The organism is Grimontia marina, assembly GCF_900060185.1.
GTDB lineage: Bacteria > Pseudomonadota > Gammaproteobacteria > Enterobacterales > Vibrionaceae > Enterovibrio > Enterovibrio marinus.
The window spans coordinates 1-90,907 of sequence record NZ_FIZY01000019.1 but is presented as its reverse complement, the minus strand read 5'-3'; the positions used below and the strand labels follow the sequence as shown (position 1 = coordinate 90,907).

Sequence of the window (90,907 nt, the reverse complement as noted above, 5' to 3'; positions counted from 1 at the left end):
TGCAGTTCTGTCCCGGTGTGACCACTTTTTTCTGCTGGCCTTTTACCGTCCAGTCAGCCCCAATTTTGGGGTTAAGGTCGATATCAACTTCGTCTTCATAAAACACCGGATGGTCAACACTGCATTTGTCCAGCGCCTCACTTATCTGAGCGAGCTTTTCTTCCTTGTCAGGGTCTCGAATATTGAGGGTAGGTGCCGCCCTACGCCAGACGATCCCGATTTTCGGTAACCAACGCCTGACCGTAGAAGCCGCCACTGTACTTTGGAATACATCATTGAGCTGCATCGTTAAAAGCTCTGTACTCCAGCGGCTTCGCTGATAACCGAAATCCTGCGGGGAAAACTGAACCAGAATAGTCAGCATCGCACACATTTCGCTAACGGGAAGCGTTGGCGGTCTGCCAACAGGCAAAGCGTGCAGGGCATCCATACCACCTTGAGTAAACCAGTCAATCCACCTACCCACTGAGGAGCGGGCTGCACTGATAATACGGCAGACATCGACAATCGTTTTGCCTTCGTGGAGTTGCATGAGAGCAATAAGTCTGCGGGCATAATCCTTGTCCTTGGTAGTCTGTATCGCTTTTTTCATCCTACGACGTTCGCCACGAGGTATCGGTGCTATGATGGCCATCACTCAGTCCTTTTGTCGGTATGTTTCGGTTTGGCGATTGATCAGATCGCACAAAGCGGACTGAGTTTCTCTTATCTTTGAGATCTACTATTAGGAACAGCTATTTAGTGGGTCAGCAGGGGCTTGGATTGGGTTCGCCAGTGCTCTTCTGGGTGCGGTTATAGCGGGCATATTCTCTGTATTAGTAGCCGTCATGAATTAAGCTAACAATGGGCTCCAAGGGACGTCAAAAAGCTATACTCGTTCCTCGCTCCGCTTTTTGTCGCCCCTGAGCTTAGGCGTTATGCACATGAATATATGAAAATCGAAAATGGCGAAAATTTTATAGAACTTGAAGTTCAATTAGAGACCGATACCGCATTGCCGAGTTATGGCGATGCTCTCATTGGTATTGTAGTTTCCAGTAATGGCTACATCGGCAAGAATCAGGTTTGGGTTGCTAAAGAGGAACTTGAACTGTTTTCTGCATCTCTCCGTGAGCTTGAGAAACACCGGAAAGGTGAAGCTGTCTTAAATTCAATGTCACCAGATGAGCTAAATCTCAGGATTTACGCTTACGATGGCGTTGGGCATTTGGCAATTGAAGGTACAACAGGTCACCAAGTTGCTGGCTCAGTAAGTTTCAATCATTCGATTCAGTTTGGTTTTATTGTAGAAGCTGAGCAAATTGTAAGGATGGCTAGTTCTGCGTGGAGCCATCGCTTTTAATCTACGAATTTGCATAAAACCATTTTGTTTTTCGTAACAGTCTATAAAGAAAATCGTCCCTGACTACTAGAAATAATAGTGCTTATTATTGTAACTCTTTTAAAAAAAATTCATTTTATTCATGGTGTATCAAGGAGAAGATAATGTCTGATACAAATGTTCAAGTTCAAAACCTTTTGGTAATAAATCAGTACTTCACGAGCTTGGCGCAGGGAGATATGGGCGCGTTTGCCAGCTTGTTTTCAGAGAGCGTGGTATGGCATCAACCGGGAGGTAATAAGTTTTCCGGATCAAAAAACGGTTTTGCAGCAGTGGGCGAAATGGTCGGTGGAATGATGGCAGACAGTCAGGGTTCTCTTGTTGTTAAGCCTGATGGTGCCCCAATGGCCAATGATGATCTGGTTTCAGCTCCGATTCTCTTCAGTGCGACTAAGAACTTTGATGGTACTGAGAAAAAAGTCGAAATGACAGGCTCAGATTTATTCAAAATCAAAAATGGAAAAATTGTTGAAGTTTGGCTGTTCTCATCTGATCAAGACGCAGAAGATGCGTTCTGGGGCTTGTAACCGTGTATTGGTAGCAGAGTCAAGAGAATACTGTTTCCATTAACAGATAAAGAAATTTGTAAGAAGTTTCTTTATCTGGAAACGGCAAGGACGTCCACATCAACAAATCGACTTGACTAATCCAGCTGTAAGCAACTGAATTTTATTACATCAATGACTATGCTCTGGTCAGCAATAGCCTTCTTTTGGCTGCGTCAGCAGCCAATCCTCTCTAACAAAACCATCTGCTTCATAGTGTCCTCTTGCCACTAAGCCGCAACCTAACCTTCACACCCATCGTGACTTTGGAAAATTATCAGTTTTGATTCGAAACAAAGGTCGTAAGGTGTGTATTATGTGTTTTTTATGTTGTTACCAAGGAAGGCCATCATGATTTTGTATTTGCTTAAGCGAGACTTTAACGACGGTGGAAAAAAGTACTTCTGTCCCTACTGCATGCGGGTTGAAGGATTGATGGCGATGTTTCCAGAGATCCGCCATAACGTAGAAGTCAGGTATGTCGATTTTCAGAAACCACGCGGTGATCTTCCCGAGCATCTGGGAGAGGCTAATCAAGTTTGCCCAAATCTGGTCTTAATTGAGGGCGATCAGTTTGGTTCGGAAAAGTTCTCTGTGTCAGCTTCAACTGGTATGCGTCATATTAATAAGACCGATGACATCATCCAGTACTTTATCGAACGTTTTGACCTGCCTGAAAAGCACTAATGGTTCAACAACAAGAGCCGCCTTATTATCCGGCGGCTCTTCGGTTTCCTACTGCGTCCAACCAAGCTCTTTCAGCGCCCATCCATCGTTCCATACCTTGGTCATATGTGTGACTTTGCCTTCTCCCGATAATTGCATCACATACACATAGTGACTTGCGCACTTTTTTCCAGTGGCCGGCACTGGTCCACCTTCCCCGCTGTGGATACCGAAAAAGGTGCCAAAGAAAATCGCGGTGTTTTTGTCATGGTCAAAAGCAGAGGTGGTGAGTTCATAATGGCTGCCTGCCATAGAACCGTTGGTGATACCGTGCATCCAATGGGTGTAGGCTTCCAGTGTTTGAATGTCAGTGAGTGCGAAAGCTTGGGAATCAAACCCGGCGTTGGGTTCAGCGAAGCCTTTGCAGGCCTCCCAACCTTTGCCTGATTCACAAGCATGAAAGAACTCGGTTGCGTTTTCAAAAGCAGACATGATTTCTCCTTCAGTTAAATACCACCTGAATATCGGTGTATTCGGCTAATCCTTCTTCTCCAAATTCGACACCCAGACCTGAGCTTTTGACTCCGCCAAACGGTGCGTTGGGCTGGATCATTCCGTGGCGGTTTATCCAGACTGAGCCACATTCGAGGCGCTTAGCCACACTTGCTGCTGCTTGCGTGTCTGACGACCAAACAGAACCGCCTAAGCCTGAACTGCTGTCATTCGCGGCTTGAATCGCATCTTCAATATCGGTGTAACGGATGATGGGGAGAGCGGGACCAAACTGCTCTTCATCGACCAGTGAGTCGCCATTTTTTAACCCAGAGATAATGGTGGGTGGGAAAAACTGACCATTTGCGGCTGTACCACCGAGGTGCACAGTGCCTTTGATTGCCGCTTCCGAGACGAGGCGACTGACTTTTTCAAACTGAAAAGGGGTGCAAAGGGGGCCAAGTATGGAACCTTCATCCATGCCATCGCCATACGGAACCTGCTTAGCGAATTCCACCAATGCGTCGCAAACCTCGTCATGGATGCTGTCATGCACGTAAAGGCGCTTAAGCGCGGCGCAGGTTTGCCCATTGTTGATGAAGGCTCCCCAGAAAAGCCCTTCAGCGATGGTGTTTGGATCGGCATCAGGTAGGACGATGCCTGCGTCGTTTCCGCCCAATTCGAGGGTGAGCCTTTTCATGGAATCCGCGGCGCTGCGCATGATGGACTTGCCTGTTGCTGTCGAACCGGTGAACACCACCTTACGGACATCAGGGTGTGATGATAGCAATTGTCCAACGCTGTTTTCGTTAGTGTCTTCACCCGCAACGGCATTCACGACGCCGGGTGGCAATACCTGATTCATCAACTCAACGAGCTTTAAAGTGGAAAGTGGGGTGTAGGGGGAGGGTTTGATAACCACGGTATTACCCGTCACAAGCGCTGGCATGATGTGCCAAATCGCGATGAGTACCGGGAAATTCCAAGGTGTGATGGAGGCGACAACACCCAAAGGCTTACGGTGCAACTCAAGCCGGCCTTCTTCGTTATCTTGAAGGACCTTCACGCCCAGATTCAGGCTAGTGGTGTATTCGGCCCACGCGCAAGCGCCACCGATTTCCCAACGGGAGCCCAAGCCATTCAGCGGCTTGCCTTGTTCTTGGGTGATCAGTGTGGCTAAGGCCTCACTGTTGTTTTTGATTAGGGTGACGATTTGCTGGCAAAGTGCGACTCGCTCTTCGTGTGGAGTTGATGACCACGTTGGGAAGGCGTTTTTTGCGGCGGCGACTGCAGCGTCGACATCTTTTTGATTTGATTGTGGTGCCAGTCCAACGATAGCCTGCGTGGAAGGGTTTAACACCTTAAAGTAGGTATCAGCACTTCTGCCTTGCCCATTAACTGTCATTAAATATGGCTTTGTTGGGTTCTCTGTTTCCGTACTCATGTTTCCAATCCTCGTTGATGAGTATGATTACCCCACCTTAGGATGTGTTAACTTGAGTGACTTGGAACAAACCGCCAAACTCATTGGCTATTGGCGACAGTTCACCATCGCGCCTGGTGCCATATCAAAACGCTTGTGGAACTCCTTGTAGAAGTAGGAGAGATCGCTGAAGCCGCAGTGGTAGGCCACGTTGGTCACTGAGCTGTGATCGTCGCTTTGAGACATGCCCATTAACAGCGCTTTTGCGTTATCAAGTCGGGTATTGATGAGTTTTCGGGTAGGTGACTCCCCAAGGGATTGAAACTGGCGTTGAAGGGTCCGACTGGATATCCCTAGCTTATCGGCGAGTTGGCAGGCGTCGAATGCCGGGTCGTTAAAGTTTCGGTCGATCAGAGAGAGTGCCCGTCCAAGTACTCCCTGCTTTTCACGCTCGCTTTGGCTTTTCTGTTTTTCCTTCCCGTCGATGTAAATTCCTAAAAGGTCAAAAGTGGAATCCATCAATCGGGCGCAGGAGTCTGGCATGCCTTCTTCCATTGATTTTGCTACCACAGCAATAAGTGCGGTTCGCAAAGGATCGTCATGCTCAACCATCACGCCACCAGTAATGGCTTTTCCGTATCGGTGGAGCATCTCTTCCCGTGGAAGGTGAATAGAGATTTGTCTGGAGGCATTACCATTCAATATAAAGCGGCTTGGTTGGGTAGAATCGACGACATATATGTCGCCGGGCAACAAGGTGTGTTGCTTGTGATTTTGCTCGACGACGCAGCGACCTTCATCCTGTACCAGCATATAAAGATGATCACCAGGATCTTGTTTAATCATGCGTTCTGACCGTGTTACCTGACCCACATTCATGCAAACACTAATGGCTTCGTAGCGGGACAGCATGAAGGGCTCGAGCGCGCCTTGGAGAGAGGGGGTGTCGGTTTGTTTTGGCTCAAGTGCGTACTGCCCGCATGATGCGGTGATCATGGTTTGTAGCTCGTCGAGGTGCACGAGGCTTGGCTTGGTTTGGCTCAATCTAAGATGGGATAACACGACAGCCCTCCTTGGTTGCGCGGTTACTCAGATTTTTCTGGTTCGAAATTTGGGTCTATTGAAAAAATTCGAGTCATTAAGGCTAAAGTGCAAAAAGCCGCCATGCTATTTGCCTTCGTTATTTATCACAAAAAGTTTACATCCTGTCGGCTGTCTAGCTGTTTCAGTACTGTGCTTCTCAATCACTCTTCTGCCTTTTATTCGTCTACCACTAACATCTTTTGTCTCTAACTTGATGTTTTTAAATGCGTTGTATGCGGGGCTGTTTCAATAACGAGAATCAACGCATTTATCGTAATGTTAGTTTGTTGTTATGACATGTTACGTTATATGTTAAATATTGTCATTATGTGTATCGTAACGGATTGTGAGGTTGTAATGAAACGAGTGTTTTGGCGAGTAGCAGTAGGTTTGCTTTTCCTGCCTATGAGTGTGATGGCAGAGGTCGAACTTAAGATTGCCACATGGCTTTCCCCAGCAGCGGCGATGAATAAAACCGTATTGCCAACATGGGGGAAATGGATTGAAGAAGCGACTGAAGGGCGCGTTAAGATTACTTTGGTCTATGACCTTGGAAGTCCCAACAGTCTGATTGACTTGGTGGAAGATGGCGCAGTAGATGGTGCCTGGACTTACCACGGTTATTTCCCTGGTCAGTTTAAACTGACGAGCCTCGCGGAATTACCAAACCACAATGCCGGATCAGAAGCGGTATCTGTCGCCCATTGGCGGATTCATGAGGATTACCTTGCTGAGGCAGGGGAACATGATGGCGTTGAATTAGTGGGCGTTTTTACTCATGGCCCCGGCCAGATCCATATGCGTGAACCTTTGGAGAGCCTTGAGGATATTAAAGGCAAAAAAATCCGTGTGGGTGGCGGCATTCAGTCTGCAATCGGTGAGCGCCTCGGTGTCACTGGTGTCGCAGCGCCTGCTAACAAAATCTATGAAATGCTGACGCAAGGTGTTGTAGATGGTGTGTTTAACCCGATGTCGACTAAAACGACACTGAAACTCCATGAAGTTGCACCTTATACACTGAAGCTGCCTCATGGCATGTATTTGGGCAGTTTCGGTATTTTTCTGAGCGAAGATACGCTTGATGGGCTGTCTGAAAAAGACAGAGACGCCATTATGGCGGTATCCGGCGAGAAACTGTCCGCAATGGCGGCGAAAGCATGGGCTGATGCTGACGACTATGCAGAAGGTGTCGCCCGCGAAAAAGGGAACCAGATTGTTGATGCATCTGACCAGGATTTGGCGTATTTCGCTGCGGCCACCGGCGACTTAGATCAGGCTTGGGTTGAGTCAGTCAAAGATCGTGATGTGGATGCCAAAGCTGCTTTGAGAGCATTCCGCGAAGAGGCTCAAGCATATGAGGTCGCAAATGGTCAGTAATAAAACAGGCATTGGCCAGCACTACTGGTCATTGTTCCAACAAGGATGTTGTTACCTGTTTCCCTTGATGCGTTGGACAAGTGCTGTGGCACTGATAGGCATGATGTTGTTAACCGTCCTTGATGTGTTGGGCAGATACCTTCTCGGCACTCCTATCTTGGGTGGCAGCGAATTGACCGGCTTCATGCTGTTGGTATTGGTCATGCTGATGTTGCCATTACTTGTTTTTAAAGATGATCAAATCCGGGTGGATTTACTGACGGATGCCATCAGTCCGGCGTTTGCCAAGTGGGTTGAGAGGATTTATTCCCTTGGACTCAGTGTTGGCTGCATCTATCTGGCGATGAGCGTCCATAAATTGGCAGCACGTGCTGACAGAAAGCAATTGGTAACAGAGTACCTAGAAATTCCGGCCTCTTGGGCGATGTATGCGATTGCTTTCTGCTTGCTGCTGAGTGCTTTTGCCTTTTTGTTCAGAGGGATCTGCTCAACGGCGACCTTAGATAGCCATGTTGAGTCCTTGGAGGGTGAGCGTCATGATTAGTGCCCTGATTGGACTCACGATTGTTTTGCTGCTGTGTGTCCTGCGAATGCCTTTGGCTTACGCCATGACACTGGTAGGCGTCGTAGGATATGCCTCTTTACTGGATTTCAATTTCACTGCTGCCTTGACGATCAGTGCCCGCCGAATTGTCGATACCCTACAAGACCCAGCGTTGAGCGTGATCCCCTTGTTTATTTTGATGGGTAACTTAATCAGCCGATCAGGGATGTCTGTTGAATTGTTTCGGGCTTCCAATGCGCTGGTGGGACACCACCGCGGTGGTATGGCCATGGCGACCATCACGGCGTGCGGCGGTTTTTCCGCGATTTGTGGATCTAGTCTGGCGACGGCAGCAACGATGGGTCAGGTGGCTATCCCTTCTATGCGTCGGTTCGGTTATGCCGACAGCCTGGCGTCTGCCTGTATTGCCGCTGGGGGGACGCTTGGCATCCTTATTCCTCCCAGCGTGGCGTTGATCATTTACGGCATTTTGACGGAACAAAGTATCCGTGAGTTGTTTGCGGCAGGTTTTGTGCCGGGGGTGATGGGGATTCTGTTGTATCTGGCTGCGGTGAAGTACGTAGTGTGGCGCTCGCCAGAAGCTGGACCCCGTGGGCATGAAATGACGTCTCAGCAGAAGCGGGAGGCCTACAAAGGTATTGCCGGTATTGCCTCTTTGTTCACCATCATTATGGGTGGGATATATCTGGGGATTTTTACGCCCACCGAAGCCGCAGGTATCGGGAGTTTTGGTGCCTTGGTGATCGTTTATCTGCGTGACCTGCTTACCAAAAAGCTGCTGAAGGAAGTCCTTTTTGAAACGGCGGTGATGAGCGCAAAGATATTCTTTGTCGTGCTGGGCGCGTTGATATTCTCAAACTTTATCAACCGTGCGGGTCTTCCTGAAGGATTGGTGCATTTCCTGACCAATCAGGATCTTCAGCCCATGCTAGTGTTTTTGATGATCGTCGTGATTTACCTGATGCTTGGCACTGTGCTCGAAAGTATGTCGATGATGCTGTTGACCGTTCCTGTGTTTTACCCTGTGGTTCAAAGCATGGGATTTGACCTGATTTGGTTCGGCATTGTGGTCGTGGTGGTCACGGAGATCAGCTTAATTACGCCGCCGGTTGGCATGAACGTTTTTGTGCTGAGCGGCATGTTCAAGGACCTTGATAATCGCACGGTATTTCGCGGTGTGATGCCATTTTGGGTTGCAGATATGGTGAGGCTTTTCGCCATTATTTTCATCCCCGCTTTGGCGCTGGGTTTACCTAATTTTCTTTATGGATAAATTTGTGTAACAGGGGGACGTTGTGAACCTGTCTATGCGAGAAACTCATGCAGTATTCCAGATTGCAGAGTGTTTGAATGCGGGCATGGAATGCTCGGAAATGCGCCAGCAAGTGGGTAAATGCTTGCTGGATCTTCTTGATGCTGATTACTTTGCTTCCTATGTATGGGACGGGCCGCGGTGCGGCTTTTCTCATCGCGTGGCGATAAATATGTCTGACGACAATCTTTCCCACTATGAAAGCTATTTTCAGTATCACGATCCTATTACGCCCAAGCTGCAGCAACGTAAACAAGCAACAGCAGTGAGTCAAATCATGCCGCACAGTGCGTTGAAACAGACGGAGTTTTTCAACGACTTCCTGTCTATTGATGGGCTGACGTATGGTCTAAACTTCCATGCCCATGATGGTCGCCAGAACATCGGCGATATCAGGATCTGGAGAAGTCGCAGACGCAATGACTTCACCAAAAGAGATGTGGAAATTGTTAGTGCAATGGGCGCAGCTTTTACCAATGCCATGAAGCAAGCAAGACCTGGTGCTTTTTCTAAAGAAGATGTCAGACCCGATGTGATCCCGGACATCAATGCGTCCTCGGGGATGGATGAAGACTTTCTGGTGGAAGAGTATCACCTGACCGCGCGTGAAGTGGACGTGTGTTTGGCAGTGATACAAGGGCTGTCTGATAAGGAAATAGCCCGACGATATAATGTCTCATTCACGACGGTACGGACTCACATGAAGCATCTTTTTGAAAAGCTCAATGTGAGGGGGAGAACGCAGCTGATTCATAAAGTTCTGACCCACTGATGAGAGAGGGATATACCCAAACAACCTGATCTTTCTCCTCAGGTTGTTTGGGTATAAGGCGTATCTGAAATAAGCCGGCAGAGTGAGTTATTGGTTTGCAGCCACGATGGCTTGTTCCAGAATTTCTTGTTCGCCGATATGGTTGGCGAGAAGCAACACCAACTTGGCGTTTACCGTCATGACCTCTTCTGGAGGAAGAGAGTTATAAATGTTGGCGAGTGCTGCATAGAATGCATCTCCATCGGTGAAATTCGGCTCGATATTCAATTTCATTGTGCTTCATCCAGTTGGTGACCAAGTGCGCGCTGCATGGCTTCTGTTATGTCGTTAATTGCCGGCTGTCGCCAGCGTGCGGTGATCACTTGATCAGGGCGAAAGAGATAAGCCGTACCTTCAGATAAGTCATATCTCTGGTGGAGCAATCCCTGTGTGTCTGTCAGTTGAGTGATTCCTCGGAGGTTTGCAGATTGCTGATCGTGGCTGATTAGCAGTACTTCCAAGTCGCTTATCTTTGCCAGTTCAGCCAGAAGCTTATCCTGTTCTGTACTACTTTCTGCAATCATGATTACGAAATGATTGCCCACCCAATTGAGCAGCCAGGAAGCCATTTCATGTTGGTTTACAGGCGCATCCAGAATAGGACTACCCGGAATCAACACATTATTGAACGTGTCCCTGTCAGGCGTATTTAACGTTGAATTGCGGTATGTGCAGGGTGTCGATAATCTGCCGCTGTTAATCAGTGGACGCGCAAAAGGGTAGTTTTTTGCCAGTTCCAGTGTCGCATTCCTCAGCACCTTGCTCATGGTACTTTTGGGGGTGATGAAGTCGGTCGCGCGGGTCGAATTCAGGATGTTTTCTTCTGCCGCGAACTGTCGCTCATCATTATAGGTACGAAGCAACAATGGAGAGGCCGTTTGGTTCAGTACCCGGCATAGCTTCCAAGCTAAATTTTCAACAGATTGGACTGCACCGTTTGCGCCGCGTGCACCAAAAGGGCTGACTTGATGTGCTGCATCACCGACAAAAATCACCCGTTTATGGATGAAGTCATCCATCTTCCGACACTGGAAGGTATACACACTAGCCCACTCCAGGTCGAAGTGTTTGTCTGGCCCCAACATGGCTTCGATACGGGGACGAATGTTCTCTTCCCTTTTTTCCCATTCGGGGTCTGCATCCCACCCGAGCTGCAGGTCGATGCGCCAAACGTTGTCGGCCTGACGATGTAATAATGCGGACTGCTCAGGGTGGAAGGGTGGTTCAAACCAAAACCAGCGCTCAGTAGGAAAATCGGCTTTCATGACCACATCAGCGATCAGGAATCTGTCCTGAAAAACCTGTCCTTTACTTTCCAAACCCAGCTTGGTGCGAATAGGGCTGTTTGCGCCGTCCGCAACAATAAGATAATCACAGGAAATCTGATAAGTGCCGTCGGGTGTGTCGACGGTTAGCAGGTTGATGTCTGTTTGCGCATCAACAACCTGAACGTTGTTTTTCCAGCGAAGATCGACCTCCGATAGCGTCTCAATCACATCGACCAGATATTCCTCAAAGTAATATTGTTGAAGGTTGATAAAGGCTGGGAGCTTATGGTGTTTTTCAGGTAGTAGGTCGAACTCATAGACCTTTTCGTCACCAAAAAAAACCTTGCCTCGTTTCCATGTGATGCCTTTTGAAACCATCCGCTCTGCGCAACCATACCGATTCATGATTTCGAGCGTTCGTTTGGCGAAGCAAATGGCCCGCGACCCTACGCTGACAGTGTTGTTGTCATCGAGTATGACGGACTCGACGCCTTGCTTTGCAAGATCAATAGCCATGGATAAGCCCGCTGGCCCGCCACCGATAATCACGACCTTGTGATGGGTCACTGTGCCTGAGTGTTGGTCTTTACTCCTCGAATAGGAATAAACCGGATTGGTATAAGTTGATAACATAAAAATCCATCTACAAATGCTCTCATGCAAGAGTAAATTTAGAGGCGATTAAACGATAGAATCAAGAAAATGTTGTTTCAATTTTGGGAGGATCTAGCTCTTTATTAATAAGCCTGCTTTGTTTTAAACTATTAATGCATTGTAAATTAAAGATTAAATATTGTGTTTTTATCTCTCACATTGATATGTGAGAACCTTAGTGTCTTATGTTTGATATGATGATGGATATTTATAAATCTCGCATGAGAGTATTTGCTATCTTGGTTTTAGGAAGTCAATCATGCTAAAGGAACCAACATGGCAACGAAACCATTCGCATCATCCGCCGATTTAGGTGAAAAACAGGAAACACTTGAGGTATTAGCCGAAGGCGTTTACGCGTTAACGGCAGAGGGTGATCCCAATGTAGGCGCGATAGAAGCAGAAGATTTCATTATCGCCTTTGAAGCAAGAGCCACACCCAAAGCTGCTCAGGACTGGCTGACGATGCTGAGAGAGCATACGGACAAGCCCGTGAAATACTTGGTCTTGTCTCATTACCATGCGGTGAGGGTATTAGGTGCATCAGCTTTTAACGCGGAAACCATCATTGCGCACGAAAGCACGAAAATGCTTATTGAAGAACGTGGCCAGCAGGATTGGGAAAGTGAATTCGGGCGTATGCCGCGCTTGTTCAGAGAACCTGAGGGCATTCCGGGTTTAACGCACCCGGACGTTGTATTTGACAGCCGCATTGAAATCCCGCTCGGTGGTGATCGCGGAAGCTTGATACTTGAACATTGTGGCCGAGGGCATACTGCAGGAGACATTGTTGCTTGGTTGCCTAAGCAAAAAATACTGTTTGCAGGGGACTTGGTTGAGGCCCAGGCAGCACTTTACACTGGGGATGCCTTCCACTTTGACTGGTCATCTCAAACTCTGGATAAAGTGAAGTCATATCAAGCTGATATATTAGTCGGAGGGCGTGGCGCGGTGGCACGGGGTAACGATGCTGTCAATGCTGCGATTGAGCAAACCCGCGGCTTCTTAACGGGTATGTTGGACACCGTCGGAGCAGTGCATAAGCGCGGTGGAACCCTGAAAGAAGCATTCGAGGAAACCCACACATTGCTCGCTCCTAAGTTTGGCGCATGGCCGATATTTGAGCATTGCTTACCGTTTGATGTAAAACGATTATGGGACGAATTTGAAGGTAAGGACTGGCCCGAGATCTGGACCGCAGAGAAAGATAGGGAAGTCTGGGACGCTTTACAGGATTAGGAATGACACAGAAAAAACATCGCACATTAATGCTCAACCAATTTCTTCCTTATCGGATGGTGAATTTGGCTGATGGTATCAGTAACGCCTGCTCGAAAATCTATCGGGAAGAGTTTGATGTTTCTATTCCCGAATGGCGGATTCTTGCTCGGTTGGCTGAGCACGAAAAACTGAACGCCAAAGACATCGGTGATCTCACTTTTATGGATAAATCCCGGGTCTCCCGCGCGGTCAAACTGCTTGAAGAAAAAGGCCTTTTGCTGAAGGTAAAAGACAGCACAGACAACCGTGCGTCATTCCTTTCGCTCAGTGAGTCAGGCCGTGATCTCTATGCGAAAATCGCTCCCAAAGCGCTGGATTGGGAAGCTGAGCTTATTGATGTACTTGATACCGTTGAGTACCGCGACTTCCTTCGTGTGATGGAAAAGTTGGATGCCCGATTGGAGCAAATGAAAGGCTAGGGTCAGCAGACTCTAGTCCTGCTTATCCTGACTTGTTAACTCTCCACCTTCTGCCGCTTCCTACATAATCCGTTGGTTTGGATATAAGCTTTTAAAGCGAATCGAATGGCCATGGAGTAACGGCTGATGAAGGGTAAAAGCGTTTCAACGACCGAAGATATATTGCAGTTTGTCGCACTGCTTTATCAGGCATCCAGCCATATGCAGCCTGGTGATTTCAAGCAATGGACCATTACGCAGCTTCGTCAGCTTATTCATTTTGACAGCGCATGGTGGGGACGCGCTCTTTTTCCCGATCTCTCTGATACGCCTGAAGTACACGGCAATTCACTGTTTCAATTACCAGAAGATTACTTTGAGCAATGGCAGAAAATTGCTGACTGCGACACCATTGCAGAAAGTCTCTACAACGATGCCACCAAGCCTTTTATGTCAGAGGTTCAGCTCGAAACAATGAGCGGGGCATTGTGTGATTTTCTTTGGCAGCACGACATTCACCAAGTGCTCTCGTTCATGAAAGTCGATCCTGAACTCTTGCTGGATGCGAAAGGGAACATGGGAGAGAGTTTGCTGGTGGATTTTCTCTCGCTGTATCGAAATAGGGAAGTTGCAGCGTTTGAACCACAAGACGGAAATTGCCTTCGCCTTGTCATGCCCCACATTGTACTTAGCCTCAATCACTGCCTTGAATTCTCGGTGTTGACCAACCAAAGTGCGCAGGCAAACAGCGTGTTGGAAGCAGCGATGTTTGACAGTGGGTTTATGCTGAATACACCGTCGATTGGCTTTATTGAACTGCTCAAACGAGACTACCCAGACTGGGATGGATGCGTTTTACCGGAAGAGATTCAAGAAAGTGTGCTTGGGAATATCTCGTCATGGAAAGGAAGACATTTCACCCTGACATTTGAATCGATAGACAGTTACTGGTTTTTGCGGGCTTACCCTTCATCTTTGCTATCTGAATTGACCGAAAGGGAAGCACAGGTTGCCGAGCTGTTTGCAAAAGGGAAAACCTATATGGAAATTGCCCAGGAGATTAACCGGGCACCCACGACGGTGCGCAATCACCTGCAGTCCATATACCTGAAACTTGGCATCCGAAACAAAGTTGAGTTGGTGGAAAAATACCGTTCCCTTATTTGATACACCATCAAGGAAATCCTCTGAAAAAATGTAAAACAATGCATTTGCATCATTCAAGGTTCTGCTTCTAGCTCCTAGCTTGTTGGTTAATCACCTGATTCAAATGACTGATCAGGTTATCCAAGGAGGAGCAAGATGAGAAAGACTGGATTGGTGACACACGAACTCTACTTCTGGCATAACACCGGAGAAGCCGCTGCTTTTCTGCCACCTGGACTCACTATTCAACCCGATAAGCATGCGGAGAATGCGGAAACGAAGCGACGCTTGCTTAATCTTCTGAATGTGGCAGGCCTTGCTGATTCTCTAACCACTATTCCCCCGCGACTAGCTAGTAATAACGACTTGCTAAGTTTTCACACTCAAGCCTACATCGATAGCATTCGCGAAATGAGTGATGCCAATGGCGGTGATGCTGGCGAGCTTACTCCCTTTGGTCCAGGTAGTTATGAAATAGCCCTGATGAGCTTGGGAGGTTGTTTAGAGGCGGTGGACAGGATGATGGAAGGTCAGGTCGACAATGCGTATTGCTTAGTGCGTCCGCCCGGTCATCATGCTGAATCTGAAATGGGACGCGGGTTTTGTATTTTTGGCAATGGCGTTATCACGGCGAATTACGCCTTGGATGTCCATGGTATGGAGCGTATAGCAATCGTTGACTGGGATGTTCACCATGGAAATAGCCAGCAAGGTGCTTTCTATCAAAACTCTGGTGTACTCACGATCTCCATACATCAGGATAACTTTTACCCACCCATGTCCGGTGCATTGGAAGAACGCGGTGAGGGTGAGGGTGAAGGCTACAACATCAACGTTCCTTTACCTCCGGGCTCTGGTGATGGGGCTTATCGCAAGGCCTTTGAAGATGTTGTACTTCCTGCACTGGAAGCTTATCAACCTGACTTGATCATTGTGTCATCCGGTTTTGATGGCAGTGCGATTGACCCGCTTGGCCGCAATATGGCGACGAGCGAAACCTACAGATACATGACCGAGTCTTTGGTGGATGCCGCGGAGAAACTTTGTCACGGTCACTTGATATGTATCCATGAAGGCGGTTACTCCACAGCCTATGTGCCTTACTGTGGTCTGGCAGTCATGGAGGCGTTAAGTGGCTTGAAAACAGAGCTTGAAGACCCCTTCTTACCGATTGTTGGAGGAATGGGTGGTCAGGAATGCCAACCCCATCAAGCAGCATTAATTGCTTTGGTCGCCGAGTCCGCTCCATTACTGAAAAAGTAACTTCCCGACAGCGGATTGTCTGCAATCCGCTGTCCTCCTGTCGTTGACCTCCAATGGGTCTGACGCCAATTACCAAGAATAGAAACCCTTCAGCCTATAAGGTAAAGGCAAGCTGAAAGTGAAAAAATGAAAGGAAGGAGATAAGAGATGGCGCTAAAAAGGATTGTTTTTCTACCTCTTGCTTTAGTGGCGTTGCTATCGACGCCATTGAGTGCCCACCCGCTGGATGGTCTGACGGCCAAAGAATATAAATCAATACAAAGCATTTTACGTGGTTCCAATCTGGCCGACGAGAGTACGCTGTTTCCTCTCATTGATTTAAAAGAGCCGCCAAAAGAGAAAGTTCTGGCGTGGAAAAAAGGCCAACCGTTGGATAGACGTGCCACAGTGGTGATGACGGGACCTGAGGGTTTTTATGAAGCGGTGGTGAACATCACTCAGAAGAAAGTAGAGTCTAATCAACTTATCAAGGGCAGCGGTCAACCCATGATCCTGTTTGAAGAGTTTATTGGTGCATTGACCGGCGCGACTTCCCATCCAGACATGGAAAAAGGGTTAGCCAAACGTGGCTTGAAACCTGACGATGTCTTTTGTCTTCCTCTAACCGCAGGTAATTTCTTCACAGAAGCCTTTGAAAATTCGCGCCTGATGAAGGTGCCATGTTATGTCCTCCCTACAGGGTCAAATTATTACGCGAAGCCTATTGAGGGCTTATTTGCCACCTATGACATTGGCAAAAAAGAAGTCGTAGAAATCATTGATACTGGCGCAGTGCCGCTTCCCGCTGACGACTGGGGTTACACCGAGGAAGAAGTGGCGAAAAGGGTTCCACTGAGACCCAAAACGAATCCGGCGGTTGTGACTCAGACGGGTAAACCGAACTACACTCTCGATGGCAGTCATCTTGAATGGGACATCTGGCGTTTGAATTTCCGTACCGAGAAACGCGCGGGTCTCGTGGTGTCGAATATCGACGTGAACGACCAAGGCATGTGGCGGCCCATTATCTATCAAGCGCATTTGTCAGAAGTGTTTGTACCCTATATGGACCCGACAGAAGGCTGGTACTGGCGTACCTATATGGACAGCGGTGAGTACGGGTTTGGGCTGTTTATGACACCACTTGAGGCTGGCATTGATTGCCCGGTTTATGCGACTTTCTTACCCGCAATGATTGCGGATGACCAAGGTAATCCACTCGAAATTCCTAACGCGATTTGTATTTTTGAGCGCAATATTGGCGATCCTGCATGGCGTCATTACGAAGTCTTTGAGCAAGGTCCAGATAAGTTTGTCCCTGCCGAAGGGCGTCCTGAAACGGAATTGGTGATTCGCACTGCATCTGAAGTGGGTAACTACGACTACCTGATTGATTACCGTCTGAAGCAAGATGGCCAACTGTATGTCAAAGTCGGTGCATCCGGTCTTGATGCGGTGAAAGGGGTAGCTTCGGTGAACACTAACAGCGAAACCTACAAGGAAGATACCCGCTACGGTACCCTGATTGCCCCAAATTTAGTCGCGGCGAATCATGATCATTACTTCAATTTCCGGATTGACTTCGATATCGATCAACCAGTGAACCATGCGGCAACTATGGATATTGTTCCTGCCTCTGTTGATCCTGCTGTTCCGCGACGCTCAATGTGGGAAGTGAAACACACCATGCTCGACTCTGAGCTGGATGCGAGATACAAAACCTCAACAGCTAAGCCAAGATACTTGCATATCAGTAATGCAAAACGCGACGGGTATCTGGGGCATAAACCAGGCTACATGCTACACCATGGTTCGGTGGCTTATGGGCCATTCGATTTTGAAAATGATCCGCCGATGAGGCGAAATGCCTACATCCAATATGCCGTTTGGAACACGGTTTATGATCCGGACCAGCGCTACGCCGGAGGCAAATATGCTGTGCAAAGTGATGGCTCGGACACGTTGGCAGAGTGGGTGAAAGAAGACCGCTCCCTGATGAATGCAGATATCGTTACTTGGTTTACGGCTGGCTTTCATCACATCCCAAGAATGGAGGATTGGCCTGTGATGTCCACGGAGTGGAAAACGGTACACATCATGCCACACAACTTCTTTGCCCATAATCCAGCGCTGACAATCCGCAATGCAGAAACCCCTTCTGAGAAGTAATTGAGTTCACGTCTTTGCCGCCATCCTCATTGTTGAGGATGGCGGTTTTTTCGTGCTCGTCTCATGCTGAGAGGGAAAGGAAGCATAATTCTCAGGAGCAAGAGATGACGGATAAGAGAGATGTACCGTTTACGTTAGAAAAGCTGCAGGCAGCATTTAAATCGGGTGAGTTAACCTGCGAATCCTACATCGACGCGGTTATCGAGCGCGCGGAAAGTCTGAAACACCTTAACGCTTTTATTACGGTTGACTGGGAGATGCTTCGAAAGGCAGCGAGAGAAGTTGACCAGAGTGGAAAAGCAGGTGAAGGGCTCAATGGCATCCCTCTTTGCTTCAAGGATAACATTCAGACTGGTGTTCTTGCTGCGTCTGCTGCGACTAAAGCATTAGCGGGAAATATCAGCAGTGCTTCCGTCGTGGCTGAGCGGCTGTTGAACAGTGGTGCCTTAGTGGGTGGCATGGGAAACATGCACGAGCTGGCCTTTGGTATTACGACTAACAATGGATATAGCGGCGCGTCAAAAAACCCGTGGAATACCGAGCGGATCCCTGGCGGCTCCAGCGGTGGTGTCGCTGTGGCGATTGCAGCTGGCATTATGCCAGCAGGCATTGGAACGGACACAGGAGGCTCCGTAAGGTTACCTTCTGCACTCTGTGGGATCGTTGGCTTTAGACCTTCAATGATGCGCTATCCATCAAAAGGGCTGGTACCTGTCAGCCATACCCGGGATACGGCGGGTCCAATGGCGAATACTGTCAAGGATTGCCGAATGTTGGATGCCATCATGGCGGGTAAAAACGATTCCGCCATTGATGAAGTAGCGAGTTTTTCTTCTATCAAGCTGGGTGTTCCCCGAGCCTATTTCTTTGACAATCTAGACCCTGAAGTCGGCAGATTATCTGAAGATGCCTTAAAGAAACTTTCTGATGCGGGCGTGACTTTGGTTGAGGCGGATATTCCCAATGTTGGTGAACTTGATGAAGCCTGCAGTTTCCCTATTGCGCTTTATGAATTTATGCAGGACTTACCTGCCTATCTTGCCGCTCACGCATCACATATCAGTATTAAAGACGTCGCTGATCATGCTTTAAGCCCTGACGTGAGTGGATTGATGGCTTCGCTGATGTCTGATGGCGCAATGCCAGAATCCGTGTATCGAGAAGCTGTTGATGTGGTTCGTCCTAAACTCCAACAAACCTACGCAGACTATTTCTCGAAGCAAGGCGTGGATGCTGTCATCTTCCCAACCACTGTGCTGCCTGCTGCGCCTATTGGTGATGATGAAACCGTTGAGCTTAATGGCGAACGCCTACCTACCTTTCCAACCTTCATTCACAACACCGATCCGGGCAGCAATGCAGGCATTCCAGGCATAAGCCTGCCCATTGGCCTAACCTATGACGGTTTGCCTGTTGGTATCGAAATTGATGGGCCTTTCAACAGCGATGAGCGGTTGCTATCGATCGCGGAAGCGCTGGAGTCAGTCTTCAACTTTACGCAACGCCCCTGATCCACTCTTCATAGATGTAAGGAACACAACAATGAAAAGACGCGAATTTTTAACTTCGTCGATGAGTGCTGCGCTGCTGGCAGCGATTGCACCGACTTTTGTCTCAACCCGGGCTCTCGCTGCGGAGACAGTTAAACTCGGTGTGATGATTCCCCAATCAGGCCCCGCGGGTCTGTTTGGCCCCTCCTGTAAAAACTGCACAGAAATGGCGGTCGAAGAAATCAATAAGTCGGGTGGCATTTTAGGCAAGCAGGTTGAAGTGTTCTATGCCGATGCTGGCGGTTCTCCTTCCGATGCGCTGAAAAATGCGGTGCGCCTGTACAAAGGCGAAAAAGTGGATGCGTTTATTGGCATGCATGACAGTGCTGTGCGAGGTGCACTCACCAACTTGTTCAAAGGCGAGGTGCCTTACATCTATACGCCAATCTATGAAGGTGGTGAATGTGCAGAGGGAACTTATGTACTCGGTGAGACCCCGGCGCAGCAATTGGCGCCGGTCATTCCTTGGTTAGCAAAAAACAACAAGGTCAGTAAATGGTATTTGATTGGTAATGATTACAACTGGCCACGTGACTCGAATGTTGCGGCGAAAGATTACATTAAAGCAGCAGGTGGTGAGGTAGTCGGTGAGGAATACCTGCCATTTTCAGCCGATAACTTCGACTCCAGCTTGGCAAAAATCAAAGCCAGTGGCGCTGATGCAGTACTGATCACTTTGGTTGGTGGTGCATCAGTGAGCTTTAACCGCGCATTTGCAAACTTCGGTTTGGACAAGCAAGCCCTGCGATTGGGCACCTTGATAGAAGAAAATACCCTAGCAGGTATTGGGGCAGAAAATGCTGCAAGACTTTACTCTTCATCAGGTTATTTTCAGAACATTAACTCGCCAAAAGCCGCCGCATTTGCTGAGCGCTACTACGAAAAGTTTGGCAGTGATGCACCAGCACTTAATGCATTAGGTGAGTCCTGCTATGACGGTGTCTATCTCTTCAAAGCCTTGGCAAACGAAGCAAAAGGCGTAGCGGCTGAAAAAATTGCCAGCGCTTCTGAGGGTGCGTCATTTTCTTCACCTCGCGGGAACATGACGTTGACGAAGGGACATGTTGATAAAGATATCTATCTTGCGGAAGCCGTAGACGGCAGATTCCGCGTTGTTGAAACCTTTGAAAACGTGCCTAGCGGCAGTACCTGCAGTTAAAGGAGAGAGTGACGCACATGGATGTGTTGACCTTGTATATTTTGAACGTCATCTACAGCCTCTCAGTGTTGGCGTTAGTTGCAACAGGCCTTGCCGCTGTGTTCGGACTACTAGGTGTGATGAACATGGCGCATGGTGAGTTTGTCATGCTTGGCGCTTATAGCGCGCTGCTCGCAAGTCAATGGTCACTGCCTTGGCCTGCGGGCCTTTTTTTGGCTGTCATTGTGAGTGCTTTAGTCGGTGCACTCATGGAAAAGGGCCTCATCAGGCACCTTTATCAGCGGCCGTTTGACACCTTGTTGGCAACCTGGGGTGTAGCCATGCTCATCCGAAAAGGGATTGAGGCTCTTTTTGGTAGGGAGTACCAAAACGTTTCTCAATACTTGCCAGGCACCGTCGATGTTGTTGGTGTTGATTACCCCGTTTATCGATTGCTCTTGGTGGTGTTGATTGCCGCCTTGATGACAGGCATCTACCTGTGGTTCAGAAAAAGCCCTGCCAGCCTCAAAATTCGTGCGATGGTAGACAACCCTGCACTGGCGCAGGCGGTGGGAATAAACACTGAACGCGTTGCCTTTTACACGTTTGTTTTCGGTGTCAGTACGGCAGGACTCGCCGGTGCATTGATTGCACCTCTGGTGAGGGTCGACCCCTACATGGGGCTGGATTACTTGCTCTCCTCATTCTTCGCCCTTGTGATTGGCGGCCTCGGCAGCGTTGAAGGCTTGATTCTGGGAAGCAGCATGATTGGCGGCTTAGATCAGTCCCTCTCTAACCTGTTCGACAAGGTCGTCGGCTATACAGGTGTGCTTCTGCTGTCGATTTTCTTTTTATGGTGGAAACCCAATGGCATCATTTCACAACGTTAACTTTTACGCGCTCGCGTTTATCTTCGCACTGCCTCTGTTTATCGATAGCTTTACTGCATATGAGGTTGGTCTCTATTTAATCTTCGGACTCGCAGCACTGAGCGTTGCGTCTTGTTGGGGGCAGGCAGGTTTTTTACCGCTTGGCCAAGCCGCTTTCTTTGGATTGGGCGCGTATCTTTATGGTTATGTGAATGTTGAGCAAGCATCGGTGTTCAGTGTCGTAGAAGGACTGTTTTTGGCACTTCTGGTACCGGCGCTGTTATCTTTCGCGTTGGGAAAGCTGGTGTTCTCACGTACTTCGAGTTCCGGCCCGTATTTTTCGTTGATCACACTGGCGGTTGCCATGTTGGCAACGCAATTAGCATTGGTTTTTGATGGTGTCACAGGCGGGTTTAACGGCCTTAATGGCATTAATGACATTCCAGGAACAGATCGTTACGAAAACCTGTATTGGGTGATTGCAGGCGCAGTGGCAGTTGTGCTTTTGTCCCTTCAGTATTTAGAAAACACGCCATTCGGTCTTTTGCTTAATGCCATCCGTGATAATGAACAGCGTGTTGACTTGCTGGGTTACAAAAGTGACCAACTGAAAAGTATTGTCTTTGCCATAAGCGCAGCGGTTTCTGGGTTGGCGGGCGCATTGTACAGTGTCCATCAGGGCATCGTTACGCCACAGGCTCTGGGCTTTTTCCTTTCGGCAGAGTTTGTTATCTGGGCGGCAGTGGGAGGACGTTTTACGTTAGTTGGTCCTATTGCTGGTGCTTTGGTGATGGGAATGGTGTCCAGTGAGTTAAAAGCATCGTTCCCTTACTGGGAAGTGATAGTCGCGTCTATTTTCATCGTTGTGGTGCTCTTTTTACCAAAGGGTTTGCTAGGTTGGTTACCTTCAACCAAAACGCGTATCGAGGATGACAAGATAGAAGAAGACACGGGTTCTTGCCCGCTAGAAAGACGGGTGTCGCTAACGGTTAACGATGTGTCAGTGTCTATCGGGGCGGTGAATATCCTCACTTCATTGGAGATGCGCTTAGGCGGCCAAGGTATTCAGTGTTTAATAGGCCCCAATGGCGCTGGGAAAACATCAGCATTCAACACCATGACAGGTGCGCTACCTCTTTCGTCTGGAAATCTCCTATGGAATGGGGAGCGTTTTCATCCCCGAAAACCCTACGATGCTGCGCGTCAGGGGATTGGTCGGAAATTGCAAATTCCTTGTGTGTTCTCATCGTTAAGTGTTGAAGAGAATATTCATTTGGCGATGTGGGCAAGCCGTTCGAATAAGAAATCATTATTCCGAGTCGCCAAATACGGAAAACGTTCGGCATCTTTAAACGCGCTTTACGAAGCGATGCCATTTCTTGAACAGGGTGAAGTCTTGGCCGGATCGCTATCGGTAGGGCAACGTCAAATGCTGGACTTTACGATGACCTGTCTTGCTGAACCTGACTTGTTATTGCTGGATGAACCCTGTGCGGGACTCTCACCTGTCGAGACAAAAACGCTCATCGACATCATCAAAAATTACATCGCCAGAGAGAGAAAACCCTGTGTGATTATTGAGCATGACATGCAAGTGGTGGAGAAATTGGCTGACGAAGTGCTTGTGATGAATCAAGGTTCTATGTTGTGTTTTGGCAGCTTTGATTTTGTTCGTGAGAACGAGGAAGTACGAGCCATTTACGCAGGAGGAACCAAGTAATGTCAGACAAAATTCTGGATGTGAAAGGTCTTTCTGGTGGGTATGGCGATATTACGATCGTTAGGGATGTGAACTTTTCAATCGGGAAAGGAGAGGTTGTGTGCCTTGCTGGTCGCAATGGTGTGGGGAAAACGACCCTGATGAAGCTGTTATCTGGTTCTTTGCCCCCTGTTACTGGCCAAATATCTCTGAACGAGAACGATGTGTCGGGCTTGAATGCTTTTGAGCGACAGCAAAAGCAAATTAGCCATGGATTACAAGAACAGTCAGTTTTTGGGGGATTGACCGTTCGGGATAACCTTTCTTTGACAGGAAAATGGGGTAAAAGCCCACTCGTAGACCGCCTTCTTGAGGCTTTTCCGATCATCGAAAAACGTTATGACGTGCAGGCTGGGAAATTGTCAGGTGGGGAACGGAAGTTAGTTTCCTTCTGCAGAGCCTTAGCAGAAAACGGACTGATAACCTTGCTTGACGAGCCAACAGAAGGTGTTCAACCTGAAAACATCGAGCGAATGGGGGAGGTGATCCTCGAACAAGCTAAACAAGGACGAAGCTTCATCGTAGCCGAGCAAAACCTCTCATTAATAGAGCAAATCGCTCACGCCTGTTGGGTGATGGATCATGGTGAGCTTAAGTCTCTTTATCCAAGTTCTCCTGACTTAAGAGGTTATGTGGTAAAAGACCTATTGATTTAAATAGTGAGAATGAATTTAAGAGCTTGGCATTGCTTTGCGTGCCAGGCTTTTTTGCTATGTATCCCCTAAAGATGACGCTTGCATTATTTTCTTGATTGTGTCGACTGAGTCATTGCTGATTCATACCTTCATTTGGTGACGTATCACTGTTGAACCGTGTCTATACTCCTGAATTAGTTAATTAAGCATATTAAGTGTGATATGCACCAGGGAGTATTGATGAGATCTTTTTCTTTGACATTAGGCCTTGTAACGGGCTGCGGCATGATGCTTTTTCCCTTACTTGCTGCTCCGGCCGAAGGGTTGTCTGCCCATAAAGATAACTATTTACTCCCTTTTTATAAGGAACGTCACGTTAATCAAGAGCGGTTTGAACCATTAAACCCAAATGACACAGAAGCGAAAGACACCTTTGTACAGTTTCAGTTCAGTGTTAAATATCGGTTGCTTGAAGTACGAAAAGATGGGCTCTACCTTGCGTATACACAGCGCTCAAACTGGGAGGCATACGACACTTCTGCGTACTTTAGAGATAGTACCTATAACCCTGAACTCTTCTATCGGCTTAATTTGGAAAGTTGGCAAGTTAATATTGGTGCAGAGCATGAGTCTAACGGTGCAGGCGGTGACAATGAGGTGAGCTGGAACCGCGCCTATATCGATGCTCGACGTTATTGGGATTGGGGCTATGTCAGCTTTAAGCCCTGGCTCAGGGTCGGAGATGTGACTTACAATCCCGATATTTCTGATTTTCTAGGTTACGGGCGACTGGAGGTTATGTGGCAACCAGCAGATTCACAAGACATCAAGTTGACCATCAGTAACCTGTTTGCCGATGACTTAGATTATCTGTACTACGGAATTAGCTGGAACTTTCCAATCTACCAAGGTTTGAGAGGCTATATGAAGACTGAAACCGGGCATGGACTGACTATCTCTAACTACAATTTTGATGATACTGCTTATGGTTTAGGTGTTGCTTTTAACTTCTGAGCCGCTTTTAACCCCTGAACTACATACCCAATACTCTGGTATGACATGTTAGGCGTCATTTAATTTTACGCCGTAAAATATGTACACTCAGAATACTGGTTCTTTTATCACACTTAAGCATTAGTAGAGATCCGCTGTCGTTAGCATAATTAGACATCAAGTTGAGGGCAAAAAATGACCAGCTTGGCAAATACTTACCCATGATTCAGGCAATAAGTTGCCCTAACTGGTAAGGGGGAGTGTCTAACTTATTGAATACTTTGAATGGTAATTTTGGTCTGCAATTTGCCTTTATCATATGAGATTTAATTTTGTCGCTGACGGAGTGGTGTAATCGGTTACATTGTGGGGAGGGGTAACATCTGAACAGTTCACGACGACCCCTTCCTTGTCCTCTAACATATGCCTCAATTAATGAGACTGTGGAAGGTATCCCGTTAGCGTGTCACGGGAATGCGCTAACGGCCTATGGCAAACCCAGATTTCCAACCAGCCGATGAATTATCTGAGGAGATTAGACCAATATGTAAACAAACGGCAAAACCCTTGTCACAACTGGATATGATGTTGATTTTAACGATGCTGTTATTGGTGTTAGATGGGGGAATGTCGGCTAGCTTCTCGACCAGTCGAGTAGCTTTGCCTAATAGCAATTTAAATTATAAACATCCTACGCTATAAATGAATTTGTAATTAAACCCGTGTCCATTTTCCAGGATTTAATGAAGTGGGTGTTTTGCACTAGCCTCACATCTAATACCTTTCTAATGCCCCCTATTGAGTTGATTGTCTTATAAATGAGAAATCGCGACCAATGTCTAGTTTTATTATTTCATGGCTGTAAATTAGTAATTTATACCTTGTTTATGCTCGTACTAATGAATAATCATAAGTATAAAATTTTGTCGCTTATATAGTCTCCTCATTGAGAAGCAATTATATGGGTGCTTTAGTGAAAAATTGATACGGTTCTGTGATTGGGAGGTGAGATAACCTCTCGATGGAACTCTAAAAATACTAATAAAAACATAGCGTTGGTTGGCAAGGTTCTAAGGTGGTACAAGCTTAACAAGTGAATCATAGTTGGGTGCTATGCATTCTGCTTCATACATTTATGGCAGATCTATTTTTGCATCTCATCAAGCTTTACTTGTTCTCTTCTTTTTCCCTCCAAAGTTCTTTTTGCTGTAAATCTAGACTAATTAGTAATGTCTAACTTAGCCGTTTCTTGATGATGGAAATTCGGCGTTGATGTGTTTTTTCTTGATTTCTTCTGTTTTGTATTTTTAGAAGAATTTGTCCACTTGTTAGTGTTTTTCTTGAAATGGAATAGCACTTTTGTGCGGCATAAAATCGATGCTTCACCATGTTTAATCCGTAAAGTCTCTATAGCGAAAGGAGAGCGTAAAATGGCGAAAGAGGGAAGTGTTGCTCCAAAAGAACGTATTAATATTAAATACGTTCCAGCAACCGGCGATGCTCAAGCGGAGATTGAACTCCCGCTGAAAATGGTCGTTTTGGGCGACTTCAAAGGTCACCCAGAAGACACCTCAATCGAAGAACGCGAAGCCGTTTCTGTCGATAAAAACAACTTCACCTCAGTCATGCGAGAGAGCAATCTTTCCGTGACTACTTCAGTGCCAAATGTAATGACAGAGGAGGAAGGTCAAGATCTTCCTGTTGAATTGTCATTCAAGTCTTTGGCGGATTTCTCTCCAGATTCAGTAGCAAACCAGGTCCCAGAGCTGAAGAAGCTTGTTGAGCTTCGTGAAGCACTGGTTGCCCTCAAAGGCCCGTTAGGGAATATCCCTGCTTTCCGAGCCCGTCTTCAAGAGCTGCTGGCATCTGAAGATTCCCGCGAGAAATTACTCGCTGAACTGGAGTTGGTAGGTGCTGAAGAGCAACCGGCCGACGAACAGTAATCAACGCAGAAGAGAAAAGGATTTTGTTAATGTCCGTACAAGAGAAAACGCTTGAGAGTTCTGCCTATGAATCTGGCAGTCTGCTCGACGACATCATGGCTCAAACCCGTATGGCACCTAGCGAAGAAGGCTATGATGTCGCCAAAAAAGGTGTAGCTGCATTCATTGAAAACCTTATTGGCTCTGATCAGCAGGAAGAACCAGTTAACAAAGCGCTGGTAGACCAGATGTTGGTTGAACTGGATAAGAAAATCAGCGCTCAAATGGATGAGATCCTCCACTGCGAGCCTGTTCAGCAAATGGAATCTTCATGGCGTGGCCTGAAGTTGCTGGTTGACCGCACTGATTTTCGTGAAAACATCAAAATTGAAGTGCTACATGCAACGAAGCAAGAGCTGCTGGACGACTTCGAATTTGCGCCTGAGACAACGCAATCTGGTCTCTACAAGCATGTCTACTCAGCAGGTTACGGCCAGTTTGGTGGTGAACCAGTAGGCGCACTTGTCGGCAACTATGCATTCACACCAAGCACGCCAGACATGAAATTGCTTCAGTATGTTGGCTCAGTAGGTGCAATGGCGCATGCGCCATTCATCTCTTCAGTGGCACCTGAATTCTTCGGTATCGACTCTTTCGAAGAACTGCCAAACCTAAAAGATCTCTCCGCAACGTTCGAAAGCCCCCGTTATACCAAGTGGCGTTCACTACGTGAATCAGAAGATGCTCGCTACCTGGGCTTAACTGCACCACGCTTCCTGTTGCGTGTTCCTTACGATCCGGTTGAAAATCCAGTTACGTCTTTCAACTACCGCGAAAACGTATCGGATTCACACGAAAGTTACCTATGGGGTAATACTGCGTTCGCACTGGCTTCACGTCTGACTGACAGCTTCGCGAAATACCGTTGGTGTCCAAATATCATTGGTCCGCAAAGTGGCGGTGCAGTGGAAGATCTGCCCGTTCACCTGTTTGAATCTCTGGGGGCGCTTCAGGCAAAAATTCCTACCGAAGTGCTTATCACTGACCGCAAAGAATTTGAGTTAGCCGAGGAAGGCTTCATCTCACTGACGATGCGCAAAGGCAGTGATAACGCCGCGTTCTTCTCTGCAAACTCTATCCAGAAGCCTAAAGTGTTCCCGAACACCAAAGAAGGCAAAGAAGCAGAGACCAACTACAAGCTGGGTACTCAGCTGCCATACATGATGATCATCAACCGTTTAGCGCACTACATCAAGGTGCTGCAACGCGAACAGATCGGCTCTTGGAAAGAGCGTCAGGATCTAGAACGCGAGCTAAACACCTGGGTTCGTCAGTATGTGGCAGATCAGGAAAACCCACCGGCAGAAGTTCGCAGCCGTCGTCCACTTCGTGCAGCGAAAGTGGAAGTGATGGATGTGGAAGGCGATCCGGGTTGGTACCAGGTTTCTCTGGCTGTTCGCCCTCACTTCAAGTACATGGGTGCGAACTTCGAACTGTCACTGGTAGGTCGCCTGGATCAGTAATCCATGGCTTTACCAGACGCAGAGGACTCCGCGTATGGCGTCAGCTTCTTTCAACGGTTAGAAGCTGACTCACCAAAGCGGTCGGTGACTCAGGGTCCAGATTCCGATGAGGTTCTGCAGTCGTTAAAGAGAAATGTCACCAATCTTCTGAACGCACGTATGGGCGAGTCCCTGAGCGCGCCAGAACTTGGTCTGATTGATTTCAACGACGCGTCCCTGAGTTCCCATGACCTGGCTTTGCAGATACGCCGAGCCATTCGACGATGCATTGAAACCTATGAGCCACGGATAAAGAAGATGGATATCCACGTACTACCGGATAACGGATCACCGCTGAACCTAAGGTTTCAAATCACTGCATCAATCAATGCAGGAGCCTTGCATAAGAATGTGCAGATGGACCTTCTGTTGGATAGCAACCGTAAGTACAGAGTAGTCTAAGTGTCACGGAATCGATTTTTCAGGGATGAGCTGGCGTTTTTGCGCGAGCAGGGCGTGGAGTTTACAGAAGTTTACCCTCAGCTTGCCCGCTTTCTGAACAGCAGAAACACCGACCCAGATGTCGAGCGTTTGCTTGAGGGGTTCGCGTTTCTCACGGGAAGATTACGTGAAAAAGTTGAAGATGAATTTCCTGAGCTGACACACTCGATTATCAATATGCTGTGGCCGAACTATCTTCGTCCGGTCCCTAGCATCAGCATTGTGCAGTTCTCCCCAGACGAAAAAGCGTTGACTTACGCCCAACAAATTGAGAAAGGCACACAACTTGATGCTAATCCCGTGTTTGGCACTGTCTGTCATTTCAGAACCTGCCGCAAAGTCGACATATACCCATTACGTCGTGACAAGGTCTCTACCATCAACACCAGAGATGCGTCACTGGTAGATGTTGAGTTGACGATACTCGGCGATCAAATGGCGGGACAGTTGGGTTTGGACTCACTGCGTTTTTTCCTCGGAGGGGAAACCTACAGTGCGGAAATGCTTTATCTTTGGCTCAGCCATTATCTCGATAAAGTAGAAGTGGTTTCTGGCGATAAAGTTGTCACCTTACCTAAAAACAGCTTCAGAGCTGTCGGCTTTGACAGTGATGATGCCATTTTGCCGTACCCGAAAAATGTCTATGAAGGCTACCGTATTTTGCAGGAATATCTCTCATTTCCTGAAGCCTATCTATTTTTCGATGTGCCGGATATTGGCAAGTTTGTTCCTGAGGAAGCACAGGGGAAAATCTCACTACGATTCAGCTTTTCTAAAACGCTTCCACCAGATGTCCGTGTGAAAGAGGAGAGCTTTGAGCTTTACTGCACGCCAATCATCAACCTCTTTTCTCATGACGCTGATCCGATTGATCTCAATGGGAAAAGTACTGAATACAAAATTACCCCTTCCAGCCGCTATGCCTCGCACTACGAAATATTCAGTGTGGATTTAGTACAGGGCTGGCAGGAAAACAATGTTGGACGCATTCGCGGTCAGGTTCGTACCTATACGCCATTTGAAAGTTTTCAGCATGAAATCGAACGTGCGCGAGATAGAAAAGCGCTCTACTACCGTGTTCGGGTCAAAGACAGTGTTCATACCGATGGCTTTGACCACCATATATCTTTTGTCCGAAGCGATGAAACAGAATGCGTGGACTTCAGTGAAGCGATTTCGCTGGCTCTGACGTGTACAAACCGTCAACTGCCACTGGAGCTAGGAAAAGGTGATATTAGTATCCCGACGGATTCGTCTCCTGCATATGCAAAGTTCAGCAACCTGACTGAACCGACTGCGCCAATGCGTCCGATGCTTGATGGAACCCTGCTCTGGACACTGATTTCAAATCTGTCGCTCAACTACCTCTCGTTACTTTCCAAGGACGCCCTCACTTCAGTCTTGCGAGCGTATGACTTCCGCGCCTTGGTTGACCGTCAGGCAGAGCGTGTGTCGCGCCAGCGTCTGGACGGTATTGTTGATATTCAGTCAAAGCCGATTGAAAAACTTATTCGCGGTTTGCCGGTGCGTGGGTTGCGTTCAGAAATAACCTTAACTCAGAGTGCGTTTGGCTCTGAGGGCGAGCTATATATTTTCGGCACTGTGTTAAGCCGATTTTTTTCACTTTACGCCAGCATCAACTCCTTCCACGAGTTGGTGGTCATTAATGCTGATAATAAGGAAAGGTATACATGGGGCATTCAGAACGGACAGCAACCTCTGATATAGAGGAAACTGTTGCCCCTGACTTTCATGAAAAGGGTGGGGGCGATAACAAGGGATCGGGCCTGCCTAAAAATGTCAGAGCCTACAACTTCTATCAATTGGTGGAGCTTATGCACCACCTCAATGACTTGGATCCGGAAAGTGAAAAATCGACCTCCAGCAAGTTGCTATTTGGCAACCATCCAGGTCTTGGTTTTGCCGCGAGTGATGTTACCGCTCTGGAAGAAGTAGACGGTAATCGATATCGCCTTGAAACCACATTCCTTGGGATGAGCGGCGCGCAGTCACCACTGCCGGGTTTTTTCCTCGAAGAAATCCTGACGGAAAACGAAGAAACGGGCCTCAGGAAACCGTTTCTGGACTTCTTTAATCACAGAATTATCACGCTGGTTTACCAAATCTGGCGCAAATATCGCTACTACATCCGCTTCCGCGAAGATGCGTCAGATGCCTTTTCTGCCCAGCTTTTCGCTCTGGTAGGGCTGGCAGACAGCGACCTTCGCGGCGATACCCCAATTAACTGGTGCAAGATGTTGTCTTACGCTGGCACATTGGCCGGGCGCAGCCGTTCCCCCCAGGTGGTCTCAGGCATAATCTCGCATTGTTTTGACTTGGAAGACGTCACCATCCGTCAGTGGGAATTACGCCACGTCAAAATTCCTGAGGAACAGAAAATGAGTCTGGGAATGGCCAACGCGGCTTTGGGTATGGACACGGTAATCGGTGACAAAGTCGGCGATCGAAGCGGCAAGTTTGTCATCTGTATTAACGGACTTACACAAGCGCGTTTTCTCGATTTTCTCCCTTCCGGCAAGGAGTATATGCCTTTGCTTACGTTAGTGGAGTTCGTGCTGCGTGAGCAAATGGCTTTCGATTTGGAACTTGGCTTGAAGCCTGACCAGGCACCACCGATGCGCCTTTCAGCGCAGAATCCAGTATCGCTCGGGTGGTCATCTTTCACCGGTGAGCTAGATAGGCCGCGTATGGTGCGCATTCAGGCTAGGCAGTAGAGGGAAATATGTCTCAACACTATCCGAAGATAGAACAGGAATCTCAGTTGCAGCAGGCAACACTTACTGTGACCAACACCCAGCATTTAGAGGCTGGCTTGTCCGCCACTCATGTGTTTACCAATGAGGGAGGCTCGATTGGTTCGAGTGGTGCAGATGAGTGGAACCTGATTGATCGCGAAGGACGGGTGTTCCCACATCACGCAGAAATTGTCGAGATAGATGGCGAACTTTGTCTGCTTGATGTTCGCGGCGCGAGCTACATGAATGGTGCAACGATTCCTGTTGGAGCAGGAAAGTCAGCGCGCCTCAAAGACAACGACATGGTGCTGATTGGCCCTTACCAAATTCGCATTCACTTGAGCGCTTTAGGATCTGACAGTTCAGGCAATCAACATGGCTTGGAAAATGTCTTCCTGACAGAAAAAGACGCAACGCAGATTGGTGCTGAGAGTGATGAGACTGACGTGGACAACCCTGATGATGCTGTCGTTGATGATCCCTTAGCTGCGTTAGAAGCAGCCACTCCCCAAACATCGTCTGGTGACGATCCATTGACCGAGCACCAGGAAATGTCTGCCGAGCAGTTGAAGGAAAGCTATCTGCTCGCCAAAGACACCGAATGGCACGGCGCGGAGAAAACCGTACATGCAGACAGCGAATACGAAATGAGTTCAGCGATCACGCTGAAACGGACTTTACCCTATGAGGATGCCCTGATGGATGACAAAACCCTTGAACGCCTGGAACAAGAAGTTGGGCGCGACTACGCAAATGCTGACAAGTCAGAAAACGCTTATGGCGAAAACGGATTCAGTGGTTATGCATCGGGCGAATATGGGAGTGAGGCACCTGCGGAAGATGGCAATCACTTGGTAACAGGCCCTATTTTCCGTGGCCTTGGTGTTCAAGCGGGTAATAGCAGCAACATGGCTGAAATGCAGGCACTGTCAGAAGAGATGGGCGCTTCACTGCAATCTGCCATCCGTGGCCTTTTGGCGCTGCATCAGCAGGTTGAAGAAAGCCGTTTTGGCATGATGAACAAGAACCTTCAACCGATTGAAGATAACCCGCTTCGTCTTGGTCTGCCCTATGAAGAAACAGTTGAAACCATGTTCGATCGTGACCGCAGTATGGTCCACTTGTCTGCCCCTTCTGCGATTAGCGAAAGCCTGACTAACATCCAACACCACAATGAAGCGGTGCAAAGCGCCACCGTGGAAGCACTAGGCCAAATTCTCCGCGCATTCTCGCCAGAAGTGCTGATGCGTCGATTCAGCGCCTATCGCCGTCCTGGTGAAGTGTCACCAGAGTCCGCAGATGCCTGGGCATGGAACATGTACAAAAGCTACTACAAGGAATTGACCTCAGACCGTCAGCGTGGCTTCGAAAAGTTGTTCTGGGAAATCTTTGATCAGGCTTACGACAGGAAGATTCGTGAGAAACAACTGGAGGTATAAGGCGATGAAACGTCTCCTAGGTTGCTTTTTGTTGCTCACGCTTTTTGGTTGTTCGAGCAGTGATGAAGCGCTGCCAAAAGATCAAGCAACAACGGTGACGTTCAGTTTGGTGGCTACGCAAAAGGTTAACCCTAACATCAGTGGCGACGCGACACCGATTGAAGTGCAGGTCTTTGAACTGGAAGACGACTCCATGTTTCTGGCGTCCGGCTTTGACCAACTGGCAGGCGATGCTGAAGCAGCGCTTAAAAGCAATTATATCGACCACCGGGATTTCTCACTGATCCCCGGACAATTCAAATTTATTGACCATTTCGAAATTGATGAAAGCACGCGCTACATCTCCGTGATGGCGCGCTTCTCTGACCCAGATGTCAGTGATTGGAAAAAAGTCGTCAAGGTTCTTCCGGTCGGTCGGGTTTACCACCTGCTTATGTACTTCGATGGTACGGAAGTGGTTCTGGATAAAGTGGAGTAAAGATGTCAGCGAGAAACCGGGTTGTCTGGAACGAAGGGCTTTTTGTTAAGCCACAGCATTTTCAACAGCAACAGCGCAATTTGGAATATCAGCTAGATGAGCGTGTAGGCTCTGTCAGCCGCTATCTCTATGGCCTAACTGAAATGACGCTGAATGCGGAGTATCTGAGCTTTGGCCGTATTGCACTCGATAGTGCATCAGGCGTGATGCCTGATGGAACTGTCTTTCGCATTCCTCAGGAAGACATGCAACCAGAAGCGCTGGAAGTGGCTGACAGTTCACTGGCGAATCAGATTGTCTATCTTGCCATTCCGCTTCGCAGTGATTCGATCACCGAAGTGACTTGGCCGGAAGGAGCAGGCTCAGGCCGATACACTTCTGTCAGTCAGGAAGTACGTGATATTCACACTTACCAAGGCGACATGGCACCGATTGATGTGAGTCCGGTTTGCCTGCGCTTGATGTTGGAAAAAGAAGACCGCAGTGCTTACGCCTCCATTGCGATTGCTCGTATTTTTGAAAAGCGCCCTGACGGCAGTGTGCTGTTAGATGACAGCTTTGTACCATGTCACCTGAACGTTGGCGCAGTGTCAGTCCTGCATCGCTTTATTGGTGAAATGGCAGGTTTGATGCGTGAGCGTGCTAAAAATATCTCCCAACGCATAGGGGCTCCAAGCCAAGGCGGTGTGGCGGATGTTTCCGACTTTATGCTGCTCCAATCACTGAATCGAATGCAACCGCAGCTTCAACATCTTTCGCGACTGCGTAGTTTACATCCAGAAAGGCTCTATGAAGCTTTGTCTTCCATGTGTGGTGAACTGGCAACATTCACCGATGAAAGCCGTATGGCACCAGAGTTTGGCAGTTACCAACACGACATGCCGGTTTCATCATTCCAGCCAGTTATGACTAGACTTCGCCAGTCTCTCAGCATTGTGCTGGAGCCGCGCGCAGTCTCAATTCAACTTCATCAACGCAAATACGGTCTCATGGTGGCACCGCTTCAGGATCCTTCGCTGGTTCGCGATGCCGACTTCATTCTGGCAGTACGCGCTCGCATGCCAATGGAAGAGCTTCGCAAGCTGTTCGTACAGCAAACCAAAGTGGCTTCCGTGGAGAAAATTCGCGAACTTATTTCACTGCAATTGCCTGGCATCCCGGTTTCTCCGTTGCCGGTTGCGCCGCGTCAGTTGCCGTACCACGCGGGATACACCTATTACCAACTGGATAAAACCAGTGCTGCTTGGGCGATGTTGGCCAATGCCAGCGGTTTCGCCTTCCACGTCGCTGGTAACTTCCCGGATCTCGACCTGCAATTCTGGGCAATAAGGAGCTAAGCCATGGCAGAAATGTATATCGATGCGCCGGATAAAGAGCGCCATTACGACCACCTTTTGTTTGACGAAGCGACCAATATCGACGCGGATCAGGATTACTGGTTTAAGCTGCGCGGTGACAATATCAACCCACTGATTGATGCGGCGACCCCCCTGCTGGGAATGGCGCTTCGAGTGAGAAAGCTCACCGAGTGCCACAATGTGGAAACCATCTACAAGCAGGCAGTAGAAGAAGTCAAAGCTATCGAGGTGGAACTTACCGAAAAGGGTTATGACCACGCAGTGATTCTGGCTTATCGCTACGTGCTTTGTTCTTTCGTGGATGAAGCCATTATGAGTACGCCTTGGGGCGCAGACAGTGTGTGGGCAGAGCATTCTTTGTTGACGCGCTTTCACAACGAAACCTGGGGCGGTGAGAAAGTCTTCACCATCCTGTCCCGTCTGGAGAGCGAGCCAGAGCGCTACAAGTCGCTGCTGGAATTCATCTTTCTTTGCCTGACGCTTGGGTTTGAAGGGCGTTACAAGGTGATGGAAAAAGGACGCGAAGAATATGAAAAGGTGATCACAAAGCTTCACCAACTGTTGCGTCAACTGGATGACAACGAACAAGTCTCGCTGACAAGTGCCGCGAATAACGTGGTTTCTACCAAATACCGCCTGAGTAAGCAGGTACCGGTGTGGACGATCTTCGCAGGCTTTATCACTTTGCTTGCGGTGGTGTTTACGGGGTACTCCATCGCACTCAGCAATAAAACATCCAGCGTGCTTGAACAGCTTAATCAACTTCTTCAGTAACAGGTGAACCCGTGATCCGAATAGAACTACATACGTTAATTGGCAAACTTAACCAGCAGACCAAACTGGCGCTGGAGCAAGCGGGCGCGCTGAGTATAGAGCGACAAAATCCGGAAGTGACGGTAGAGCATCTGCTTTTCACTTTGTTGGATAATCCGTTGTGCGATGTACGCGTGTTGCTGAAAAGCGCGGAAGTAGACCATACGCACATTCGTCAACTGACTGGCGATGCGCTCAGCCGTGAAATTGTGCCTGAAAACACACCTTCTTTTTCTCCGTTGCTGGTTGAGCTTCTTCAGGATGCGTGGCTTCTGGGCTCGACTGATCTGGGTCATTCAGAAATCCGCTCGGGTGTTATTTTCCTCGCGGCACTTATCCGCCCGGATCGTTACTTGCCGCTGAATCTTATCCGTCAGCTTGAAAGCGTCAATCGCGAAACGATGAAGAAGCATTTCGCGCGACTGACAGAAGACTCCGCTGAAACAGCGGTTAAGGCTGATTCGGCCAAAGGAAAACAAGCGGTACCAGCTGAAGCTGAAACCGCACTGGCGAGATTCTGTACCAACTTCTCAGCAATGGCCAAGCAAGGTGAACTTGACCCTGTGCTTTGCCGTGATGACGAAATTAATCTGATGATCGACATTCTATGTCGTCGCCGCAAAAACAACCCGATTGTCGTTGGTGATGCCGGTGTCGGTAAAAGTGCCGTTGTAGAGGGCCTCGCGCAGCGCATCGTTGATGGCAATGTGCCGGACTCACTGAAAGGCATTGATCTGATGTCTCTGGACTTGGGTTTGCTGCAGGCGGGTGCTTCTGTAAAAGGTGAATTCGAAAAACGCCTGAAAGCCATCATTGATGAGGTAAAAACCTCTCCGGTTCCTATCATTCTTTTCATCGACGAAGCCCACACCATGATTGGTGCAGGTGCACAGGAAGGTGGTGGTGATGCGGCGAACCTGTTGAAGCCAGCTCTGGCCCGTGGTGAGCTACGCACCGTCGCGGCAACCACATGGAAAGAATACAAAAAGTACTTTGAAAAAGACCCAGCATTGAGCCGTCGCTTCCAACTGGTGAAGCTGGACGAGCCAAATGTCGAACAAGCAGTGGATATCATGCGCGGTCTGCATGGCGTTTACGAAAAATCTCACCAAGTGCTGATCAGTGATGACGCGCTGGTGGCAGCGGCGGAGCTTTCCGAGCGTTACGTCTCTGGCCGTCAATTGCCGGACAAAGCTATCGACGTACTCGACACTGCCTGTGCGCGAATTGCGATTAACCTGAGTTCACCACCGCGTCGTCTGGCAGAGCTCGAAACCCGCACCATTCAGCGTCAACGTCAAATTGATATGTTGAACCGTCAGGCCGAGCTTGGCTATGACGTTGACGAAGCGTTGCTTGCATCACTCGAAGCTGACGAAGCAAAAGACCTTGAAGAGCAAGCGTCTTTGCGTGAGGCATGGCGTGTACAGAAAGATCTGGTTGCTGATGTGATTGAGAAGCGCCAGCAAATTCTTGCTGTGCCGTCGGAAGATGAAGAGCCACTGAGCGATGAGGATCGCGAAACCATTCGCAATGAATTGCGCGGATTTTATGCCGAGCTTGACGCCATTCCACACACTGAGCGTTTGGTTCACCCACATGTGGATGCGCAGCAAATCGCCGAAGTGATTGGTGATTGGACGGGTGTTCCCGTTGATAAGATGAACACCGATGAGCTGAGCCGCATTACCCACCTTCCAGAACTGCTGGGTAATGAAATCAAAGGACAGGATGTCGCGCTGGAAGTGATTCACCGTCACTTGCTGACAGCGCGTGCTGACTTGCGTCGACCGGGCCGTCCGAAAGGGGCTTTTTTGCTGGCTGGGCCAAGTGGTGTCGGTAAAACCGAAACCGTGGTGCAACTTGCCGAACTTCTCTATGGCGGCAAGCAATTTCTGACCACCATTAATATGTCTGAATATCAGGAGAAACATACCGTTTCACGTTTGATTGGTTCGCCTCCAGGTTATGTTGGCTATGGCGAAGGCGGCATCCTGACCGAAGCTATCCGCAAAATGCCATACTCTATCGTGCTGCTTGATGAAGTCGAAAAGGCGCACCCGGAAGTGTTGAACCTCTTCTATCAAGCGTTTGATAAAGGTGAGCTGGCAGACGGCGAAGGCCGTGTGATTGATTGCCAGAATGTGGTGTTTTTCCTCACTTCGAATCTGGGTTATCAGACCATCGTCGATTACGCAGAACAACCGCAACTGCTGGAAGAAATGCTGTATCCAGAGTTAGCCGCTTTTTTCAAACCAGCACTGTTGGCGCGGATGGAAATTGTGCCTTATCTGCCACTTAGCGGCGATACGCTCAATGCCATTATCAAAGGCAAGCTAAGCCGCTTAGTGAAAGTGTTTGCCCAGCGTTATGACGCGGAAACCGAAATTGATGATGCGCTGGTGGGCGAAATTCAACGCCGTGCTACGCGCTCGGAAAATGGCGCCCGCATGCTTGAAGCGATCATCGAAGGTCAATTGCTGCCGCCAGTATCGCTGGCTTTGCTCAATAAGCTTGCAGCAAGAGAGTCTGTTAAGCGCGTTTACCTCACCGCAGAAGACGGCGAGTTTGTCAGCGAGGTGGAATAAGCGATGGCAGATTGGCTTTCACTGGCAGCAACACTTTCCGGTATCCGTGATCAGCAAACGCTCACGGACACCTTTGTTGATGCGTTGAAATCAAACCTGCAGATCAGCAACGTGTGGGTTATGCTTCCTTGCCAGCAAGGCAGAAAGCTATGTGCAAAAGACAATGACCAGCATTTTGAGTGGGAAGTAGATGACTTCGGCCATCCGTTTGCGCATGTTTTCCAATCCTCGTCAGCCATGCTGCTGGATCCAACCAAGTTAAATTACTGGCAGGAAAATACGGTTTTCGTTGAGCTCATGAATCATCGCAAGCGCGGTGAAAGTGTCTTGGTGATGCCGCTTCCGCCGGGCGCGAGAAAAACCAAAGCGATTCTGACCATCACAGGTTCTTCTCATCAGCTGAGCAGTTTGTTGGCTGATCCTCAGTGGCAAAGCATTTGCGAGATCTTCATTAACCAAAGTCAGATTATTCAGGATTTAGGTGAGGAGCATCGCCAGATTTCAGCGCTCAGTTCGTCCATCAAGCGTATTCGCAACGATGAGCAGAAGCGAGAACAAGCTTATGAGCTGAAAAACGTCCTAATTGGCGGAAGCCGATTGATGCAAGAAATGCGCGAAAAGGTTGTCACTGTGGCGCAATCTTCGCTGAATGTACTGATTTGTGGTGACACGGGAACGGGTAAAGAACTGGTTGCCCGCGCAGTACATGAACTTTCAGACCGCAGTGAAAGACCGTTTATCGCCATCAACTGTGCGGCGATTCCTGAAAATCTGCTGGAAAGTGAGTTGTTTGGTCATGCAAAAGGCGCATTCTCCGGTGCTGACCGAGCGAAACAGGGGCTAATTGCTGATGCGCAAGGCGGAACATTGTTCCTTGATGAAATTGGTGACATGCCGTTGGCACTGCAAGCCAAACTACTGCGTGTGCTGGAAACCCGCACCTACCGTCCAGTAGGTGCTTCCAGCGAAGTGAATGCAGATTTCAGATTAGTTGCGGCGACACATGTGGCGATGGAACAAAAAGCTGAAGAGGGTAGTTTCCGCCGAGACCTTTACTACCGTCTGAATCAGTTCCCGGTTTTTATGCCGGAGCTAAAAATCCGCAAAGAAGACATCCCAGAGCTTTGTAAACACTTCATTGCTGAATACAACAACCAAGAAGGCGTGCACATCGCCGGTATTCGCTATGCCGCTTTGGATTTACTGAATCGGCATAACTTCCCGGGGAATGTGCGTGAATTGAGAAATCTTATTGAATACGCCTGTGCGCTGACAGCGAATGGAGAAGAAATTACACCTTCTAGCTTCAGCGGTCGTGTACTGCAGCAAACCAGCCCAGTCGCTGCGAATTCTGACGATGTGAATTCTGAGAGTTATATCGGTGTGGATATTGACGACATTAATAACCTCAAGGCGGCAGTGCAGAATTTCGAAAGCAGTGTGATTCGCTATCGCTTATCCAGTTATGGCGGTGACCGCTCAAAAGCGGCTGAAAGCCTTGGTTTACCGAAACGTACTCTGGCCCATAAGTGCCTGAAAATGGAGATTGACTGATATGACGTACCGACCAATCTCTTTATGCCTAATGATGGCTGGGCTGACGCTTTCCAGCTTCAACGCCCCGGCAAGTGACACGGACAATACGACACTGTTTGAAAGTGCTTGGGCATGTACATTGATTTCCGCAAGATTAGATCGATTGGCTTGTTTTGATGAGGTGTTCAAAACACCAGTTTCGGGTCATTCCAACGCAGCAACCATCGTGCAAAAACCAGAGGCTTGGGAACGCGCAAAACAGAGCGAATCTGAGAAAAGTGAAGAGGAAACAGGCTTTACTCTTAGCTATGCTAATCTGGCTGAACCCAAATCAGGCATTTGGATGACAGCGACGGCGCTACCTGACAGAAACCAGAAAAAAAATGAAATGCCAATCCTGATGTTCAGTTGCATTGACAACATCAGCCGGGTTGAGCTGATTTTGCCGAATGCAACGTCAGAAGGCAAAGCAGAAGTCATTGCTTCTGGAAGTTACAATGTCACTCAGCGTTGGTTGAGCGATGATACAGGCAACATCATGCGCGCTGGTCGTGGTATTCCGGCTATCGATGTGATGAAGGTCTTGATGTCTGGTCAGCGTGCGGTACTTCGCTCTGATTTGGGAGCGATCGGTAACCTGACGTTTGATACTGCCGACTTGCGTGAGAGCATCAAACCCATGCGCCAGACATGTCGTTGGTAGGGGAGCAAATCATGGATATGCAAACCTACCGAGAAAGAGTCGCTAAACCGATTGCCGGAGAAAATCCGGTCGGCGAACGTTTGCTCGACGATGCATTGTTGGATTTTGTCGAAACCCAAATGATGAAAGTCGGCTCCCTTTCTCACGCAGAAGTGCAGTGGGGGGAAGCTGAACAAAGCGCGATGAAGCTGATTGAGACTCAAACCAAAGATCTCAAGTTGCTGACTCATCTTCTCCAGTGCTTGCAGTATCAGTCTTCACCAGAGCGTTTCACACTTTCATTATTCATTCTGGCCGATTTCATCGCTGCATATTGGGAAACCTGTTATCCCGCTCCGGGCCCTCGTGGTGTATTACCACGCCGTAAATTTTTCTCCCAGATTATTCAGCGAACCGAGAAAGCGGCCGAGAAGCTCGATTTCTCCATGTTCGATGTGGATCAGAAAGAAGAAGCGGAAAAAGCACTGACGGAACTCGAAGCTGCGGCGGAAGAGAAAGATCTGCCTACAGAAGGTGTGTCAGATATCGCTTCCTTGCTTAAACGAAAACTGGCAAACCCTGAGCCACAAGTTCAGCAGGCACCTTCATCGGTACCTTCTGAAACCGTATCGTCTTCAACCATTGCACCTCCTCCAAAACTTGAAATTGATGGCTGCTCTGACCGCGCTATTAAGCAAACACTGCTTAAAGTGGCTGAGTTTGTCTCCGAGTTGGATGGCGGCATTGCATTGGCGTTGCGCCTCCGTCGCTTTGCGGTCTGGTTCTCTATCACCTCTGCACCGGATGCAGAAGCCAATGGTGAAACACAACTCATGCCAGTTTCTGCAGACCGTATCTCAGAATATGAGGACCAACTTAGCCGAGGTGCGGATCATGCGCTTTGGCGGAAGGTAGAGCAAAGTCTGACGGTAGCTCCTTACTGGATTGACGGTCATTTCCTAAGCTATCGCATCGCGCTAAAGCTCGGAAATACAGAGTGGGCAGATACCATTGCTTCGGAAGTTCGTAGTTTTGTGAAACGCGTACCTGCGGTTGCGGAACTTAGCTTCAAAGGAGGTATGCCTTACGTTGGAGCAGAAACACGCCGCTGGCTAGATGAAGGCGACACCACAAGCACGGGTTCAGCTGCTACTTCTGATTGGGATGGAAAGCGAAAGGAGGCTTTCACTCTTGCAGATGAGGGTGGAATTTCAGTGGCGTTGGCCATGCTCAACGATGGTTTATCGACGTCCAAAGAACCAAGAGACCAGTTTTACTGGCGCATGCTCTCAGCAGATGTCATGAAGCGCCATAAGCTATCAGCCATGGCAGATCAGCAGTACCACCAACTTTTAGAGCAGGCTAATCAAACCTCGCTCACCGATTGGGAACCCGCGTTGATTCAACGTTTAGAAAACATTGCGAAGTCATAATTTAAGCAGGGATCGAAAGAAATGTTCAGCAAGTTAAAATCGCTTCTTCTGAAAATGTTACCCGCCATTAAATCGGCGTTGCCTATATTGCTGGTGACCATTTTTGTCTTGATCAATGTCGCGATATGGTGGGCAGGTCCATGGCTTAAAATTGACGAAAGCCACCCGCTCGAACCTATCACAGCGCGCCTCATTACCAGCGTGATTTTCTCCCTATTCTGGTTGGCAGCTTGGGGCTTTCTGCAGTGGCGAAAACTCAAAAGTTACCATGCAGATCAAGCTCGTGAACGTCAGCTTCAGGAAGACCCTATCCAACGTTATGAAGAGCGTCAGGAAGCAGAACTCAATCAGGTCATGACGGCACTACATAAAAGCCTGAACAAGCGAAACTACCTCTATGCGTTGCCATGGTATTTAGTTCTGGGGCCGGAAAACGCGGGTAAAACCAGCCTAATCAACCGTTCAGGTCAAAACTTTGTTTTCTCATCTGTCATGCGGGCATCGGGCAAGAAAAGTGAAAATCCGTTTTCTTTCGACTGGTGGATTGGTGATGACTCGGTCCTCATTGACCCGGATGGTGAGTTGCTAACCCAACGTGCAACCAGCAGTGATGGTGAAGGGGAGATGGAGCGCCGTCTCTGGATCCACTTTATAAAGTGGCTTGAGAAAACCCGAAGCCGACGCCCCTTGAATGGTGTGGTGATTGCGCTGGATGTGGCGAAGCTTGCAACTGCAACGACAACAGAGCGTCTCGCACATGCAAACCTGATCCGTGCACGTTTGCGTGAGTTGATGGAAACCCTCTCTACCCGTTTGCCAGTGTATGTATCACTGACCAAGCTCGACTTGCTTCATGGCTTCGAACCTTTCTTTCGCAACTACTCGAAAGCTGAGCGTGAAGAAGTCATGGGATTCACTTTTACACTGGATTCCGTGGATGATCTTGATAGCTGGTTAAATGAGTTTGATAAAGACTTCGGGCAGTTTGTCGAGCGCGTTAACAAGATGCTGCCAACAGCCTTGATGCAGTGTTTTGATGGTGAAGACCGTACCGCAATCTACAGCTTCAGTCGCCAGATGGCAGGGCTGCATGATGTGTTAAAACAGTTCCTGCAAGATGCGTTCGGAAGTGATCAATTTTCTACATCTGCATTGGTGCGTGGGGTGTATTTCACCTCTGTGTATCAACAGGGCGTGCCAACCAATGCCTTTATAGATTCTGCTTCCCGTCGCTATGGTATTTCCCATGCGGTGAACACCGCGCAGAACGCTGCAAACTCGACAACCTACTTTACTCAGAACCTGTTCAATAAGGTGATATATCCCGAAGCGGGTTTAGCGTCGGATAACTTCCGTGTGGCTAAAACCAAGCGTCGGGTGATCATGTTGTCAGCGGTCGCCTGCGGTATCGCGTCAATACTGTTGATTGGTTCCTGGCACAAGTACTACCTGAAAAACGTTAAACAGGCGGATGCAGTATTAGCCAAGGTTAACGAATACGAAAACAACTATGCGTCTGAGGCGATTATCGACAATGGCGTCGATATCCTCGCGCCGTTGGATACGATTCGTCAGGCCACACTGGAGTTTGGTTTCTTCCGTGAAAAACCGAAGTTCATTTCAGATTTAGGTTTGTACCAAGGCCATGTCATTGGGCCTCAAGTCGAAAGCACGTATCTCAGTCTGCTTGAAAACCGTTACCTACCAGCATTGATGAAAGTGGCGGCAGCAGATGTAGTCGGTGCTAATGATGACGAGAACAAACTGGGTTCGCTGCGCGTTTTCCGCATGATGACGGACGACGATGGCCGTTATCAAAGCATGGTGCAGAATTACTTTGCCAGTAAATGGCAAGAGCAGTACGAGGGTGACCGTGAAACGCAAGAACGCCTCATGCAGCATCTAGACTACGCGATGGAACACACTGATCTGGTGGGTGATCGCGTTGAAGGTCAGGAGGATGCTGAGAGGGTTCTAGCGCCTTATGATGGTCTTATTTACACCGCCCAGCGCGAGTTAAGTCGCATGCCAATCGAGCAGCGTGTCTATCGTAACCTTAAGCAGGCATCAACGGCGATTTTGGGTTCGCCAATCAACTTGGCGACCTCTATCGGACCCGTGTTTGATGTGGTCTTTACCGAGCGCGTTTCCGATGCAAACAATCTTGATATTCCTCGTATCCTGACCAAGAAAGGTTTCGAAACTTACTTCATTCCTGAATCGGATTCTGTCTCTGAACTGGCACTCGTTGACAGCTGGGTGTTGGGCCAGGTCGAATCGATAGACTTCTCTGACGAAGACAAACGCGTGCTGAGAGATAAGATACGCGGCTTGTATGTGGCGGATTATTCTGATACCTGGCGTCGTGCGACCAACGATATCGACGTGAAATCTTTCCCGGATATCTATAACGCAGTACTCGTGTTGGAAAGTATTACGGGTAACAATCAGCCGCTGCACCGTTTGCTCGAAGAGGTGACGGATAACACAGACTTGTTCCCAGCCTTGCCTGAAGGTGATGCAGCAAAAGAAGAATTGCTTAAGTCTCCACGCTATCGCGTTGCTGCAATGGTAGACAACCAATTCTCCTCACTGAATGGTTTATCTGAAACAGAGCCGGGTAAGCCTATTTACCTTGATGAAGTGATGGATGCAGTTACCCAACTGACTGCCTACATGAAGTCGATCAACGATGCGCCTGATGTGGGTAAAGCCGCGTTGGACGCGACCAAAGCGCGTCTTTCATTGAACAACGCAGATCCAATTTACGTGTTGCAGCGCATCGCGTCTGGCATGCCACAGCCTTACGACATCATGCTGAAGAAACTGGCTGATGAGAGCTGGTATGTGATTCGTCAGGAAGCGATTCGTTATTTAGAAGTACGCTGGGCGGCAGATGTATTTAATCCGTTCCAAAGTAAACTCGCCTCCCGTTATCCGTTCAATGTCCGTTCGTCGAAAGATGTGGCGCTGGAAGACTTCGAGGCTTTCTTCGCACCAAACGGTATTTTGAATAACTTCTATGAAAGCAACTTACGCATGTTCCTTGAGGATACGGGAGAGTTCACATCAGAAGAAGAGGGTAAAACCCTCATCCGCCAGGATGTGCTGAACCAAATTGACCGCGCCCGCGCCATTCAAAGTGCCTTTTTCAATCGCAAGGGTATCTTGGATGTTGAGTTTACGCTTGAGCCAATTGAGCTTAGCGCGAACAAACGGCGCTCCGTCATCAACATTGATGGCCAGTACGTTGAATACAGTCACGGGCCGCGTAAAAACGTGGGGTTGGTATGGCCCAACACATTGCGTGACGCGGCGGTAAGCAAAATAACACTGATCCCAGTGGCGGCAAATGCTTCGCCAAGAGGGATCAGTATTCGGGGACCTTGGGCATTCTTCCGTTTGTTGGAACAGGCCGAGGTTGTAGGGTCAAGCTCAACCAGTGTCGATTACCGCTTTAATATTGATGGTGGAAACGTGATGTACCGTCTGCATTCTGAGGCAGACAGCAATCCGTTTACGGCGTCGATATTCAGAGGATTCAACCTGTCGCGAACCCTTTACTAAAGACAACAAAATCAAGCCACCAAAGGTCAACAGACCCTATTGTCAATAGATCTTCGGCGGCTTGAATATAAAAACAAGGACAAACACAGTGTCGCAGTGGATGTTGACGGACATCGATGGCGTAAAACTGGCAGAAAACAGCGCAAAACTGCGGGACTCTTCTGACTACCAGAAAATACGCAGCGAGATAAACCGACGCTTTAACCCGCTTGCTGGCTCGACGGACTGGACAAAGGTTCGTGAGCTTTGCGAAAAAGTGGCGACGGAAGAAGGGGCGGATCTTCTTGTTGCTATCTACTTCACCGTCGCTTCGATGAAAACGCAGGGCCTATCCGGTTTTGCCAACGGTCTAGAGCTTCAGGTCGCTGTATTGCGCGCACCTGAGGATGAGAACATGCCTCATGCAAAACGCGCTGAGCTCTATCGTTGGATGCTGGGTCGCATTGGCGAAGAAGTTCGCGCGATTCACCCCAGCATTGGCCAACTTCGCGATTTATACCGTTGCGAGCGCGCACTAGAAGCTATCGATAGAAACCTTTCTAAGAACGGTGGGCATAAAGTTGATGATTTAGACGTGCTTGGATTTAGTATTTTTGAGCATATCGATCGTTTAGAGAGTCAAAGCAAAGGGATTGCAATCGCGCCTCCTCCCGTTGAGGCAGAAGTGAAAAAACAAAATATCAGCGCACTGATTTTTATCGGTGGTCTGTTTGTTGGTGCTGCTTCACTATATGGACTATTAGAAGTGCAGGGCAGCGCTGAAACGCCGCTCACAGACCTTACCACAGCCGGAGTTGAGCCCAAGGTGATTTCCTTGGAAGAAGCTCAGTCCGTCCGCGAGAAATACGGTTCTCAGGCATTAAAGGAATATCAGGCACAGTTGCTTCCAAGCTACGCAGATAAAGTCTCGATACTGACAGCATCGAAGATTGGCGATAACTATGCTTCGGGTATGGAGTATGCAGATAGTCTTCAATACCTTTTCCCTGATACACCGGAAGCGGCACAAGTTGCCAAGTCTCTTCAACAATGGCAGTCTGGATTGGTTGCAGAATTTGATACGATGAATGAGAAGTTCGAAACCGCTCGGACCCGTGCTGCAAATATCAGCTTGTATGCCAAGAGTGGTCGCGCCGATCAGGTTCAAGCATTGGCCAGAGGCCTGGAAAACTACGCGATTAGTTTGTCTCCGCTGGTAGCCCGTATTTCTTTTGCTGAAAAACTGATCAGTGATGGTGACGTTGAAAAGGCAAAACAGGAGCTAGATGTCTTAGATAAGCAACTGAAAGCATTAGTGATGAAAAAGATGTTAGTGGGAGAGACGTTGTCTGAGAGTGAGCAATTAGAAGTTAAGCAAGAATAGGGAGCCATTTGGCTCCCTATTTTGTGTAGGTGTGAGTTGGATTTAAAAACTCAGCGACGCACCAAATACGAAAGCATCGTTGCTGTTGTCGGCTTGTATGAGGAGGATTTAGTAGTTGCTCCAACTGACTTTTACACCGTCGTCGCTTGGCCTGCGACGCGCATCATTGGATTTGCGATTATTCGGCTTAGCCTTGTTTGAATTTGGTTGGTTTGGATTGCCACTGCCAGCGCGGCGCGGTTTACCTTCACCGTTGTTCGTGCGATTGCCAGTATTGTTACCCGCTGGCTTTTTTCCCTGCTGTGCGCCGTTACGCGGCTTGCCCTTGAACGGTTTTTTCTTCTGAGACGCTTTATCAGTTCTTGGCTGACCATCGTTAGCTTTTGCTGTGCCGGATTTTGGTGCTGCTTTCGCTTCACCATTTTGTGCTTTTGGCTTCTTAGGCTTTTTCGGTTTCTTTGGTTTGATAGGACGTGTTTCCAGTGCTTTCTCCGGTACTACATTGGTTGGCTTGAAGCCTTCCAGTTCTTCGCGGCGCAGCAGCTGTTGAATTAAACGCTCGATGCCAAACAGATCGTCCGCTTCATCTGCACATACTAGAGAAACCGCTTTGCCAGATTCACCTGCACGACCCGTACGGCCAATGCGGTGAACATAGTCTTCAGCCACATGTGGAATTTCAAAGTTCACCACTTGTGGGAGCTGAGGGATATCAATACCACGGGCAGCAATGTCGGTCGCAACCAACACACGAACATCTCCAGATTTAAAATCAGCCAATGCTTTGGTGCGTGCACCTTGGCTTTTATTACCGTGAATGGGAGCAGCGGTGATGCCTTCATCGTTCAGGAAGTGGGAAAGCTTGTTGGCGCCGTGTTTGGTGCGGGTAAACACCAATACTTGTTTCCAGTCGCCGTCTTTGATCAGCTTTGCCAGCATCGCCGGTTTCTTTTTCTTGTCCGCAGGGTAAATCCACTGCTCTACAGTGCGCGCTGTTGAGTTTGCTGGCGTCACTGAAATCTCGACAGGGTTGTTCACCAGACCTTTTGCCAAGCCGCGGATTTCCTCTGAGAAAGTGGCAGAGAACAGCAGGTTCTGGCGGTTCTTCGGCAATAGGTCGAGGATCTTCTTGATGTCGCGGAAGAAGCCCATATCCAGCATGCGGTCGGCTTCGTCCAACACCAGAACTTCAAGCTGTGAGAATTTCACTGCGTTTTGCTGGTAAAGATCCAACAGACGACCCGGCGTTGCCACCAGAATATCTGTGCCTTTGCGTAGGTTCATCATTTGCGGGTTAATCTTCACGCCGCCGAAAACCACGCTGGAACGAAGACGCAGGTGACGGCTGTAAACCACCGCGTTTTCGTGGATCTGTGCTGCCAGCTCGCGGGTTGGCGTCAGGATCAGCGCACGAATATGGTTCGGACGCGCACGTGAACCTTCGCTCAAACGCTCAAGGATCGGTAGAACGAAGCCCGCAGTTTTACCTGTACCTGTCTGCGCAGCGGCCATGACATCCTTTCCCTCCAGGACAGCAGGGATTGCCTGAGCCTGAATCGGAGAGGGAGTATCATAACCTTTTTCCTGAATAGCACGGAGGATTGGCGCAGAAAGACCTAGATCGGTAAAACCCATAAATTAACTTCTCGGTAAGTGAATGCCCAAAAGCAGGCTTGGTCGGCAAGTGTGCCGAAGACTGGGACAAAGGGGCGTTATTCTGCGCTTTTCGGCTAGCTAGAGCAATGAATATCTAATAATGAATGAATAAATGCCATGTGTGTGACTACCGGCGGCGTCTGAAGATACTAAATATAAAACTGGTTCAAGGATAAGACGTTAATGATCAGGGGAATAGGTATACTGATTTGTATATGCAACTAGAGTCTTTGGTATGCAGAAAACACCTCATTTGCTTATAGCTTGTCATGAGTGCGGATTGGTTTCTGCGATTCCGCCTTTTAATGGGAGTGGTAAAGCGAGTTGTCCAAGGTGTGGGCATACATTAATCAGAAAGGTAATCAATAGTGCGGCAAAAGTGCACGCCTATGGCATTACTTGCCTCATCATGTTGCTGCTTAGTTGTGTTTTTCCTTTTATGTCGTTCAGCGCGAAAGGTGTCAGCAACAGCATTTCATTGATGGATGCAGTTAGGGTTTTCCATCATTTTGACAACAACGCACTCGCTGCCGTTTTGCTCACGACCATCATTGTACTTCCAGCGATTTATATCATATTGGTGATGTATCTATTCCACGTTGCAAATAAATTGGCCAAAGGGCAGGCAGTGATCAGTCCTCCCTCTTTGTTAAAGCAACTGAGCCGGATGGTGTTCCGGGTGGAAATCTGGTTGTTAGTTGATATTTTTTTGGTTGGTGTCATTGTCAGTTTAGTGAAGATTGCAGCGCTGGCTGATGTTGAACTGGGCTCTGCTTTCTGGTCTTACTGTGCCTACAGCGTGCTTGTTGTGGTGTTTTCCCGTTCCATTGATAAAGAGTGGCTTTGGGAAAATCTATTCCCGTCTTATTCAACAGGTGAGGTAAAAGCCGGGGATACACACCTATCTGGGAATCATGTTGCCTGTAGGGTATGCCATCAAATCAATGAACCCCACCACAAACACTGCCAGCGATGTGATAGTCGTCTTCGTCCCTACAACCCAGCTAAGAACACTGCTTGGGCATGGTCTTTTCTCATCAGTGCAGTGATTTTCTATATCCCCGCTAACCTTTATCCCATGATGTATACCGTTAGCCTCGGGAGTACAGAGCGATCAACTATCATGGATGGCGTTATATTGCTTTGGAATCTTGGCTCATACCCGATTGCTGCCATCATCTTTATCGCCAGTGTGTTTGTGCCGATGACCAAGATGTTGATTATTGGTTGGCTTCTTCAGGCGACAAAAGAAGGCATTACAGACGACAGAGATGCTTTAAAGAAGCTTAAATATTACCGCTTTACTGAGTTGGTAGGGCGCTGGTCGATGATTGATGTTTTTGTGGTTGCCATATTATCCGCTTTGGTCAATCTCAAAGGACTCATGAGCATCAGCCCCGGCCCTGCAGCGCTTTATTTCGCACTGGTCGTATTTCTCACCATTTCCTCTGCGTTGATTTTTGACCCCAGAGTGTTCTGGGGCCCCCTCAGTTTGCGTGAAACTTCGTTCAATTCTGAAGTTTCGGGTGAACTAACATAATGAGAAATATAAGAGACGAAGATCCTATGAGTAATGAAGAACAAGTCACTGCAACGGTAAAAAGTGGACGCTCATTCTCTGCTGTTTGGATCCTGCCTTTGATCTCGCTGGCTGTCGGTATTTGGATGTTTTATCAGTACGAAAGCAATCAAGGCACCTTGATCACTTTGCATGTTCAAACAGCAGATGGCCTTGAAGCAGGGAAAACAGAAATCAGGGCACGTGATGTGAAAGTCGGCGTGGTCACAGATGTGCAGCTCAACAAAGATTACTCCGCTATCGTTGTTAAAGCGCGGATGGATAAAAGTGCCGATCGAATGCTTAAGGAAGATGCGACATTCTGGGTGGTGAAACCCCGTATTGGTCGAGAGGGCGTTACTGGACTTGGTACGTTACTTTCAGGTGCTTACATTGCGTTGCGGCCCGGTGAATCAGATAAATCCCAGAACACCTTCAATGTATTGGATGTCCCACCTATAGCGCCACCCGATGCAAAAGGGCTTAGGGTTGTTCTCACCTCTAAAAAAGCGGGCGCATTATCAGTTGGTGATCCGGTTTTGTTTGAAGGTTATACCGTAGGGCGAGTAGAGAAGGTGGGCTTTGATTTACAGAAAGAAAAGGCAAGTTATCAATTATTTATTTTTAGGCCTTATGATGCCTTGGTCACTACTGAGTCTCGGTTCTTGCTAACTTCGGGGGTACACATCCAGATGAATGCGCAAGGGATCAATGTGGATATCGCTTCACTCGAATCTTTAGTCAGCGGTGGTGTGAGCTTTATGGTTCCAGAGGGTCAGCCAAAAGGTTATCCAGTTACTGAACAAATGACGGCGTTCGAGTTGTATGACGACCTGAAGCAGGTTCGGGAGCAGATTTACCATAAAGTGATTGAATACGCCTTATTGTTTGGTGAGTCTGTTCGTGGGTTGAACCCCGGAGCGCCGGTTGAATACCGTGGTATCCGTATCGGCACAGTGGAAAAAGTGCCACTTCACCTCACTGACAAAAAACAAGGTTTCGCGTCCAAGCAAATCCCCGTGCTGATCCATATTGAAGTTGAACGAATTATGGATCCCGACGTGTCTATCACTGCCGAAGAGCTGAAAACTGCACTGAGTAATGAATTTGAACATGGGCTCCGTGCCACTCTCAAAACAGGAAACCTTCTCACTGGCGCTTTGTTCATTGATACTGATTTCTATCCAGATGAGGTGGGCAAGGAGTTTCTTTCGACTTATCGTGGCTATGATCACTTCCCCACTGTGTCTGGCGAGTTCGTCCAATTTCAGCGCCAGATTGGAGGTATCCTAAACAAGCTTAATAGGCTGCCAGTTGAAGGTGTGCTGACCTCTCTTGAAGAAACGTTGGATGCTTCACAGGAAACCATGGCGACCTTGAATTCAGCGGGTAAAGAGTTAGATGGTCTGATTCAGCGTCTCGATGGCTTGCTTGCACAGGATGGTGCACAAAACCTTCCTCAGGAATTGAGGGATACTTTGGAAGAGCTTCAGCGAACTTTGCGGGGTTTCAACCCAGACTCAGAGTTATACCAAAAACTGCAAGAAGCACTGTCGGGTTTCAACGATGCAATGGATGGATTCAGTCCACTTATGAAGAAACTAAACCAGAAGCCAAATTCTCTTATTTTCGGTGAAAGCCAGTTATCAGATCCAATTCCAGTGAAGGGAGAACCTTAATGAAGCGGTCAATGTTCGGGGTGCTTTTCATTGCAGCATTGGTGGGCTGCAGCAGCACGCCTGATTCTGTCACTAAAACCTATCTTCTCCCACAGGCAGAGACGAGAGATACTTCGGAATTCAAGGAGCAACCCATTCTACTGGTTCAGCCTGTGAAGGTGGCAGGTTATTTAGCGGGAGAGGGCATCGCGTACCAAACTTCGGAAACCGAGGTTGTTATTGCCCAAAGCAACCTATGGGGAGAAAACCTTTCCCAGCAAGTGGCGGAACGTTTGGTAACTCAATTGCGAAGAGGCAAAACCAGATACTGGGCGATGTTCCCCAACAGTTCTCTGAATGGCCTGAAAATGCCAAGGCTACAGGTGAACATCAGCCGTTTTGAAGGAGACTACCGGGGTGCAGCAACAGTGGCCGGTGAGTGGGTGTTGGTAGATGGCAATGGTGATGTTATTGGGTCCAACACTTTCTATGCACAAGAGTCCCTTGAAAAGGAGGGCTATCAGGCCTTGGTGCTTGCGCTTTCAATCGCTCTGGACACCGCTATAGATGATATGACGCTTGATCTTAACCGAGTAGGAGTAGCCCGTTAGCTGGGCTGTCATCTAATTGTCATAATTCATCTCCAAGATCCTGCATCGTAATAGAATTAGGGAGATTCGGATGACACATCCAACTTGGGAATTGCCAGTGGAATCTGGCGCTTTGATTTTGACCCCTTGCCCGGGGACTAAAGAGTTGTCGCTGTTGGAAAGCCTTCAGCAGCTTAAAGCGCAAGGTGCGGTTGCTATTGTGACCGCTATCAACGAAGAAGAAATGGCGTCAAAAGGCGTCGAGCAACTGGGTGAACTGGTTCAGGAACTTGGCATGAAATGGTTCCACATCGTTATCGAAGACGACGAAGCACCAGACTCAACCTTCATGGCGAAATGGCAAGCCAGCCAATCAGAATTACATGAAGCCATCGCAAATGGCGACAAGGTCGTCATGCACTGCATGGGTGGTTCAGGCCGCACCGGTTTATTGTCAGCACACCTTCTGCTTGAGCGTGGGTGGGAGCTGCAAGACATTATTCACGATATTCAGGCGCTACGCCCGGGTGCCTTTACCAAGCAGCCACAAATCGACTATATCCACTCCTTTATCGCACAATAATCCAACCGGATTACTTCAAGCTTGTTTTTTATCTAATGCCCATGCGAGCCATTTTCAGTTCATTTGGCGGCTTGGGCATTATTCCTCTAAGACTTTTTTCAGTCTGGTTTATTTTCTTACGTGTATTAAATTCCGTACTCATCAAGGTTTGGATATATACTTTTTGGTAAAAATGAGGTTCAGAAGTAAGAACGATTACATTTGGATTAACTGCCTGAAAAACCGTATTTAGACCAATCGTGCTTTTTCTTCACCAAGCCCTCTAAGTCTCACATTATCTTGCCTATGCGACACATGGAAATGCAAGATTTAGCCATCATCCTTTGTGTATTGCAGCACTGATACTGGTCTGTGGTGGCATATTCTGCGCATGGCGATTTAGTCAAAATGCGATAGGGTATTGTCAGACCGCTGTGCCGCTCCCAACGCCAATTTATACGAGTTCTGCCATGGTTGAGGAGGTCACTCATGCCCGTTGCACTGACATATCCCGGCGTTTACATCCAGGAAATTCCCAGCGGCAGCCGCTCCATCAGTGGTGCTGCCACATCTATCGCTGCGTTTGTTGGTGGCTTTTCACGAGGTCCGATAAACACGCCTGTACGCATGTTCCATGTCGGAGATTTTGACACCCATATGGGCGGTGTTCATACCAGCAGTGAAACCAGCTATGCAGTGTCGCAATTTTTTACAAATGGGGGCGGTGAATCCTATGCTGTCCGTGTTGGAGGAGGAACCAATGGCAGCGTGTCGGTCGATAGTTGGAACGGCCTCACAACGACCACACTGGTTTTTAACGCCGGGCGTCAGTTTCAAGGTGAGCCGGTTGAAGATCCCGGCGCATGGAACAATCATATCCGCATTGATGTCGACTACCTGACCACAGATCCCACATCACTGTTCAATCTTTCAGTAACCGAAATCAGGCATGTAGATGGTCTCGAAGTGCCCGTGCGAAACGAGACTTACCGCAATGTTTCTATGGGCGCGGCCCATCCTAGATTTGTTCAAAGCGTTGTCAATGACAACTCGATGATGGTTCAAATTGCGGACTTTGTTGGCACAGATATGCCCGCACCAACAGGTTATTATTCCGGTTCACAGACAGTCGCAAATTACGCCGCAATGGCTGACAACAACACCATGGATATCGATCTAGGCGATGGCACTGCGCGCTCTGTCGTTGTTGACGCGACGACGAAACCAACAACCAGCGCTGGTGCTGCGCTCATGCTGCAAAACGCGATTAGAGATACCCATCCAGCAGATCCGCTGTGGGCGCAATGTCAGGTCGTTGCTCGGGGTGACCGAATTGCCGTTTACACCGGGCGCAACAGCACCGCTTATCGAGCTGGTCACATGGTGTCAATTACCGATACGGCAGGGGACTTTGCAGTGACGACCGCTTTGGAAGGCAGTACAGAGGCCAACGTACAGCAATACGCGATGAACACGGCTGCAGCAGCAGGATTTCAGACCGCACAAACTGCGGGCGCTGATGGTGGTGCACCAACTGCGGCGCAATTGCGGGGTAACCGAAATGCCCGAACAGGTATATACGCGCTGGAAGATGTTGATATTTTCAACCTTCTGCTGATACCGGAAGCGTCAGATCTGAACAACGGTAACGTCGCTGACATGTCGAGCGTGATTAGCCCTGCGATTGCTTACTGTGAAGAACAGCGGGCATTCATGCTGATTGATCCGCCAGAGAACTTGAACAGTGCGGAAGAAGCGATTGAATGGTTGGATGAAGTGGCAGGAGCAGGCCTTCGCCACCGTAACACAGCCGCCTACTATCCCCGCGTTCGGGTGCCGGATCCCAATAACGACAACCGTTTACGGACGATCGCGCCAAGCGGAACTGTCGCCGGCGTCTATGCCCGTCGCGATTCGGAAGCGGGAATTTGGACAGCAGCAGCTGGTATTACTGCCAGCCTTCGTAATGTGATTAGCTTTAATCACAATCTCACTAACAACGAGATTGGTCTGCTCAACCCCATTGGTTTGAACTGCCTTAGAAACGGTGGCGTCAGTGGCAACATCGTCTGGGGAGCAAGAACGTTGCGTGGCGCAAATGAACTTGCCTCTGAATGGACATACGTCCCCGTTCGACGCACGGCGCTTTTCATCGAAGAGTCCCTGTTCCGCGGTTTGCAATGGACCCTGTTTATGCCGAATGACGAACCGCTTTGGTCTGAAATCCGCATCGCGGTGACCAGCTTCATGCAAGGACTTTTCCGACAAGGTGCATTTCAGGGAAGCTCACCGGATCAAGCCTTTTTCGTGAAATGCGATGCGGAGACGACCACTCAGGCGGATATCGACGCCGGCGTCGTCAACATACTGGTGGGCATGGCGCCCCTTAAACCTGCGGAATTTGTTGTTGTCAGTTTCCAACTGATGAACAACAGCGGCAGTTAATCTCTCAGCCGATGGCGTTGGCAGTCAGCACTTCAATGTATGACTCGATAGGTAGCGAGGGGGCTTTATGTCTCAGCTCAATGTGAATGGTCAGCGGGTGGTCCCGTATCCTGGGTACAAATTCATCATCAAAGAAGCCGGCGGTGATGTGTTGGCGGCGGTGCAGAAGGTTTCAGGTCTCAGCCGCACGGTGGAAGTGAATGAATACCGCGCAGGTGGCGACCCATCCCACACCCGTAAGTCTCCAGGGCAGGTGAAATTCGAAGCCATCACCCTTGAACGCGGTGTAACGGAAAATCTGCAGTTCGAACAGTGGGCGAATAAGGTTTGGCGAATTGGGACTGAGCCTGGCGGTGAAGTATCTCTGGCAGATCTCCACAAAGACCTGATTCTGGAAGTCCTGAATGAGGCGGGGCAGAAAGTGTTGAGTTACAGCATTTACCGCTGTTGGGTATCGGAATACAAAGCGCTGCCGGGATTAGACGCATCAAGTTCTGCGTTCATGATTCAGTCCATCAAACTCGAAAACGAAGGCTGGGAGCGCATGGCGGTGACCACACCGAAAGAACCCAGTTTTGTTCATCCTGAGCAGTGAGTAGACGCTGATGGCTATGGTGTTGCAAGCATTGAACGATAACCGCCAGGTGGAAGTTTGGGAAGCTGCTTCTGCACGTCACGCGCAAGAGCGGGCGGCAATACTGGCGGGCGCGTTTGTTCCGGATTCGTTGAAACCAACACTGCCAGACTGGACAGTGGCAGGTCGTGATCATTTGTTGATGCTTGCTTACCAGCGCCAGTTTGGAGATGCCATTGAAGTTGAAGCCAAATGCGGTGAATGCGGAGAGAAAACGCAGCTTTCGTTTACCGTTTCGCAAGTGTTAGGTACCGCGTCCCCTGAACTCTCCAAAGCCTGGGACGCGGTGCACGCTTCACTGGATACGGATGCGTATCTCCCCGTTTATCACGATGTGATTCTCGATGGGATCCCATGTCGATTTCGTTTACCCCGCATTTCGGATCTCAATATTCTGGATAACGGCGAAGACATGCTCTTTCAGTTTACACAGCGGGTTATTGAACCCGAGGACTTCCCTCAAATCTGTTCTGCGCTGGCTGAAAAAGGGAATACGCAAGATGCGTGGGAAATGCTGTTCGAACAGCTCGAACAACGGATGCTGGCTTCTGAACCTCTTTCCATCGTGTCTCTGAATTCAGTCTGTCCGGATTGCGGTGCCGAAACGCTGCACCAGTTTGATATTGCCAACCAGTTTTGGGCGCAACTCTCTGCCAGTGTTGAGAAGCAGCTTTGGGATGTGCATTTACTGGCAATGGCCTATGGCTGGTCGAGTCAGGATATTCTCACCATGAGTCCTGCCCGCCGTCGTCGTCATATTGCGATGATTATTGAGTGAGGAGGGGAAGAAGATGAGTCGAGGTCTCAGCCAATTTCTTCGCCGAAATATCTCGGGTGAACAATCGCTCAAACCTGTGGTGCGTTCTTATTATTCCCACGTGAGTGAGGCCACTTCGCCTGCAGTATCTCACCCATTGAGTGACGCTGTTACTGAATGGTTGGAGCCAGAAAAGACGAAAACTAATCCCGAACCTACTCAAAGTGAGCGGAGCGAAGCATCATCAGCAGTGCGAGAGGAAAACATATCCCACTCTGACCGGAATCTTGAATATGGTTTTAACAGGGAACTTGCTCCCTCATCCTCCTCAGTTTCTCAAAAGAACGTTGGGAATCGCTCACCCCAAAAGGACTATTCGTCAGATATAGAGGCTGTATTTCCTGACCATAATGCAGAGTCTGGGAGCCAAGAACGGCAGAGAGAAACGGAAAACAAATCGATGGTTTCCGCTAGACCAGATGTACCATCAAACGATGTAAGCCAGCATTCTGCAAGTGCTATGGCTCTCGCCGAGCTGAGAGATTTAGAGCAGGAACCTCCCTCTGTTGTGCCTGAAAATCTTCAGAAACCTACGAAACGCCGTGACTTCACCAAGCAGGTTGCTGCATCGATATTAGGTGATGAACTAGGTTCTACCCAAGCCGACAACAAGGTATCGGCTTCCCACATTGAATCAGCGTTTTCTCCAGAAAATGAAGGGAGCCTACAAGACCATCTCGAAGTGTCTGTGACCATCGGCCATGTTTCTATCGTGCCGGCTCCCAAAGCACCAGAGAAAAAAACACCAAGCTGGAAACCACCGGTAAGCCTGACTGATTACCTTCGTGGCCGTCAGGAGAGCAAACGATGAGCAGCGCGCTGGCGATTGCAGGTATCACTCAACTTCTCCGTGATTTGTTGAATGATGGCTTGGTCGATCACGATGTGGCAACCGTGGTGAATACCAATGTGCCTGTTCACGCGCTTCCACCCGACCAAATGCTGGCGCAGGAAGAAGATAATGCACCTGCGCTGAATGTGTTTCTCTACCACACCGAAGTCAACGCTGCCTGGGCAAACCAATGTTTGCCAACCCGAAACAACGACGGCGATAGAATCAATAACACACCGCTGCCGCTGGATTTGTATTACATCGTGAGTGTCTATAGCACCGCGGATTTGCACAACGATGTATTGCTTGGCTATGCCATGCAAATTCTTCACGAACATCCGGGGTTTACCCGCGCAGAAATTCAAACTGCGCTAAACCCTTCACCCGCGATTGCTGCTGGCCTTCCTCCGCTTCTCCAAGCGCTGGCAGACACAGGTTTGGCTGATCAGGCTGAGGCGATTCGTATCGCGCCCCATCCAATGCCTGTGTCGGAAAAATCCGCGTTATGGAGCGCATTGCAAAGTCAGTACCGCCCCTCCGCGACTTACCGCGTATCAACCGTGTTGATGCAAGTTGAACAGGGCACGCGGGAAGCGCTTCCGGTATTGACCATTGGCCCCGGAAATACAGGGCCCGATGTCCAGCCAAGTCTGGTCCCGTCAGTTCCCCAACTGGCGCGCATTATCCCTCCCGCCTTACAGCCTAGTGCAAGGTTGGGAGATACCCTGGACACCGAAGGTCTTGCGCTGGATGGCGCGAATCCTCGATTTACGCTCTCTCATATCTCGCAGGAGGTGGAACATACAATCAATGCAGAGGCGGGCGGAACAGCACGCGCGCAGTCAGTGACACTGCCGAATGCTGCAGCCAATTGGGCAGCAGGTATCTATTCACTTTTCTTTACTGCTGACGTTGGTGGTCAACCATTACAATCTAATCAACTTTCCGCCCAAATCGCCCCAGCCATGACCTTACCACCCACCAGTGTGGTGCGAAATGGTCAAACTGTGGTTGTCACATTAAGCGTTACCCCGCATGTTCATCCCGGGCAACAAGTCATGATGTGGCTCGGTTCAGAGGGGGCGACGGCGGAATCTGTCGCAGTGGCGACAAACACCCTCGTTTTTATCTTCGGGCCGCTGGTTGCAGGCAGTTACCCAGCCAGATTGCGTGTTGATGGTGTCGATAGCTGGTTTATCCTTCGAGACCGACCACCTGTTGCTCCGGACTTCACCCAAAGAGCACCGATTTTCGACCCGACTCAGGTAGTGGGGGTGCCATGATGTCTGAGTCCATCCAATTTTCTACTTCTGAGCAGCAACAAGCCAAAGAGCTGCAATGTCTTGAGCGTTGGCAGGCGTTGAACAACGCTCATTTAGCCGCCTTGGTAGATTGGGCGCTCAAATTGCTGTCAGACGAAGACAGCACCACATCGTCGGAATCGGTTTCATCCGTAAATGCTCGATTTCGTTCTGAAACTAAAGTGGGCAACCCGAGTTCAATCAATGTCTTGAATGACCAGTTTGGACTGAATGAAAGCGACCAGAGCGTATTGGCTTTGGTGGTTGCCGCAGCGCTTGAACCATTGGTGGGAGAGCGATGCTCCGCTCTTTCTAACAAGCACTCAAATACATTTCCGACTGCGATGCTTTGTGTGTCACGCATTCCGCAATGCGATTGGAGCAGCTTTTCACCGCATTCCCCACTTCGTTATTGGTTGCTGGTGGAATGGCAGCCATTAGGTTCTGGTGACGGAATATTGAGTGCTGATGAGCGGGTGGTGAATTTTGCCCGTGGTCTGAGTTACATCGATGAACGTCTTTCCGTATTGCTTGAACCTGCCAATGTGGAATCAGCCGTTTCTCTCATGCCATCCCAGCGCCAAAAGTCGGATGCCGCATTAAATTACCTTTCTCAAAGCCAGCCCTTCGAAATGAACAACACGCCGACCGTGTTTGAGCTTTTTGGAGATGATGCCTTCGCTAAGCGCACAATGGCGGTCTCTATTTCGACCGAATTAAATATCGGTTTACAACGCATCAATGCATCTAATCTACCTTCCCGCGCGAACGATTTAGATGCCCTTGCAAGGCTCTGGCTGCGTGAGGCGAGCCTTTTACCCATGCTGTTATTGGTCGAAGAGGCGGACGATGCGCCAAAACAAAAATTGGCTGAGCAGTTTCTTGCTAGAATGCGCGGACTGGTATTGATTGACACAGGGAACTCTCCTGCAGCCCTTTCGACCAGAAGTTTCCCGCTTGAAGTGAAACGACCAACGGTGCAAGAGCAGGAGTCGATTTGGTCAAAATTGCTTCCGGTTGAAGACAAACAGCTTCCTGCAAGGTTGGCCGAACAATTTTCGATGAGTGAGCCAGACATTTGCCGTTCTGCTTCAGTGGCCGCTGCACAAAGTGGCGTAAATAATGACTCAGATTTTGAAAAAGCACTCTGGCAAATCTGCCAACGTGGGGCGTCAACAGAGCTTTCAAAACTCGCCCAACGTATCGAGTGCAAAGCCTGCTGGGAGAATCTGGTGTTGCCGGAATCTCAAACCAAGATGTTGGAGCAGCTTGCTTCTCAGGTTGCTCTTCGCAGCCGTGTTTATCAGTCCTGGGGATTCCGTGAACGCATGAGTCGGGGCATGGGCATTAGCGCCATGTTCAGCGGTGAAAGCGGGACAGGGAAAACCATGGCAGCAGAGGTGATTGCCAATACCCTGAACCTCGATCTTTACCGTATCGACCTTGCCAGTGTGATCAGCAAATACATTGGCGAAAGCGAGAAGCAAATGCGCGCCTTATTTCAGGCGGCTGAGCGCTGTGGAGCCATACTCTTCTTCGATGAAGCTGACGCATTGTTTGGCAAGCGAAGCGAAGTGAAAAACAGCAACGATAGATTCGCCAATATCGGTATCGATGACTTGCTGCAACGGATCGAAATGTTCAACGGATTGGCGATTCTCGCCACCAATCTAAAATCCCAGATCGACAAAGCTTTCATGCGCCGCCTGCGCTTCGTGGTCGATTTCCCTTTCCCTGCGTCAGCGGAAAGAGAGCGGATCTGGCGCTCTGTATTCCCGACCCAAACACCATTGGCTTCCGACGTTAACCCAGCTCGGCTTGCGAAGCTGAATCTTACTGGCGGCAGCATTCACAACGTTGCACTGAATGGTGCGTTTCTCGCTGCGCAGCATAATGAAGCCGTGTCGATGCGCTGGTTGATGGAAGCAGCGGCGGCGGAGCTTCAAAAACTCGAACGTCCCATCAAAGCGGGGGATTTGAATTATGGCTGAATTCACTCCGCTGACACCGCAAAAATCCAATGCCGAGAAAGCGGTCAATACTCCGCAAAACGGCTTTGTGATTCAGAAAAAATGTGGCTGTGGGAATGCAGCACCGAGAGGAGGCACTTGTTCTGCTTGCGCCGCTAAGGCGGCTGCGAATAGCCCAGTTTTGAAAAATCCTGCATCCAGCTCGAGCGCAACCCAGCCAGATGGTGCGATTCCGCAATCGTTAAGAGAGCGTGCGGAACAAACCTTCGGTACAACGCTGCCAGATGTGAATTTCTATACCGGCGGCATGGCACAAAACTACGCCCGACAACTTCAGGCCAAAGCCTTTACTGCGGGTAACGATGTGTTTTTCGGAAGCGGATTCTATCGTCCAGACACGCCAGAAGGCTTGCGTTTGATCGGGCATGAGTTGACGCATGTAGTGCAGCAGCGCCGCGGGCTCGCGTTTTCGAAGCTTCAGGGCGCGGGTGACACTTACGAGCAAGAGGCTGATCGGGGCGGGGATGCATTTGCTGCGGGTAAGCGCTTCAGTGTGTCGTCACCGCAAGGCTTGATCGGACGTTTCCCACAAAGGATGGGTGCGGCAGAATCTGCGGAAGTCGTGGGCTCGGAATCACCTTCCCACGACCTTGAATTTCTCGGCGAGATGATGGAACAGTCTGAGGTTGAAAGCCTGTTTACTGATTTGCAGTCGCTGGAGACTCCTGAGAGCAAGCTCTATTTGATCCCAGAATCTGCGGTGGAATCCTTTGGCGATAACCGACCGCAGCCTTCAGCACCTATTCCTCAAGCTAAGTTGCTGGATGGCGTATCTCGACATGGAAGACTTCCAGTAATCCAGCGGGCAATCGTAGCGGGTTGTGACGTGCCGACCATGACAATGGGTCAGATTGGTGTCGCTGCACACCGCCAGATTGGCGGTTTCTGTGGCGCACTTCACCAAGCGATTTCTCCTACGACACCTTGTTTGGGAAATGGTCACCCCGGTTTTCAGATTCCCGGTTCAACGCGACCTGATATGGTCAAGCAATGGCCTCAAGGGCCTTATATTGATGAAGTTGGGGAAATCAAGCCTGCTTCTTGGTTAAACAGTCGTCGGGCTGATGCCGAAGCTCAGTTGAACCGGGATATAGCCAATTACCAGCGGATCATTGGCCCTGCCACGACCATGTGGTCTTACGCCTTTCCGACCATGCCCTTCGTAGCGAACCCTTTGCAGAATATTGATGTTTGGCCTGCCATAGGCGGTTCTGCTTCCAATGGTGTGTATTACTATCGCTGCCGGAACACGCGCAGAAGAAGGGCACCGCGCAGCGTGCGAATCCGTGTTCGTTTGCCTGTTCCGGTATTGCTACCTCACACTGTGCCCAGGGTTGTCCCGCAGCCGAATCCACAGCCTGTGGAGCCGCCTTCAGAGCCTTGGCGTATGCCAGAGCTTCCTGAAATTCCGGATTTGCGTCCAGCCGTTAAACCTGTCGTTGCAGGGGCTGCTGCCGTTGGCATTGGTTATCTCATTTATCGCGGTGTTCGGATGATCCCATCATTAGCGCCACCGCTTTGGTGGACCATTCCGGGCAACCTCGCGGTGCCGTAGGAGGATGAATGAAAATCACGATTAGGTTCGATCAAATCGATATCGCTGAAAACGCCTCCTATCGCGAAATTTATCGCGTGATGTCCGATGCCGTCCGGGAAAACTGGCCGGGTATGACCTCCGTTTCATCAGAGCATCAAAGGCTGGCACAGCAGCAAGCGGCGGCTTCAGCGACAAGGCAACTAGCCCGGACTGTTGCAGCCAGGAGGGCGCGCTAAATGCTGTCTTCCAAACCTAACTACCTCAAAGCCGGAATTGTGCTATTGGATCCACAAAGCGCGGAGCCAATGAGCGCCATTCCTTTGCTGATTAATCCAGACTCACTCAATACCCAGTTTGAGGTGAAATCACCATCGACCTCTGAAACCCGCAGTGAACAACTGCGCCTCAATGGTCCGCCAAAAGAAACCATTACGTTTGATGCGATTCTCGATGCGACAGATGCCATGTCACGGGGTGACGAGGACGCAGTGAAATACGGAATAGGGCATTACATCGCTGCGCTTCGTAGCCTGATTTCGCCAACCAAACGCCAGCTTTTAGACAATGACACGCTGGCGCGACAAGGCAAGCTCACCATTATTCCGATGACCCAACCTTTGCCTGTTTTCAGCTGGGGATTGCGTCGAAGAATGCCTGTGAAAGTCGGTAGTCTTTCTGTGGCAGAAGAGTTTTTCAGCGCGCAGTTAAATCCTATCCGTGCCAAAGCCAGCCTGTCACTGCAAGTGTTGTCGGTCGATGATTTAGGCTTTGACCATCCTGCTTCGTCGCTCTTCCTGCATTACCTAGATGGCATCGAGAAGCAGGCAGCGAAAGTCATTAAACCCGCGGTTGATGGATGATTGGGGGCGAATAGCATGACTGATCTTACCCAGTACCTTCTCAGCAATACCGACGAGACCGCAGACTTTGCGCCAAGTAGTCGTTATGCGGGTGCGCCTTTAAAAGTGATGATGGACAGCAATGGCACCGAGAGAGTCTTTGTCAGTCGCCGATTTGTTCCAGAGCCCGCGGCGGAAGGTACCGCACCCATGCTTTTGGTCAGAGAAGGAGACAGGTTGGATCTGCTGGGGGCGGCTTATTACGCGGAGCCATCGCGGTGGTGGCACATTGCGGATGCCAACCTCGAATACTACCCCGGTGATTTGGTGGCAATACCAGGCCGGAAAATTGCTCTTTCTTCGGGTGATGGGGAGGGCTGATGTCTGATGTCGTCATGAGCCTCTACATTGGCCCTGTTGCGCCGGTTCCGGTTTCAAAAGCGGTTATTAACGCCTTTGTTTCCTGTGAGGTGCAATCCAAAACCGAGGGGCCTTCTGGTTTTCAGTTGGTGTTTGAAATTGACGACAATTCGCCGCTGCACACGATCTTTATGCTTGCCAGCAATAATCCCATCCCTCTGGTGCGCACCGTGATTACGGTAGAAATGCACGGCAAGCAGAGTGTGTTGATGGACGGTGTGATCACCCAACACAATGTCAGCCCTGCCAGCGCTCCGGGTGTATCTCGGATCACGGTGACCGGAAGTGATTTGACTCATGTGCTCAGCTATCTCGATTTCAGCTTTATGCGCTTTCCCGCCATGCAGGACTTTGCCCGAATCAACTTGGTGTTGGCGAAGTATGCGTTCCTCGGGCTTGTCCCAAAAGTTATCCCGTCTGTGTTGATTGATGTGCCAGTACCGACAGACCGCATACCCACTCAGCAGGGAACCGATCTCGCCTATATCCAATCGCTGGCCGATCGCGTGGGGTATGTGTTCTATACAGAAACCACGGACACCGTTGGTGTGTCTGTCGCGTATTGGGGGCCGGATGTTCGTATTGGGAAAGTGCAGAAACCGCTCAATGATGACTTGGATGCCAACCGTAATGTGACCTCGCTGTCTGGCTCATATGACGCACAGGAAGCCTACATTCCGCTGATCACCATTCAGAATCCTCAGACCAAAATGCCACTGACGATTCCAGTGCCAGATTTCAATCCACTCAATCCGCCACTGGGCTTGATTCGCCCCATCACTTTAAAGACCAAAAACATCTATGAAACCGCTAAATACTCGCCGGTTCAGGCAGCCCTGATCGGCATGGCGAAAGCGGCACAATCTGCGGTTCGCGTGTTGAAGATGACAGGCTCGTTGGACGTGCTGGCTTACGGTTCTTTGCTGATGGCAAGGCGCTTGGTGTATGTGCGAGGGTCGAGCCCAGCGTTCAATGGCATTCACTATGTGGAATCTGTTACCACCACCTTTAAGGAAGGCGAATTGAAGCAGGATTTTCAACTGAGTAGGGACGGTTTGCTGTCGACCGTTAACAGGGTGTCCGCATGACAACACCTCTTTACGGTAAATTCCGCGGCACCGTGGTCAACAATGTCGACCCAATGCAGCAAGGGCGGATCCTCGCCACGGTTCCCAGCGTGTCGGGCATGGTTCCCGGAAGCTGGTGTATGCCTTGTCTGCCTGTTTTGGGTTTGAACTCAGGGATTTTCTCGGTACCACCGATTGGTGCAGGCGTGTGGATCGAGTTTGAACAAGGGGACGTGGATTACCCCATCTGGACGGGATGTTTTGCAGGTTCGCCTTCGGATATACCAACGCTGGCGAGAACCGCAGTGCCACCCATTTCAGCCATCACGCTGCAAACCATGGCGAAGAACGGCATTGTGATTTGCGATATTGGCGGACCAATGGGCATGGGCGGCATCACGCTGCAAACGGCAACAGGGGCAACGCTGTCAGTGACTGACGCGGGCATTTTCATCAACAACGGCAAAGGGGCGCAGATATCTATGGTGGGACCAACCGTGGATATCAATAACGGCGCGCTAACCATCACCTAAGAGGAATGTAGCAATGCCAGGAGCGATTCTTCATGTTGGTGCCACAATCACCTGCGCCCATGGTGGGCAGGCGACACCTACTGTGCCAAATCCAAGGGTCATGGTGTCGGGCCAACCTACAGTACTGCAAACCTCGCCTTATGCCGTCGCCGGTTGTGCTATGCCGCCGCCGAACGCTGGTAATGGTCCTTGTGTGACGGGGCAGTGGCTATCAGGCTCAGTACGCGTGTTGTCATTGGGGCAGCCTTTCGCGTTGCAAACGGGACAATCTGTTTGCGCCCCCACTGGCACGCCTTTGCTCCCATCCGTGGTTCAGCCGCGTGTACTGGCGACCTAAGTGAGTGAATCCTTATGGCATATCCCGATTTTCCTTATCGCATTGATACCCAAGGCCGGACAGCGACCACGACGCGGCTGGATGTCATTCGCGATCGTATCGAGCAGGTGCTTTTCACCGAGCCGGGCGAGCGGGTGATGATGCCAACATTCGGGTGCGGGCTGAACCGTCTTCTTTTCGCGGGAGTCAGCGAAGCAGTGATTGAGAACACACGGAGTCTGGTGGCGACCTCGCTGCAAACCTGGATGCAGGACGATATCGATCTTTCTGAGGTAGACGTCTATTTTGACAATGGCGCGCTTTTCATCAATGTCGCCTACATTGTTCTGCCTACCGGAGAATCGCAACAGGCGACGTTTGAGCGGGAGGTGTCAGCATGATCTATTTTTGCTGCGACCAACGCAGACGTGAAGCAGTGCGCCAGTCCGATTTGAACGGCATCGATTTCGCTGAAGTCATCGATCGTGAAGCGGCGGTGGAAACTGATCGTCAACGGTTTCTTCACTTACATCTAGTCAATGATCCCGGTGCGTTTGTTTACACCATCGATAACATTCGCATAGAAGGGCCGAACGCCATTGAAATAGTCAATGTTACGATGGGACTGGACGGACAAACCAATGTATTGGTGATTGAAGTCGCCGAGCCCGGTGATTTCTCGCCTTACACCATCAACATTGTCACCAGTTCATTAAATCCGTTGCCACCACCAGAGATAGATCCGGCGCTGGCATCTGTTGGCTTCTCTTTCAAAGTAGAATGCCCTTCGCCATTCGACTGTCAAAGCAGTTGCGATTGCCCTAAACCAGAAACTGTTGATACAGAGATAGATTACACGGCGAGAGATTTCTATTCCTTCCGCCGCATGATGCTCGACAGGCTTTCCGTGACGGCGCCAGCCGCGGCGACCGGACACCCCGCAGACCTTTCTACTGCGCTGGTGGAAGTGCTCGCCTATACCGCTGACCAACTGGCTTACCAACAGGATGCCGCCACCACGGAAGCCTATATTAATAAAGCTCGCTCGCGGATTTCGCTCAAACGCATGACAAGGCTGGTGGATTACAGCGTGGATGAAGGCTGCAATGCCCGCTGTTTTTGCCACTTTGCCGTGTCCGCAGATGTACATCCTATTGCCCCCGCCACCTTGGTCATTCCCCAAGGCAGTGCGGTGTGTACCCAGTTGAGTGAGCAACCCAGAACTTTCGCGAGAGACGACGCCTTACTGGCGCAAAGTGGTGCAGTGTATGAAACCTGCCATGATGTATCAGCGCTTTTTAACCTCCACAACGAAATCACTTTTTATACCTGGAGTGATGCACGTTGCTACCTGCCAAAAGGTGCTGTAAGTGCCACTTTAGATGGCCATTTTCCTGACTTGGAAGCGGGCATGTATCTGGCGTTTGAGCAAGTGTTGGGGGCACGAAGTGGCAGTCAGGCTGACCGACAACTGTCGCAACGTCAGGTGGTTCTCCTCACACAAGTGCAGGCATTTGATGCAGATGGTGAACCGCTCCTCGATCCGGTAACGGAATTGCCAATCACAGAGATCTTATGGCATGGCGCAGATGCCTTGCGTTTCCCAATGTGTATCTCGTCAGAAACATCCATTGAGGAAGGACGCCGATACCTTGAACCTGTCTCCGTTGCCCGGGGCAATATGGTGCTGGTGGATCATGGTCAAACGATCTCTGGCGAGCGTTTGCCAGAAGTGCCACTGCCAACGCTGAGTTGGGCACCGGGGCATGGCATGCAAGTTGATAGTGCGAAAGGAGCAAGCTGCGCAGAAGCGAATTGCGAGCAGGAACAGGCTGAAAGCATCACCCTAAGATACCAGCCGACTCTCGCCAATCGTCCACTGACGTTTTCCCCTGACTATACGCTAGGTGCGCCTGCAACGGAGCTTTTGAAAACACCTTCACCGAGCGAAACATTTGCCAGTGCCTCTCTAGATGCTGATGATGGCGTTGAAGTGCGTCCTTATCACGTCGTCAGGGATATGCTCGTGGCAGACGACTCGTCCTTGGTATTTACCACGGAAATCGAGCGGGATGGTGCGGTTTCACTGCGCTTCGGTGACAACGTCTACGGTCGTCGCCCGTTGCCCGAAACCCAGTTTACAGCCACCTATCGGGTAGGAGTGGGGTCAGCAGGTCACATCGGTGCGGACAAGCTCTATCATCTCGCATTACCTATTCCTGAGATAACGGAAGTGCGGAATATTACGCCCGGTGAAGGAGGGCGAAACCCAGAAACCAATGCGGAAATCAGAAAACGTGCACCATTCCTGTTCAAAACACAAGAGCGGGCAGTCACGCGGGAAGATTATCAAACGCTGGGTCGACGGGTGGCAGGTATTCAGGACGTCAGTTGTGCCTACATCCATACGGGCAGTTGGATGACGACCTTTGCCTTGCTCGACCCGGACGACAGGGTAGAAGTGTCAGACACATTGCGAACCACGCTTCGTGACCATTACGAAAAATTCCGCCTCGCTGCCCATGATGTCGAGGTGTCTTCTCCGGTTTATGTTCCCCTTGAAGTGACGCTTCATGTTTGTGTTGCGCCGAATGCGTCGAAATCCCATGTTCGCCAGCGCCTGTTGAAACTGTTCTCGCCAAACCGTTTGCCTGATGGCGCTTTGGGTTTGCTACACCCCAATCGGTTCCGTGCTGGAGAAACGCTCCATCTCTCACCGTGGTTGGCTGCTGCTCAAAATGTGGAAGGAGTGATAGCAGCCAAAGTGACACGATTCCGTCGTTTTGGGGACCCAAGAACCAGTGGATTGATAGACAGAAAGCTCGAATTCGGCCGCACTGAAATCGCGCGGATCGACAACGACATCAGTCATCCGGGCAATGGCGTATTCCTTCTCGATATGGATGGAGGGCGTTGATATGGCAAACCATGAATCACATTGTGGCGCTTGTACTGGCATCGAGGTGCTGACACCGAAAGCGCCACAAAATACCCAAGGCTTATCCCGAATCGGTTATCGAAGCGGCGAATACCACGATTTTTACGCCAGCATGACCGCGAGACTCTCTTCTGCCAAATATGGCGCTTTGGGTGTTCTGACTTCCCGCGATTCTGATGATTTTTCGTTGGCGCTTATTGATGCCTGGGCCGCCAGTTGTGATGTGCTGACTTTCTACAACGAAATGTGGCTCAACGAAGCCTATGTTAACACCGCGATGGAAACCGGCTCACTGCATGAAATGGCGATGCTGATTGATTATGCGCCTCATCCGGGCGCAGCAGCGACAGCAGATCTGGCTTTCACCATCGCTGCGGGTGAAGGAATACCGGAAGAAATCACAGTGCCTGCAGGTACCAAAGTTCAGAGTACGCCTGGGCAGGACGAGAAGCCTGTTATCTACGAAACGCTGGAAGACCTGACAGCGCGCGCAGCTTGGAATGCGATGCGCCCGAAACTCACTGCGCCATATCCATTGACGGCAAGTACGACCCTTATTCCATTGCCGGGCACCAATCTCAACTTGAAATCGGGCGACGCCGTATTTTTTGTTTCTGACGATGAGCAACAGGTTTTTGCCACCATCAACGCGGTGACGCCTGTGTTGGCCGACATTGCAACAGACCCGGAATCGAAAGATCTTACTTGGCTGGACATATCGCCAGTCGGTGAGGGGCCATTAGTCGCCACCCATTCCGGTGCGACGGGGTCAATTACCACAGTATTTGCTGCCGAAGCGGGAGGGTATGTCGATAAAGCCATCAAGGGGAAAGAACTTCGCACCGTACTGATGGAAGAAAAAACCAGTGAAAAAGCCTTCTTTTCTGCGTTGGCTGCGCAATCTAAAACCGTCAGACAGGTTCAGGTATTCCGGACCAAAGCGGCGATTTTCGGCCACGCTGCGCCACCGCTCGATACGCTCCACTATTCATTGACGGGGACATCGCCTGTCTTTGTCCTGAATGGGGATGAAGCAGTTGTTGACGATGTCGTTCTTGGTCCTTACGCCGGGTTGGAAGATGCTCAGTGGGCAGATGGCAAACTGGAGGTGATGGATGAAAACGCCAATCGCGTTTATCTGGAACGTGCGGTGTCTGAAATCAGCAAAGGCAGCACAGTGGTGCTGAAAGACGGCAGGAAATGGTCGCGTTATAACGTGACAGATACCGCGGAAACCTCTGCTTCATTCTTTTCTGTCACAGGTAAAAGCTCGCGTTTAACCCTAAACGATGATGATCACTTTGATGATCTGTCCATCCGTGGCACCACGTGTTTTGGTGCCAGCGAATGGATTGATATTGCTGATCCGCCTATCACTGAGCCATTGGATGAAAACAGTATCTCGTTGGAGCTGAACAGTCTGTTTACCGCAGAAGAAGGGCGCAAAGTGATTCTGAAGGGCCAAGCGGATGGGTTTGGGGAAGAGCCTGTGGTGACAACACAGATAATCCAATCTATCACGCATGAAAACAGCACATCTACACTAACGTTCTCCGCGCCGATTGGCGTTGCCTATTTGCCACAAAGCTTGCGCATCCACGCTAACGTCGCCGATGCAACACAAGGAGAGTCAGTGGCAGAAGTGCTGGGCGATGGCAGTGCGACGCCGCATCTTGCCTTCACTGCCAAACAAACGCCCCAAACCTTTGTGCCAGCAGCAACGGCGACAGGCGTGAAGCCAACGATGGAAATCCGCGTTAACAAGATCCTGTGGAAGCAGGTGCCGCACTTCGTCGATGCTTCACCAACCGATCGGGTTTACACGTTACGCATCGATGAAAACGGCTACAGCCATGTGGCGTTTGGTGATGGCGTGATGGGGGCAATGCCGGGCAAAGGGCAACAAAATATCCGAGCCAGCTACCGTAAAACCTTGGGGTTTGAAGGACGGGTGAAAGCAGGGCAACTTAATTTACTCATGTCCCAGCCTTTGGGTTTGCAGGGCGTAAACAATTTACTTGATGCGGAAGGTGGGGCAGACCCAGAAAGCTTCGACGAAATCCGCGTCAGTGCGCCGCTTTCCTGTCGAACCTTAGGACGGGTGGTTTCCCTGACAGACTACACCGATTTTTCCCGTGCTTATGGCGGCATTGCCAAGGCGACATCGCAATGGCTGCACCTGAGTAGTGGGCCTCAAGTTGTGGTCACTGTGGCAGCAGAAGCAGGCGCTCAAGTACCAGAAGGTGGCGATTTAAACGATGCCTTGACGGAAGCCTTGGTGGCGGCGGGTGATCCATTTGCCCGTTTCGTTTTGCGCAGTTTCAGGCAAACGTTTTTCCGTCTAGGCATCAAAATCAAAGTCAACGAAGACTATCTTGCTGATGATGTGATTTCCCGGGCGGAAAGCCAGCTTCGGGACTCGCTTTCCTTTGAAGCCCGCGATTTCGGCCAACCGGTTTTTGCCAGTGAAGTGATTGCTTTGCTCCACAAAGTAGATGGCATAGATGCGGTGGTGGTTGACAGGCTCTACACCGGAAACACGCCGACACGTCATGACGCTGTTGCCGCTCCCGTTGCCGAAATCGTCTCGGGGGAAGTCGTAGGTGCCACGATATTAAGTTTGCACCCTGAAGCGCTTGATTTTATGGAGGCCAGCTTATGAGTAGCTTGTCACCGGAATCCTTATATAACCTCTTGCCCGAGGTTTACCGTCGGCGTGATGAAGAGCAGGGCTTCCCGCTCAGAGCGCTGATGGAAATATTGGCTGAGCAGGCAGCGATCGTGAAGCATGATATCGATCGGCTTTACGACAACCAGTTTATTGAAACCTGTGACGAATGGGCGGCACCGTATTTGGGCGAGTTGGTGGGTTATCGGTATGGTCCCGAAATCCCGGGCGTGAGCCAACGCGCGTCTGCTGCCAATCAGATTCGTATCACCCGCCGTCGCGGTGTTGCCTTAGCCTTAGAGCAACTGGCGACAGACACCACACGCTATCCCGCCAGAGTGGTGGAATTTTTCCGCTTGCTTTCGAGACCTGAGCATTTGGCAGCACTTCGTCCAAATAATCACTACACCTTGGATGTGAGAAACAGCGCTAAGTGTGAATCTATTGGCACAGCCTTTGATTCTGCCAGCTATAGCACCGCAGTAGGGCGAATCAGTCAGGGTGAAGGGCAACATCATTTCCGGAATGTCGGTGTATTCATGTGGCGTCTCGCTCATCATCGTCAATCCATTGTGCCTGCTTATCAGGTGGATGCGCGGCGCTACCTGTTTAATCCGCTGGGGTGCAATACTCAGTTGTTCAATCAGCCAATCCCAGAGCCAAATATCAATCATCTCGCCGAAGAAGGGAACCTGCCTGTGGCGCTAAAACGAACAAGCATTGCAGGTTCGCGTTTGGCAACTTTTTATCCTCATGCTTTTGCGGTGGTGATTGACGGAATTTTGCAGACGGCTGATCAACTCCAAATCTGCAATTTGAGTGATGACGGCGCAGGCTGGGCGCACTCACCTGTCGCCCGTATTTCCGTTGATCCTGAGTTAGGCAGGCTATCACTTCCGACCTCAATACCCGTGCCGGATACCGTCGAAGTGACCTATCACTATGGCGCAGCCGCCGATATTGGTGGAGGGGCTTACCCTCGCGGTGAAGGCTTTATTGTCTTCAATACGCCATCCCAAGAGATTGGTGAAGGCGAAGCCATTCAGCCTGCGCTGGATCTGATTCAAAACGGTGGTGTTGCCGAGATTGGTGTTTCTCATGTGTTCACCGAAGCGCTTAATGTATCGGTCAATGCTGACCAAACATTGTCGTTGCGTGCTGCTGATGGGCATCGCGCTTTTGTTGATCTTGATGGCGATGACATGACGCTGATTGGCGGTGAAGAAGCAGAGATCGTCCTTGATGGATTGATAGTGACAGGTGGTCGTTTGCTGATCCCCAATACTGGCGACAACTCACTTCGCCGTTTGGTGTTGCGCAATGTCACGCTTGTGCCGGGGCTTTCGCTGGACATTAATGGAGAGCCGACATCGCCAGAGCAGCCTTCGCTAGCGGTTGAAATTCCCAATGTGACTGTTGAAATTGAACGTTCCATTCTCGGCGGAATTCGAACTGTCGAAGGCACGTCAGTCACGATAAAAGACAGCATTCTGGATGCCACATCCAATACACGAACAGCTTTCGCTTCTCTTGATGGTACGAGCCATGGCGGTGTGCTGACACTTTGTGAAACCACAGTGATTGGCAAAATAGGTGCCCGCTCATTCCCCCTGATTTCCAACAGTATTCTGGATGCTTCGTTAGCAGAAGGTGACGATTGGACTGCGCCAGTCTGGGCGCTTCAACGACAGACGGGCTGTGCGAGATTTTCCTTTATTCCGCCAGATTCGAGAGTGCCACGTCAGCATCGTTGCCAGCCACAGTTTGCGGCATCAAAAGCAGTGGAAGCAGCAGAAGCCAGAAATCCTGCGCTTTCCGACTCCGCGCGCTCCCATATTATTCGCGGTGTTCGCGCACGCGTTGTGCCTGCGTTTTCGTCAACCCGATACAACGACCCTGCCTATGGTCAACTGTTGCTTTCCGCCCCTGAGGAAATTCGGCGCGGTGCGGACAGTGGCAGTGAAATGGGCGTTTATCACCACCTCTATCACCCGCAGCGGCACGATGCTTTGCTGTTTCGTCTCAATGAATTTCTACCCATCGGCCTTGATGCGGGCTTGATCTATGTGACCTGAGGAGGAACTCATGGCTATAGATATTTCAGGAAAAACGTTTGACCCACGCCATAACTACTCCGAACTGGTGTCAATGCAGGGAAGGGTGGTGTCGGATACGCCACTCAATGAAGGCGCGGCGATTGTGGATCGACGCTTTCGTGCAGAAATAATCGATTTAGCCGGATTCAGCGGATATCCGGCTCATCTGCCGGACAGTTTCCGGGTTGAAATCTCTGGTGGAGAATTGCTGATCCACCCCGGCCGCTATTATGTCGATGGCTTAATGGCGGAAAATTTCGGTCACGGGGAACACGACTTCTATCTGCCATTGGAAGAGTTGAGGAGCTCAGAACCTGTCCCTTTTGATGCGCAGCCGTATCTTCCAATCATGGAACCGCTTGAACTGGAAGATGGTCGCTATTTGGCTTTTCTGGATGTTTGGAAACGTCCGGTCACGTTTCTTGAAGACCCAGAACTCATCGACCCTGCCATTGGCGTAGATACCAGCGCCCGGGTACAAACCGTTTGGCAGGTAAAACTCTTCGCTGTGGATGACGGTGTCACCTGCAATACCGATGATGAGGATATTGAAGGATGGGAAGCGTTTACTGAACCTTCTTCTGCCCGCCTTTCTACTCGTGCCAACCCAGCATCAGCGGTCGATGACCCTTGCTTACTACCACCAGAAGGCGGTTATCGAGGTCTGGAAAACCGCACCTACATGGTGGCGGTGCATGACACTAATGAAGATGAAGTACCACTGCTGAAATGGTCCCGTGTTAATGGTGCGTTTGCCGGACGGATCCTCGCACAACCTGCGAACAATACCCTGACGTTAGAGCAGGTAGCGAAAGATGATTACCTTAGATTCAACGCGGGAGATTGGGCCGAAGTAACGGATGATGTGCGAGTGCTGGAAGGTAACTCTGGCACCATGGTGCAAATCCTTTCTGTTAATGATGCGACCAATACCGTTGTACTGGCAAACCCCCTAGGCGTTGGCGAAATTATGCTGATGCCCGCATCGAATGCCGCTAATCAGTCTATTCATCCAATACTGCGCCGCTGGGATCAATCTGGCGTGGTTTTGGACACTGACGGTAATGAAATCGTTAATCTCGATGCGCCGGGAAGTGATGGTTTAATCCCAGCACCAGAAGGCACATTCATTGCACTTGAAGATGGCGTGGAAGTGGCTATCTCGCTGGAAGGTGACGCCGGAGAATACCACGTCAGCGACAACTGGAGCTTCATTACTCGCTATGCAGACAGCTCGGTAGAAACGCTGACAGAAGCGCCTCCACAGGCCTTCCATCACCACTACTGCCGACTGGCGGTTCTGGATGTACTGGGAGGAGAGTTTGTTGAGCCGATTTTTCAGGACTGCCGTGACCCGATTGGCACAGCCGGCTGCTGCACCGTCGTGGTTCGTCCGGGCGAAGATATTCAAGCCGCGTTAGATAGCCTCTCCCCAGAGTTTGGTGGTTGCGTGTGCCTGAAAGTGGGTGTTCATACCATTCGTCGAGCACTCCGAATCCGCTATCCGAACGTGACGTTGCATGGGGAAAGCCATGGCGCACAAATCAGAAACCTTTCCGGTGAATCTGCTATTGCTGTCCGTTCGGACGATGGAAGTGTGCTCACTGGTATTCATCTCTCTACCGTCTCTTTCTTGAATCGCGGCGCGACGGAGAAGCCAGAAGGCATCATCTCACTAAGAACGGTTCAGGACAGCTTGGTAGAAGATTGCCGGGTGCTGACGCTCGACGGTAGCGTCCAGTCGATCAATAACCCCGCCGTCGGCTTGTTTGATTGCCAGCGGGTGAGGGTCAGCCATTGTCAGTTCGAAGGCTCTCCCATTGGCGTTTGGATTGGTGATGGCGGAGAAGATCTGACCATCAACAACAATCTTGTCCGTTTCAATGCGGAGCAATTGCCCGGTTTGATTGGTGTTGCCGTCACCCGAATCTCGGGCAGGGCGAGGATTATTGAAAACGACATTGACGGCTTCGCTCAAGGGGTGGTGATCAACAATCAACCCGCTGGCGCTTCGTTCTCAACGGCTTCACACAGTGAAGTCAAAGGAAATCGAATCACACTGAGTCGAATGGCTGGTGAGCTTGATGCGATTGCTGTGGAATCTAACTGTGCTTACGGCACGGTGTCTGAAAATCAGATCCTTCTGTTAGCGGAAGAGAGCACTGGCATCATGGTTCGTGGTGTTGGCACCTTGATTGAGCGCAACCGCATCCAAACCGAAGAACAGGTTGAAACCCAAGTCGCAATAATGATCGGCAGTGACGACGGTGAACTCTTTACTGGCGGTATCACCGCTGCGCAAAACTGGATTAGCGGATGTAGTGGTGGTGTGATTGCAGAGCAGGTCGTTGGGCTTCGTATAGACAACAATGACATTTCAGGCGACAGAGGCACTGAACTCGCGGTATCGGCAACGCAATGTACCTTGGTCAGTATCGAAAACAACACCATGGTGACCGTTACATTGGCAGTGTTTGCCAGTGAGTGTGAAGACGTTCAAATCAACAGCAATCAAATCCGTGATGATGGTGCCGCGATTTTCTGTGAGCGCTGTGTTCGCATCGATATCACTAACAATCAAATTGCCAACTGTACCCACGGCGGGATAGTCGTTCTTCTGTGTATTGCGCGAGCTAGCATTATTGGAAATCGCCTCAACTACGTGGGTGTATCAGGCGCAAATATTTTTGCTTCTTCCATCATGAACGTATTCCACCTCGGCGAGTGTCACATTGAATCCAATGAAGTGTTGAACACGGGTGTGGGTCAAGACGACGTGGTGAATCAGCAAAGAACCGTCGGCATCGGCGCGCTGTATGTGCTTGAAGCCCGCGTGGAAAGCAATCTGGTTTCCTATTCTGATTTGCTGACACGGGAACGTGTTTTGGAAGACCGCGCCTTGTTAATGCAAGGATTAATGGAAATTTCATTCCCTTTTGGCGACAGACGCGTGGTGTTTCTCGGTTATGCCTGCCAGGTAGCCAATAATAAATTTCTCGGTCGTGGTGCTGACACCTTGGTGGAAATCCTTTCAACCAGGCTGAATGACATGATTCGTGTTCGTTTTGAACGTGTCCTATTCAACAACAACTTCATTGAGCACGTCGGAAACAACGACGACAACATCGCGAATGGTGCGACGGTCATTCTCAATGGCAGCCAAGCATCAGTGATGGGTAATCACGTCAAATCCGGCACTTTTTTTCTTCCCTCGTTCGACTTCAACGGCATGGAAGGGCCTTTTATCGGCAACGTCGTCCGCGGCTCAATCATCAATCACCCTGAATTCCCTGCGCCTGAGTCTGGCTTCAATACTCAGGCATAACCAAGGAGCGAAATCATGGCAAAGGCAAGCACAGTATTGAAAAAACACCTTTCGCTCATCAGCGAAATAGAAAAAGCGAGTCAACCGAACAACGTGAAGAATCCGGTAGTGAAAACCCGAACTGCCGCTGCGGCCAAAAAGGCAAAGGTGGAAAGTCGTATCAAAGATCTGGAAGAGCAACGTGCAGCGTTCAATAAGAAAATGGACGAAGCGATAGCACAAGAGAAAAAACAGCTCATTGAGATAGAGCGGTTCGAAAAGATGGTCGCGGAGCCAGAACAACCCAAAACCGAAGAAAAGCCGAAACCAAAACCTCGCACACCAAGAACACCCAAGGTAAATACCGAGGCGGTGCTAAAGGCAACAACGAAGAGAAAGGTTTCACCGACTACGCCAAAAAGAAGGCCGATGAAGAAGTAGGAATAATAGAAACAGATGTGAGTAAACATTATTTTAAAAAAACTTATTCTTTTAATTGATACATATTAATGACAGTGTTCTTATAAAATTTAATGTAGGTATTTTAAGTAGGGGCTGTGTTGTGAGTGTAAATAGTATATGTGAAGTCATAAATCTAGATCTTCTTACATTTGAAGACGAGTCGGAGTTTTCTTAGCGTGAAGGTGATGTGTTAAAGGTGTTCAAGTTTTTTTTAAATAACATTGAAGTACCCAATGGAGATAGTGCGATTGACTTTTTTAAGATGTATGAGGTTGAGCCTGAAAAACATCATTCGAAAGTAGCATATGCAGAAAATAACTATGGCATATGTTTTTGACAAAAAATATGATGAATGAAGTTGTAATATGCTTCCATCGATGGGACTGATTTTTAGGGTGTGGAATCAGTATGTGGAAATAACATATGGAGTTTGAAATGACTAGTATGAAGGAAAAGCTATTAAACTCTTCTGTGGAAATTGAAGGTGTGAAATTTGACTTGAAGAATGGGGCTGGTTCTTCTGACGATTATTCTGTTTTAATGGAGGAGGATAGTATTTATATAGGAGAGATTAATCAGGGGGATGTAGAGGGTTCAATATCTCTAGTAGCCTTTAATAGTGGCGGTTCTGGTACATTTTACTACCTAGTGGTTCATAGATTTGAAAGTGGAGAGTTTAGGCAGCTACTTTCCACTTCCGTAGAAACAAATTATGAAGAGAGAGAGTTTCGCGTACTAGATGATAAAAGTATATTAGTTGAGATCAGATATCGAGAAGGCTACCAGACAAGATTTATTATTAAAATATCCAATTTTTAATGAGTGTTGGAGTATGTCATGAAAAATGAAAACATAGTTATTGGTGTTTCTAAGGAACTTTCAATAGATAAAGCTATTGAAAATGCGATGGAAAGTATTCCATTCAGTGCCCCGGCGGATGGATACGTAGTTTCGAAGATATTGGAAATTAAGATAGTTACTGGAACAAATTTGGCGGGAGTAAATAAAAAGGAGTTAATGGTTACTATTTCCTGGGGATATAACATTGATATTTGACTTGTAACTTACTGTTATAAAAAAGAGGTTAATATGACTAATTTAGTATCATCTGATCGTGGTTGGAATGCATGGTATGACAATATGCCTGGGCTTGGAAATAAGGCTATTTATGTAACTGGAGGTATTGATATTCCGGACTTTAGCGTTTCTGCTGTTATTGAAAAAGAGCCATCTATGGATGAGGCTGGGGATTATTTGAGGTTGGTTGTTGTTATTACAACGATAATTGACTCTTCGGTAAGAGATAAGTCGTTTGTTGAATTGCAATATAAAGAAGAAATTGAAAATGAAAAATATGTTAAAGTTTTTGTACGATTGCCTGATGGTTCTGTGGTTACAATCGAAGAAGTTACTAGTGTTGACTAATTTTCAATGAAAAGTAAAACTCTCAATCCAAATATTTAGCTGGTGTATTATGAAAGATGATGTGGATTTAAATGAATTTCTAAATCTTGATGCTATTGAATCTATTTCTGATTCCAATATTTCAGAGCACTCAGGTGTTGATGTCGAAGAACTTTGTGCTCGAATTGATTACATCGGTAATTGTGGGTTTAATAATACTGGGAGAAAGGCTTATTGTGTCAATAAACTAAATAACCGCACTGTGAGGGCGACAGTTTTAGTTAAATCCACGTATAAAGGTTCGACAAATGAGAGGTTCGCAGTTTCCGTGGTTCCACCAGGCGCGAGAGTATTTCTAGGTTGCACAAATGGTGGCTCTGTATTCGGACTTTCTGTGTCTTATAGTGTAGTTGGTTGCGAGTGATATGATGAAGAAGATGATTTTTAATTCGAAAGTGCTTTGTTTTCATTATTTTAAAAGAATTATTAGTATTAGTTTTATGTTAGTAATATTTAACTCAATACTGGCATGTGCGGATACGAGCATAATTAGTCCGAAAGAAGTTAAGTCTAAGATTGTAGATAAAGAATCATTTTGTGAAGACTCATCTTTAATGCTTAGTCCAGCTTCTGTTTTGGTTGTTGGCGTTATAACTGAAGAGGTTTCAAAATATTTAGTTAAAGAGTTAACTAAGGTAGTAAAAGATGAGCTTGACTCGAAGGTTTCTGTCTTCAAAGGTAAGAATCACTTGGGTTGCGATATTGCTGACAACAGAGTGGAGAGTGATAATATTAAGTTTGAGTTGGAGTTCTTTAAAAGAGAGAAAGTGGAACAGATTCCAAATGACACAATAAAAGAAAAACTTGTTGTTCCATTTGAGCTTACAACAAGTACATATTTTTATGATTTAACTTTCGCACCAAGTCAAGAATTTGTAGATGGGTGGTTTGTTGGTAGGGAACTATTTAATATTGGTGAGAGTTTTAATGGTCGAGTTTTTATTTACATAAAATGGGTTACTTACTCGAGAGATAATGAGAAGACAATTTCAAACTCTGTTTTTAATGGAGCCGTTGCGGAATTCAAAGTAAAGGATGGCAAAATAGACTTAGATTGGCTTAAAAACAATGATGAATTTAAACGTGAAATAACTAAAGAGGAAGATTATAAAAGTAAAGTAACCACAGGGATTAGACCGCCACGGAGTCAATCTTCAAATAAAGCTCATCCGCAACTTCATCTTATAGATTGGTCGTTAGTCTTTGTAGATGAATCTATATCCTCTAAGGCTCTGCGTAAAGTTCATGAAGTCCTGACATCAAAGAAAGATAAAATTACAGAGAGTGTGGTGGAAGAAATCGATGATGCGCTGGGTTTAGGGGAGAATTGAAAACCGTTCCTTTTCCGAAGTAGTTGTTGCCCATAAAATGTCATATTTAGTAGATTTGAAGTGTGATTTTTCTATTTATAGGTTATCTTTTAACTTTAATATTCTCTTGGTGATGTGATGAACAATCATTGATGTGTTTGTTTTTCCTCATCCCCTCCGAAATAGAATAAATCGCCCTCGACAACACATCATCGGGCTCTCTATAAAACAGCCGGACTTCAAATGGGATATTCCATTTCTCATCGCCTGCCAGTGCAAGCTCTCCGCGCATCAGCTCATCCTTCACGAATGAATGGGGGAGCCAGGCCAAGCCATAGCCGCCCAACACCATAGATTTAAGCGTGTGGGCGAAAGGATTTTCATAACGCCTGCTGAGATAACAACCTTCTTTTTCTAATAACTGGTCAATGGCTTTTCCAAATAAGGATTGATGAGTGTAAGCGACCAATGGAATGGGATCGCTTGCTTCACCGGGAAGGCTGAATATGGCTTTTTTGTCTGTAGCCAAAGCGACGGGTACCAAGGTTTCTTTTCCGATGACTGTGCTTTGAAAACGATTGTCATCTATGGCGTTGCCCAGCCCGTTATGTGTGTAGCAGAGGAGGTAATCCACCGAGCCATTTCTGAACATTTCGACGCAATCTGCCAAACGATCGGAAGAAAGTTTGACGTAAACGGGGCCAACTTCTTTTTCGATTTCATGCATCCATGACATGAAGACGGTTTGGACAATAGAATTCTGTGCAGCCACTGAAATCTCATTACCTTTGGTTTTCTTCAGCGCACGGGCTGACTCTCTGGCGAGGTGAAGGTGATTAAGGATTTCCTCGGCTTCAATGACAAATGCCTTACCTTGTTCTGTCAGTTCAAGTTGTGGCGAGTCCCGGTTAACCAGGTCTGTACCTATCCACTGTTCTAGCGCTTTGATTCGACGGCTGAATGCAGGTTGGGTAACAAAACGTTCCCTCGCGGCAGAAGTAAAACTGCTGGAATTTGCCAGACAGACAAAATCTTCTAATAACTTAAAGTCCAATACTCCCTCCGAGCCAAATACTTCGTGGCTTGGTGCCAGTTCCGTTTGTGATATTCATTGCTTTTATTTAATAAAACTAACAGAACGCACCCTTTTCGTAGGCTTAAAGATAAGAAAACAGCCTATTCACCATTCAATTTGTGGATAAGTGGGAAAAGTTTTTATTTTCTTTCCCAGGTGATGTTTTAGCATTTAATTTATTGAAAATAAATAGGTTATAAGGTGGCATAACTTTTTGGTATGTAGGGCAACCGAATTGGCATGATGCAAAAATGACGCTTATGACCATGCTTAATTGAGTGTTTTCAGCCGCACGCTATCTCAGCAGCCGAAAACTAACTTGGATGAATCGCAGCGGATGCTCAGCGCTGCAAATACGGAAAACCAGACTAGGGAGAAGTCTCATGAAGTACCGCAACAACGTTAGTTCTTTTCTGAAAAGTGCGTTAAGCGTCGCCATTGTCGGTGCATTACCTTTCACTGCACAAGCTGCCGAAACCATTCGCCTGTCTACTTATGTCAACGAGTCCGACATTCGTTATCAAGGCTTTCAGAAATTTGCAGAACTTGCGGCTGAGAAAAGTAATGGTGACCTGAAAGTCCAGGTTTTCCCATCCGGCACTCTGCATGGTTGGAGTGAAGGTGTGGATGCGGTTCAAGGCGGTGTGTCTGATATCAGCTGGATCCCTGCCGACAAACGCTTGCCATGTTATCGCGTCACCTCGCTGTATCCAGTCGCCATTAGTCTTGAAAAACAAATTGAGCTTGATGCCGATTACGCAGCATTAATTGAGGCGGAAGCGGCAAAAGCTGATCTGATCCCGCTGATCAATTCCAACTATTCGTATGACCAGGAATGGTGGTTTGAAGAACCAGTGTCAGACATCGGTAAGTTGAACGGCAAACTGGTTCGTTCGATTGGCCCTCTGGTGAGCCTGATGATCGAAACATGGGGCGGTAAGCCGGTATTCGTTGCACCGAAAGAGGTTTTCCAGTCTGCAGAGCGTGGCGTGGTTGATGGAATCAACATGGGCGTCGCGACATACAGTTCATGGAAGCTTTGGTCGGTCATGCCGTACATGGTTAACGCCAACATGTTCTACGGCAACATCATTTACATGATGAACAAAGATAAGTTTGATGGACTGAGCGCAGACAACCAGAAAGCGTTAAAAGAAGCGGCAAAAGAAGCAGAAGCATGGCTGAAACCACGTTACGAAACTTGGGTAGACGAACGTGTCGGTAATGCAGTGATGGCAAACGGCGGTTCTGCGGTTTCCATGTCTGAAGAACGTACTGGAGAGCTTCTCGCAGGTATTCAGGAAAAATGGACACCAGAAGTAAACGGCGCCTGTGGTGTGCCACTGGCTGATAAAGTCCGGAGCCTGTTTGCAGCGCACAGCGAATAATTGAAGAGGTGCGCAGTATGAAATCAAACCTGTTAAAGGCTTTGAACTGGCTATCTTTAGCGTTGCTCTACTGCGGTGCCGTCATCGTGCTGATCCAGGCAATCTGGATCAGCTACGGTGTTGGGGTACGTTATATTCTCGATTCACCTGATGGCATGGTGACAGAGGCCACTGCTCTGCTACTGGTGCCTGTCGCGTTTCTCGGTATCTCATACGCACTGCTAAATGATGCCTACCCTAAAGTGGGAATAGTCCGTGACAAGCTACCAGAAACCCTGCAGTTTTGGGTCGATAAGCTGAATATGTTGGTGATGTTGCTGATTGGAGCGTTTTTCTTCACGGCATCAGCCAAAGCCATGTTCAAGTCGCTTGATTCTGGTGCGGCGTCTGAAATCCTTCTTTGGCCGCGATTTTATTTCTGGATCCCTGTGGTGCTTTCCCTTTTAGTCTTCTGTCTCACCGCAGTCTATCTGCTGTTGGCGGGCAGACCACCACGTAAGCCGCAAGGAAGTGCGGCGACGGATAACGCTGGACTCAGCCAAAACCAACAATAACAAGGATGTGTTATGGAATGGTACGTTGTCGGGCTAGGTATGCTGGGCTTGTTGATGGGATTCATCATCATTGGCTTGCCTATCCCATTTGCGCTTGCCGCAGCATCTATCCCGTTTTTGCTCGATATTCTGAGTGTGAAATCTTCGCTGGTGACGGTGGAACTGAAACTGTGGGGGGTGTGGTTTGACTACATTCTCCTCGCCGTTCCGTTGTTCGTTTTTCTTGGCGAATTGATTGGGCGCTCTTCCATTGGCCCCAACCTTTACTGGTTTATGCATAGCAAGTTGCCACTACGTGGTGCTGCGGCTTACGGCAGTATCGGCGCTTGTGCAGGGTTTGGTGCCGTGTGTGGTTCCAGCATGGTGGGTTCACTGACTATCGGCGGTGTGGCCTTGCCTCAGATGCTGAAACTGGGTTACGGAAAACGTCTGTCGAGTGGTGTATTGGCTGCTGGCGGTACGTTGAGTGTTCTGCTACCGCCAAGCTTGATCTTGCTGTTTTATGGCATCGTGACAGACCAATCCATCGGTGCACTATTTATCGCTGGTGTCATACCTGGACTGGTACTGGTAACCATGTTCTTCATCATCGTCGCGGTGTGGGGAAAGGTTGCACCTCAAGATATTCCGGGGCAGGAGAGTATCCAACCGATCCCTTGGCTGGTGGCGCTGTCCGCACTCACGCCGGTGATGATCATTGGCTTGGTGATTACCATCTCTATCTATGCGGGAATCGCGACACCAACTGAAGCGGCGGCGGTGTCGTCGGTTATCACGCTTATCATGGCATTTTGCTTTGGTGGGCTGCGTTGGGATGGCTTGCTCGAGTCACTTAAGTCGACAATGCAGACCATGGGTTACTTGGGCTTATTGCTGTCGTCAGGGGTACTATTCGGCTTTGTGATGACCTATCACCAAATTCCGCAACAGTTTACCCAACTGTTCGTTGAAATGGACTTATCGCCCTACGCTGTGCTGGCAATGATTGTGGTGTTCTACATCATCCTCGGCATGTTCTTAGAGCCTGTCTCTATGACTTTTATCACCTTACCAACCCTGTTCCCTCTGGTGCATGCGGCGGGCTTTGACCTGATTTGGTTTGGGGTGGTTTACACCATCACTATGGAAATAGCCGTACTGACACCGCCTGTCGGGCTCAACCTCTTTGTTATTCAGAGTCTCGCGAGAGATGACGTGACTATTGGGGATGTGATCGTTGGCTGTGTTCCCTTTATTTTCGCGCTTGTGATTTTGCTGCTGTTGTTGGTCGGACTGCCTGACACAGCGCTTTGGCTCCCTGAGTTAATGGAATAATAACGATGAATTGTATACGTGTAGGAACCGGACCCACGTTGGTACTGGTTCATGGGTTTCTCAGCAGTTTGACCTATTGGGAAAAACAGATTGAGTTGTTTTCAACGCGCTTCGACGTTGTCGCGTTCGATTTGCCAGGTTATGGAGGAAAGGCAAAGGAAACAGGCTTGGATAGCATTGAAGGGTTTGCCGATTTCGTGTTGGGAAAACTGGATGAACTCGGTATCGACTGTTTTCACCTGATGGGGCATTCGATGGGGGGGATGATTGCTCAGGAAATTGCAATCAAAGCAAAAGACAGAGTGATGGGGTTGGTGCTCTACGCAACCGGACCAAATGGCCGTTTGCCGGGGCGTTTTGAATCGCTTGAAGACAGCATGGCACGTGCTGAAAAAGAGGGCACAGAGCAAGTCGCACGGGATACTGTCCGAACCTGGTTTTCAGAAGGGGAAGAGGATCCTGATTTTGTTGGGGGAATGGCGCTTGCTGAACGTGTGTCCACGCAAACCTATATTAACGGACTTCGTGCTATGGGAGGGTGGCGCTCTATTGAACGCCTGGGCGATATTGAGGCAAAAACACTGGTTCTCTGGCCAGACAGTGATCGATCCTATATGTGGGATCAGGTCGAAATACTCTGGAGAAGAATAAAAGACACGAACTTGGCCGTGATGCCTCTGGCCGCTCACAATGCTCACCTCGAGAAAGCGCGCATCTTCAATCTACTGGTGATTGAGTTCCTGCAAAGCGATAAGGTGAAACAACGTCAGTTGGCGACGACGACTTAGGGGCTGTTGACCTTTGGTGATGACTTTTGCAGCAGTTTGTGGGGATTTTATGCAAGGCAGAAGTTTCGATGTGTATCGCCTACATGAGAAGCAGATAACGCAGCAGAAATTCCCCACAAACGCTGCCCGGAGGGTTCGACTGCGCGTCCCGTACCCTAAGCGTTTTATGTTTTGTTGAGGTGTATTTGCTTAGAATGGCTAGGCCGCACATACCCCGCCGCGCCTAAAACGCTTATAGCGAGAACAAAATTTAACCACCAAAGATCAACAGCCCCTAGTTATTTTTCTTCGTTACTCTTACGGAGTGCATCAAGATAGTCGATGTGCTCTGGAAAAATTGCACAGCATCCTCCTACGATATTCGACCCCGCATCCAGCCAGGCACGCACAAACGCTGCGTATTCATCAGCGGGTAAATCACGAACCGTCGTCAGTGAATCATTGGCTTCATGGTCTTGATGGATGACCGTAAACCCATTGGCATAAGCGCCTAGGGAAATCTGCTTGCCGCTATCATCAATGATGGCTTTTGCTAAAGCAATGGCGTCCAACATTACCTCGGGTTGTGAACAGTTAAACAGCACGCCATCGACGCTTTTTTCACAGACAACGCGAATTGCATCCGCCACAGATTCACCAGAGCGTAATCGAGGTTGATCGATTTCAGTGTCCATTAAGCTGAAGGCAAAGTAGGCAGGTTGATTTGTGCTTTTGAGTACGTCGAAAATCGTTTCGAATTCTTCAATCAAGCTAATCGTTTCAGCTATCCAAATATCTGAGTAGCCTGCTTGTGCATCAACCAGTGTTTGAATGATTGAGCGGGCTTTTTCTGCTGAGAAAAGATCAGGGCGGTAGGAACCCAAAACTGGAGGAATACAGCCCGCAACTTTGACTTTCCTCTCGCTGTCATCAGCAGCACGACGGGCAATTTGCGCTGCGGACTCAGCCAGTTCAAAGCCTTGTTCCTGATATCGCTGCTCGCCCAAGTGGAAAGGGACGCAGGCATAGCTGTTGACCGTGATGACATCGCATCCCGCATCAATAAAATTCTGGTGCGCCTGATAAACACAATCTGGCGCTTCAATCAGCGCTTGAGCGCTCCATAAAGGCTGGGAAAATGGGGCGCCGATACGTTGAAGCTCTCGCCCCATGCCGCCATCTAATAAAACAAACATCCGTGATCGCTCTTTCTTGTTGTAACCCAAATTATATTTGGGTATTTCAAAACTTTTGCGAAAGGTCTCACAAAATATTTGTGATGTCTAGAAGGGTTAAACGGCTGCTTTGCGGGTGTCTTTTTTACCTTGCAGCATAAGAAGACCAAATACGCCCAGCGCATATAGCATCGACCAACCAAGACAGACGAAAACAATCACACAAAGTGCCAGTGCGATGCCCGCCAACCATCTGGCTGCGCCTTGAAGCAGTTTCAATGCTGCGAGCATCGCCATCAGATAAACCAACACGAACACACTGTTGGCGAGCTTAAGGAAAAACTCCAAATCCAAGCCTGACCAATATCCTATGATGCAGGAAGCCGCCAGGACGCCACCGACACTCAAGGTCGCATTCTGGGGGACGCCACGGCTCGAAACCTGAGCCATTTTTCCTTCTGGCTTGTTCTCGCGCGCTTGCGCCCAAACCATACGTGAAAGGCTTTGGGTGTAAAGATTGACACTCGCGAAGCAGGCGGAGAAGCCAATCACACTGATCAGCATTTTAAAGTTCGGGCCAAACAAGTTCTCACTCAACCAGGGGATTGAGGCGCTATCAAACTGTGGGGTGCCGTAAGCGCCGAATTTCAGGATGACGACTGACATGGCCCAGTAGGTCGCACCAGCTATAAAACAGCCCGCGATAATGGCGATAGGGAAATCTCTTTCCGGATTTTTAAACTCTTCCCCCATATGGGCGAAGGCTTCAATGCCAACAAAGCACCAGAACATCACACCAAGCGCAGCGCCAATGGGCCATAAGGAATCCTCACTAATGGTCGGCATGGTCAGATCGGTGACACCTACGCCGCCTTTCCACAGAAAAGCGCCAACCAAAAGAAAAATGCTAATCGCGATAAGGGTTTGCAGCTGACCCGAAGATTTAGCACCCATCAAATTGACACCCACCAAGAGCGCGACGGTAAGAAGTTGAGCCGTCAGAGAGCCATTAATCGGCTCAGGCAAAAGTTGTTGCAGAAAGCCAGCGGCAAGAGCAACGGCCGCTGGAACACCAACGGGAATCACGCTGACAAAGAGCCAGGCGACGCTCCGCTCTAACCTTTTATCGAAAGCTTTGCGGACGAAATAAGCGGTACCGCCTGCATTCGGGTAGCGCTTACCTAATTGGGCGAATGTCAGGGCTATCGGGCAAATAGCGACAAACAGGAAGAGCCATGCCCAGAGGGAAAACTCACCGGCGATGCCCGCTGCAATAGCAGGGATCATGAATAGTCCGGTACCCAAAAGGGTGGTAGAAAGTTGGCCGATACCGGACAGCAATGTGATTTCTTTTTTGAGTTGATTCATGGGGCGTCCCAGCCAGTATCTGTGTGTTGATGACTGTTGCCAGATTAAAGCTGATTGATTGAAAAAGCATCGCGCAAAGTGTCTTTGTTCATCGTCAGATTGACGGTTTTTATTGCTGAGGCTGACAAAGTGACAGTTTTCGCGCAATATTCTGCGAGAGAAGTGATTTACGAAAAGAGAATTGAAAGAAGAACATGGATAAGTTCGACCAACAAATATTGGATATTCTGCGTGTGGATGCACGCCGTTCCGTCAGCGAAATCGCGCGGGATGTCAATTTGTCGCGTTCCGCAGTGACAGCACGAATCAAAAAGCTTGAGCAAGACAAAGTTATTCTTGGCTACCACGCCGATGTAGTGGAGAACAAAAGTGTCGAAATGGTCTGCGCTTACCTTGCATTAAAATATGACACTTCATCCAGCCAATACCACTGTGAGGCTTATGCAGAAACCATTCGCCGGATTGAAGGGGTGAAGTGGTGTCATGCGATCAGCGGCGAAACGGACATGATGCTTTATGTGGAAGTGCCTAGTATGAACCGTATCAATCAAATCCGTGAAGTGATTCAGGCTATTCCTGACATCAAGCAGGTGGTGACCCATATCGTGCTGACAGAGTTCTTCAATACGACTAAGTAAGTTAAGCTTGTTTGCTTATGCGCGTCTTTATACTGCTATCAGATAAAGCCTTAATCATTTTTGAGTATCTCTTCTTAATGTAACTTTGGTCACAAAACGTGCTGCTGCTGTTTTCGAAAAACGTTCAATATTACTAGACGGTAGAGAGTCGTGAAGTCAATTTAATTACAAATAATCAATGCATTAGATAATTCATGCTCTCGTTATGCCGAAAAGTAACCGCAGCCCCTTCAATATAGGTATTGGCGTAAGTCAAAAAAGTTTCTCAGTCTGAAATAGCAATTACTTTTTTCTACTTCTTAACTGTTAGGGACAACGACATGCACCTTTCTCGCTTTCCACGTTTGCGCTTTGCTCATTTACCTACACCGCTTGAGCCAATGCAGCGTCTTTCTGAAGCCTTGGGCGGGCCTACAATCTGGATTAAACGCGACGATTGTACTGGTCTGGCTGGTGGTGGTAACAAAACTCGCAAACTTGAGTTCCTGATGGCAGACGCACTTGAACAAGGCGCTGACACCATTATCACCCAAGGTGCGACCCAAACTAACCATGGTCGTCAGACAGCGGCAATTGCGGCGAAATGTGGATTGGAGTGCCACATTTTGTTGGAAGACCGAACCGCTTCAGAAGATCCAGATTATGTGCTCAATGGCAACGTCATGCTTGAGCAACTGTTTGGGGCTTCACTCAGTAAATATCCGGGCGGCACAGATATGAATGCCGCGATGGAAGATGTTGCAGCAACACTGCGCGCCGAGGGTAAGAAGCCCTACATCATTCCAGGTGGTGGTTCCAATGCGATTGGTGCGTTGGGTTATGCTAACTGTGCCTTGGAGCTGGTCAACCAAGCCAATGAAATGGGGTTGAAAATTGACCACCTTGTTCATGCGACAGGGTCAGCTGGTACGCAGGCGGGCTTGGTTACTGGCCTTGTTGCCACCAACAGTCTAATTCCTCTGCTTGGCGTAGGTGTTCGTGTTCCCCAGCCGCAGCAGGAAGGTAATGTCTACACACTTGCTGAAAAGACTTGCGATCTATTGGGCATTCCAGGAGCAGTGAAACGCGAAGATGTGCGTGCTAACTGTGATTACGTTGGAGACGGCTACGGGATTCCTGCTGAAAGCACCTTAGAAGCGATAGATATGTTTGCCCGCTATGAAGGCATTTTACTGGACCCTGTCTATTCCGGTAAGGGTGCGGCTGGCCTTATCGACCTTATCCGCAAAGGCGAATTTAAAGACTGCGACAACATCGTATTTCTGCACACTGGTGGTGCTCAGGCATTGCCGGGCTATCGCGAAGCCTTTGGTTTCGAAAGTTATAGCTAAGTAACTACTGGTGCGAAGTGCCCTATTATTGCTAGGTGGAAATAATCTGTTCCTGATTTGGTGGATTATCAAAGCTCAGATTGAAATCTATACTCACTTCATCACTGAAAGAGGAGGTGAGTTATGGATGAGCAACGTGCCATCAATCTTTATTATTTCCTCAGATCCCAGAATGCACCGCAGTCTCAGATCAATGAGGTCGTGGAACGAATCAACCAATCTTACGGTATCAACCTGAGAAGTTTAGACACCCAGTACCGTAAGCAAAGAGGTTATTCACCCAATCGATATGATATCAACACCTATGGAACGGCGGGTTCGAGAACCATGAACCAAACCCGCCAAATGCAAAAGCCAGCACATTAGTGCTGGCTTGATACGCGCAAACTAATGGCTATTTACCTTTGAATTGTCGAATTACTGAGTGAATGGTAGGTGACAAAAAAGCCCGCTTGTTAGCGGGCAAAAAAGGCAGTTACATTTTTATCTTCACCACATAAATCGAGTACCGACAGTGACATAGTCAGTCTCGGTGGCTATTCCAAACACCGGATTTAAATCAAATTCTGAGCGACCAACTTCGGTATAAAGGGCAATGTGGTCGTTATAGTTGTGATAAACACCAAAAACAGTCCCCTTGGCTTTGTGACCAGCAGTCGCGTTGGTGGGATCAATCTTTGTTTCGCCGTAACTCAAACGTAGTAAGGTATCTGTAGTTACATTGACGGTAGTTTGCAGCCAATAGCCACTGCTTTCGCGCTCGCGCCCTGAATCATCGAGTGAGTCAAAGTCGAGTTGTAAAGCCGAGCCCAATCCTTCCCCTTTAAATCCGGATGCAAATAGGCTGAAGCTACCATAGTTCAGGCTTACGCCGGCTGAATAACCGGATGCTTCCACTTTACTTCCAGAAGCGCATGTCACGCCACTGACCGTACAGTTTTCTGCAGATTGGTAAATCATATCTGCATAAAGGAGAAAGTTGCCACCTTCAAAATCCTGACCATATGACAGGTCAGCTTCAAATCGTGGAGACGTCGTTTTTGATGCGACAGGCGTGCTTTTAACACTAGGAAGTATGGATTGAATGGTACTTGGGTCATACAGGCCAACAGAGAATTTTACTGAAGAATCTGTCGGCGAGTTATAACGAATGCCGCTGTTAAAATTCGCGTACAGGTAGCCTGAATGTAATGAACCGGCACCCAGAGCGCCACCATCGTTTGCAATATCGTAGACAAAAAAGCCCCCCGCTAGCACTGAAGCATCCGCAAGAACAGGACGGCCATTAAAAATACTGTATTGCTTACCTATGACGATTTGACCGAAATCGCCATCAAAAGTGGCATAAATTTCCCTAGGGTCGAGCGACTTTGACGCTGTAGAACCGACATTACCTAGATTTTTATAGTTGCCTTCACCAGAGTGAGGGTTAATTCTTAGAAGTGGCCCCCAATTTTCGGACATGACTTTAAGTGATTGATCTGTTTTGATAGTCCCCAGAAAGACTGGAGCAGATGATGACAAGAAAACGTAGAAACCACTCACCCGAATTTAAAGCGAAGGTG

General features: G+C 48.9%; 79 protein-coding genes. 68 read left to right on the top strand and 11 right to left on the bottom strand.

The window, feature by feature from the left end:
- The coding region (locus tag GMA8713_RS11690; RefSeq protein WP_157515568.1) for an IS630 family transposase at window positions 1-634 on the bottom strand (634 nt) is incomplete at its 3' end.
- A gap of 297 nt (window positions 635-931) precedes the next feature.
- Between GMA8713_RS11690 and GMA8713_RS11685 the strand changes: the two genes are divergently transcribed.
- From GMA8713_RS11685 to GMA8713_RS11675, 3 genes are all read left to right on the top strand, one after another.
- Window positions 932-1,342, top strand: a complete 411-nt coding sequence (locus GMA8713_RS11685) for a WapI family immunity protein (protein ID WP_062709664.1) — start codon at window positions 932-934, stop codon at window positions 1,340-1,342.
- A 143-nt stretch (window positions 1,343-1,485) separates the two neighbouring features.
- Window positions 1,486-1,908, top strand: coding sequence for a nuclear transport factor 2 family protein (locus GMA8713_RS11680; RefSeq protein ID WP_198159488.1), 423 nt, complete (start codon window positions 1,486-1,488; stop codon window positions 1,906-1,908).
- Window positions 1,909-2,277: 369 nt separating this feature from the next.
- Window positions 2,278-2,613, top strand: coding sequence for a DUF3088 family protein (locus GMA8713_RS11675; RefSeq protein WP_062709658.1), 336 nt, complete (start codon window positions 2,278-2,280; stop codon window positions 2,611-2,613).
- A 48-nt stretch (window positions 2,614-2,661) separates the two neighbouring features.
- On the opposite strand, the gene GMA8713_RS11670 is transcribed toward GMA8713_RS11675, so the two are convergent.
- The 3 genes from GMA8713_RS11670 to GMA8713_RS11660 all read right to left on the bottom strand — a co-directional run bounded on the left by GMA8713_RS11670 (window position 2,662) and on the right by GMA8713_RS11660 (window position 5,569).
- Window positions 2,662-3,084, bottom strand: coding sequence for a hypothetical protein (locus GMA8713_RS11670; RefSeq protein WP_062709655.1), 423 nt, complete (start codon window positions 3,082-3,084; stop codon window positions 2,662-2,664).
- A 10-nt stretch (window positions 3,085-3,094) separates the two neighbouring features.
- Window positions 3,095-4,528 (bottom strand): aldehyde dehydrogenase family protein, encoded by a 1,434-nt coding sequence (locus GMA8713_RS11665; protein WP_198159487.1) that lies wholly within the window; start codon window positions 4,526-4,528, stop codon window positions 3,095-3,097.
- Window positions 4,529-4,615: 87 nt separating this feature from the next.
- A complete protein-coding gene (locus GMA8713_RS11660; protein WP_157515589.1) occupies window positions 4,616-5,569 on the bottom strand; it encodes a helix-turn-helix domain-containing protein in 954 nt (317 codons plus the stop codon).
- A 378-nt stretch (window positions 5,570-5,947) separates the two neighbouring features.
- On the opposite strand from GMA8713_RS11660, the gene GMA8713_RS11655 reads away from it, so the two are divergent.
- From GMA8713_RS11655 to GMA8713_RS11640, 4 genes are read left to right on the top strand one after another with little or no spacing between them, the layout of a single operon-like run.
- On the top strand, window positions 5,948-6,967 hold the full coding sequence (locus GMA8713_RS11655; RefSeq protein WP_046303172.1) for a TRAP transporter substrate-binding protein: 1,020 nt from the start codon (window positions 5,948-5,950) through the stop codon (window positions 6,965-6,967).
- A complete protein-coding gene (locus GMA8713_RS11650) occupies window positions 6,957-7,511 on the top strand; it encodes a TRAP transporter small permease (RefSeq protein ID WP_046303171.1) in 555 nt (184 codons plus the stop codon). Before GMA8713_RS11655 ends, GMA8713_RS11650 begins: the two co-directional genes overlap by 11 nt.
- The gene (locus tag GMA8713_RS11645) at window positions 7,504-8,805 is read left to right on the top strand and encodes a TRAP transporter large permease (protein ID WP_062709649.1); all 1,302 of its coding nucleotides are present in this window, start codon (window positions 7,504-7,506) and stop codon (window positions 8,803-8,805) included. Before GMA8713_RS11650 ends, GMA8713_RS11645 begins: the two co-directional genes overlap by 8 nt.
- A 22-nt stretch (window positions 8,806-8,827) precedes the next feature.
- On the top strand, window positions 8,828-9,616 hold the full coding sequence (locus tag GMA8713_RS11640; protein ID WP_231590840.1) for a response regulator transcription factor: 789 nt from the start codon (window positions 8,828-8,830) through the stop codon (window positions 9,614-9,616).
- 87 nt (window positions 9,617-9,703) lie between these two features.
- Here GMA8713_RS11640 and GMA8713_RS11635 read toward each other — a convergent pair whose 3' ends face one another.
- The gene (locus GMA8713_RS11635) at window positions 9,704-9,889 is read right to left on the bottom strand and encodes a DUF2783 domain-containing protein (protein ID WP_046303168.1); all 186 of its coding nucleotides are present in this window, start codon (window positions 9,887-9,889) and stop codon (window positions 9,704-9,706) included.
- A complete protein-coding gene (locus GMA8713_RS11630) occupies window positions 9,886-11,556 on the bottom strand; it encodes an FAD-dependent oxidoreductase (protein ID WP_062709646.1) in 1,671 nt (556 codons plus the stop codon). The genes GMA8713_RS11635 and GMA8713_RS11630 overlap by 4 nt, the downstream gene beginning before the upstream one ends.
- Before the next feature lie 297 nt (window positions 11,557-11,853).
- Between GMA8713_RS11630 and GMA8713_RS11625 the strand changes: the two genes are divergently transcribed.
- The 26 genes from GMA8713_RS11625 (at window position 11,854) to GMA8713_RS11500 (ending at window position 46,695) form a co-directional block, all read left to right on the top strand.
- Complete coding sequence (locus GMA8713_RS11625) at window positions 11,854-12,816, top strand: MBL fold metallo-hydrolase (protein WP_062709643.1); 963 nt, start codon at window positions 11,854-11,856, stop codon at window positions 12,814-12,816.
- Between the two features lie 2 nt (window positions 12,817-12,818).
- On the top strand, window positions 12,819-13,277 hold the full coding sequence (locus GMA8713_RS11620; protein ID WP_002538764.1) for a MarR family winged helix-turn-helix transcriptional regulator: 459 nt from the start codon (window positions 12,819-12,821) through the stop codon (window positions 13,275-13,277).
- 126 nt (window positions 13,278-13,403) lie between these two features.
- Window positions 13,404-14,423 (top strand): response regulator transcription factor, encoded by a 1,020-nt coding sequence (locus GMA8713_RS11615; RefSeq protein ID WP_062709641.1) that lies wholly within the window; start codon window positions 13,404-13,406, stop codon window positions 14,421-14,423.
- 135 nt (window positions 14,424-14,558) lie between these two features.
- Window positions 14,559-15,665, top strand: a complete 1,107-nt coding sequence (locus tag GMA8713_RS11610) for a class II histone deacetylase (protein WP_062709637.1) — start codon at window positions 14,559-14,561, stop codon at window positions 15,663-15,665.
- A gap of 147 nt (window positions 15,666-15,812) precedes the next feature.
- Window positions 15,813-17,813, top strand: coding sequence for a copper amine oxidase (locus GMA8713_RS11605; protein WP_062709635.1), 2,001 nt, complete (start codon window positions 15,813-15,815; stop codon window positions 17,811-17,813).
- A gap of 104 nt (window positions 17,814-17,917) precedes the next feature.
- Window positions 17,918-19,324 (top strand): indoleacetamide hydrolase, encoded by a 1,407-nt coding sequence (gene iaaH / locus GMA8713_RS11600; RefSeq protein WP_062709632.1) that lies wholly within the window; start codon window positions 17,918-17,920, stop codon window positions 19,322-19,324.
- 31 nt (window positions 19,325-19,355) lie between these two features.
- Window positions 19,356-20,522: a substrate-binding domain-containing protein gene (locus tag GMA8713_RS11595; protein ID WP_062709628.1), complete on the top strand. Its 1,167-nt coding sequence runs from the start codon at window positions 19,356-19,358 to the stop codon at window positions 20,520-20,522.
- Between the two features lie 17 nt (window positions 20,523-20,539).
- On the top strand, window positions 20,540-21,391 hold the full coding sequence (locus GMA8713_RS11590) for a branched-chain amino acid ABC transporter permease (protein WP_062709626.1): 852 nt from the start codon (window positions 20,540-20,542) through the stop codon (window positions 21,389-21,391).
- Window positions 21,369-23,090: a branched-chain amino acid ABC transporter ATP-binding protein/permease gene (locus tag GMA8713_RS11585; protein WP_062709623.1), complete on the top strand. Its 1,722-nt coding sequence runs from the start codon at window positions 21,369-21,371 to the stop codon at window positions 23,088-23,090. The genes GMA8713_RS11590 and GMA8713_RS11585 overlap by 23 nt, the downstream gene beginning before the upstream one ends.
- Window positions 23,090-23,785 carry an ATP-binding cassette domain-containing protein gene (locus tag GMA8713_RS11580; RefSeq protein ID WP_062709613.1) on the top strand — a complete coding sequence of 232 codons (696 nt, stop codon included), beginning with the start codon at window positions 23,090-23,092 and terminating at the stop codon, window positions 23,783-23,785. Before GMA8713_RS11585 ends, GMA8713_RS11580 begins: the two co-directional genes overlap by 1 nt.
- Before the next feature lie 219 nt (window positions 23,786-24,004).
- A complete protein-coding gene (locus GMA8713_RS11575) occupies window positions 24,005-24,778 on the top strand; it encodes a phospholipase A (protein WP_062709610.1) in 774 nt (257 codons plus the stop codon).
- A gap of 1,409 nt (window positions 24,779-26,187) precedes the next feature.
- Complete coding sequence (gene tssB / locus GMA8713_RS11570; protein ID WP_002538780.1) at window positions 26,188-26,700, top strand: type VI secretion system contractile sheath small subunit; 513 nt, start codon at window positions 26,188-26,190, stop codon at window positions 26,698-26,700.
- A gap of 29 nt (window positions 26,701-26,729) precedes the next feature.
- On the top strand, window positions 26,730-28,202 hold the full coding sequence (tssC, locus tag GMA8713_RS11565) for a type VI secretion system contractile sheath large subunit (RefSeq protein WP_062709607.1): 1,473 nt from the start codon (window positions 26,730-26,732) through the stop codon (window positions 28,200-28,202).
- A gap of 3 nt (window positions 28,203-28,205) precedes the next feature.
- The gene (gene tssE, locus GMA8713_RS11560) at window positions 28,206-28,643 is read left to right on the top strand and encodes a type VI secretion system baseplate subunit TssE (protein WP_062709604.1); all 438 of its coding nucleotides are present in this window, start codon (window positions 28,206-28,208) and stop codon (window positions 28,641-28,643) included.
- Window positions 28,644-30,410, top strand: coding sequence for a type VI secretion system baseplate subunit TssF (tssF, locus tag GMA8713_RS11555; RefSeq protein WP_062709601.1), 1,767 nt, complete (start codon window positions 28,644-28,646; stop codon window positions 30,408-30,410).
- Complete coding sequence (tssG, locus tag GMA8713_RS11550; protein WP_062709599.1) at window positions 30,374-31,417, top strand: type VI secretion system baseplate subunit TssG; 1,044 nt, start codon at window positions 30,374-30,376, stop codon at window positions 31,415-31,417. The genes tssF and tssG overlap by 37 nt, the downstream gene beginning before the upstream one ends.
- Window positions 31,418-31,425: 8 nt before the next feature.
- Window positions 31,426-32,877: a type VI secretion system-associated FHA domain protein TagH gene (gene tagH / locus GMA8713_RS11545; RefSeq protein WP_062709595.1), complete on the top strand. Its 1,452-nt coding sequence runs from the start codon at window positions 31,426-31,428 to the stop codon at window positions 32,875-32,877.
- Between the two features lie 4 nt (window positions 32,878-32,881).
- Window positions 32,882-33,355, top strand: coding sequence for a type VI secretion system lipoprotein TssJ (gene tssJ / locus GMA8713_RS11540; protein WP_062709591.1), 474 nt, complete (start codon window positions 32,882-32,884; stop codon window positions 33,353-33,355).
- A gap of 2 nt (window positions 33,356-33,357) precedes the next feature.
- On the top strand, window positions 33,358-34,692 hold the full coding sequence (gene tssK / locus GMA8713_RS11535) for a type VI secretion system baseplate subunit TssK (protein WP_062709588.1): 1,335 nt from the start codon (window positions 33,358-33,360) through the stop codon (window positions 34,690-34,692).
- Between the two features lie 3 nt (window positions 34,693-34,695).
- The gene (gene icmH / locus GMA8713_RS11530; protein ID WP_062709585.1) at window positions 34,696-35,487 is read left to right on the top strand and encodes a type IVB secretion system protein IcmH/DotU; all 792 of its coding nucleotides are present in this window, start codon (window positions 34,696-34,698) and stop codon (window positions 35,485-35,487) included.
- Window positions 35,488-35,498: 11 nt separating this feature from the next.
- Window positions 35,499-38,114 carry a type VI secretion system ATPase TssH gene (gene tssH / locus GMA8713_RS11525; protein WP_062709582.1) on the top strand — a complete coding sequence of 872 codons (2,616 nt, stop codon included), beginning with the start codon at window positions 35,499-35,501 and terminating at the stop codon, window positions 38,112-38,114.
- Between the two features lie 3 nt (window positions 38,115-38,117).
- Window positions 38,118-39,668, top strand: a complete 1,551-nt coding sequence (locus tag GMA8713_RS11520; protein WP_062709579.1) for a sigma-54 interaction domain-containing protein — start codon at window positions 38,118-38,120, stop codon at window positions 39,666-39,668.
- Between the two features lies 1 nt (window position 39,669).
- Complete coding sequence (gene vasI / locus GMA8713_RS11515; RefSeq protein ID WP_232314420.1) at window positions 39,670-40,353, top strand: type VI secretion system-associated protein VasI; 684 nt, start codon at window positions 39,670-39,672, stop codon at window positions 40,351-40,353.
- Between the two features lie 11 nt (window positions 40,354-40,364).
- Window positions 40,365-41,765 (top strand): type VI secretion system protein TssA, encoded by a 1,401-nt coding sequence (tssA, locus tag GMA8713_RS11510; RefSeq protein WP_062709577.1) that lies wholly within the window; start codon window positions 40,365-40,367, stop codon window positions 41,763-41,765.
- A gap of 21 nt (window positions 41,766-41,786) precedes the next feature.
- Window positions 41,787-45,332, top strand: a complete 3,546-nt coding sequence (gene tssM, locus GMA8713_RS11505; RefSeq protein WP_062709574.1) for a type VI secretion system membrane subunit TssM — start codon at window positions 41,787-41,789, stop codon at window positions 45,330-45,332.
- 88 nt (window positions 45,333-45,420) lie between these two features.
- Window positions 45,421-46,695 (top strand): type VI secretion system ImpA family N-terminal domain-containing protein, encoded by a 1,275-nt coding sequence (locus GMA8713_RS11500; protein ID WP_062709570.1) that lies wholly within the window; start codon window positions 45,421-45,423, stop codon window positions 46,693-46,695.
- Between the two features lie 108 nt (window positions 46,696-46,803).
- On the opposite strand, the gene GMA8713_RS11495 is transcribed toward GMA8713_RS11500, so the two are convergent.
- Complete coding sequence (locus tag GMA8713_RS11495; protein WP_062709567.1) at window positions 46,804-48,330, bottom strand: DEAD/DEAH box helicase; 1,527 nt, start codon at window positions 48,328-48,330, stop codon at window positions 46,804-46,806.
- A gap of 256 nt (window positions 48,331-48,586) precedes the next feature.
- On the opposite strand from GMA8713_RS11495, the gene GMA8713_RS11490 reads away from it, so the two are divergent.
- The 28 genes from GMA8713_RS11490 to GMA8713_RS11360 all read left to right on the top strand — a co-directional run bounded on the left by GMA8713_RS11490 (window position 48,587) and on the right by GMA8713_RS11360 (window position 79,753).
- Window positions 48,587-49,891, top strand: coding sequence for a paraquat-inducible protein A (locus GMA8713_RS11490; protein WP_062709565.1), 1,305 nt, complete (start codon window positions 48,587-48,589; stop codon window positions 49,889-49,891).
- Window positions 49,892-49,917: 26 nt separating this feature from the next.
- Entirely contained in the window at window positions 49,918-51,588 is a 1,671-nt protein-coding gene (pqiB, locus tag GMA8713_RS11485) for an intermembrane transport protein PqiB (RefSeq protein WP_062709562.1), read from the top strand.
- The gene (locus GMA8713_RS11480; RefSeq protein WP_062709559.1) at window positions 51,588-52,178 is read left to right on the top strand and encodes a PqiC family protein; all 591 of its coding nucleotides are present in this window, start codon (window positions 51,588-51,590) and stop codon (window positions 52,176-52,178) included. Before pqiB ends, GMA8713_RS11480 begins: the two co-directional genes overlap by 1 nt.
- Window positions 52,179-52,248: 70 nt before the next feature.
- Window positions 52,249-52,740, top strand: coding sequence for a phosphatase domain-containing putative toxin (locus GMA8713_RS11475; RefSeq protein ID WP_062709556.1), 492 nt, complete (start codon window positions 52,249-52,251; stop codon window positions 52,738-52,740).
- A gap of 468 nt (window positions 52,741-53,208) precedes the next feature.
- On the top strand, window positions 53,209-55,164 hold the full coding sequence (locus tag GMA8713_RS11470; protein WP_062709553.1) for a phage tail sheath C-terminal domain-containing protein: 1,956 nt from the start codon (window positions 53,209-53,211) through the stop codon (window positions 55,162-55,164).
- Window positions 55,165-55,231: 67 nt separating this feature from the next.
- On the top strand, window positions 55,232-55,759 hold the full coding sequence (locus tag GMA8713_RS11465; protein ID WP_062709551.1) for a phage tail protein: 528 nt from the start codon (window positions 55,232-55,234) through the stop codon (window positions 55,757-55,759).
- Window positions 55,760-55,769: 10 nt separating this feature from the next.
- The gene (locus GMA8713_RS11460) at window positions 55,770-56,576 is read left to right on the top strand and encodes a T4 family baseplate hub assembly chaperone (protein WP_062709548.1); all 807 of its coding nucleotides are present in this window, start codon (window positions 55,770-55,772) and stop codon (window positions 56,574-56,576) included.
- Between the two features lie 439 nt (window positions 56,577-57,015).
- Window positions 57,016-57,426, top strand: coding sequence for a hypothetical protein (locus GMA8713_RS11455; RefSeq protein ID WP_062709546.1), 411 nt, complete (start codon window positions 57,016-57,018; stop codon window positions 57,424-57,426).
- Window positions 57,423-58,730 (top strand): Pvc16 family protein, encoded by a 1,308-nt coding sequence (locus GMA8713_RS11450; RefSeq protein ID WP_062709544.1) that lies wholly within the window; start codon window positions 57,423-57,425, stop codon window positions 58,728-58,730. Before GMA8713_RS11455 ends, GMA8713_RS11450 begins: the two co-directional genes overlap by 4 nt.
- Complete coding sequence (locus GMA8713_RS11445; RefSeq protein WP_062709668.1) at window positions 58,730-60,739, top strand: ATP-binding protein; 2,010 nt, start codon at window positions 58,730-58,732, stop codon at window positions 60,737-60,739. The genes GMA8713_RS11450 and GMA8713_RS11445 overlap by 1 nt, the downstream gene beginning before the upstream one ends.
- Window positions 60,732-62,333 (top strand): eCIS core domain-containing protein, encoded by a 1,602-nt coding sequence (locus tag GMA8713_RS11440; protein ID WP_062709540.1) that lies wholly within the window; start codon window positions 60,732-60,734, stop codon window positions 62,331-62,333. The genes GMA8713_RS11445 and GMA8713_RS11440 overlap by 8 nt, the downstream gene beginning before the upstream one ends.
- A gap of 8 nt (window positions 62,334-62,341) precedes the next feature.
- A complete protein-coding gene (locus tag GMA8713_RS11435; RefSeq protein WP_062709536.1) occupies window positions 62,342-62,551 on the top strand; it encodes a hypothetical protein in 210 nt (69 codons plus the stop codon).
- Window positions 62,552-63,175, top strand: coding sequence for a CIS tube protein (locus GMA8713_RS11430; protein ID WP_062709533.1), 624 nt, complete (start codon window positions 62,552-62,554; stop codon window positions 63,173-63,175).
- 15 nt (window positions 63,176-63,190) lie between these two features.
- Complete coding sequence (locus tag GMA8713_RS11425) at window positions 63,191-63,535, top strand: LysM peptidoglycan-binding domain-containing protein (protein WP_062709530.1); 345 nt, start codon at window positions 63,191-63,193, stop codon at window positions 63,533-63,535.
- Entirely contained in the window at window positions 63,535-64,662 is a 1,128-nt protein-coding gene (locus GMA8713_RS11420) for a hypothetical protein (RefSeq protein WP_062709527.1), read from the top strand. Before GMA8713_RS11425 ends, GMA8713_RS11420 begins: the two co-directional genes overlap by 1 nt.
- The gene (locus GMA8713_RS11415; RefSeq protein WP_062709524.1) at window positions 64,659-65,174 is read left to right on the top strand and encodes a phage baseplate assembly protein V; all 516 of its coding nucleotides are present in this window, start codon (window positions 64,659-64,661) and stop codon (window positions 65,172-65,174) included. The genes GMA8713_RS11420 and GMA8713_RS11415 overlap by 4 nt, the downstream gene beginning before the upstream one ends.
- Before the next feature lie 13 nt (window positions 65,175-65,187).
- Window positions 65,188-65,511 (top strand): hypothetical protein, encoded by a 324-nt coding sequence (locus GMA8713_RS11410; protein ID WP_062709521.1) that lies wholly within the window; start codon window positions 65,188-65,190, stop codon window positions 65,509-65,511.
- 14 nt (window positions 65,512-65,525) lie between these two features.
- A complete protein-coding gene (locus GMA8713_RS11405) occupies window positions 65,526-65,891 on the top strand; it encodes a GPW/gp25 family protein (protein WP_062709518.1) in 366 nt (121 codons plus the stop codon).
- Window positions 65,888-68,407, top strand: a complete 2,520-nt coding sequence (locus GMA8713_RS11400) for a baseplate J/gp47 family protein (protein WP_062709515.1) — start codon at window positions 65,888-65,890, stop codon at window positions 68,405-68,407. The genes GMA8713_RS11405 and GMA8713_RS11400 overlap by 4 nt, the downstream gene beginning before the upstream one ends.
- A 1-nt stretch (window position 68,408) precedes the next feature.
- Complete coding sequence (locus tag GMA8713_RS11395) at window positions 68,409-71,090, top strand: baseplate J/gp47 family protein (protein WP_062709511.1); 2,682 nt, start codon at window positions 68,409-68,411, stop codon at window positions 71,088-71,090.
- Window positions 71,087-73,171, top strand: a complete 2,085-nt coding sequence (locus GMA8713_RS11390; RefSeq protein ID WP_062709508.1) for a hypothetical protein — start codon at window positions 71,087-71,089, stop codon at window positions 73,169-73,171. Before GMA8713_RS11395 ends, GMA8713_RS11390 begins: the two co-directional genes overlap by 4 nt.
- Window positions 73,172-73,181: 10 nt before the next feature.
- Window positions 73,182-76,517 (top strand): DUF6519 domain-containing protein, encoded by a 3,336-nt coding sequence (locus GMA8713_RS11385; protein ID WP_062709505.1) that lies wholly within the window; start codon window positions 73,182-73,184, stop codon window positions 76,515-76,517.
- A gap of 15 nt (window positions 76,518-76,532) precedes the next feature.
- Complete coding sequence (locus GMA8713_RS11380) at window positions 76,533-76,937, top strand: hypothetical protein (RefSeq protein WP_062709500.1); 405 nt, start codon at window positions 76,533-76,535, stop codon at window positions 76,935-76,937.
- 456 nt (window positions 76,938-77,393) lie between these two features.
- Window positions 77,394-77,777 (top strand): hypothetical protein, encoded by a 384-nt coding sequence (locus GMA8713_RS11375; RefSeq protein WP_062709498.1) that lies wholly within the window; start codon window positions 77,394-77,396, stop codon window positions 77,775-77,777.
- An 18-nt stretch (window positions 77,778-77,795) separates the two neighbouring features.
- The gene (locus GMA8713_RS11370; RefSeq protein ID WP_062709494.1) at window positions 77,796-78,014 is read left to right on the top strand and encodes a hypothetical protein; all 219 of its coding nucleotides are present in this window, start codon (window positions 77,796-77,798) and stop codon (window positions 78,012-78,014) included.
- Between the two features lie 33 nt (window positions 78,015-78,047).
- Window positions 78,048-78,383, top strand: coding sequence for a hypothetical protein (locus GMA8713_RS11365; RefSeq protein ID WP_062709491.1), 336 nt, complete (start codon window positions 78,048-78,050; stop codon window positions 78,381-78,383).
- Window positions 78,384-78,432: 49 nt separating this feature from the next.
- A complete protein-coding gene (locus GMA8713_RS27330) occupies window positions 78,433-78,786 on the top strand; it encodes a hypothetical protein (RefSeq protein WP_157515587.1) in 354 nt (117 codons plus the stop codon).
- Window position 78,787: 1 nt separating this feature from the next.
- Window positions 78,788-79,753, top strand: coding sequence for a hypothetical protein (locus tag GMA8713_RS11360; RefSeq protein WP_157515585.1), 966 nt, complete (start codon window positions 78,788-78,790; stop codon window positions 79,751-79,753).
- Between the two features lie 82 nt (window positions 79,754-79,835).
- On the opposite strand, the gene GMA8713_RS11355 is transcribed toward GMA8713_RS11360, so the two are convergent.
- Window positions 79,836-80,786, bottom strand: a complete 951-nt coding sequence (locus tag GMA8713_RS11355; protein WP_062709484.1) for a LysR family transcriptional regulator — start codon at window positions 80,784-80,786, stop codon at window positions 79,836-79,838.
- A gap of 404 nt (window positions 80,787-81,190) precedes the next feature.
- Between GMA8713_RS11355 and dctP the strand changes: the two genes are divergently transcribed.
- The 4 genes from dctP to GMA8713_RS11335 are packed head-to-tail and all read left to right on the top strand — an operon-like array spanning window position 81,191 to window position 84,851.
- Window positions 81,191-82,195 carry a TRAP transporter substrate-binding protein DctP gene (gene dctP / locus GMA8713_RS11350; protein WP_062709481.1) on the top strand — a complete coding sequence of 335 codons (1,005 nt, stop codon included), beginning with the start codon at window positions 81,191-81,193 and terminating at the stop codon, window positions 82,193-82,195.
- Between the two features lie 17 nt (window positions 82,196-82,212).
- On the top strand, window positions 82,213-82,749 hold the full coding sequence (locus tag GMA8713_RS11345; protein WP_062709478.1) for a TRAP transporter small permease: 537 nt from the start codon (window positions 82,213-82,215) through the stop codon (window positions 82,747-82,749).
- Between the two features lie 12 nt (window positions 82,750-82,761).
- Window positions 82,762-84,063: a TRAP transporter large permease gene (locus tag GMA8713_RS11340; RefSeq protein WP_062709476.1), complete on the top strand. Its 1,302-nt coding sequence runs from the start codon at window positions 82,762-82,764 to the stop codon at window positions 84,061-84,063.
- A 5-nt stretch (window positions 84,064-84,068) separates the two neighbouring features.
- Window positions 84,069-84,851 carry an alpha/beta fold hydrolase gene (locus tag GMA8713_RS11335; RefSeq protein ID WP_062709473.1) on the top strand — a complete coding sequence of 261 codons (783 nt, stop codon included), beginning with the start codon at window positions 84,069-84,071 and terminating at the stop codon, window positions 84,849-84,851.
- Window positions 84,852-85,129: 278 nt separating this feature from the next.
- Here the strand turns inward: GMA8713_RS11335 and GMA8713_RS11330 are convergent, their stop codons facing one another.
- The gene (locus tag GMA8713_RS11330) at window positions 85,130-86,026 is read right to left on the bottom strand and encodes a homocysteine S-methyltransferase family protein (protein WP_062709469.1); all 897 of its coding nucleotides are present in this window, start codon (window positions 86,024-86,026) and stop codon (window positions 85,130-85,132) included.
- Window positions 86,027-86,122: 96 nt separating this feature from the next.
- Entirely contained in the window at window positions 86,123-87,373 is a 1,251-nt protein-coding gene (yjeH, locus tag GMA8713_RS11325) for an L-methionine/branched-chain amino acid transporter (protein WP_062709465.1), read from the bottom strand.
- Between the two features lie 194 nt (window positions 87,374-87,567).
- On the opposite strand from yjeH, the gene GMA8713_RS11320 reads away from it, so the two are divergent.
- From GMA8713_RS11320 to GMA8713_RS11310, 3 genes are all read left to right on the top strand, one after another.
- The gene (locus tag GMA8713_RS11320) at window positions 87,568-88,011 is read left to right on the top strand and encodes an Lrp/AsnC family transcriptional regulator (protein WP_062663933.1); all 444 of its coding nucleotides are present in this window, start codon (window positions 87,568-87,570) and stop codon (window positions 88,009-88,011) included.
- Window positions 88,012-88,331: 320 nt separating this feature from the next.
- Window positions 88,332-89,342 (top strand): D-cysteate sulfo-lyase, encoded by a 1,011-nt coding sequence (gene cuyA / locus GMA8713_RS11315; protein ID WP_062709462.1) that lies wholly within the window; start codon window positions 88,332-88,334, stop codon window positions 89,340-89,342.
- 123 nt (window positions 89,343-89,465) lie between these two features.
- Window positions 89,466-89,708: a hypothetical protein gene (locus GMA8713_RS11310; protein WP_002538849.1), complete on the top strand. Its 243-nt coding sequence runs from the start codon at window positions 89,466-89,468 to the stop codon at window positions 89,706-89,708.
- Window positions 89,709-89,831: 123 nt separating this feature from the next.
- Here GMA8713_RS11310 and GMA8713_RS11305 read toward each other — a convergent pair whose 3' ends face one another.
- Entirely contained in the window at window positions 89,832-90,806 is a 975-nt protein-coding gene (locus tag GMA8713_RS11305) for a porin family protein (RefSeq protein WP_157515583.1), read from the bottom strand.
- Window positions 90,807-90,907 lie beyond the last annotated feature (101 nt).

Bases quoted from the DNA above. Each gene is read 5' to 3' on its own strand.
- GMA8713_RS11445 (WP_062709668.1), top strand. From the start codon at position 58,730: ATGTCTGAGTCCATCCAATTTTCTACTTCTGAGCAGCAACAAGCCAAA.
- GMA8713_RS11685 (WP_062709664.1), top strand. From the start codon at position 932: ATGAAAATCGAAAATGGCGAAAATTTTATAGAACTTGAAGTTCAATTA.
- yjeH (WP_062709465.1), bottom strand. From the start codon at position 87,373: ATGAATCAACTCAAAAAAGAAATCACATTGCTGTCCGGTATCGGCCAA.
- GMA8713_RS11680 (WP_198159488.1), top strand. From the start codon at position 1,486: ATGTCTGATACAAATGTTCAAGTTCAAAACCTTTTGGTAATAAATCAG.
- tssA (WP_062709577.1), top strand. From the start codon at position 40,365: ATGGATATGCAAACCTACCGAGAAAGAGTCGCTAAACCGATTGCCGGA.
- GMA8713_RS11655 (WP_046303172.1), top strand. From the start codon at position 5,948: ATGAAACGAGTGTTTTGGCGAGTAGCAGTAGGTTTGCTTTTCCTGCCT.
- GMA8713_RS11675 (WP_062709658.1), top strand. From the start codon at position 2,278: ATGATTTTGTATTTGCTTAAGCGAGACTTTAACGACGGTGGAAAAAAG.
- GMA8713_RS11490 (WP_062709565.1), top strand. From the start codon at position 48,587: ATGCAGAAAACACCTCATTTGCTTATAGCTTGTCATGAGTGCGGATTG.
- GMA8713_RS11305 (WP_157515583.1), bottom strand. From the start codon at position 90,806: ATGTCCGAAAATTGGGGGCCACTTCTAAGAATTAACCCTCACTCTGGT.
- GMA8713_RS11435 (WP_062709536.1), top strand. From the start codon at position 62,342: ATGAAAATCACGATTAGGTTCGATCAAATCGATATCGCTGAAAACGCC.
- GMA8713_RS11340 (WP_062709476.1), top strand. From the start codon at position 82,762: ATGGAATGGTACGTTGTCGGGCTAGGTATGCTGGGCTTGTTGATGGGA.
- GMA8713_RS11475 (WP_062709556.1), top strand. From the start codon at position 52,249: ATGACACATCCAACTTGGGAATTGCCAGTGGAATCTGGCGCTTTGATT.
- GMA8713_RS11370 (WP_062709494.1), top strand. From the start codon at position 77,796: ATGAAAAATGAAAACATAGTTATTGGTGTTTCTAAGGAACTTTCAATA.
- GMA8713_RS11590 (WP_062709626.1), top strand. From the start codon at position 20,540: ATGGATGTGTTGACCTTGTATATTTTGAACGTCATCTACAGCCTCTCA.
- GMA8713_RS11425 (WP_062709530.1), top strand. From the start codon at position 63,191: ATGACTGATCTTACCCAGTACCTTCTCAGCAATACCGACGAGACCGCA.
- GMA8713_RS11375 (WP_062709498.1), top strand. From the start codon at position 77,394: ATGACTAGTATGAAGGAAAAGCTATTAAACTCTTCTGTGGAAATTGAA.
- GMA8713_RS11310 (WP_002538849.1), top strand. From the start codon at position 89,466: ATGGATGAGCAACGTGCCATCAATCTTTATTATTTCCTCAGATCCCAG.
- GMA8713_RS11450 (WP_062709544.1), top strand. From the start codon at position 57,423: ATGAGCAGCGCGCTGGCGATTGCAGGTATCACTCAACTTCTCCGTGAT.
- GMA8713_RS11415 (WP_062709524.1), top strand. From the start codon at position 64,659: ATGACAACACCTCTTTACGGTAAATTCCGCGGCACCGTGGTCAACAAT.
- GMA8713_RS11480 (WP_062709559.1), top strand. From the start codon at position 51,588: ATGAAGCGGTCAATGTTCGGGGTGCTTTTCATTGCAGCATTGGTGGGC.
- GMA8713_RS11620 (WP_002538764.1), top strand. From the start codon at position 12,819: ATGACACAGAAAAAACATCGCACATTAATGCTCAACCAATTTCTTCCT.
- GMA8713_RS11665 (WP_198159487.1), bottom strand. From the start codon at position 4,528: ATGAGTACGGAAACAGAGAACCCAACAAAGCCATATTTAATGACAGTT.
- GMA8713_RS11420 (WP_062709527.1), top strand. From the start codon at position 63,535: ATGTCTGATGTCGTCATGAGCCTCTACATTGGCCCTGTTGCGCCGGTT.
- GMA8713_RS11430 (WP_062709533.1), top strand. From the start codon at position 62,552: ATGCTGTCTTCCAAACCTAACTACCTCAAAGCCGGAATTGTGCTATTG.
- tssJ (WP_062709591.1), top strand. From the start codon at position 32,882: ATGAAACGTCTCCTAGGTTGCTTTTTGTTGCTCACGCTTTTTGGTTGT.
- icmH (WP_062709585.1), top strand. From the start codon at position 34,696: ATGGCAGAAATGTATATCGATGCGCCGGATAAAGAGCGCCATTACGAC.
- tssE (WP_062709604.1), top strand. From the start codon at position 28,206: ATGGCTTTACCAGACGCAGAGGACTCCGCGTATGGCGTCAGCTTCTTT.
- GMA8713_RS11585 (WP_062709623.1), top strand. From the start codon at position 21,369: ATGGCATCATTTCACAACGTTAACTTTTACGCGCTCGCGTTTATCTTC.
- GMA8713_RS11615 (WP_062709641.1), top strand. From the start codon at position 13,404: ATGAAGGGTAAAAGCGTTTCAACGACCGAAGATATATTGCAGTTTGTC.
- GMA8713_RS11455 (WP_062709546.1), top strand. From the start codon at position 57,016: ATGGTTTCCGCTAGACCAGATGTACCATCAAACGATGTAAGCCAGCAT.
- GMA8713_RS11625 (WP_062709643.1), top strand. From the start codon at position 11,854: ATGGCAACGAAACCATTCGCATCATCCGCCGATTTAGGTGAAAAACAG.
- GMA8713_RS11360 (WP_157515585.1), top strand. From the start codon at position 78,788: ATGATGAAGAAGATGATTTTTAATTCGAAAGTGCTTTGTTTTCATTAT.
- tssB (WP_002538780.1), top strand. From the start codon at position 26,188: ATGGCGAAAGAGGGAAGTGTTGCTCCAAAAGAACGTATTAATATTAAA.
- GMA8713_RS11365 (WP_062709491.1), top strand. From the start codon at position 78,048: ATGACTAATTTAGTATCATCTGATCGTGGTTGGAATGCATGGTATGAC.
- GMA8713_RS11335 (WP_062709473.1), top strand. From the start codon at position 84,069: ATGAATTGTATACGTGTAGGAACCGGACCCACGTTGGTACTGGTTCAT.
- GMA8713_RS11390 (WP_062709508.1), top strand. From the start codon at position 71,087: ATGAGTAGCTTGTCACCGGAATCCTTATATAACCTCTTGCCCGAGGTT.
- GMA8713_RS11385 (WP_062709505.1), top strand. From the start codon at position 73,182: ATGGCTATAGATATTTCAGGAAAAACGTTTGACCCACGCCATAACTAC.
- GMA8713_RS11605 (WP_062709635.1), top strand. From the start codon at position 15,813: ATGGCGCTAAAAAGGATTGTTTTTCTACCTCTTGCTTTAGTGGCGTTG.
- GMA8713_RS11345 (WP_062709478.1), top strand. From the start codon at position 82,213: ATGAAATCAAACCTGTTAAAGGCTTTGAACTGGCTATCTTTAGCGTTG.
- vasI (WP_232314420.1), top strand. From the start codon at position 39,670: ATGACGTACCGACCAATCTCTTTATGCCTAATGATGGCTGGGCTGACG.
- GMA8713_RS11645 (WP_062709649.1), top strand. From the start codon at position 7,504: ATGATTAGTGCCCTGATTGGACTCACGATTGTTTTGCTGCTGTGTGTC.
- dctP (WP_062709481.1), top strand. From the start codon at position 81,191: ATGAAGTACCGCAACAACGTTAGTTCTTTTCTGAAAAGTGCGTTAAGC.
- GMA8713_RS11630 (WP_062709646.1), bottom strand. From the start codon at position 11,556: ATGTTATCAACTTATACCAATCCGGTTTATTCCTATTCGAGGAGTAAA.
- GMA8713_RS11405 (WP_062709518.1), top strand. From the start codon at position 65,526: ATGGCATATCCCGATTTTCCTTATCGCATTGATACCCAAGGCCGGACA.
- tssC (WP_062709607.1), top strand. From the start codon at position 26,730: ATGTCCGTACAAGAGAAAACGCTTGAGAGTTCTGCCTATGAATCTGGC.
- tssK (WP_062709588.1), top strand. From the start codon at position 33,358: ATGTCAGCGAGAAACCGGGTTGTCTGGAACGAAGGGCTTTTTGTTAAG.
- GMA8713_RS11575 (WP_062709610.1), top strand. From the start codon at position 24,005: ATGAGATCTTTTTCTTTGACATTAGGCCTTGTAACGGGCTGCGGCATG.
- GMA8713_RS11460 (WP_062709548.1), top strand. From the start codon at position 55,770: ATGGCTATGGTGTTGCAAGCATTGAACGATAACCGCCAGGTGGAAGTT.
- GMA8713_RS11400 (WP_062709515.1), top strand. From the start codon at position 65,888: ATGATCTATTTTTGCTGCGACCAACGCAGACGTGAAGCAGTGCGCCAG.
- GMA8713_RS11320 (WP_062663933.1), top strand. From the start codon at position 87,568: ATGGATAAGTTCGACCAACAAATATTGGATATTCTGCGTGTGGATGCA.
- GMA8713_RS11595 (WP_062709628.1), top strand. From the start codon at position 19,356: ATGAAAAGACGCGAATTTTTAACTTCGTCGATGAGTGCTGCGCTGCTG.
- GMA8713_RS11670 (WP_062709655.1), bottom strand. From the start codon at position 3,084: ATGTCTGCTTTTGAAAACGCAACCGAGTTCTTTCATGCTTGTGAATCA.
- GMA8713_RS11580 (WP_062709613.1), top strand. From the start codon at position 23,090: ATGTCAGACAAAATTCTGGATGTGAAAGGTCTTTCTGGTGGGTATGGC.
- GMA8713_RS11410 (WP_062709521.1), top strand. From the start codon at position 65,188: ATGCCAGGAGCGATTCTTCATGTTGGTGCCACAATCACCTGCGCCCAT.
- GMA8713_RS11635 (WP_046303168.1), bottom strand. From the start codon at position 9,889: ATGAAATTGAATATCGAGCCGAATTTCACCGATGGAGATGCATTCTAT.
- iaaH (WP_062709632.1), top strand. From the start codon at position 17,918: ATGACGGATAAGAGAGATGTACCGTTTACGTTAGAAAAGCTGCAGGCA.
- GMA8713_RS11465 (WP_062709551.1), top strand. From the start codon at position 55,232: ATGTCTCAGCTCAATGTGAATGGTCAGCGGGTGGTCCCGTATCCTGGG.
- GMA8713_RS11395 (WP_062709511.1), top strand. From the start codon at position 68,409: ATGGCAAACCATGAATCACATTGTGGCGCTTGTACTGGCATCGAGGTG.
- GMA8713_RS11650 (WP_046303171.1), top strand. From the start codon at position 6,957: ATGGTCAGTAATAAAACAGGCATTGGCCAGCACTACTGGTCATTGTTC.
- pqiB (WP_062709562.1), top strand. From the start codon at position 49,918: ATGAGTAATGAAGAACAAGTCACTGCAACGGTAAAAAGTGGACGCTCA.
- GMA8713_RS11470 (WP_062709553.1), top strand. From the start codon at position 53,209: ATGCCCGTTGCACTGACATATCCCGGCGTTTACATCCAGGAAATTCCC.
- tagH (WP_062709595.1), top strand. From the start codon at position 31,426: ATGTCTCAACACTATCCGAAGATAGAACAGGAATCTCAGTTGCAGCAG.
- GMA8713_RS11380 (WP_062709500.1), top strand. From the start codon at position 76,533: ATGGCAAAGGCAAGCACAGTATTGAAAAAACACCTTTCGCTCATCAGC.
- GMA8713_RS11520 (WP_062709579.1), top strand. From the start codon at position 38,118: ATGGCAGATTGGCTTTCACTGGCAGCAACACTTTCCGGTATCCGTGAT.
- GMA8713_RS11495 (WP_062709567.1), bottom strand. From the start codon at position 48,330: ATGGGTTTTACCGATCTAGGTCTTTCTGCGCCAATCCTCCGTGCTATT.
- cuyA (WP_062709462.1), top strand. From the start codon at position 88,332: ATGCACCTTTCTCGCTTTCCACGTTTGCGCTTTGCTCATTTACCTACA.
- GMA8713_RS11330 (WP_062709469.1), bottom strand. From the start codon at position 86,026: ATGTTTGTTTTATTAGATGGCGGCATGGGGCGAGAGCTTCAACGTATC.
- GMA8713_RS11610 (WP_062709637.1), top strand. From the start codon at position 14,559: ATGAGAAAGACTGGATTGGTGACACACGAACTCTACTTCTGGCATAAC.
- tssG (WP_062709599.1), top strand. From the start codon at position 30,374: ATGGGGCATTCAGAACGGACAGCAACCTCTGATATAGAGGAAACTGTT.
- GMA8713_RS11440 (WP_062709540.1), top strand. From the start codon at position 60,732: ATGGCTGAATTCACTCCGCTGACACCGCAAAAATCCAATGCCGAGAAA.
- GMA8713_RS27330 (WP_157515587.1), top strand. From the start codon at position 78,433: ATGAAAGATGATGTGGATTTAAATGAATTTCTAAATCTTGATGCTATT.
- tssM (WP_062709574.1), top strand. From the start codon at position 41,787: ATGTTCAGCAAGTTAAAATCGCTTCTTCTGAAAATGTTACCCGCCATT.